Origin of the sequence: Actinoplanes sp. URMC 104 (assembly GCF_051386375.1) — a bacterium.
Classification (GTDB): domain Bacteria; phylum Actinomycetota; class Actinomycetes; order Mycobacteriales; family Micromonosporaceae; genus Actinoplanes.
Map to the genome: position 1 here is coordinate 1461376 of NZ_JBPQTO010000002.1, position 112015 is coordinate 1573390.

General features: G+C 71.8%; 108 protein-coding genes and 2 tRNA genes (2 of these 110 running past the window's edge). 50 read left to right on the plus strand and 60 right to left on the minus strand.

What is annotated here, in order from left to right:
* From ACSNN8_RS07735 to sigK, 3 genes are all read right to left on the minus strand, one after another.
* Positions 1 to 613 carry the 5' portion of a fasciclin domain-containing protein gene (locus ACSNN8_RS07735; RefSeq protein ID WP_436647913.1) on the minus strand. It extends 29 nt beyond the left edge of the window, so 613 of the gene's 642 nt are visible here — the first part of the coding sequence; it begins with the start codon at positions 611 to 613; its stop codon lies beyond the left edge, outside the window.
* Between the two features lie 73 nt (positions 614 to 686).
* Positions 687 to 1418, minus strand: coding sequence for an anti-sigma factor (locus ACSNN8_RS07740; RefSeq protein WP_436647915.1), 732 nt, complete (start codon positions 1416 to 1418; stop codon positions 687 to 689).
* Positions 1415 to 2032, minus strand: a complete 618-nt coding sequence (gene sigK, locus ACSNN8_RS07745) for an ECF RNA polymerase sigma factor SigK (protein WP_436647916.1) — start codon at positions 2030 to 2032, stop codon at positions 1415 to 1417. Before sigK ends, ACSNN8_RS07740 begins: the two co-directional genes overlap by 4 nt.
* Positions 2033 to 2181: 149 nt before the next feature.
* Between sigK and ACSNN8_RS07750 the strand changes: the two genes are divergently transcribed.
* Positions 2182 to 2685 carry a SigE family RNA polymerase sigma factor gene (locus ACSNN8_RS07750; RefSeq protein ID WP_436647918.1) on the plus strand — a complete coding sequence of 168 codons (504 nt, stop codon included), beginning with the start codon at positions 2182 to 2184 and terminating at the stop codon, positions 2683 to 2685.
* Positions 2682 to 3917 carry a hypothetical protein gene (locus tag ACSNN8_RS07755; protein WP_436647919.1) on the plus strand — a complete coding sequence of 412 codons (1236 nt, stop codon included), beginning with the start codon at positions 2682 to 2684 and terminating at the stop codon, positions 3915 to 3917. The genes ACSNN8_RS07750 and ACSNN8_RS07755 overlap by 4 nt, the downstream gene beginning before the upstream one ends.
* Here the strand turns inward: ACSNN8_RS07755 and ACSNN8_RS07760 are convergent.
* Complete coding sequence (locus tag ACSNN8_RS07760; RefSeq protein WP_436647921.1) at positions 3898 to 4803, minus strand: Gfo/Idh/MocA family protein; 906 nt, start codon at positions 4801 to 4803, stop codon at positions 3898 to 3900. The two genes, ACSNN8_RS07755 and ACSNN8_RS07760, sit on opposite strands and share 20 nt — an antisense overlap.
* A gap of 68 nt (positions 4804 to 4871) precedes the next feature.
* Here ACSNN8_RS07760 and ACSNN8_RS07765 point away from each other — a divergent pair, with 68 nt between their 5' ends.
* Both ACSNN8_RS07765 and ACSNN8_RS07770 read left to right on the plus strand, forming a co-directional pair.
* Positions 4872 to 5237 carry a hypothetical protein gene (locus ACSNN8_RS07765; protein ID WP_436647923.1) on the plus strand — a complete coding sequence of 122 codons (366 nt, stop codon included), beginning with the start codon at positions 4872 to 4874 and terminating at the stop codon, positions 5235 to 5237.
* Positions 5230 to 5649, plus strand: coding sequence for a hypothetical protein (locus ACSNN8_RS07770; protein ID WP_436647925.1), 420 nt, complete (start codon positions 5230 to 5232; stop codon positions 5647 to 5649). The genes ACSNN8_RS07765 and ACSNN8_RS07770 overlap by 8 nt, the downstream gene beginning before the upstream one ends.
* Positions 5650 to 5658: 9 nt before the next feature.
* Here ACSNN8_RS07770 and ACSNN8_RS07775 read toward each other — a convergent pair whose 3' ends face one another.
* The 6 genes from ACSNN8_RS07775 to ACSNN8_RS07800 all read right to left on the minus strand — a co-directional run bounded on the left by ACSNN8_RS07775 (position 5659) and on the right by ACSNN8_RS07800 (position 11360).
* Positions 5659 to 7122, minus strand: coding sequence for a glutathionylspermidine synthase family protein (locus ACSNN8_RS07775; RefSeq protein ID WP_436647927.1), 1464 nt, complete (start codon positions 7120 to 7122; stop codon positions 5659 to 5661).
* A gap of 2 nt (positions 7123 to 7124) precedes the next feature.
* On the minus strand, positions 7125 to 7529 hold the full coding sequence (locus tag ACSNN8_RS07780) for a hypothetical protein (RefSeq protein ID WP_436647929.1): 405 nt from the start codon (positions 7527 to 7529) through the stop codon (positions 7125 to 7127).
* Between the two features lie 46 nt (positions 7530 to 7575).
* Positions 7576 to 8340 carry a 3-oxoacyl-ACP reductase FabG gene (gene fabG / locus ACSNN8_RS07785; protein ID WP_436647930.1) on the minus strand — a complete coding sequence of 255 codons (765 nt, stop codon included), beginning with the start codon at positions 8338 to 8340 and terminating at the stop codon, positions 7576 to 7578.
* 48 nt (positions 8341 to 8388) lie between these two features.
* The gene (locus ACSNN8_RS07790) at positions 8389 to 10035 is read right to left on the minus strand and encodes an alpha-amylase family protein (RefSeq protein WP_436647932.1); all 1647 of its coding nucleotides are present in this window, start codon (positions 10033 to 10035) and stop codon (positions 8389 to 8391) included.
* A 69-nt stretch (positions 10036 to 10104) separates the two neighbouring features.
* Positions 10105 to 11031 carry a hypothetical protein gene (locus tag ACSNN8_RS07795; protein ID WP_436647934.1) on the minus strand — a complete coding sequence of 309 codons (927 nt, stop codon included), beginning with the start codon at positions 11029 to 11031 and terminating at the stop codon, positions 10105 to 10107.
* The gene (locus ACSNN8_RS07800; protein WP_436647936.1) at positions 11028 to 11360 is read right to left on the minus strand and encodes a PadR family transcriptional regulator; all 333 of its coding nucleotides are present in this window, start codon (positions 11358 to 11360) and stop codon (positions 11028 to 11030) included. The genes ACSNN8_RS07795 and ACSNN8_RS07800 overlap by 4 nt, the downstream gene beginning before the upstream one ends.
* 107 nt (positions 11361 to 11467) lie before the next feature.
* On the opposite strand from ACSNN8_RS07800, the gene ACSNN8_RS07805 reads away from it, so the two are divergent.
* Positions 11468 to 12088: a DedA family protein gene (locus ACSNN8_RS07805; protein WP_436649461.1), complete on the plus strand. Its 621-nt coding sequence runs from the start codon at positions 11468 to 11470 to the stop codon at positions 12086 to 12088.
* 30 nt (positions 12089 to 12118) lie between these two features.
* Here the strand turns inward: ACSNN8_RS07805 and ACSNN8_RS07810 are convergent, their stop codons facing one another.
* From ACSNN8_RS07810 to ACSNN8_RS07820, 3 genes are all read right to left on the minus strand, one after another.
* Positions 12119 to 13318, minus strand: coding sequence for a chitinase (locus tag ACSNN8_RS07810; RefSeq protein WP_436647937.1), 1200 nt, complete (start codon positions 13316 to 13318; stop codon positions 12119 to 12121).
* 38 nt (positions 13319 to 13356) lie between these two features.
* Positions 13357 to 14631 carry a chitinase gene (locus ACSNN8_RS07815; RefSeq protein ID WP_436647939.1) on the minus strand — a complete coding sequence of 425 codons (1275 nt, stop codon included), beginning with the start codon at positions 14629 to 14631 and terminating at the stop codon, positions 13357 to 13359.
* 140 nt (positions 14632 to 14771) lie between these two features.
* A complete protein-coding gene (locus ACSNN8_RS07820; RefSeq protein ID WP_436647940.1) occupies positions 14772 to 16160 on the minus strand; it encodes a carbohydrate-binding protein in 1389 nt (462 codons plus the stop codon).
* A gap of 152 nt (positions 16161 to 16312) precedes the next feature.
* Between ACSNN8_RS07820 and ACSNN8_RS07825 the strand changes: the two genes are divergently transcribed.
* The 3 genes from ACSNN8_RS07825 (at position 16313) to ACSNN8_RS07835 (ending at position 20381) form a co-directional block, all read left to right on the plus strand.
* A complete protein-coding gene (locus ACSNN8_RS07825) occupies positions 16313 to 17482 on the plus strand; it encodes a carboxylate-amine ligase (protein ID WP_436647942.1) in 1170 nt (389 codons plus the stop codon).
* Positions 17483 to 17590: 108 nt separating this feature from the next.
* Positions 17591 to 18961 carry an FAD-dependent oxidoreductase gene (locus ACSNN8_RS07830; protein WP_436647943.1) on the plus strand — a complete coding sequence of 457 codons (1371 nt, stop codon included), beginning with the start codon at positions 17591 to 17593 and terminating at the stop codon, positions 18959 to 18961.
* A 112-nt stretch (positions 18962 to 19073) separates the two neighbouring features.
* The gene (locus ACSNN8_RS07835) at positions 19074 to 20381 is read left to right on the plus strand and encodes a polysaccharide deacetylase family protein (protein WP_436647945.1); all 1308 of its coding nucleotides are present in this window, start codon (positions 19074 to 19076) and stop codon (positions 20379 to 20381) included.
* Here the strand turns inward: ACSNN8_RS07835 and ACSNN8_RS07840 are convergent.
* On the minus strand, positions 20359 to 21171 hold the full coding sequence (locus ACSNN8_RS07840) for an Fpg/Nei family DNA glycosylase (RefSeq protein ID WP_436647947.1): 813 nt from the start codon (positions 21169 to 21171) through the stop codon (positions 20359 to 20361). The two genes, ACSNN8_RS07835 and ACSNN8_RS07840, sit on opposite strands and share 23 nt — an antisense overlap.
* A gap of 96 nt (positions 21172 to 21267) precedes the next feature.
* On the opposite strand from ACSNN8_RS07840, the gene ACSNN8_RS07845 reads away from it, so the two are divergent.
* Positions 21268 to 22656 carry a chitinase gene (locus ACSNN8_RS07845; protein WP_436647949.1) on the plus strand — a complete coding sequence of 463 codons (1389 nt, stop codon included), beginning with the start codon at positions 21268 to 21270 and terminating at the stop codon, positions 22654 to 22656.
* 60 nt (positions 22657 to 22716) lie between these two features.
* On the opposite strand, the gene ACSNN8_RS07850 is transcribed toward ACSNN8_RS07845, so the two are convergent.
* Entirely contained in the window at positions 22717 to 23778 is a 1062-nt protein-coding gene (locus tag ACSNN8_RS07850; protein ID WP_436647951.1) for a 1-acyl-sn-glycerol-3-phosphate acyltransferase, read from the minus strand.
* Positions 23778 to 24632: a patatin-like phospholipase family protein gene (locus tag ACSNN8_RS07855; RefSeq protein ID WP_436647952.1), complete on the minus strand. Its 855-nt coding sequence runs from the start codon at positions 24630 to 24632 to the stop codon at positions 23778 to 23780. Before ACSNN8_RS07855 ends, ACSNN8_RS07850 begins: the two co-directional genes overlap by 1 nt.
* Positions 24633 to 24692: 60 nt before the next feature.
* Here ACSNN8_RS07855 and ACSNN8_RS07860 point away from each other — a divergent pair, with 60 nt between their 5' ends.
* Both ACSNN8_RS07860 and ACSNN8_RS07865 read left to right on the plus strand, forming a co-directional pair.
* A complete protein-coding gene (locus ACSNN8_RS07860; protein ID WP_436647954.1) occupies positions 24693 to 25973 on the plus strand; it encodes a serine hydrolase domain-containing protein in 1281 nt (426 codons plus the stop codon).
* A gap of 309 nt (positions 25974 to 26282) precedes the next feature.
* Positions 26283 to 26414: a hypothetical protein gene (locus tag ACSNN8_RS07865; RefSeq protein ID WP_436647956.1), complete on the plus strand. Its 132-nt coding sequence runs from the start codon at positions 26283 to 26285 to the stop codon at positions 26412 to 26414.
* On the opposite strand, the gene ACSNN8_RS07870 is transcribed toward ACSNN8_RS07865, so the two are convergent.
* Positions 26411 to 27223, minus strand: coding sequence for a hypothetical protein (locus ACSNN8_RS07870; RefSeq protein WP_436647957.1), 813 nt, complete (start codon positions 27221 to 27223; stop codon positions 26411 to 26413). The two genes, ACSNN8_RS07865 and ACSNN8_RS07870, sit on opposite strands and share 4 nt — an antisense overlap.
* A gap of 108 nt (positions 27224 to 27331) precedes the next feature.
* On the minus strand, positions 27332 to 28126 hold the full coding sequence (locus ACSNN8_RS07875; RefSeq protein ID WP_436647959.1) for a hypothetical protein: 795 nt from the start codon (positions 28124 to 28126) through the stop codon (positions 27332 to 27334).
* 125 nt (positions 28127 to 28251) lie between these two features.
* On the opposite strand from ACSNN8_RS07875, the gene ACSNN8_RS07880 reads away from it, so the two are divergent.
* Complete coding sequence (locus ACSNN8_RS07880; protein WP_436647960.1) at positions 28252 to 29403, plus strand: FHA domain-containing protein; 1152 nt, start codon at positions 28252 to 28254, stop codon at positions 29401 to 29403.
* On the opposite strand, the gene rocD is transcribed toward ACSNN8_RS07880, so the two are convergent.
* The 11 genes from rocD to ACSNN8_RS07935 form a co-directional block, all read right to left on the minus strand.
* Positions 29400 to 30617, minus strand: a complete 1218-nt coding sequence (rocD, locus tag ACSNN8_RS07885) for an ornithine--oxo-acid transaminase (protein WP_436647962.1) — start codon at positions 30615 to 30617, stop codon at positions 29400 to 29402. The genes ACSNN8_RS07880 and rocD overlap by 4 nt on opposite strands.
* Complete coding sequence (ddaH, locus tag ACSNN8_RS07890; protein WP_436647964.1) at positions 30614 to 31420, minus strand: dimethylargininase; 807 nt, start codon at positions 31418 to 31420, stop codon at positions 30614 to 30616. The genes rocD and ddaH overlap by 4 nt, the downstream gene beginning before the upstream one ends.
* A gap of 256 nt (positions 31421 to 31676) precedes the next feature.
* Positions 31677 to 32282 (minus strand): hypothetical protein, encoded by a 606-nt coding sequence (locus tag ACSNN8_RS07895; protein ID WP_436647966.1) that lies wholly within the window; start codon positions 32280 to 32282, stop codon positions 31677 to 31679.
* A gap of 120 nt (positions 32283 to 32402) precedes the next feature.
* Complete coding sequence (locus tag ACSNN8_RS07900) at positions 32403 to 33011, minus strand: ATP-dependent Clp protease proteolytic subunit (RefSeq protein ID WP_436647968.1); 609 nt, start codon at positions 33009 to 33011, stop codon at positions 32403 to 32405.
* Positions 33012 to 33145: 134 nt separating this feature from the next.
* Positions 33146 to 33361, minus strand: a complete 216-nt coding sequence (locus tag ACSNN8_RS07905; protein ID WP_436647970.1) for a hypothetical protein — start codon at positions 33359 to 33361, stop codon at positions 33146 to 33148.
* Between the two features lie 50 nt (positions 33362 to 33411).
* The gene (locus tag ACSNN8_RS07910; protein WP_436647971.1) at positions 33412 to 36594 is read right to left on the minus strand and encodes a cyclic nucleotide-binding protein; all 3183 of its coding nucleotides are present in this window, start codon (positions 36592 to 36594) and stop codon (positions 33412 to 33414) included.
* 196 nt (positions 36595 to 36790) lie between these two features.
* Entirely contained in the window at positions 36791 to 38353 is a 1563-nt protein-coding gene (locus tag ACSNN8_RS07915) for a trypsin-like peptidase domain-containing protein (RefSeq protein ID WP_436647973.1), read from the minus strand.
* Between the two features lie 39 nt (positions 38354 to 38392).
* Positions 38393 to 39973 (minus strand): sensor histidine kinase, encoded by a 1581-nt coding sequence (locus tag ACSNN8_RS07920; RefSeq protein WP_436647975.1) that lies wholly within the window; start codon positions 39971 to 39973, stop codon positions 38393 to 38395.
* Between the two features lie 8 nt (positions 39974 to 39981).
* Positions 39982 to 40695, minus strand: a complete 714-nt coding sequence (locus ACSNN8_RS07925; RefSeq protein WP_203780252.1) for a response regulator transcription factor — start codon at positions 40693 to 40695, stop codon at positions 39982 to 39984.
* A gap of 79 nt (positions 40696 to 40774) precedes the next feature.
* Positions 40775 to 41539 carry a lysophospholipid acyltransferase family protein gene (locus ACSNN8_RS07930; protein ID WP_436647978.1) on the minus strand — a complete coding sequence of 255 codons (765 nt, stop codon included), beginning with the start codon at positions 41537 to 41539 and terminating at the stop codon, positions 40775 to 40777.
* The gene (locus tag ACSNN8_RS07935; protein ID WP_436647980.1) at positions 41536 to 42300 is read right to left on the minus strand and encodes a GNAT family N-acetyltransferase; all 765 of its coding nucleotides are present in this window, start codon (positions 42298 to 42300) and stop codon (positions 41536 to 41538) included. Before ACSNN8_RS07935 ends, ACSNN8_RS07930 begins: the two co-directional genes overlap by 4 nt.
* Positions 42301 to 42393: 93 nt before the next feature.
* On the opposite strand from ACSNN8_RS07935, the gene ACSNN8_RS07940 reads away from it, so the two are divergent.
* From ACSNN8_RS07940 to ACSNN8_RS07970, 7 genes are all read left to right on the plus strand, one after another.
* Complete coding sequence (locus tag ACSNN8_RS07940) at positions 42394 to 43050, plus strand: hypothetical protein (RefSeq protein ID WP_436647982.1); 657 nt, start codon at positions 42394 to 42396, stop codon at positions 43048 to 43050.
* Between the two features lie 42 nt (positions 43051 to 43092).
* Positions 43093 to 44013: an ABC transporter ATP-binding protein gene (locus tag ACSNN8_RS07945; RefSeq protein ID WP_436647984.1), complete on the plus strand. Its 921-nt coding sequence runs from the start codon at positions 43093 to 43095 to the stop codon at positions 44011 to 44013.
* Positions 44010 to 44834 carry an ABC transporter permease gene (locus tag ACSNN8_RS07950; RefSeq protein WP_436647986.1) on the plus strand — a complete coding sequence of 275 codons (825 nt, stop codon included), beginning with the start codon at positions 44010 to 44012 and terminating at the stop codon, positions 44832 to 44834. The genes ACSNN8_RS07945 and ACSNN8_RS07950 overlap by 4 nt, the downstream gene beginning before the upstream one ends.
* Positions 44835 to 44963: 129 nt before the next feature.
* Positions 44964 to 48713: a multifunctional oxoglutarate decarboxylase/oxoglutarate dehydrogenase thiamine pyrophosphate-binding subunit/dihydrolipoyllysine-residue succinyltransferase subunit gene (locus tag ACSNN8_RS07955; RefSeq protein ID WP_436647988.1), complete on the plus strand. Its 3750-nt coding sequence runs from the start codon at positions 44964 to 44966 to the stop codon at positions 48711 to 48713.
* 60 nt (positions 48714 to 48773) lie between these two features.
* Positions 48774 to 48950, plus strand: a complete 177-nt coding sequence (locus ACSNN8_RS07960; RefSeq protein ID WP_436647990.1) for a DUF6104 family protein — start codon at positions 48774 to 48776, stop codon at positions 48948 to 48950.
* Positions 48951 to 49043: 93 nt separating this feature from the next.
* Complete coding sequence (gene pta, locus ACSNN8_RS07965) at positions 49044 to 51125, plus strand: phosphate acetyltransferase (RefSeq protein ID WP_436647992.1); 2082 nt, start codon at positions 49044 to 49046, stop codon at positions 51123 to 51125.
* Positions 51122 to 52237: an acetate/propionate family kinase gene (locus ACSNN8_RS07970; RefSeq protein WP_436647994.1), complete on the plus strand. Its 1116-nt coding sequence runs from the start codon at positions 51122 to 51124 to the stop codon at positions 52235 to 52237. Before pta ends, ACSNN8_RS07970 begins: the two co-directional genes overlap by 4 nt.
* Before the next feature lie 118 nt (positions 52238 to 52355).
* Here the strand turns inward: ACSNN8_RS07970 and ACSNN8_RS07975 are convergent, their stop codons facing one another.
* A complete protein-coding gene (locus ACSNN8_RS07975) occupies positions 52356 to 52520 on the minus strand; it encodes a hypothetical protein (protein WP_436647995.1) in 165 nt (54 codons plus the stop codon).
* Between the two features lie 485 nt (positions 52521 to 53005).
* Here ACSNN8_RS07975 and ACSNN8_RS07980 point away from each other — a divergent pair, with 485 nt between their 5' ends.
* Both ACSNN8_RS07980 and ACSNN8_RS07985 read left to right on the plus strand, forming a co-directional pair.
* Positions 53006 to 53920 (plus strand): alpha/beta hydrolase family protein, encoded by a 915-nt coding sequence (locus ACSNN8_RS07980; protein WP_436647996.1) that lies wholly within the window; start codon positions 53006 to 53008, stop codon positions 53918 to 53920.
* Positions 53921 to 53971: 51 nt separating this feature from the next.
* Positions 53972 to 54583, plus strand: coding sequence for a lipoprotein (locus tag ACSNN8_RS07985; protein ID WP_436647997.1), 612 nt, complete (start codon positions 53972 to 53974; stop codon positions 54581 to 54583).
* 10 nt (positions 54584 to 54593) lie between these two features.
* Here the strand turns inward: ACSNN8_RS07985 and ACSNN8_RS07990 are convergent, their stop codons facing one another.
* The 3 genes from ACSNN8_RS07990 to ACSNN8_RS08000 all read right to left on the minus strand — a co-directional run bounded on the left by ACSNN8_RS07990 (position 54594) and on the right by ACSNN8_RS08000 (position 57250).
* Positions 54594 to 55544 (minus strand): zinc-binding dehydrogenase, encoded by a 951-nt coding sequence (locus tag ACSNN8_RS07990; RefSeq protein ID WP_436647998.1) that lies wholly within the window; start codon positions 55542 to 55544, stop codon positions 54594 to 54596.
* Positions 55545 to 55566: 22 nt separating this feature from the next.
* Positions 55567 to 56799 carry an NAD(P)-dependent malic enzyme gene (locus ACSNN8_RS07995; protein ID WP_436647999.1) on the minus strand — a complete coding sequence of 411 codons (1233 nt, stop codon included), beginning with the start codon at positions 56797 to 56799 and terminating at the stop codon, positions 55567 to 55569.
* Between the two features lie 142 nt (positions 56800 to 56941).
* Positions 56942 to 57250 (minus strand): S26 family signal peptidase, encoded by a 309-nt coding sequence (locus ACSNN8_RS08000; RefSeq protein ID WP_436648000.1) that lies wholly within the window; start codon positions 57248 to 57250, stop codon positions 56942 to 56944.
* A gap of 86 nt (positions 57251 to 57336) precedes the next feature.
* Between ACSNN8_RS08000 and sodN the strand changes: the two genes are divergently transcribed.
* Both sodN and ACSNN8_RS08010 read left to right on the plus strand, forming a co-directional pair.
* Positions 57337 to 57741 carry a superoxide dismutase, Ni gene (gene sodN, locus ACSNN8_RS08005; protein ID WP_436648001.1) on the plus strand — a complete coding sequence of 135 codons (405 nt, stop codon included), beginning with the start codon at positions 57337 to 57339 and terminating at the stop codon, positions 57739 to 57741.
* A gap of 103 nt (positions 57742 to 57844) precedes the next feature.
* Positions 57845 to 58249 carry an anti-sigma regulatory factor gene (locus ACSNN8_RS08010; RefSeq protein WP_436649463.1) on the plus strand — a complete coding sequence of 135 codons (405 nt, stop codon included), beginning with the start codon at positions 57845 to 57847 and terminating at the stop codon, positions 58247 to 58249.
* 19 nt (positions 58250 to 58268) lie between these two features.
* On the opposite strand, the gene ACSNN8_RS08015 is transcribed toward ACSNN8_RS08010, so the two are convergent.
* Together ACSNN8_RS08015 and ACSNN8_RS08020 are read right to left on the minus strand one after the other, a co-directional pair.
* Positions 58269 to 58961 carry a FadR/GntR family transcriptional regulator gene (locus tag ACSNN8_RS08015; RefSeq protein WP_436648002.1) on the minus strand — a complete coding sequence of 231 codons (693 nt, stop codon included), beginning with the start codon at positions 58959 to 58961 and terminating at the stop codon, positions 58269 to 58271.
* A gap of 87 nt (positions 58962 to 59048) precedes the next feature.
* On the minus strand, positions 59049 to 59444 hold the full coding sequence (locus tag ACSNN8_RS08020; protein ID WP_436648003.1) for a hypothetical protein: 396 nt from the start codon (positions 59442 to 59444) through the stop codon (positions 59049 to 59051).
* A gap of 52 nt (positions 59445 to 59496) precedes the next feature.
* On the opposite strand from ACSNN8_RS08020, the gene ACSNN8_RS08025 reads away from it, so the two are divergent.
* Both ACSNN8_RS08025 and ACSNN8_RS08030 read left to right on the plus strand, forming a co-directional pair.
* Positions 59497 to 60447: a diacylglycerol/lipid kinase family protein gene (locus ACSNN8_RS08025; protein ID WP_436648004.1), complete on the plus strand. Its 951-nt coding sequence runs from the start codon at positions 59497 to 59499 to the stop codon at positions 60445 to 60447.
* Between the two features lie 401 nt (positions 60448 to 60848).
* Positions 60849 to 61103, plus strand: a complete 255-nt coding sequence (locus ACSNN8_RS08030; protein WP_093619131.1) for a WhiB family transcriptional regulator — start codon at positions 60849 to 60851, stop codon at positions 61101 to 61103.
* 1829 nt (positions 61104 to 62932) lie between these two features.
* Here the strand turns inward: ACSNN8_RS08030 and ACSNN8_RS08035 are convergent.
* The 5 genes from ACSNN8_RS08035 to ACSNN8_RS08055 all read right to left on the minus strand — a co-directional run bounded on the left by ACSNN8_RS08035 (position 62933) and on the right by ACSNN8_RS08055 (position 69242).
* A complete protein-coding gene (locus ACSNN8_RS08035) occupies positions 62933 to 63712 on the minus strand; it encodes a sirohydrochlorin chelatase (protein ID WP_436648005.1) in 780 nt (259 codons plus the stop codon).
* A complete protein-coding gene (locus ACSNN8_RS08040) occupies positions 63694 to 64455 on the minus strand; it encodes a phosphoadenylyl-sulfate reductase (RefSeq protein WP_436648006.1) in 762 nt (253 codons plus the stop codon). The genes ACSNN8_RS08035 and ACSNN8_RS08040 overlap by 19 nt, the downstream gene beginning before the upstream one ends.
* A gap of 151 nt (positions 64456 to 64606) precedes the next feature.
* Positions 64607 to 66301, minus strand: a complete 1695-nt coding sequence (locus tag ACSNN8_RS08045) for a nitrite/sulfite reductase (RefSeq protein ID WP_436648007.1) — start codon at positions 66299 to 66301, stop codon at positions 64607 to 64609.
* 326 nt (positions 66302 to 66627) lie between these two features.
* The gene (locus ACSNN8_RS08050) at positions 66628 to 68178 is read right to left on the minus strand and encodes a sensor histidine kinase (protein ID WP_436648008.1); all 1551 of its coding nucleotides are present in this window, start codon (positions 68176 to 68178) and stop codon (positions 66628 to 66630) included.
* Positions 68179 to 68204: 26 nt separating this feature from the next.
* Positions 68205 to 69242, minus strand: coding sequence for an SIS domain-containing protein (locus ACSNN8_RS08055; protein ID WP_436649465.1), 1038 nt, complete (start codon positions 69240 to 69242; stop codon positions 68205 to 68207).
* 164 nt (positions 69243 to 69406) lie between these two features.
* Here ACSNN8_RS08055 and ACSNN8_RS08060 point away from each other — a divergent pair, with 164 nt between their 5' ends.
* Positions 69407 to 70924 carry a tetratricopeptide repeat protein gene (locus ACSNN8_RS08060; RefSeq protein ID WP_436648009.1) on the plus strand — a complete coding sequence of 506 codons (1518 nt, stop codon included), beginning with the start codon at positions 69407 to 69409 and terminating at the stop codon, positions 70922 to 70924.
* A gap of 4 nt (positions 70925 to 70928) precedes the next feature.
* Here the strand turns inward: ACSNN8_RS08060 and ACSNN8_RS08065 are convergent, their stop codons facing one another.
* Complete coding sequence (locus ACSNN8_RS08065; protein ID WP_436648010.1) at positions 70929 to 71147, minus strand: biotin/lipoyl-binding carrier protein; 219 nt, start codon at positions 71145 to 71147, stop codon at positions 70929 to 70931.
* 110 nt (positions 71148 to 71257) lie between these two features.
* On the opposite strand from ACSNN8_RS08065, the gene ACSNN8_RS08070 reads away from it, so the two are divergent.
* A complete protein-coding gene (locus ACSNN8_RS08070; protein WP_369752275.1) occupies positions 71258 to 71332 on the plus strand; it encodes a 50S ribosomal protein bL37 in 75 nt (24 codons plus the stop codon).
* 48 nt (positions 71333 to 71380) lie between these two features.
* Here the strand turns inward: ACSNN8_RS08070 and rsrA are convergent, their stop codons facing one another.
* The 5 genes from rsrA to ACSNN8_RS08095 all read right to left on the minus strand — a co-directional run bounded on the left by rsrA (position 71381) and on the right by ACSNN8_RS08095 (position 75154).
* Positions 71381 to 71668 (minus strand): mycothiol system anti-sigma-R factor, encoded by a 288-nt coding sequence (rsrA, locus tag ACSNN8_RS08075; RefSeq protein WP_436648011.1) that lies wholly within the window; start codon positions 71666 to 71668, stop codon positions 71381 to 71383.
* A 3-nt stretch (positions 71669 to 71671) separates the two neighbouring features.
* Complete coding sequence (locus tag ACSNN8_RS08080) at positions 71672 to 72472, minus strand: sigma-70 family RNA polymerase sigma factor (RefSeq protein ID WP_436649467.1); 801 nt, start codon at positions 72470 to 72472, stop codon at positions 71672 to 71674.
* Between the two features lie 65 nt (positions 72473 to 72537).
* Entirely contained in the window at positions 72538 to 73140 is a 603-nt protein-coding gene (locus ACSNN8_RS08085; protein ID WP_436648012.1) for an alpha/beta hydrolase family protein, read from the minus strand.
* Between the two features lie 162 nt (positions 73141 to 73302).
* Positions 73303 to 73698, minus strand: coding sequence for a WhiB family transcriptional regulator (locus ACSNN8_RS08090; RefSeq protein WP_436648013.1), 396 nt, complete (start codon positions 73696 to 73698; stop codon positions 73303 to 73305).
* Between the two features lie 763 nt (positions 73699 to 74461).
* Complete coding sequence (locus ACSNN8_RS08095; protein WP_436648014.1) at positions 74462 to 75154, minus strand: SOS response-associated peptidase; 693 nt, start codon at positions 75152 to 75154, stop codon at positions 74462 to 74464.
* A 36-nt stretch (positions 75155 to 75190) separates the two neighbouring features.
* Here ACSNN8_RS08095 and aroA point away from each other — a divergent pair, with 36 nt between their 5' ends.
* The 6 genes from aroA to ACSNN8_RS08125 all read left to right on the plus strand — a co-directional run bounded on the left by aroA (position 75191) and on the right by ACSNN8_RS08125 (position 81011).
* Positions 75191 to 76516 (plus strand): 3-phosphoshikimate 1-carboxyvinyltransferase, encoded by a 1326-nt coding sequence (gene aroA / locus ACSNN8_RS08100; protein ID WP_436648015.1) that lies wholly within the window; start codon positions 75191 to 75193, stop codon positions 76514 to 76516.
* A gap of 3 nt (positions 76517 to 76519) precedes the next feature.
* Positions 76520 to 77662, plus strand: a complete 1143-nt coding sequence (gene rsgA / locus ACSNN8_RS08105) for a ribosome small subunit-dependent GTPase A (protein WP_436649469.1) — start codon at positions 76520 to 76522, stop codon at positions 77660 to 77662.
* Between the two features lie 59 nt (positions 77663 to 77721).
* Positions 77722 to 78516: a histidinol-phosphatase gene (hisN, locus tag ACSNN8_RS08110; protein WP_436648016.1), complete on the plus strand. Its 795-nt coding sequence runs from the start codon at positions 77722 to 77724 to the stop codon at positions 78514 to 78516.
* 74 nt (positions 78517 to 78590) lie between these two features.
* Positions 78591 to 79487 (plus strand): hypothetical protein, encoded by an 897-nt coding sequence (locus ACSNN8_RS08115; RefSeq protein WP_436648017.1) that lies wholly within the window; start codon positions 78591 to 78593, stop codon positions 79485 to 79487.
* Between the two features lie 165 nt (positions 79488 to 79652).
* The gene (locus ACSNN8_RS08120; RefSeq protein ID WP_436648018.1) at positions 79653 to 80441 is read left to right on the plus strand and encodes an ATP-binding protein; all 789 of its coding nucleotides are present in this window, start codon (positions 79653 to 79655) and stop codon (positions 80439 to 80441) included.
* Positions 80442 to 80453: 12 nt separating this feature from the next.
* Entirely contained in the window at positions 80454 to 81011 is a 558-nt protein-coding gene (locus ACSNN8_RS08125) for a DUF5709 domain-containing protein (RefSeq protein WP_436649471.1), read from the plus strand.
* A gap of 69 nt (positions 81012 to 81080) precedes the next feature.
* Here the strand turns inward: ACSNN8_RS08125 and ACSNN8_RS08130 are convergent, their stop codons facing one another.
* Both ACSNN8_RS08130 and macS read right to left on the minus strand, forming a co-directional pair.
* Positions 81081 to 81758 (minus strand): response regulator, encoded by a 678-nt coding sequence (locus tag ACSNN8_RS08130; protein WP_436648019.1) that lies wholly within the window; start codon positions 81756 to 81758, stop codon positions 81081 to 81083.
* A 4-nt stretch (positions 81759 to 81762) separates the two neighbouring features.
* Positions 81763 to 82893 (minus strand): MacS family sensor histidine kinase, encoded by a 1131-nt coding sequence (macS, locus tag ACSNN8_RS08135; RefSeq protein WP_436648020.1) that lies wholly within the window; start codon positions 82891 to 82893, stop codon positions 81763 to 81765.
* Between macS and ACSNN8_RS08140 the strand changes: the two genes are divergently transcribed.
* Together ACSNN8_RS08140 and ACSNN8_RS08145 are read left to right on the plus strand one after the other, a co-directional pair.
* Positions 82892 to 83377: an ATP-binding protein gene (locus ACSNN8_RS08140; RefSeq protein ID WP_436648021.1), complete on the plus strand. Its 486-nt coding sequence runs from the start codon at positions 82892 to 82894 to the stop codon at positions 83375 to 83377. The two genes, macS and ACSNN8_RS08140, sit on opposite strands and share 2 nt — an antisense overlap.
* 76 nt (positions 83378 to 83453) lie before the next feature.
* A complete protein-coding gene (locus ACSNN8_RS08145; protein WP_436648022.1) occupies positions 83454 to 84419 on the plus strand; it encodes a carbohydrate-binding protein in 966 nt (321 codons plus the stop codon).
* Position 84420: 1 nt separating this feature from the next.
* On the opposite strand, the gene ACSNN8_RS08150 is transcribed toward ACSNN8_RS08145, so the two are convergent.
* Both ACSNN8_RS08150 and ACSNN8_RS08155 read right to left on the minus strand, forming a co-directional pair.
* A complete protein-coding gene (locus tag ACSNN8_RS08150; protein WP_436648023.1) occupies positions 84421 to 85662 on the minus strand; it encodes a chitosanase in 1242 nt (413 codons plus the stop codon).
* Positions 85663 to 85715: 53 nt separating this feature from the next.
* Positions 85716 to 85970, minus strand: a complete 255-nt coding sequence (locus tag ACSNN8_RS08155; RefSeq protein WP_436648024.1) for a hypothetical protein — start codon at positions 85968 to 85970, stop codon at positions 85716 to 85718.
* A gap of 95 nt (positions 85971 to 86065) precedes the next feature.
* Here ACSNN8_RS08155 and malQ point away from each other — a divergent pair, with 95 nt between their 5' ends.
* Genes malQ through ACSNN8_RS08170 form a run of 3 tightly spaced genes read left to right on the plus strand, consistent with a single transcriptional unit; the run spans position 86066 to position 88431 of the window.
* Complete coding sequence (malQ, locus tag ACSNN8_RS08160; protein WP_436648025.1) at positions 86066 to 88009, plus strand: 4-alpha-glucanotransferase; 1944 nt, start codon at positions 86066 to 86068, stop codon at positions 88007 to 88009.
* Positions 88006 to 88191 (plus strand): antitoxin, encoded by a 186-nt coding sequence (locus ACSNN8_RS08165; protein WP_436648026.1) that lies wholly within the window; start codon positions 88006 to 88008, stop codon positions 88189 to 88191. The genes malQ and ACSNN8_RS08165 overlap by 4 nt, the downstream gene beginning before the upstream one ends.
* A gap of 60 nt (positions 88192 to 88251) precedes the next feature.
* Positions 88252 to 88431, plus strand: coding sequence for an antitoxin (locus ACSNN8_RS08170; protein WP_436648027.1), 180 nt, complete (start codon positions 88252 to 88254; stop codon positions 88429 to 88431).
* Between the two features lie 24 nt (positions 88432 to 88455).
* Here the strand turns inward: ACSNN8_RS08170 and ACSNN8_RS08175 are convergent, their stop codons facing one another.
* From ACSNN8_RS08175 to ACSNN8_RS08185, 3 genes are all read right to left on the minus strand, one after another.
* Positions 88456 to 88839, minus strand: a complete 384-nt coding sequence (locus ACSNN8_RS08175) for a hypothetical protein (RefSeq protein WP_436648028.1) — start codon at positions 88837 to 88839, stop codon at positions 88456 to 88458.
* Between the two features lie 79 nt (positions 88840 to 88918).
* Positions 88919 to 90136: a DUF1501 domain-containing protein gene (locus ACSNN8_RS08180; protein WP_436648029.1), complete on the minus strand. Its 1218-nt coding sequence runs from the start codon at positions 90134 to 90136 to the stop codon at positions 88919 to 88921.
* A gap of 2 nt (positions 90137 to 90138) precedes the next feature.
* Complete coding sequence (locus tag ACSNN8_RS08185; protein ID WP_436648030.1) at positions 90139 to 91575, minus strand: DUF1800 domain-containing protein; 1437 nt, start codon at positions 91573 to 91575, stop codon at positions 90139 to 90141.
* An 82-nt stretch (positions 91576 to 91657) separates the two neighbouring features.
* Between ACSNN8_RS08185 and ACSNN8_RS08190 the strand changes: the two genes are divergently transcribed.
* Positions 91658 to 92509 (plus strand): spermidine synthase, encoded by an 852-nt coding sequence (locus ACSNN8_RS08190; protein WP_436648031.1) that lies wholly within the window; start codon positions 91658 to 91660, stop codon positions 92507 to 92509.
* Positions 92510 to 92667: 158 nt separating this feature from the next.
* A complete protein-coding gene (locus ACSNN8_RS08195; protein ID WP_436648032.1) occupies positions 92668 to 93936 on the plus strand; it encodes a translation initiation factor 2 in 1269 nt (422 codons plus the stop codon).
* Positions 93937 to 94012: 76 nt separating this feature from the next.
* Here ACSNN8_RS08195 and ACSNN8_RS08200 read toward each other — a convergent pair whose 3' ends face one another.
* Positions 94013 to 95263: a TerC family protein gene (locus ACSNN8_RS08200; protein WP_436648033.1), complete on the minus strand. Its 1251-nt coding sequence runs from the start codon at positions 95261 to 95263 to the stop codon at positions 94013 to 94015.
* A 10-nt stretch (positions 95264 to 95273) separates the two neighbouring features.
* Positions 95274 to 96050: a pentapeptide repeat-containing protein gene (locus tag ACSNN8_RS08205; protein WP_436648034.1), complete on the minus strand. Its 777-nt coding sequence runs from the start codon at positions 96048 to 96050 to the stop codon at positions 95274 to 95276.
* Between the two features lie 268 nt (positions 96051 to 96318).
* Here ACSNN8_RS08205 and ACSNN8_RS08210 point away from each other — a divergent pair, with 268 nt between their 5' ends.
* The 3 genes from ACSNN8_RS08210 to ACSNN8_RS08220 all read left to right on the plus strand — a co-directional run bounded on the left by ACSNN8_RS08210 (position 96319) and on the right by ACSNN8_RS08220 (position 99463).
* Entirely contained in the window at positions 96319 to 96666 is a 348-nt protein-coding gene (locus ACSNN8_RS08210; protein ID WP_436648035.1) for a hypothetical protein, read from the plus strand.
* A gap of 93 nt (positions 96667 to 96759) precedes the next feature.
* Positions 96760 to 98328, plus strand: coding sequence for a DUF5305 family protein (locus ACSNN8_RS08215; protein WP_436648036.1), 1569 nt, complete (start codon positions 96760 to 96762; stop codon positions 98326 to 98328).
* 64 nt (positions 98329 to 98392) lie between these two features.
* Entirely contained in the window at positions 98393 to 99463 is a 1071-nt protein-coding gene (locus ACSNN8_RS08220) for a lamin tail domain-containing protein (RefSeq protein ID WP_436648037.1), read from the plus strand.
* Between the two features lie 44 nt (positions 99464 to 99507).
* Here ACSNN8_RS08220 and ACSNN8_RS08225 read toward each other — a convergent pair whose 3' ends face one another.
* Positions 99508 to 100068, minus strand: a complete 561-nt coding sequence (locus tag ACSNN8_RS08225; protein WP_436648038.1) for a TetR/AcrR family transcriptional regulator — start codon at positions 100066 to 100068, stop codon at positions 99508 to 99510.
* Between the two features lie 117 nt (positions 100069 to 100185).
* Between ACSNN8_RS08225 and ACSNN8_RS08230 the strand changes: the two genes are divergently transcribed.
* Both ACSNN8_RS08230 and ACSNN8_RS08235 read left to right on the plus strand, forming a co-directional pair.
* Positions 100186 to 100887, plus strand: a complete 702-nt coding sequence (locus ACSNN8_RS08230; protein ID WP_436648039.1) for an SDR family oxidoreductase — start codon at positions 100186 to 100188, stop codon at positions 100885 to 100887.
* 64 nt (positions 100888 to 100951) lie between these two features.
* Positions 100952 to 101025 (plus strand) — tRNA-Met (locus ACSNN8_RS08235).
* 300 nt (positions 101026 to 101325) lie between these two features.
* Here the strand turns inward: ACSNN8_RS08235 and ACSNN8_RS08240 are convergent.
* The 3 genes from ACSNN8_RS08240 to ACSNN8_RS08250 form a co-directional block, all read right to left on the minus strand.
* Positions 101326 to 101399, minus strand: a tRNA-Met gene (locus tag ACSNN8_RS08240).
* Between the two features lie 91 nt (positions 101400 to 101490).
* On the minus strand, positions 101491 to 104442 hold the full coding sequence (locus ACSNN8_RS08245) for a UPF0182 family membrane protein (protein ID WP_436648040.1): 2952 nt from the start codon (positions 104440 to 104442) through the stop codon (positions 101491 to 101493).
* Positions 104443 to 104521: 79 nt separating this feature from the next.
* Positions 104522 to 105550 carry a YlbL family protein gene (locus ACSNN8_RS08250; RefSeq protein WP_436648041.1) on the minus strand — a complete coding sequence of 343 codons (1029 nt, stop codon included), beginning with the start codon at positions 105548 to 105550 and terminating at the stop codon, positions 104522 to 104524.
* Between the two features lie 90 nt (positions 105551 to 105640).
* On the opposite strand from ACSNN8_RS08250, the gene ACSNN8_RS08255 reads away from it, so the two are divergent.
* On the plus strand, positions 105641 to 106879 hold the full coding sequence (locus ACSNN8_RS08255; RefSeq protein WP_436648042.1) for a zinc-dependent metalloprotease: 1239 nt from the start codon (positions 105641 to 105643) through the stop codon (positions 106877 to 106879).
* Entirely contained in the window at positions 106876 to 107472 is a 597-nt protein-coding gene (locus tag ACSNN8_RS08260) for a hypothetical protein (RefSeq protein ID WP_436648043.1), read from the plus strand. The genes ACSNN8_RS08255 and ACSNN8_RS08260 overlap by 4 nt, the downstream gene beginning before the upstream one ends.
* A 6-nt stretch (positions 107473 to 107478) precedes the next feature.
* Here ACSNN8_RS08260 and ACSNN8_RS08265 read toward each other — a convergent pair whose 3' ends face one another.
* Entirely contained in the window at positions 107479 to 108012 is a 534-nt protein-coding gene (locus tag ACSNN8_RS08265) for a M48 metallopeptidase family protein (RefSeq protein ID WP_436648044.1), read from the minus strand.
* 452 nt (positions 108013 to 108464) lie between these two features.
* Here ACSNN8_RS08265 and ACSNN8_RS08270 point away from each other — a divergent pair, with 452 nt between their 5' ends.
* The 3 genes from ACSNN8_RS08270 to ACSNN8_RS08280 all read left to right on the plus strand — a co-directional run.
* On the plus strand, positions 108465 to 108626 hold the full coding sequence (locus tag ACSNN8_RS08270) for a DUF5679 domain-containing protein (protein WP_015625326.1): 162 nt from the start codon (positions 108465 to 108467) through the stop codon (positions 108624 to 108626).
* A gap of 270 nt (positions 108627 to 108896) precedes the next feature.
* Positions 108897 to 109937: a ThiF family adenylyltransferase gene (locus ACSNN8_RS08275; protein WP_436648045.1), complete on the plus strand. Its 1041-nt coding sequence runs from the start codon at positions 108897 to 108899 to the stop codon at positions 109935 to 109937.
* Positions 109938 to 110785: 848 nt separating this feature from the next.
* On the plus strand, positions 110786 to 112015 hold the 5' portion of the coding sequence (locus ACSNN8_RS08280; protein WP_436648046.1) for an ABC1 kinase family protein. The gene runs 117 nt beyond the window's last position; 1230 of the gene's 1347 nt are visible here — the first part of the coding sequence; the start codon lies at positions 110786 to 110788; its stop codon lies off the right edge, out of view.

Below are 112015 nucleotides of genomic sequence, written 5' to 3' on the forward strand. Positions count from 1 at the left end.
TGATGTAGACGGTGGCGTTGGCCGTCTGCACGTTGCCGCACACCACCGACGCGTCGTTGACCTTGAACTGCTCGCCGCTGCCGGTGACGGTCACCTCGCCGCCCTGCAGGGTCTTGTGCGGGCCGGCCAGCGCCTCGGGCGCGAGCTTCCCGGGCACCACGTGGTAGGTCAGGATGCTGGTCAGCGTCTTCTTGTCGGCCAGCACCTTGTCGAGCTGCGCCTTCGGGATCTTGGCGAACGCGTCGTTGGTGGGCGCGAAGACCGTGAGGCCGTCGGCCGAGTTGAGCGAGTCGACGAGGCCCGCCTTCTTGACGGCCGTGACCAGTGTGGACAGCAGCGGGTTGCCCGACGCCGCGGTGGCCACCGGCACCTGCGCCATGGCCTGGAAGCTGCCGGGGTTGGAGGAGTCGGTCGGCACGGCCGAACAGCCGGCGCCGAAGGTCGTCATCATGTCGGACGGAGCCGAGCTGGGCGCCGCGGAGGCGGTCATCGTGGGCGCCGCGGCAGCGCTGTCGCCGCCGGAGGAGTCGCTGGACGAATCGGAGCCGCAGGCCGCGAGCGAGATCGAGAACAGGGCCGCCGCCGCCACCGCGGTGAGCTTCGTTGCACGCATGGTTCGTCCCTTTCGGATGTTTGTTACTTACACCCTTTATTCGGGACGAACCATGCGGCGGATGGGTCCGATCTCAGGTCAATTTCACGTCGGCCACCATCGGCAGCGTGGGCGTGGCCGAACCCTTCGGCGGCTCCACGGTGACGCCCACGTCGCTGGCGCCGGGCAGCCCGTCGAGCACGACGACGTCGGCCTCCTGGCCCTCGTGCAGTACTCCGACGGACTGCGGGCCGCCGCCGGGCCGTACGGTCCAGAGCTGGTAGACCCGGCCCTCCGGCGCGGCGTTCGCGGCGAGCATGACGACGCCCGCGTTGTGCAGCCGCGACGTGGCCACGGTGACCCGTCCGCCGGTCGACACGGCCTGCTCGCGCAGCTCGACGTCGGGTGCGGCGAGGATCGCCCGCACCCGGCCGATCTCGGCTTGCGCCTGCTCGGCGATCGCCCGCTGGTCGCGGACGCGCTGGTCCTGCACCACGTAGACGGTCGTGCCCACGCCGGCCGCCGCGACGACAGCCGCGGCCGCGGCAGTGAGCCGCTGCCAGCGGAAGCTCTTGCGGGCCGCGGGCGCGGAGTCGGGCGGCAGCTGTCGGGTCCGCGCGATCTCCGCCAGCACGTTCTCGCGCAGCCGCGGCGGCGGCACCGACCAGGTGTCGTGCGCCAGCGTCGCCGCGGTCTCCCGCAGTTCGTCCACCTCCGACCGGCAGCTGTCGCAGTCGCGCAGGTGCCGCTCGAAGGCCGTCCGCTCGAACTCGTCGACCGCGTCCAGCGCGTACGCGCCGGCCAAGGTGTGGATCTCCGTGGTCACGCCGAGACCCCCGTTCCCATGCAGTCGCGCAGGCGGATCAGCCCGTCGCGCATCCTCGTCTTCACCGTCGGCAGCGGCGTGCCCAGCAGCTCGGCCACCCGGGAGTACGAGTGCCCCTGGTAGTAGGCCAGCGTCACCGCCTGGCGCTGCAGCTCGGTGAGCCCGTCGAGGCAGCGGCGCACCTGCTGGCGCTCGAGCCGGCCGGAGACCTCGTCGGCCACCGCGTCGTACGGCGTGTCGACGGCGGCCACCCCGGCGCGGATGGTCCGCTCGGTCGCGGCCTGCTCGGAGCGCACCCGGTCGACCGCCCGCCGGTGCGCGATCGTGAAGATCCACGACGTGGCCGAGCCGCGCGCGGAGTCGAAGCGGGCCGCCGAGCGCCACACCTCGACCAGCGCCTCCTGCGTCACCTCCTCGGCCTGGGCCGGATCCCGCAGCACCCGCCGGATCAGGCCGTACACCCGGGGTGCGACCAGGTCGTAGAGCTTGCCGAACGCCTTCTCGTCGCCGCGGGCCACCGCGCGCAGCAGGTCGCCCGCGTCGACCGGCGGCGCGCCGGTGTCCGGAACCGCCGCCAGGTGCTCGGGGCGGCGGCCGATGCCGCGCTCCGCCATGGGATCCGCCTTTCGCCGTTTCAGCTATTCAAGCCCCATTCGGCACGCCGGTGGTCCCGGACTGGTGCCACCGGCGGAAATTCGCTACAACCTCGCCGAGCGGATCCCCGTCTATGAGTGCGACGAGAGAGAGAAGGACGGGAGCGGGGATGAATGACGAGACGGACGCGGGCTATCTGGAATACGTGACCGGCCGCATCCCGGCGCTGCGCAGGGTCGCCTACCTGTTGAGCGGCGACGAGCACCAGGCCGACGACCTCGTCCAGGAGACCATCACCAAGCTGTACGCGACGTGGCCGCGCGTGGCGAAGGTCGACAACGTCGACGCCTACGTGCACACGATGCTCGTGCGCACCTTCCTCGACGACCGGCGCCGCGGCTGGTGGCGGGTGAGCCTGCGCGGCGGCGCGCCACCCGAGCAGCCGGCCGCGCCGAACACCCCCGTGGAGGAGAAGGCGGTGCTGCGGGCCGCCCTCGGCCGGATTCCCGCGCGGCAGCAGGCCGTGCTGGTGCTCCGCTTCCTCTGCGACCGCCCGGTCGCCGACGTGGCCGAGCTGCTCGGGTGCTCGGAAGGCACCGTGAAGAGCCAGACCTCGCACGGGCTCAGCGCCCTGCGCCGGATTCTGGGCGACCGTGTGGGAGGCGCGCTGTGAACGACGACGACTACGGTTTCCTGCTGCTGCGCCCGCTGCGCGAGGAGCCGTCCGGGCCGCCCGCCATCGACGTGGTGCGGGCGATGCGCGAGGGCCGCCGGATGCGCCGCCGCCGCTGGTGGACCGGCGGCTCGGCGCTGGCGGCCACGCTCGTCGCCGCGCTCACCGGCGGGATCCTGGTGGCCGGTCAGGACAAGCCCAGCCCGGGGCCCGACCTGCCGCCCGATCCGATCCTTCCGGCCGCGTGCACGGCCGGCACGCTGCCGATGGGACGGCACACCAGCGCCGAGGTGACCGGCGGCGACCCGAGCGGCGCCTGGCTCGTCGGCGTCTCGGAGGCGCACGTTCCGACCCCGGGCGTCCCGCACTCGATCCTGGTGTGGCACGACGGCAAGCTGGTGGCCGACGTGACGCCGCCGGACATCCGCAAGGGCAGCGCCGGCGTGCGGATGGGCGACATCAACGCCTCCGGCGTCGCGGTCGGCGGCAACTCCGACGGCTATCCCGACCCGTACGTCCTCGCCGGGGGAAAGGCCAGGAGGCTGGCCGGGGGCCGGGGCGAGGCCGTCGCGATCAACGACGCCGGGGTGATCGCCGGGCAGGTGGGCACGCCCGGCAAGGAAAAGCCGGTGCGCTGGAGGTCCCCCGACGCCCAGCCGGAGCCGCTGCCTCTACCGGCCGGCATCGGGGACCAACGGGCGTCCGTCGTCGACATCGCGCCGGACGGGACGATCGTCGGCGAGGTCGAGTGGCGCGCCTACCTGTGGCGGCCCGACGGCACCGGCGGATACCTCGACCTGCCGAAGGTCGGGGGCCGCGAGGCGAACGGCTTCATGCCGATGGTCTTCGGCCACGGCTGGCTCTACGGGACGCTCTCCACACCCGTGGCCGCGAGCGCCGACCCGGGCCTGCCCCTCCCCGGAGCGGGCCGCGACACGATGCTCTACCGGTACGAGCTGCGGAGCGGCACCTGGCAGGAGCTGAACTCCGATCGGCGCGAGGCGCAGGTCGCCGGCACGAAGTTCGGGCAGTTCATGGCGGCCGAGCCCAAGGTCTTCGCCGGCCGGTCGGTGCTGAGCCTTCCCGCCTATGCCGCGCCGGTGATGGAGGGCACCGGCAACTTCGTCATCGAGAACGTCAGCGACGACGTCCGCGTGGTGGCGGGCACCGTGTGGAGCGGCAACGCCGACCCGTCGAAGCCCGCCGTGCCGATCATCTGGCGGTGCCGATAGCGACCGTACGACCCGAGGTGACCGCCTCCTGCGCGGCGACCAGGACGGCGGTCACCTCGGCGCCGAACCGGACGTCGAGCTCCGAGGCGGGGCCGCCGGCGGCGTGGGCGATCAACTGGTCGATCGCGCGGCCCAGGGCGTCGACCGGCGACCACGGCTGGTCGGGCACCGGGCGTACGCCCGCCTCCCCGGCGAACAGCGCGTCCTCCCGCTCCGCGGCGGGCGGCGCGTCGACCGACAGGGTCAGGTTGCTGATCGTGCCGCTCGCGTGGCGCAGCAGCAGGTGGGTCATGTCGTGCGGGCCGGCCATCGCGGCGACCTCGGTCACCGGGCCGAGCACGGGCAGCACCAGGGCGAGCGCGTGCGGACCGACGTCCCACAGGCCGCCGCTCTCCTTGCGCCAGGGCGACGCCCCGAACGGGTTGTCCGGCGTGAAGATCGAGCCCAGGTGGTCGACGCGCGCCTCGGTCCAGCCGCCGGTGGCCGCCGCGTCCGCGACGAACTCGGCGAGCTGCGGCATCAGCCGGCGCGTGAAGAACACCACCGAGGCGAGGTCATGCTCGGCGACCGCGTCGACGATCTCGGCGGCCTCGGCGTTGGTGAACGCGACCGGCTTGTCGAGCAGCAGGTGACGACCCTCGCGGGCGGCGTGCAGCGCGATCGGGGCCTGCACGTCGGGCGGCAGCGCGATCGCGACGGCGTCGACGTCCGCGATCAGTTCGGCGCGGCCCGCGTACGCCCGGGCGCCGTGCAGCCCGGCCAGCTCCGCCGCCTTGGCGGGATCGCGGCCCCAGACCCCGACGAACTCGACGTCGGGGTGCGCGGCGAGCGCCGGGGCGTGCGCCTGGTGTGCCCAGGGTCCCGTGCCGAAAAGTCCGAACCGCATGCCGGCCTGCCTCTCATGTCGCCCAGCCGCAAGCTACCAGGCCGAGATCCATCAGTACGCTGTGCCGGGTGAACGGTGTTCTGTCGGTGGTGACGATCGTCGCCGCCCTGGTGCTGGCGGCGTGGTACCTGCTGCGATCCGCCCTCGACCGCGCGCCCGGCCGCGCCGACCTGCTGGCCGCCGCCGTCCTCAGCGTCGTGGTCGCGGTGCTCGTGGTGAGCGCGGTCGTCGGTCTGTTCGGCGATGCGCGGCCCAGCGACACCGCCACCTTCGTGGGCTACCTGATCACGACGTTCGGGTTCGTGCCCGTCGGCCTCTACCTGGCCCGGCTCGAGCCGACCCGGTGGGGCAGCCTCATCCTCGGGGTCGCCTGCCTGGTGATCCCCGTCCTCGTGCTGCGGCTGCAGCAGATCGCGTCGGTGACCGGTGCCTGAGACCTCCGCCCGCCCCAGCGACGCCGCGCTCGGCACCGGCCTCGGCCGCGTGCTGCTGCTCGTGTACGGCATCTTCGCGCTCTCGGCCAGCGCCCGCGCCCTGGTGCAGATCACCACGCACTTCGGCGAGGCGCCGCTGGCGTACCTGCTCTCCGCGTTCGCCGGCCTGGTCTACATCTCCGCGACCGTGGGCCTGGCGATCGGCGGCACGCGCGGCCGCCTGATCGCGCTGGTGAGCTGCACCATCGAGCTGGTCGGCGTGCTCACCGTCGGCATCCTGAGCATCGCCGACGCCGTGGCCTTCCCCGACGACACCGTGTGGTCCCGCTTCGGCAGCGGCTACGGCTACGTGCCCCTCGTCCTGCCGTTCATCGGCCTCTGGTGGATCTGGCGCCACCGCCCCGGCCGCTAGGCCTGCGCCCTAGTCGTCGGCCTCGATGGTGTGGGGGACGAAAAAGCTCATGTTGTTGGTCACCAGGCCCTGGGTGCCGAGGCCCTCGCGGATGCCCATGCCGGCGGGCTCGCCGTCGATCAGCCACGAGCCGATCACCGGGTGCACGGTGCCCTCGAGGCCCTCGAACGACGGCAGCTCGCACAGCTCCTGCACGACGTAGCGCCCGTCCGAGCCGTACTCGGAAGGGTTGGTCGTGATCGTCCGGCCGTCGCGCACCAGGGTCACCGAACCGCCCTCGCGGCCCCAGATGGGCTTCTTGGCGTAGCTGGTCAGCGTGGACGCCTTGGAGGACTCGGCGAAGTACGCCGGGAGCAGGTACTTGCTGCGCTCGGGATTGTCGCCGAAGAGCATCCACAGCACCGGCAACAGGGCCTTGTTGCCGAGCAGCGCGGCCTTGTAGGGCGGCTCGATCCACACCGTGCCGTGCTTGGTGGGGTCGGCCATGTTGCGGAAGAAGGCCTTGCCGCCCTCCTCCGTCCAGAACCACTCCCACGGATAGAGCATGAAGATGATGTCGATCGGCTCGGCCTGGTGCTCGCGGCCGGGGGCGGGCACGAACACGACCCGGTCACCGGCGACGTCCCAGCCGATCTGGCTCATCGCGATCAGCTCGACCGGGTAGCCGGCCTCCTCCGCCGTCGCCATCAGGTAGGCGACGTTCATGCGGTCCTCGCCGGAGGTCTCGGACGTCTCGTACGCGAAGAAGATCTTGGGCTTCTCGGGCAGCCACGTGCGGGCCTCGCGCAGCTTGCCGATGTTGCGCCGCCACGCGCCCGGGTCGGCCGGCTCGTCGGGGGTCGCGGGCCAGCCCACCAGGCGGTCGTGGATCGAGTTCCACTGCCGCCACGGGTGCTTGGTTAGGTTGGTCTGGTCGGCCCAGTGCCACTGGATGACCGCGCTCTCGACCAGCGAGGTGGGCGTCTGCGCGTTGAACTCGAGCAGCTTGGGGGTGCTGCCGGCGCCGTTGTACCAGAGGTCGAAGCGGCCGTAGACGCTCGGCGAGTAGTCCGGCGTCTCCATGGGCAGCCGCATGTCGGGGTCTTTGTCGTAGTGCGTCCACGTCTCGGCGTCGCCGTCGAACCACGTGCGGATGATTTGCTCGTGGGCGAACTCGGGCACGCCGATCTTCGCCAGGAAGCACGTCGACGGGTTGCACACCGAGGCGAAGTAGCCCTCGCGACGGCCCTGCACCGTGTGGCGCGGGCACTGCTTCACCATCCAGTCGCCGGCCTCGAGGCTCATCTCGTAGAGCGCCGCGGTGGCCGTCTCGAGCTCCTCGATCTCGGCGGCGGTGAAGTCGTAGTACGGCCCCTCCTGCCAGTACGACACCATCGACCCGTCGGGCAGCTCGGTGTCGTTGTAGGTCAGCCCGAGACTGTAGTTGGTGAGCTTCCAGCCGTCGCGGACCGGACCGTGCGGAACTCTGCGCACGCTCAGCCGCCCGAGCTCTTGCCGGAGGTGCTGCGCGCCGCGCCGCCCTTGCCGACCACGCTGGTCTTGACCGTGCCGTTGCCGATCCGGCCGGTGGCCGGCAGCCCGAACGACTGCCGGGCCGCCCGGTCGTTGTACGGGAACTTGTAGCCGCCGGCCGGCAGCCGGTAGCCGACCGGATAGCCCGGGCGGAAGCCGGACGAGTACCAGATGAAGAACGGCAGGACGCCCAGGCCGGAGCCGTTGTTGTCGTCGTCGTCGCAGTAGTCCTCGTCGACGACCGTGCCGTTGGCATCGGCGCAGTAGAAGCTGGCGTCCTGGTAGTCGTCGTCGTTGTCGCACGCCGCCGCGCCGCCCGCCGCCAGGAGCAAGAACGTGCTGGTGAGCGACACGCTACGAGAGCTCATGCGTCGGTTCATCATTCTTTTGTAGCGCCTCCCAGCAACCGATGCATCATGCGCGCGGGCCGCCGGCCACATAGATGACCTGCCCGGACACGAAGCCGGCACCCTCACTGACGAGGAAGGATACGGTGTTCGCCACGTCCTCGGGGCGACCTGCCCGGCCGACCGGGATCTGGGCGACCGCGGCCTTCTCGAACTGGGCGAAATCCACCCCGACACGCGCCGCGGTGGCCGCCGTCATGTCGGTGACGATGAAGCCGGGCGCGACCGCGTTCGCGGTGATGCCGAACCGGCCCAGCTCGATCGCGAGGGTCTTGGTGAAGCCCTGCAGGCCGGCCTTGGCCGCGGCGTAGTTGGCCTGGCCGCGGTTGCCCAGCGCGGAGGTGCTCGACAGGCTCACGATGCGGCCCCAGCCCGCGTCGACCATGTGCTTCTGCACGGCCCGACTGAACAGGAAGGCGCCGCGCAGGTGGACCGCCATGACGGTCTCCCAGTCGTCGTCGGTCATCTTGAACAGCAGGTTGTCGCGCAGCACACCGGCGTTGTTGACCAGCACGGTCGGCGCGCCGAGCTCGGCCACGACCCGCTCGACGGCCGCACCGACCTGCAGGGCGTCGGAGACGTCGGCGCCCACCGCGAGGGCCGTGCCGCCCGCGTCGTGGATCGCGGTCACCGTGTTGGCGCAGGCGCCCTCGTCGAGATCGACGACCGCGACGGCCATGCCGTCGGCAGCGAGCTTGCGGGCGGTCGCCTCGCCGATACCCCGGGCGGCGCCCGTGACGATGGCTACGCGGCTAGAAGCGGACTGCGACACGACGACCTCCGTAAGTCAATTTGCACTGACAGTGCACTTTAACCCCGGTCACGCCGTACGCCGTAGCCGGATCCACCGGTATCCGTAGCCGGCGACCTCGACCTTGTCACATGCGCCCAGCTCCGGGTACTCCTGGTCGGCCAGGACGTCGTTGGGCTGCTCGGCCTCGGCGTACAGCGAGCTGAGGTCGAGCGTGGCCGCCTCGGCGCCCAGGTTGTGCACGAAGACCATCGTGCCGGTCCCGCCGTCGGCCCGGTGCACCAACACACTGGTCGGCCCCGGAATATCGACGTGCGTGCAGCTGCCCGTGCCCACCTCGGGCGCCTCCCGCAGCGTGCGGATCATCCGCTCGAACCACGACAGCAGCGACGCCGGGTCGTGCCGCTGAAGGGTCACGTTGACCTTCTCCCAGCCGTACTCGCCACCCGAGATCACCGGCCGGGCCAGGTCCTTGGCGTCGGCGGTCGAGAACCCGCCGTTGGGCAGCGTCGACCACTGCATGCCGGTGCGGATCGCGTCGCGGCCCTCGAGCGTGAGGTCGTCGCCCATGCCGATCTCCTCGCCGTAGCGCAGCACCGGGGTGCCGCGCAGGCTGAACTGCAGGGCGTACGCGAGCTCGATGCGGCGCCGGTCGTTGCCGAGCATCGGGGCCAGCCGCCGCCGGATGCCCCGGCCGTACAGCTGCATCTCGGGCTCGGGGCCGAACTTCGCGAACACCTCGGCGCGCTGCTCGGCGGTGAGCCGGGACAGGTCGATCTCGTCGTGGTTGCGCAGGAAGGTCGCCCACTGGCCGCCGGCGGGCAGCTTCGGGGTGTCGCGCAGCCCGTCGATGATCGGCTCGGCGTCCTCGCGGGCCAGCGCCAGGATCAGCCGGCCGTTGAGCATGAAGTCGAACAGCATGTGGATGCGGTTGTTGGTGCCCCCGCCGTCGCCGAAGAACTGCACGAGCTGGTCGGGTTCGACGTTCGCCTCGGCGAGCAGGACCGCGTCGCCCTTGCGCCACTGCACGTGCTGGCGCAGGTCGCTGAGGAAGTCGAGGTCCTTGGGCGAGTTCGGGTTGCCCGGCTCGGTCTGCTCGATGATGAACGGCACGGCGTCCATGCGGAACCCGGCGACGCCCAGCTGGAGCCAGAACGCGCAGATCTTCTTGATCTCCTCGCGGACGGCCGGGTTGTTGATGTTCAGGTCGGGCTGGAACTTGTAGAACCGGTGGTAGTACCAGGCCTTGGCCGTGCGGTCGTAGGTCCAGGTCTCGTCCTGCTCGCCCGGGAAGACCATGCCCTGCTTGCGGTCGGCCGGCTCGGTCTCGGACCAGACGTACCAGTCCCGGTACGGCGAGTCGGGCGACGACCGCGCCGACTGGAACCACGGGTGCTTGTCGGAGGTGTGGTTGACCACCAGGTCGATGATCACCTTGATGCCCAGGTTGCTCGCCTGGTGCAGCAGCTCGGCGAAGTCGCCCAGGTTTCCGAACCGCGGGTCCACGTTGTAGAAGTCGGTGACGTCGTAGCCGTCGTCACGGTCGGGCGACGGGTGGATCGGGTTGAGCCACAGGCAGTTGATCCCGAGGCGGGCCAGGTAGTCGAGCCGGCCGATCAAACCTCGGATGTCACCGCAGCCGTCACCGTTCGAGTCGGCGAAGCTGTCGATGTCGGCGCAATAGACAACGGCTTTCCGATACCACCGGTCAGTCATGCGCCCTATTTCACCGCGCCCGCCCGCCACGAAACCGCCCATCGCTCGGCGCCGGTGGGGAGCGGTGCGTCACCCGCGGGCGGCCACCCCGCCCCCGCGGGCGCGACGGTCGAGTGCGGACGCTCCCGCGAAGGCGGCGACCGGCACCAGGACCAGTGCCGCCCACTGCAACGGATTGATCAGCTGCGTGGCCTCGGGGTGGCGCATGTTGAACTCGATGAAGCCGCCGAAGCCCCACTGGATCAGCGGCACAGTCGCGATGACGGGAGCGGCCCAGCAGAGCAGACGGCTGCGGACTGCGGGCTCCTGACGGACCACCGCCACGCCGACCAGGACGATCGCCAGCAGGGCGACAGCCAACCACCAGCTGCGAACACCCTGGTAGACGCTGTAGGGGGCCGTCGCACCCTGAACGAACAGGAGCACGCCCGCACCGGCGACCAAGACCCAGCCCCGGGGCCGGACGGTGCTCCGCTCAGCGACGAACCCGGCGACCAGCACCACGGTCGCGGCCACGATCAGCCAGTAGACGTTCAGCACCGTGGCCGGAGTGTCCAGGTAGTAGCGAGCCGGGGACAGGATCTCGCCGGCCAGCCCGGCGAAGGCGCCGACCGCACCGAGCAGGCGCCACCCGAGGAGAGCCGCTGCGAGGGCGACGCCCCAACCGGCCAACCGGAGCACATTCACCGCATCCATCTGCACCGATGCGACGTCGCTGTAGAGCACCACGGCACGCACATCCACGGCGACGCGGCGCAGGGCGACGGCGAACAGCAGCATCGCGCCGAAGATCTGCACCACGCGGGCCGCACGGCCGTCGCCGGACCACAACCCCCGCAGGTGGGCGGCGAGCGCCCCGCGCACCACGTCGAACGCCTGCGCCGGGCCGGGACGGGAATCGGCCATCAGGACGCCGAGCATCTCCTCCTCGTACTCCCGGCGGAAGTCGCGCGGATAGAGCGTGAGCAGTCGGCGGTAACGGATCTCGGACGTCACGCGGTGGCTCCCCCGAAGTCGGTGCGGCGGGCACGCAGCCGGCCCTCCGCGAGCGTGGCCTGCGTGCGCAGGCGGACGGTCTCGGCCTCGAGGCTCTGCTCGCCGGCCGCCGTGAGCCGGTAGTAGCGCCGCAGCCGCGACTGGACGACCTCTTCCCGATCGACCTCGATGAGGCCCTCGCCGCGCAGGCGGTCGAGCGCCGCATAGAGCGTGCCGGCGCGCAGGCGCACCCGCCCGCCGGTCATGCGCTCGACGTCCTCGATCACGGCATAGCCGTGCTGGGACTCGCCGGCGAGCGCCGTGAGGATGAGGAAGGTCGGTTCGTTCACGCCGTCAGCATATACCGACCATCGGCATATCGCCAGCGGTCCGATTCAGGTTGGTTTCAGGTACGCCGGGTACAAGAGGAGGCGTGGCTGAGGCGGATCTGGGGCAGATGGGCGGGCTGACCGGCTGGGTGGCGTCCGTCATCGAGTCGCTCGGCGAGGTCGGGGTGGGCCTGCTCGTCGCCCTGGAGAACGTGGTGCCCCCGATCCCCAGCGAGATCGTGCTGGCGCTGGCCGGCTATCTGGCGAGCGAGGGCCGGGTCAACCTCGTCCTGGTCTTCCTCGCCGCCACGGCCGGCTCGGTGGTCGGCGCGCTCGTGCTCTACTGGCTCGGCCACGCGCTGGGCGAGGAGAGGCTGCGCCGCTGGCTCGACCACATCCCGCTGGTGGACGCCGACGACCTCGACAAGGCGGACCGCTGGTTCGAGCGGCACGCCCAGGCGGCGGTCCTGTTCGGACGGTGCGCGCCGGTCGTCCGCAGCCTCATCTCGATCCCCGCGGGCGCCAACCACATGCCGCTGATGCAGTTCACGCTCTTCACCGCGATCGGCAGCGGCGTCTGGAACGCCATCTTCGTCGGCGGCGGCTACGCGCTCGGCTCCCGCTGGCAGAACCTCGAGAAGTACAGCGACTGGTTCAACTACGCGATCTACGTGCTGCTGGCCGTGACGATCGCCAGTTGGATCGTCAAGAAGGTGCGCAAACGGCGACGCGCGGCCGCTGGACGTTAGCGGCCGCGCGTCGGTTCCGGCGGAAACTGGTCAGAAGCCGGCGCTGATCCTGGTGAAGTCCCAGTCGCCCTGCGCGATGCCCGAGCAGTTGGAGACCACGCCGCCACCGGCGCAGCCCCGGTCGCGGTTGACCGACCAGAAGGTGAAGCGGGACAGGCCCTTGCTCTTCGCGTAGTCCCGGATCTTCGTCCAGGTGTCCACGGTGGTGAGCTCCTGCTGGTCGGACAGGCCGTTCATGCCCGAGATGCCGACGTGCGAGTACGCCTGCGCGTCGGTGTAGCCGAACGTGGTCTTGAGCAGGTTCTTCAGGCCCTCGGTGGTGTTCACCGTCGCGGTGTAGATGTCGCTCGCGCCGAAGTCGAACGGCATCTGGGTGAAGATGTCGATGTTCGCGCCCAGCGCCTTGGCCTGCTGCACGAGCCGGGTGCCGTAGTAGTTCGGGCCGGTCGTCGTGGTGCCGAACGTCAGGATCGTCTTCACCGACGGGTTCTTCTGCTTGACGATCTTCAGCGCGTTGAGGATGCGGTCCTGCACGACGGTGTTCTCGAACTCGTCGGAGTTCTCGATGTCGATGTCGATGGACTTCAGCTGGAACGCGTCGATGATCTTCTGGTACGCGCCGGCGAGCGCCTCCGGGGTCGAGCAGTTCGGGCCGAGCTTGTTGCCGCTCCACCCGCCGACCGACGGGACGATGTCGATGCCGGCCGCCCGGGCCTGGGCGATGTAGCTCGCGTGCACGCCGCCGGTGAGCCCGGTCTCGCCGTCCCACGCCGGGTTGCAGCCGTTGCTCGCGAGCACGAACGCGATGGTGAAGGCCTTGACGCCGGTCGCCTTCGCGACGTCCGCCGGCGCCGGCGGGTTGCCCCAGCCGGGGTAGACGTACGGCGCCGAGGCCATCTTCGCGCCGGTGGTCGGCGGGGTGGTGGGCGTGGTCGGCGGCTTGGTGGTCGGCGGGGTGGTCGGGGTCGTGCCGCCGCCGCAGACGCCGTTGTCGATCCAGACGTCCCACTGGCCGCTGTGGGTGGCGGGCGCCTCGTTCTGCGTCCACCACTTGGCGGTGTAGTTGTGGCCGTTCTGCGAGGCGGTGTTGTCCTTGACGTAGACGGCGCTCGCGCTCCACGCCGGGGCACACGCGGCTGCCGCGTTCGAGGTGGCCATCGGCAGCACCGCGGCGGCCGTGCCGGCCACCGCGACGGAGCCGAGGATGAGCATCTTTCTGCTCAGCTTCACGGGGGTGTCTCCAAACAAGGGGGTGGGGGTGGGGTGGTTCAGGGGAGGGTGGCGAGGTGCGGCTTGACGGTGTTGGCGAAGCCGTTGCCGTTGGTGACGTCCCAGTTGATCGACCACGTCATCGCGCCGCGGATGCCCGGATAGGTGGCCGGCGGGCGGAACGAGCCGCAGTTGGCGGCGCGGGCCAGGCAGTCCAGCGCGTTGTTGACGACCGTCGGTGCGACGTAGCCGCCGCCGGCCGCCCGGGTGCTGGCGGGCAGGCCGAGCGCGACCTGGTCGGGCCGCAGGCCGTTCTGCAGCTGGATGCAGGCGAGCGCGGTCAGGAAGTTCACCGTGCCCTGGCTGTACGCGGCGTTGTTGTCGCAGCCGAGCATCGAGCCGGAGTTGTAGAACTGCGTGAACACCACGGTCAGGATGTCCTTGATGCTCAGCGCGAGAGCGAAGTACGAGGACTGGGCCGACTGCATGTCGATGGTCTGCGGCGCCATCGTGATGATCAGGTTGGCGCCCGCCTTGGCGCGCAGGCTGCGCAGCGCCTGGGCCATGTAGGTGGGGTTGAGCCCGTTCTCGAGGTCGATGTCGACGCCGTCGAACCCGTACGTCGTCATCAGGCGGTACACGGAGTCGGCGAAGTTGGTGGCGGCGGCGGTGCTGTTCACGGCCACCGTGCCCTTCTCGCCGCCGACCGAGACGACCACCTTCTTGCCGCGCGAGTGCAGCGTGGCGATGTCGGCCTTGAACTGCGCGTCGGTGTAGCCGCCGACCGCGCTCGCCAGCCCCGGGTCGAGGGTGAAGGTGACCGCGCCCGGCGTCGTGGTGGCGTCCGCGAAGGCGACGGCGATCAGGTCGTACGCGGTGGGGACAGCGGCGAGCTTGAGCGGGGCGGCGCCGTTGTCGAAGTTCTGCCAGTAGCCGGTGAGGAAGTGCTTGGGCAGCTGGCCGTTCACCGGCGGGTTGGTCGTGGGCGGAGTCGTCGGCGGCGTGGTGGGCGGCGTCGTCGGCGGGGTGGTGGGCGGCGTTGTCGGGGGCGTGGTGGGCGGGGTGGTCGGGGTCGTGCCACCGCAGGCGCCGTCGTTGCGCCAGACGTCCCACTGCCCGCTGTGGGTGGACGGCGACTCGTTCTGCGTCCACCACTTGGCGGTGTAGTTGACGCCGTTCTGCGAGGCGCTGTTGCCGCCGACGTAGACCTGCGAGGCGCTCCACGCGGGCGCGCAGGCAGCCGCGGCCGAGGCGGTGCTGGTGAAGTAGGTCGCCGCGCCACCGGCGAGGAGCGCCGTGACGGTCGCCAGGACTACCGATCTGGAACGCCTCATGGCCATCCCTCCACCCGTACCCAATGAGATGCATCAATCATTAGGACTGTTAACAGTAGAAGTCCAGAGGGCCGGACCTTAAACATCCTTAAAAGTCGATGGGCCGGGCTGCCGCCCGGCCCATCGAAGAACCCCTGCGGCTACTTGCGGAACTGGATCCAGTTCACGTTGACGAAGTCGGCCGGCTGCCCGCTCGTGAAGGTCACGTAGACGGTGTGCGTGCCGGTCACGCCCGCGACGTTGCCGGGGATCGACTGCCAGGTCTGCCAGCCGCCCGTGCTGCCGAGCGCGAAGCTGCCGATCGGGGCGTTGCTGCGGCTGTCGAGGCGCACCTCGATCAGGCCGCTCACCCCCGCGCCGGCGCCCGAGGCGACCCGGGCGACGAAGTCCCGCACCCCGCCGCTGCCGAAGTTGACGTCGTTGAACTGCAGCCAGTCGCCGTTGGCGATGTAGCCGACGTCCTGCCCGCCCTCGGCGCACGTCTCCACCTGCACACCGGCGGAGGCGTTGAACGACTCGGCCTCGATGCGCGCGAAGGCGTCGCGCGTGCCGCCGGCCGGCGGAGTGGTGGGCGGGGTCGTCGGCGGAGTCGTGGTGCCGCCGCCCGAGCTCTGCCAGACGGCCACGTAGTCGACGAGCATCGGGACGCCGGGCTGGGTGGCCGCGGTGGGGCCGCCGCCGAACGCGGCCGGGAAGCCGCCGCCGATCGCCACGTTGAGGATCACGAACACCCCGTGGTGCGTGGCGTTGTTCCAGGTGGTCGCGTCGACCTGGTTGCTGGTCAGCGTGAAGTAGTTGGCGCCGTCGAGGTACCACCGCATCTGCTCGGGCGAGGTGCTGCGGTCGTACTCCACCGCGTACGTGTGGAAGCCGGTCTTGCAGCCGCTGCAGGGACGCTCGCCACTGGTCAGCCCGGTGGTCTCGTTGCACGGGCCGCCGGGGTTGCTGCCGCAGTGCAGCGCGGCGAAGACGGACTCGCGGCCGTTGATGTTCTCCATGATGTCCCACTCGCCGATGCTCGGCCAGTTCGTCGCGCCGACCGGCCGGGCCGCCGCGCCGAGCGTCCAGAACGCCGGCCAGTACCCCGCGGCCGCGGCCCCGCTCACGTTGGGCTGCTGGATCCGCGCCTCGATGCGCACCTTGCCGCCCGCCGGGGCCGCGAAGTCGGTGCGCTGGGTCTCGACCCGGCCCGACGTCCAGTTGCCGGCCGCGTCGCGCAGCGGCTTGATCACCAGGTTGCCGCCGCCGTCCTGGTAGACGTTGCTGGTCGAGTCGGTCATGTACTCGATCTCGCCGGTGCCCCAGTTGGTGGCGCCGCCGGGATAGCCGTGCCCGATGTCGTAGAGCCAGTTGGACCGGTTCAGCCCGGTTCCGGCCGCGCCGGTGAAGTCGTCGCTGAACACCAGCGACATACCGGCCGGGGCGCCCGGCACGGCCGCCTCCGCGTTCAACGTGAACACCGCGCCGGCGGCCACCGCGAGCAGCGCCGCGGCGGCCGCGAACAGGCCGCGTATCCGCTTTCGAGACATGAGGTGTGCGCCTTCCTTCGGGGGTGTGAGAGCGCTCTCACGGATTTCACGCTTGTTAGGAGAACGTTGTCAACATGGACGGCCGTCAATTGCCCGTTCGTACCGCCGCGCGCGACAGTTTCCGCGCGGCAACGACCGGGTATTTCGCCGTCATGGACACGGCGTCTTCGGGCTCGACGACTATTTCTCCGGAACTGGCCGAGGAGGCCGAGGCGAACGACCTGCTCACGTTGGGCGTCGAGGAGGAGTACCTGCTCGTCGACGCCGTCGAGCCGCGGGCCGTCGAGGCGGTCGAGGAGGTCTTCGACCACGTGCCGGCCGAGATGCGCGACGCCGTGCAGCACGAGTTCATGCGCAGCCAGATCGAGGTGGCCAGCCCGCCGCAGCTGCACCTCGACGTGCTGGCCGACGCCCTGCGCAACCTGCGCCGCACGGTGGCCGAGGCGGCCGACGCGGCGGGCGTGCGGCTGCTCGCGATGGGCACCGGGCCGGCCACCGGCCCGCTGATCCGGGTCGTCGACAAGCCGCGCTATCACCGCATGCGCGAGCGGTTCGGCGACCTCGCCCCCGGGCCCGGCATGTGCGGCACCCACGTGCACGTCAGCGTCCCCGACGACGAGACCGGCGTGCAGATCCTCAACCACCTGCGGCCCTGGCTGCCCATCTTCCAGGCGGCCACGGCCAACTCGCCGCTGTCGGGCGGCCGCGACACCGGCTACGCCAGCTGGCGCTCGCTGCTGTGGGAGCGCTGGCCCACGGTCGGGCCCGCGCCGTACCTGCGCTCGTTCGACGAGTACCAGACGATGATCGCCGACCTCGAGGCGAGCGGCGCGATGCTCGACGAGGGCATGCTCTACTGGTACGCCCGGCTCTCCGCCAACTACCCCACCGTCGAGATCCGGATGGGCGACGTGATGCCCACCGCCGACGACGCCGTGCTGCTGGCCGCGCTGGCCCGCGCGCTGGTCGCCACGCTGCTGCGCGACGTGCGCGCCGGCGTCCCGGCCCCGGACGTGCCGCACCCGCTGCTCATGGCCGCGCACTGGCGGGCCGCGCACGACGGCCTCGAGGGCGTGAACATCGACATGGCGACCCGCGAGCCGCGGCCCGCGTGGCGGCTGATGCGCCAGCTGTTCGACTACGTGCGGCCCGAGCTCGAGCGGCACGGCGACCTCGAGACCGCCACGGTGCTGATGGGACGGCTGCGCTCGCAGGGCACCGGCGCCGCGCGTCAGCGGGCGATCCTCTCGCAGGGTGGCTCGGTCAGCGACGTGGTCGACCGCTTCGCCCGGCTGACCCGCGGGGACGCCGACGAGAAGTAGGGCGCCGATGAGACCCGTGACCATCGGCGGGGACGCCGACGAGAAGTAGGGCGCCGATGAGACCCGTGACCATCGGCGGGGACGCCGAGGAGAAGTAGGCTGGCGCCGATGAGACTCGTGGTCATCGGCGGGGACGCGGCCGGCATGTCGGCCGCTTCGCAGGCACGCAAACGGGCCGGCGACGCCGACCTGCGGATCGTCGTCTTCGAACGCGGGCGCTTCACCTCGTACTCGGCCTGTGGCATCCCGTACTGGATCGGCGGCGCCGTCGGCGAGCGGGAGGCGCTGATCGCCCGGACGCCCGAGGAGCACCGCAAGGCGGGCATCGACGTGCGGCTGGGGCACGAGGTGGTCGGCATCGACCTCGACCGGCGTGAGGTGATCGCGCACGACCTGGCCGGCGGCGGCGAGGTGCGGGAGCCGTTCGACCACCTCATGTACGCCGCGGGCGCCACACCCGTCACGCCGGAGTGGGCGCGGGTGCGCGACGCCGGCGTGTTCGGCGTGCAGACGCTCGAGGACGGCGACGCCATCCACGCCTGGCTCGACGCGGAACCGCGCCCGCGGCGGGCGGTGGTGATCGGCGGCGGCTACATCGGCGTCGAGATGGCCGAGGCCATGGTGGTGCGCGGCATGCAGGTCACGCTGCTCGAGAAGGCGCCGCAGCCGATGGGCAAGACCGTCGACCCCGACATGGGCGCGCTGGTGCAGAAGGCGATCCGCGGCCTGGGCATCGAGGTGATCACCGACGCGCACGTCGACGGCCTCGAGACCGACGGCGGACGGGTACGGGCGGTGGTCACCCCCGGCGGCGCGCTGCCCGCCGACGTCGTGGTGCTGGGTCTGGGCGTACGGCCGAACACCGCGCTCGCCGCCGACGCCGGCCTGCCGCTGGGACCGTCCGGAGGTGTCCGCACCGACCGGCGGATGCGCGTCGAGGGCGTCGAGGGCGTGTGGGCAGCCGGCGACTGCGTCGAGACCAGGCACCTGCTCTCCGGGCAGCCCGTGCACGTGCCGCTGGGCACCCACGCCAACAAGCAGGGCCGCGTCGCCGGCATCAACATCGGCGGCGGCTACGCCACGTTCCCCGGCGTGATCGGCACGGCCGTCACCAAGGTCTGCGACCTCGAGGTGTCGCGCACCGGGCTGACGTCCAAGGAGGCCCACGCGGCCGGGTACGAGTTCGTGACCGCCACCGTGGAGTCCACGAACCGGGCCGGCTACTACCCCGGCGCCGAGATGATGACCGTCAAGCTGATCGCCGAGCGGCGCACCGGTGTGCTGCTCGGGGCCCAGATCGTCGGGCGCGCCGAGGCGGCCAAGCGGATCGACGCGCTGGCCGTCGCCGCGTGGAACCGGATGACGGTCGAGGAGATGACCGCGCTCGACCTGAGCTACGCGCCGCCGTTCGCCCCGGTGTGGGACCCGGTGCTGATCGCTGCCCGAAAGGCCACTGAGGCCGTACACGCGAGTCTTTGACCGTATTTGCGCTCCGGCGTCACGGAACGCCACCAGCGGTTATCACTCCGGGTGAGGTGGCAGCCACCATTTCGGTATCGCGCTGGATCATGCGGCACGGTAGGAACTCAGCATGCCGCCGCACCCCTCCCCCTCCTCGCCGCACGATCCGGGCTCCTCGGAGCGCGGTTCGGCCGACGAGACCGGGCGGCACCGGCGGCCCGAGTCGCTGGCCGACGTTCGCGTGCTGAGCGGCCCGCGCGTCGCGATGGTGGGGGCGTCGCAGCCCCGCCGATCGACCGCCCGGCACCAGCGTCCGGGCCGCGCGGGACGGCACGCCGCCGCGCCGCGCCCGCCGGCCAAGCGTCCTCCCGCGACCGGCGCCCACCGCGCCCCCGGCACGCTGCCGATCGAGTCGTGGCTGCTCATGGGCAAGACCCGGCAGCAGGCGCTGCTGGCGTCGCTGGTGGCGATCGGCGTGCTGCTGCTGGCCGTGCCGGCCGAGCAGCGCCGCGACAGCATCGACGCCGTGAACGCGGCCGCGCAGGCGGTCGCCGGGGTGCAGACCTCCGCCGCCGAGAAGAAGCCCGCCAAGCCCCGCACCGAGCCGGAGCAGCGCGAGGCGACCCGGCAGCCGGACCAGGCGCAGCAGAAGCAGCAGCAGCCGAGCACGCCCAAGAAGCCGGCGCCCGCCCCCACCTCGGCCGCCCCCGGGGCCGCGCCGACGGCGCAGCCCGAGCCGACCGAGGACACCTCCGACCTCGGGCCGGGCAAGTCGCTGCGCACCACCGGCAGCGACCTCGTCGCGCTGACGTTCGACGACGGCCCCGACCCGGTGCAGACCCCGCGGATCCTGCGGCTGCTCGACAAGTACGAGGTCAAGGCCGTGTTCTGCGTCGTCGGCACGCAGGCGCAGCGGCACCCCGACCTCCTGCGGCAGATCGTCGCCGCGGGGCACACGCTCTGCAACCACACGTGGGACCACAGCCTGACCATCGGCAAGGACGAGCCGGAGAAGATCGCCGCCGACCTCGCCCGGACCAACGCCGCCATCCGGACCGCCGTGCCGGACGCCGAGATCCCGTTCTTCCGCGCGCCCGGAGGCAACTTCACCGAGCGCCTGGTCACGGTCGCCGGCCAGGACGCGATGACCTCGCTCTACTGGGAGGTGGACCCGCGCGACTGGGACCACCCCGAGAAGGAGACCGCCGAGCAGCACGTCGCGCGGGTGGTCGGCGACGTGCAGAAGAACGTCCGGCCCGGGGCGATCGTGCTGTCGCACGACTTCAACCAGCCGGACACCGTGGCGGCGTACGAGAAGCTGCTGCCCTGGCTGGTGGACAACTTCGCCCTGGGCATCCCCCGCCAGGCTGTGGAGCCGGCGCCGGTCCCGTCCTCGGCGGCGCCCTCGCCCGAGGTCAGCGGGCCGGCTGACAGGTAGGGCACCAGTACAGGTTGCGCCCGGCCAGCGGCCCGCGGGCGATCTCGGTGCCGCAGATCAGGCAAGGCTGTCCCGTACGGCGGTAGACGTACACCTCGCCGCCGTGCCGGTCGATCCGGGGCGCCCGCTGCATCGCCTCGGGCGTGTGCTCGGTGTGCACCGTGTCGATGCGCCCGCGCACCACGCCCTCCTTCATGAGCGCGCGCAGGTCGGTCCAGAGCTCGTCCCAGCAGTCCGCGCTGATCGACCGCCCCGGCGTGAGCGGCGACAGCCCGAGGCGGAACAGCACCTCGTTGGCGTAGATCAGCCCGCATCCCGCCACCACCGACTGGTCGAGCAGCAGCGCGAACACCGGCTTCGTGCTGGCGCGCAGCCGCAGCCCCGCCGCGCCCGCGTCCGCGTCGTCGCGCAGCGGGTCGGCTCCCAGCCGGTCACGCAGCAGTTGCGCCTGCGCCGGGTCGAACACCTCGCACGCCGTCGGCCCGCGCAGGTCGAGCCAGTGCCGTTCGCCCACGATGCGCATCCGCACCTGCCCGACCGGCTCCGGCACCGGCGGCACGCCGTCGGTGAACTTGCCGTACAGCCCGAGGTGAACGTGCACGCTGAGGTCGCCCTCGTAGTGGTGGAACAGATGCTTCCCGTACGCCTCGGTGTCGAGCAGCCCGCGGCCGTCCACCAGCTGCGCCCCGGCCGCGAACCGGCCCTGCGGGCTGCCGATCCGCAGCACCTGCCCGGCGAACAGCTCCCGGTGCCGGATCGCTAGCCGGTGAATCGTGTGTCCCTCTGGCACGGCGCAACGGTACCCAGCCCGCCGGGCTCCAAGCCACCTTCCTCCGAACGGCCGGCGACTATTTACAAACAAAGTTTACAGTATTCATAATCAGCTATGCGCCGATCGATGATCCTCGCCATGACCGCGGTGCTCGCGGCCGGTGGTGGAACTGTGTACCTCGCGTCCAGCGCCAGCGCCGCGGCAGCGTGCGCACCGGCGTGGAGCGCGACCGCCGTCTACGTCAAGGACAACACCGCCTCGCAGAACGGCCACAACTACACCGCCAAGTGGTGGACGCAGAACGAGGCGCCCGCCACCCACAGCAGCCAGTGGGACGTCTGGATCGACAACGGCGTCTGCGGCGGCGGCACGACCCCCACCACCCCGCCGACCACGACCCCGCCGACGACCACTCCCCCGCCGACGACCCCACCGCCGACGACGCCACCGCCCACCACTCCGCCGCCCGCCACCGGACTCCCCAAGCGCGCGCTCATCGGCTACCTGCACGCCAGCTTCCTCAACGGCTCGGGCTACCTGCGCATGGCGGACGTGCCCGCGAACTGGGACATCATCAACCTCGCGTTCGGTGAGCCCACCACGCCCACCTCGGGCGACATCCGGTTCAGCCTCTGCCCGGTCGCCGAGTGCCCCACCGTCGAGACCGAGGCCGCGTTCATCGCCGCGATCAAGGCCAAGCGCGCCGCCGGCAAGAAGGTGCTGCTCTCCATCGGCGGCGCGAACGGGCAGGTGCAGCTCACCACCACGGCCGCCCGCGACAAGTTCGTCAGCTCGGTCAGCGCGATCATCGACAAGTACGGCTTGGACGGCGTCGACGTCGACTTCGAGGGCCACTCGCTGTCGCTGAACACCGGCGACACGGACTTCAAGAACCCGACCACGCCCGTCATCGTCAACCTGATCTCGGCGCTCCGGTCGCTCAAGGCCCGCTACGGCGCCGGGTTCGTCCTCACCATGGCGCCCGAGACGTTCTTCGTGCAGCTCGGCTACCAGTACTACGGTTCCGGCCCGTGGGGCGGCCAGGACCCCCGCGCCGGCGCCTACCTGCCGGTCATCCACGCGCTGCGCAACGACCTCACGGTGCTGCACGTCCAGGACTACAACTCCGGCTCGATCATGGGCCTGGACAACCAGTACCACTCGATGGGCGGCGCCGACTTCCACATCGCCATGACCGACATGCTGCTCGCGGGCTTCCCGGTCGCCGGCAACACCGCCAACGTCTTCCCCGCCCTGCGCGAGGATCAGGTGGCCTTCGGCGCCCCCAGCTCGGTCAGCGCCGGCAACGGCTACGTCGCCCCCGCCGCGGTCCAGCAGGCGGTCGGCTGCCTGGTGCGCAACACGAACTGCGGCTCGTACACCCTCCGCAGTGGAACGAACCCGAACTTCCGCGGGCTCATGACCTGGTCGATCAACTGGGACCGCTTCTACAACTGGGAGTTCCAGAACCAGAACGGCGCCTACCTGAAGTCACTGTCCTGATCGGAGCTCGATGGCACTGCCCCGGCTCGTCAGCCGGGGCAGTGCCGCAACCAGGCGAGCTCATGCCGTGGGCGCGGAGCGGCGCGCCGTCCAGTCGGTGCTCAGCGGGCGGAAGGCAGGCCGGTTCTCCTCGACCCACGCGTCGATCCGCGCCCACCAGTCGTAGAGCCAGGCGACCCGCTCCTGCTCGTCGGTGGGCACCTCCTCGGGCGGGACGCTCCAGAACTTCATCACGAGCCGCTTGTCCATCGGCAGCTCCTGCCACACGTCGGCGACCGTCACCATGCGGTCCAGACCCGTGTGCGCCACGAAGATGACACCGGCGTCCGGTGCCGCGTCGATCGCCGAGAACAGCCCGCCCGGCTTGGGCGGCAGCAGGTGCCGCAGGTTCTCGGCCCGGTCGGCCGCGTCGGCCAGCCCGCGGGCCCGCAGCCGGGCGATCGCGCTGGTGCGCCGGCGCGGCGTGAAGTTGCCGCCCTCCGGGAAGATCACGAAGGCGTCGTTCTCGTCGAGGCCGGTGGCGGTCTCGCCGATCTGCTGCTCGAGCGTCGCCGTGCCGGTGCGGCCCGGCGAGATGAACCGGTTGGGCAGCCGGTTGAGCAGCACGTCGACGGCCGGATCCCACTGCAGCGTGGCCTTGAGCACGATCCGCGGCTCCCGGTCGAACCAGTTGACCAGCGCATGGATGAGGATGAACGAGTCGCCCGGCCCGGCGTGCCGGCTCACCACGATCTCGGGACGGCCCGGCAGCGCGGTGTCGGGGTCGGTGCCGACCACGTCGATGGTCAGGTGCAGGGCCCACCGCGCGACCCGGAACAGGATGGCCAGGAACCGGCCGGCCACCACGTAGTGCGCCCGCTGGAAGCCCGGGCTGCGGATGCTGTGGCCGAAGCCGGACGCGACCCACAGCACCGCGAGCACGATCAGCGCGGCCGCGTCCCAGAGCAGGTACAGGATGCCGGCCAGCATCAGCCGGGGGACGCGCAGGTGGCCCGGCACCAGCGGGGACGTGATCAGCGCCAGCACGAGCCAGAACGGCAGCGTGGTGACCAGCACGACGGCGAGCACCACGACGGCGGGCGCGACGACCAGACGGCGTACCCAGATCGGCGGCAGCGGCATCAGGACACGTCCGGCTCGGACTGCGGCGGCACGTTCGCGGCCAGGTAGCGGCGGGACGCGGTGTAGGCGCGGCTGATCCGGCGCCCGACGGCAGCCATGTCGCGGTACGCCCACGGGCTGTCGTCGCGGCTCTCACCGCCGCCGGTGGGAAGGACATGCACCCGTACATCGTCGGGCAGCGACGCAAGCTCCCGGGCGAACCGGTGCCGCCGGGCGATCTCGAAGGCCACCTGGGCCACCTCCCACGGCCGGCGCGGAACGCTGAGCGAGCGCTCCACCCGGCCCACCTGAAGCACGAAGATCAGCTTGGCGCCGAGGCGCACCGCCTCGCCGATCGGGATCGAGTTGACGATCCCACCGTCCACATAGTGCTCCCCGGCGATCTCCATGGGGGGCAGCAGGCCCGGCACGGCCGACGAGGCGAGCACGGCGTCCACCAGCGGGCCGCTGTCGAACCAGTGCTCGGCGGCCCGCTCGATGCTCGCCGCGCAGCAGTGGAACGGAACCTTCAAATCGGCGAAGGTGGACTGCTCACCCAGCTCGCTCTCGAGCAGCCGGCGCAGCGGCAACGGCGAGTGCAGGTGGGTACGGGCGGCGAACCGGCGCAGCTGGCGGCCGATCGAGTCGCCGTAGACCGTGGCCGCCTCCGGCGAGGTCCACAGCCGTACGAGCCGGTCGGTCACTGCCTCGTTCGGATCCGACGCGACCAGCGCGCCGTTGACCGCGCCGATCGACGTGCCCACCACGACGTCCGGCTTGAACCCCGCCCGGAACAGGGCGCGCAGCATGCCCACCTCGACGGCGCCGAGCACCCCGCCGCCGCCGAGCACGAACGCCACCGGACTGTTGACCATGACTTCATCGTGGCACGTGCGAACCCCCGGCGGCTCGGCCGGCGTGTCATCATCGACGCCGTGCCTCTTCCTCGCCGCGCCGTCGTGGGCGCCGGGCTCGCCGCCCTTCTCGGCGGCTGCGGCCGCGCCACCGCCCCGGTGTGGGGCGACCCCGTGGGCGGCGCGGGTGGTGCTCAGTCGGTCGCGCCGATCGCGCCGCTTCCCCGTACGACGGCTCCGCCCACGGCCCAGGTGCGGGCGGTACTCACCAAATACCTCAAACCGACCCCCGACAACCCGAAACATCCCGGGTACGCCGGGGCGGTCGCCCACGTGCTGCGCGACAACCGCACGTTCCTGACCGTCGCCGCGGGACACGCGCTGCGGTACAAGGCCGGCCCGGTCGAGCTGCCGGCCGCGAGCCGCGTCGCGATGCGGACCGACTCGATCTTCGACCTGGCCTCGCTCACCAAGGTCTACACCGCCATCCTCGTGCTGCAGCTCGTCGACCAGGGCCGGGTCGAGCTGACCGCGCCCGTGCGCCGCTACCTGCCCGAGTTCACCGGCGCGGGCAAGGACCAGGTGACCGTCGCGATGCTGCTCGCCCACACCAGCGCGCTGCCGGTCGGCGCCAAGGTGACCGGCTACAGCACCAACGCGCAGCGCTGGCGGGCCGTGATGGCGACACCGCTGGTCAAGGGCGGCGTGCCCGGCACCACGTTCCGCTACTCCAGCGTCGGGCTGATGGTGCTGGGCCGGCTCGTCGAGAAGCTCGCGGGCAAGTCGCTCGACAAGGTGCTGGCCGACCGGATCACCACGCCGCTCGGCCTCAGGGACACTGGCTTCCTGCCGCTCAAGTGGGTCAAGGACAGGTCACGGCTGGTGGCCACCGACGCCCGGTCGTCGCGGGGGCTGCTGCGCGGCACCGTGCACGACGACGTCGCCAACCGGCTGGGCGGGGTGGCCGGTCACGCGGGCATCTTCGCCACCGCCCGCGACGTCGCGGTGATCGGCCAGATGCTGCTCGCCGGCGGCACGTACGGCGGCAAGCGCATCCTCTCGGCGGCGGTGGTCGAGCAGATGCTCACCAACGCCAACAAGGGCAAGCCGGCCGTGGACCCGGAACGCCCCCGCCGCACGGCCGACCACGGTCTCGGGGTCGAGCTCAACCAGCCCTGGTTCATGGGCCGCCTGACCTCCGCGACGGCCTTCGGCCACACCGGCTTCACGGGGACGTCGCTGCTGGTCGTGCCGGGCCGCAAGCAGGTGGTCGTGCTGCTCACCAACCGCGCCCACCCGAACTGGTCCTGGTCCAACCCGGACACTCACCGCGTCGCGGTGCACAACGCGCTGGCGGCCTGAGGCCGGAACGGCAACCCGTAAAGTCGTTGTGGCCGGGACCTGCGGCTGATGGCGCGGGTCCGGCCGGCGGGCGAGTGATTTCCCCGTGAAGGGCCTCCAACTCGTCGTGTTCAATCCGGCCGGGCACCTCCTGCCAGCGACGGGGGCGGCGGTCAGCCCCGGCTCCTGCTGTAGAACGTCGACGAGCCGCTCGCACCGCGGCAGATCGCGACCCGGAACCACGTCCTCGGCGACGTCGTCCGTCTCGAGTGGAGCCCGGACGGCCGGATGCTGGGCGTGGTCACCGTGGACGGGACCATGGAGTTGTTGATGGTCGCTCCGCCCGACGCGGCCGCGGCCGACCCGGTGGGTGAGGCCTGCCTCCTGGCCGACGGCGGCCTCACCCGGGAGCAGTGGGCCGGGCATGTGCCCGGCCTGCCGTACCGGGACAGCGGTGACTAGCCGCCCAGTGAGCTGTAGAGATTGTCGGGGGCCTCGGTCACCTCGGAGGCGGCGGGCTTGGTGACGGTCACCGGGGCGCCGTAGTCGCTGTAGAGCACGTCGAGCGGCTGGGCGGCCTGCCCGCCCACGGCCGGGACCTGCACGGTCAGTTCGGCGAGCCGGCCCTGCGAGTCGAGGCCCGCGGTGAACGGCACCCGCTGGGCCTGCGCGCCGGTCTGGTCGACGGTCACCTGGGAGACGCCGGCCAGGCCGACCGCCTTGGTCAGGTCGAGCGTGCCCGCGTAGCTGTTGCCGCCGGTGGAGTGCACGTCGGTGGCCGAGCCGAGCAGCTTCGAGGTGTTCACCGGGTCGATCTGGCCGGGCCGCAGGCCGACGTTCGCGCCCTCGGGCAGCCGCGACACGTCGACGTGGGTCCAGGTGCCGGCCTTGGTGATGCCGGGCACCTGCAGGTAGAGGTCCTGGCCGACGAGCAGAGTCTTGACGGTCAGCTGGGCGTTGGGGCCGCTCGCGGCGACGTCCACAGTGCCCTGGCCGGACGTCGGGTCGACCGCGCCGGTCAGCTTGAAACCGGAGCCGGAACTCGCCGTGATCTTGAAGCTGGTGGTGCCGAGCTGCGTGGTCGCGTTGGTGAGCGCCTGCACCGCGGCGGGGTCGGCCGCACCGGCCGAGGCCGTCGCGGTGGCGCTGCTGCCGGGGGCCGGCGCGCTGGCACCGGGCGTCGCGCTGCCGCCGTCGCCGCAACCGGCCAGCGTCAGTGCCGCCGTCGCCATCGTCGCGAGGCCCAGCCCGGCGAGCCGTGGTGTCCGCATGTCCGTCCCTTCGACAGTCCGGCCGTTCCGGTGAGGCCGGCCACGGACGTCAATTCCCGATGGCCGCCGGCGGCAAACGGACACCACGGACACCACGATCGTGGCGGGTCAGGCCCCCATCGCCTTGGCGAACGCGGCCGGCATCTCGACGACCTGCGCCGCGGGCGGCGCCTCGGCCTTGACCGGTACGCCGAAGTTCGAGTACTTCGTCGTCATCTGCCCGCCGCCGGGCGCGACCTTCTCGAGGTCGAACACCAGCTCGACGAGGCGGCCCTGGGCGTCGGTCTCCGCGGTGAACGGCACGGCGCTCATCTTGCCGGCGAGCGCCCCGGCCGTGCCCGCGTCGAAGGTGGGCGACTTGGTCATGTCAGCCGTGCCGGTGAACGAGTGCTCGCCGGTCTTCTTGACGGCGGACGCCGAGGTGAGCAGCTTGGCGGTCTGGCGCGGGTCGTTGTTCTTGATGTTCAGCGAGCTCTTCTCGGGGACCTTGCTGAGGTCGACGTGCATCCACTTCTTCGCCGCGGAGCCGTCGAGCGAGCTCGCCATCGACCCGGTGACCTTGACGTAGAGGTCGGTGCCGACCTGGCGCATGCTCATGCCGCCGGCGGGGCCCAGGTCCATCGACACGTCACCCTTCTGCGCCTTGGCGTCGAAGGAGCCGGAGACGGTCATGCCGACGGCCGAGCTCAGCGTGACCTTCACAGGGGTGTCGCCGAGCTTGCCCGCGGCCTCCTCGAGCTCGGCGGCCGGGGTGGCCGGCGCCGTGGTGGTGGCCACCGGCGCGGACGCGCCACCGGCGGCGGAGCCCGAGCCGGAGCCCGCGCCGGCGTCCTTGTCGCCGCAGCCGGCGAGCGCGATGACAGCGATCGCGGCGCCCGCGAGCGCGAGCCGTCGAGTCCTCATGTGTGTCTCCCCGTCGATGTGTCGATGTGCGCGCCACACCGTATCGGAGGGGTGCGACATTCGCGTTCGGGGACCGCGCGGCATGATGGCGGGGCACAGAAACCCGCGGACTACCGGGAGGACCCGTGAGATTCGAGGTCAGCAAGGTCCTCGACGCCATCGAGGCCCGCCTCAGCACCGATCCGGCGCTCGCCCGCGCAGTGGTCGACATGTCCGAGATCGTGCGGTACGCCGACCTGGACGGCGGTCGTCCGGCGAGCGCGGTGCGCCTCGGCATGGTGATCGACGCGCTCGGCGCGCGCGTGGCCGAGGAGAACGTTCCGGTGTTCGTGGTGGCGCCCCGCGGGCTGCTCTCCGACACCGACCTCACCTCGAACGAGCGGATGGTCATCCGCCGCTGGGCCGACGACGGCAAGGTCGAGGTCGTTCCGCAGCTCGACGACCGGGTCTTCGAGGTGGCCGAGCTGCTCGGCCTGCCGGTGCTCACCCGCAGCCGCGGCAACCGCGAGCGGCACCCGTGGGTCGAGGAGCCCGGCCGCCTGCTGGCCGCGGTGGCCGGCGAGGGCGGCACGACCGTGCTGATGGCCCGCGTGGGCCGCGGCGAGCCGCCCCGCCCGGCCGAGCGGTCGCCGCTGGGCGAGCGGCTGCTGGCCCGGGTGTGGAGCTGCCCCGAGCCCAACTGCACCAGCTTCGGCTCCGGCGGCGACCCGGACAGCCCGTTCGCCGACATGCGCACCTTCACCAGCCCGGTGTCGCAGCCGCCGCCCTCGCTGCGCGCCGGCACGCCGACCTGCCCGCGGCACGGCGCCCCGCTGCGTGACGCGGGTCCCCGGCCGGCGGTGGAGGTCCTCTCCGTGCGCATCGACGGGGTCGTCCGCCGCCGGTTCGTGGTCTCGACCGAGGAGCCGGTCGTGGTCGGCCGCGCCCCCGAGGGCGGCGCCGGAGTCATGCTCGGCCAGTGGCTGACCGACGACGCCCGCAAGTGGATCAGCCGCGGGCACGTGCAGTTCATGCTGCGCGCCGACGGCAACCTCACGGTGCAGGACATCAGCACCAACGGCAGCGGCGTACGCCCCGGCGGCGCCATCAACGACGACGAGCGCGTCGCCCTGCACCGCCACGAGAGCCGCACGCTCGCCCCCGAGGACGTCGTGGAGCTCTACGCCGGGGTGCAGGTGGGCCGCTCGAAGATGTGGGCCACCGGCGGGGTCGCTCAGCCCGCTTCCGTCATGGCCGAGGCCCCGACGATGGCCCTGCGCAAGTTCGAGCGCGGCTAGACCGCCAGGATCGCCGCCAGCTGGTCGACCGCGTGGTCGATCTCGTCGGCCGTGACGACCAGCGGCGGCGCCAGGCGGATCGTCGAGCCGTGCGTGTCCTTGGCGAGCACGCCGCGCTCGGCGAGCCGCTCGCACGCCTGCCGGCCGGTGAGCAGCGCCGGGTCGATGTCGACGCCCGCCCACAGCCCGCGCCCGCGCACCGCGATCACCCCGCGTCCGATCAGCGCGCCGAGCCGGGCGTGCAGCCGATCGCCCAGCTCGGCCGAGCGGCGCTGGAACTCGCCGGTGGCCAGCAGCCGTACGACCTCGCCGCCGACCGCGCACGCCAGCGGGTTGCCGCCGAACGTGGAGCCGTGCTCGCCCGGCTTGAGCACCCCGAGCACGTCGCGGTTCGCGGCCACGGCGGAGACCGGCACGATGCCGCCGCCGAGCGCCTTGCCCAGCACGTACATGTCCGGGACGACGCCCTCGTGCTCGATCGCGAACGTGCGGCCGGTGCGGCCCAGGCCGGACTGGATCTCGTCGGCGATCATCAGCACGCCGCGCTCGTCGCAGAGCGCGCGCACCGCGGCGAAGTAGCCGGCCGGCGGCACGAGCACGCCGGCCTCGCCCTGGATCGGCTCCATCAGCACGGCCACCGTGTTGTCGGTGACCGCCGCCCGCAGCGCGGCCTCGTCGCCGTACGGGACGACGACGAACCCGGGGGTGTACGGGCCGAAGTCCGCCTTGGCGTCGGGATCGGTCGAGAAGCTGACGATCGTCGTCGTACGCCCGTGGAAGTTGTCGGCCGCCACGATGATCTCGGCGCGGCCGTCCGGCACGCCCTTGACCCGGTAGCCCCACTTGCGGGCGACCTTGATCGCGGTCTCCACCGCCTCGGCCCCGGTGTTCATCGGCAGCACCAGGTCCTTGCCGCAGAGCGCGGCGAGCGACCGGCAGAACTCGGCGAACTGGTCGTGCACGAACGCGCGGCTGGTCAGCGTGATCCGGTCGAGCTGGGCGTGCGCGGCGGCGATCAGCCCCGGGTGCCGGTGGCCGAAGTTGAGCGCCGAGTAGCCGGCCAGGAAGTCGAGGTAGCGGCGGCCGTCCACGTCGGTGACCCAGGCGCCCTCGCCCTCGGTGATCACCACCGGCAGCGGGTGGTAGTTGTGCGCGGTGTACCGCTCGGCCTCGTCCAGTGCGGCCGGCGTCCGCAGAATGTCGACGCTCGTCATGAACGCACCTCCAACGTGCAGCACTTGGGTCCGCCGCCGGCCTTGCGCAGCTCGGAGACGTCCACCCCGACGGTCCGGTAGCCCGCGGCCTGCAGCGCCGCGGTGAGATGGGTGGCCTGCTCGGGCAGCACCACCGTGCGGCCGTCGCTGACGGCGTTGAGCCCGAGCACGGCGGCGTCCTCCGCGGTGGCGATGACCGCGTGCGGGAACAGCCGGCGCAGCACGGCCTGCGAGCCGGGCGAGAAGGCCGAGGGCAGGTACGCGACGTTGGTGTCGTCGAGCACGCAGAGCGCCGTGTCGAGGTGGTAGTAGGCCGGGTCGACGAGCTGGAGGGTGATCACCGGGCGGCGCAGCACCTCCTGGGTCTCGGCGTGCGACGCGTGCGCGGTGCGGAAGCCGGTGCCGGCCAGCAGCACCTCGCCGGCGAGCAGGATGTCGCCCTCGCCCTCGTTGGTGTGCTTGGGCTCGGTGACCTCGAAGCCGCGCTCGCGGAACCAGGCGGCGTACGCCGGGGCCTCGTCGGCCCGCTCGGCGTCGCGGAACTGCACTCCCAGCACGCGGCCGTCGACCACCGTGGCGCCGTTGGCCGCGAACACCATGTCGGGCAGCCCGGGCAGCGGCTCGATCAGCTCGACCGTGTGACCGAGGTCGAGGTACGTCTGCCGCAGGGTCTCCCACTGGCGGACGGCGAGCGCGTTGTCGTACGGAGCCGTGGGATCCATCCACGGGTTGATGCGGTAGGTCACCGCGAAGTGGGTGGGCCGGCACATGAGGTATCGGCGCGGCGAAGCCGTGGTCGTCATGGCTGAAACGCTAGGCGTGCCGTACCGGCGAATGCCTTAGTTCAACCATGCAGGCTGCGTTGGATCGTTGCGTGATCCGAGGCGGCGGCGGAGATTCGTTGCACAGCAGTGAGGGTGGCCTGAACCAGGCCACCCTCGACCACGGAAAGAGTTGCCGGCGCACCGCCGGACGGTTCCGGGGCGGGACTGGAGAGCGCCAGTCCCGGTTCCGATCAGTGCGTCCGGCGCATCGCCGGCCGCGAATGTCAGATACCCGTCAGAAGCGGTCGGCAAACCGCGCGTCGAGCCACTCACGAAGATTGTTCACGGGCTGCGTGTCGGTGCCGAGCCAGCTCAGCGATCCGGTCAGCGCCAGCACGCCGAGCACGATCGCGCCGAGCGAGAAGATCATGCCGAGCAGCGCGTCGGTCTTGCCCGCGACGTGGCGCTTGCGCGTCGCGTGGATGCCGAGCAGCGACAGCACGAGGGCCAGCCCGGCGACGCCGAGGCCGTAGCCCATCAGCGGGCCGGAGAGCACGAGCAGCACCGAGGCCACACCGAGGATCAGGCCGAGGGTGGCGAGCAGGCTGGCGCGCGGCTTCGGCCCGGCGGGAGCGGCGTCGCGGTCGACGGCGGCGGCGCCGGTCGCGCGGGTGCCCTCGGGGCGGAAGGGCGCGGCGGGAGGCGGATCGGTGCGCCGCGTCTGCGAAGGCGCCGGCGGCAGGTCGGTCAGCGTGTCCTCGTCGCGCCGGGAGCGTACGGGCGGCCGTACCTCGGTCGTGTTGTCGGAGCCCGGGCGCGTCACCGTGCCGCCGGGGGCCGGGCGTTCGGGGGTCTCCGTGGTATCGCTCGTGGACTGCCGGGAGAACGTCGGGAGCCTCACGTCAGCACCTCCTTGACAGGTTCGCGTGATGCCGCAGATGTACCCCGATCGATCGCGGACGACACAAACGGGCGCGCGGGGTTGCCCCGCGCGCCCGTCGAAAGAGGGAAGAACTGCCGGTCAGACCAGCGACGACGTGTTGGTGACCTGGTTGGCCCGGCTGATCACATGGTCCACGATGCCGTACTCGCGGGCCTGGTCGGCGGTGAACCAACGGTCGCGGTCGGAGTCGCGCTCGATCTCCTCGGGCGTGTGCCCGGTGTGGAACGCGATCCGCTCGTTCATCACGTTCTTGATGTGCAGCATGCTCTCGGCCTGGATGGCGATGTCGGCCGCGGTGCCGCCGATGCCGCCGGACAGCTGGTGCATCATGATCCGGGCGTGCGGCAGCGCGTACCGCTTGCCGGGGGTGCCGGCGCAGAGCAGGAACTGCCCCATCGAGGCCGCCATGCCCATGGCGATCGTCGCCACGTCGTTCTTGATGTACTGCATCGTGTCGTACACCGCCATGCCGGCGCTGATCGAGCCGCCCGGCGAGTTGATGTAGAGCGCGATGTCCCTCTCGCTGTCGGCGGAGGCCAGCAGCAGCATCTGGGCGCAGATGCGGTTGGTCACCTCGTCGTTGACCTCGCTGCCGAGGAAGATGATGCGCTCCCGCAGGAGCCGCTCGAACACCTGGTCATCGAAGGATGCGCCGCCGCCCCGCATCGTCAACTCGTCAACACTCATGACAACACCCTCTCGCATCCGCCGGAGGAACCTGCATCCGACCGGCCGTTTCGACGTCTCCCAGCTTTCCTCAGCCCCATCGGGTCCTCCCAGCGATTCCCCTGTAGGCGAATTCGCTCACGGCAGAACGACCCTCAGTCGAGCTCGGGCATCGCCACCGGGGCCGGGCGCGGCCGGCAGGTGCCGCACTGCGCCGCGTCCTCCACCACCAGGGCCTCCGCCCGGCGCCTCGTCTCCGAACGGCTGACCTGCAACAGGTACGGACCGAAGCGGGCGTGCTCGGCGCAGACGCCGCGGCCGCAGAAGCGGCAGGTCGCCCGCGCCGGCTCGGAGCAGAACCAGCAGAGCATCGAACCTCCTGGCGTGGGGGTGGTCGCCGCACCCCGCACACCGCCGGAGGTCAGCCGGTCCCGGTGCTGCTCGCCTCGGGCTCGGGCTCCTCCGGATCGGACGGCGAGTCGGTGGGCGCGGGCGGGGCGGTGGTGGTCGTCCGAGTGGCGGTGGGCTCGGGATCGGGCGCGGGCGGCGGGGTCGTCGTCGGCGCGGTCGTCGGCCTGGTGGTCGGGCGGGTGGTCGTCGGACGCGTGGTGACGGTGCGCGTGGGCGCGACGGTCGGCTCGTCGCCGTTGTCGTCGTCGCCGCCGGTCGGATCATCGGTCTGTGACGGCGTGACTACAGTAGCGCTCGGCGACACCGGCACGCTGGGGTCGATCGACGGATTGATCGAGTCCGAGAAGGACGGTAGGGGCTCCTCGCTCGGCTCCGGGCTGCTCGACGGCGGGGCCTCCACCGGCACCCCGTCGGCGCAGGCCAGCTCGCCGCCGGCCGCCGCGGCGGGCTGCCCGTCGACCGTGACCGTGCCCTGCGAGACGGTGACCGTCGCGGGCTCGATCGAGTACCAGGCCGCGCCGGTGCTGGTGACCGTGCCCGCGCTGCGGTCCACGGTGAGGGCCAGCGGGTTGTACGCGCCGCTCGTGCTGCCCGTGCCGGCGAGCAGCCGCCCGCTCTGCAGCGAGATCCTCGCCCTGGGGGTCTGGTCGCGGCCCTCGCCCGTGCCCAGGTTGCCGATGCCGACCCGGGTGTTCGCGCAGAGCAGCGCCGTGGACCCGCCGGCGAAGACCAGCTTGGCCGACGCGCCGGACGGCACCTGGACCACCTCGCCCTGGTCGAGGTAGCGCCGCGTCCCGTCCGCCAGGGTCGCGGACCGGCCGTCGAAGGTCGCGCTGACCGAGCCCTGCTCGATCGAGAGCAGCACCCGGTCGGCGGGCATCTCGGCCCAGGCAGGCCCGGGACGGAACGACAGGCCCGCGACGAACACCGCCACGGTCAGCAGCACGACGACGAGCCAGGTGAGCCGGTGCTCGAACCGCCGGTCGACCTCCGCGTCGCCGCCCTCGGGCGGGCCGGGCGGCAGCGTGAGAGGTGGGTACGCCCCGCCGCCCGGCGCCCCGGGCCGCAGCGCGCCCTTGGCGGCGACCACGGGCATCGGCGAGCCGGGCCGGTGCGTCGCGCCGACCAGCGGCGGCAGGTCGGCGGCGTCGGGCATCACCCACAGGCGTACGGGCGTGATGGTCTGCGCGACCATGCCGGGCGTGCCGTCGCCGACCGGGCCGACCAGCGTGCCGCGGCGCAGCTCGACGCCGTCCGGCAGGGCGATCACGCCGGACTCGACCACGACCGCATGGGTCGGGCCGGGCAGGATGACCGGCGCGCCCGGGTCGAGGTCCACGGGGTGCGCCGAGGCGATCAGCGCGAGCCGCTGGTCGACCGCGAGTCCCGCGAGCGCCGGGGTGTCCGCGAACAGCGCCTCGGCCTCGGCCCTGTCCTGCGGAGGCGGCCCGGGCAGCGGACCGACCACGGTCGCCACCGTCGCGGCCGGGATCGACAGCAGCGTGGTGCCCGCGGTGTGCCAGCTCAGCTGGGTGGCGCGCCCGGTGATCGCGTTGACCAGGCCGACGACGCCGCCGGGGCCGACGTGGTGGCGGATCGTGCCGGGCGGGTCGCCGGGCCGGCGGGCCTCGAGGGCGCCGTCGACGACCACGTAGACGGCCTGCTGGGCGCCGCCCGCCTGGACGATCTGACGGCCGGTCGGCGGGTGCACCCAGCGCGCGCGGGCGGCGAGGCCCTGCAGCGCGGGCTCGGGCAGCCCGCCCAGGTCGGAGGCGCGCAGCGCGGCGAGCCGGCGCGGACTGTCGGCCTCGCGGTCGTTCTCGGCGCGGCGCAGCCGGGAGACGGCCCACCATCGGGTGACCCGGCCGAGCGCGAAGTACACGATCGGGGCGCCCAGCCCGAGCACGATCGCGGCCAGCAGCAGCTTGCCGGTCATGCCCTCGTGCCACAGGCCGGTGGCGAGCCCGGTGAGCCTGTCCTCCCAGAGGCGGAAGGCCAGACCCGCGGCGAGCGCGAGCCAGCACACGGCGAGGAGGCCGTAGAGCGCCACCAGCCGGCCCTCACGGTCGAGCTGGGCCCAGCGCGGCGGGCGGCTCCGCAGGCGGCCGCCGACCCAGGCCAGTGCCCGCCGGCGCAGCTGCGGCACCTCCAGCCAGTTCATCAGCAGGTACTGCCCGTCGAGCGGCAGCAGCGGGCTGAGGTGCACGAACGCGCTCAGATAGCAGAGGAAGGCGAGCTTGAAGGCCGTGTCGGCCACGGGCGGCAGCGCGAGGGCCGCCAGCTGTGCCACGCCGCCGAGGACCAGGGCGCTCAGCGGGCCGGCCGCCGAGGCGAGCAGGCGGGCACGGCGCCCGGCCATCCAGACGTCGCTGGTGTCGACGAACAGCGAGGGCAGTCCGAACCAGACGAGGAAGCCGGCCGCGGGCACCTCGCGCCCGGCGTGTTTGACGGCCATCGCCCGGGCGTACTCGCGCACCGCGACCACGACCATGTTGAGCAGCACGAGCGTGAGGGCGCCGGCCACGTACGAGTCGCCGGTGAGGAACAGCGAGCGGCTGCCGCGCGTCCAGGTGGCCACGAACAGGCCGAGACCCGCCACGGTGAGCAGCGCGGTGACGATGCCCGCGGCCTTGGTGAGCAACAGCCGTCCGCCGGCCCGGTAGAGGGCGGTGACCAGGCCGTCGACGTTGACCAGCAGCATGCGGCGGCCCCGCGCGGCGGCCAGCAGCGAGTTGCCCATCCGCTCCGGCAGCGGGCGGCCCAGCTCGCGCAGCGGGCGGAACGCGTCCATCGGCAGCTCGTCGAGCATGCGGTTGCCGGCCAGGTCGGCGACCACGCGGCGCACCTGATCGGGGGCGAGCCGGCCGGCGATGCGGGCGAACTCGGCCACCAGCCGGGCGACCGTGTGCTCGCCGTCCATCAGCAGCGCGAGCTCCCACTCCTCGGGGGTCAGCCGCAGATAGCTGGCGCGCTCGCCGTCGTCGGGCGAGCGCAGCATGATGTAGTCGCTGCCGCGCGCGCCGGTGAGCTGGACGTACTCGACCCCGGCGCGCAGGACGGGACGTGCGCTCGCGGGGTTGAGGCGGTCGACGACCGCACCCCACAGCCCGGGATCCGCCGGGCCGGACGGCTCACCGGGAGCGCGCCCCGCCAGGGCCTCCCAGACGTTCATCCGGGTCTCGACGTACGTCAACCTGGTGCCTCTCACTGCCGGGATACCGCCGATGGCGAATGGAGATTAGGCGCTCCACGCGCGGAATGGCGAGTCCTCGGTGCCGAAAACGCACGATTTGTCCGGAAGTCGGAGAATAGCGCCGGGCAAACGTACGGCGGGTGGTGTGACAACCCCCTTGTCACACCACCCGCCGCAGCGAAAGGGCAAAGCTTGGTTACTGCGCCTCGGTCAACGTCACCGTGACCTGCTTCTTCTCACCGCCGCGGGAGTAGTCGAGCTTCATCTGCTGACCGACCTCGCCGGCCTGCACGGCGGCCACCAGGTCGTCGGAGTCGCCGATGCCCTTGCCGTCGGCCGCGGTGATCACGTCACCCTGCTGGAGGCCGGCCTTGGCCGCCGCGCTGTCCTTGGTGACCTGGCTGACCAGCGCGCCGCCGTTCTCCGCGTCGGTGACGCTGACGCCGAGCGCGGGGTGGCTGACCTTCTTGCCGGCCATCAGGTCGTCGGCCACCTGCTTGGCCTTGTCGCTGGGGATCGCGAAGCCCAGGCCGATGTTGCCCGAGCTGCTGCCCTGGGTGGCGATCGCCGAGTTGATGCCGATCACCTCGCCGTTGGTGTTGACCAGCGCGCCGCCCGAGTTGCCGGGGTTGATCGGCGCGTCGGTCTGCAGCAGGCCCGACATGGTGGTCGAGGAGCCCTGTTGCTGCTGCTGGTTGCCGAACGGGCTCTCCTGCTCGCCGCCCTCGCCGCTGGACTGGATCGTGCGGTCCTTGGCGCTGATGATGCCGGCGGTGACCGAGCCCTCGAGGCCGAGCGGGCTGCCGATCGCGAGCACCGTGTCGCCGACCTGCATCTTGGAGCTCTGGCCGAACGTGGCGGGCTTGAGGTCGGACACGCCGGACGTCTTCACGACGGCCAGGTCGGTGCGCGGGTCGGTGCCGACGATTGTCGCGTTCGCCTTCTTGCCGTCGGCGAAGATCACCGTGACCGTGTCGCCCTGGGCCGTGGACACCACGTGGTTGTTGGTGACGATGTAGCCCTCGGCGGAGATCACCACGCCCGAGCCCTCGCCGCTGCCGGTGGTGATCGAGACGACGCTGTCCTGCACGGCGGCCGCGATCTGGGCCATCGAGGAGCGGTCGACCACCCGGGTGACCGCGGAGTTGCCGGTCTGCACCGCGGGCGACGAGCCGTCGTCGTCGAAGGCGAGCGCGGTCGCGGCGCCGACGCCGCCCGCGCCGAGCGCGAGCAGCACCGCCGCGGCGCCGATCACGAAGATCCTGCGGCCCCGGCCGGTGCCGCGCGGCTGCTGGTCGACGGAGTGCGCCCAGGTCGGCTGCGTCTCGGCGCCCGGGGACCAGGCCTGGCCCTCGGGGATGCCGAGCGGCTGGGTCGCGTCGGCCTGCGGCGCGGCGCCCGGCGCCCACGCGCCCGGATAGCCGGCCGGCTGGCCGTAAGGCTGCTGGGGCGGCCCGTAACCCGGGTGCGGCTGCGGGTAACCCGCCTGCTGCCACGGGGACTGCTGCCACTGCGGCGCGCCGCCGGGCTGGGGAACGCCGGGGTGCTGGGGAGCCCCCGCCTGGGGGACGCCCGGCTGCTGGGGAGCGCCCGACTGGGGGATGCCCGAACCAGGAGCGCTCGACACCGGCCGGCCCCACTCGGGGGCGTGCGGGGCCGCGGACTGCGCGGCGGTCGGCTGCTCAGACTGTCCCCGCTCCGGGCTGCTGCTCTCAGAGGAGGCGTCCGCGGGCCGCGGGTCGGTCTCGTTCTCGTTCATGCCACCAACCTTGCACCGTCGTTCTCTCACTGGCCTGTGCTAGTCCTGGACGTTTTCTGTGAAACCTTTGTCCGGATTCAGCGTAGGCAACGTGACCCGGAAGGTCGCGCCCTGCCCCGGTTCGCTGATCACCTCGACGGTTCCCTCGTGGGCCCGCACGATCGCCGCGACGATGGCGAGGCCGAGCCCGGTGCCGGTCGCCGCCCGGTCGGTGTGCCGGGTGCGCGCCTCGTCGGCCCGGTAGAACCGCTCGAACACGTGCTCGCGCTGCTGCGGCGAGAGACCCGGCCCGGTGTCCGACACCTCGACCACCGCATGGTTGCCGGGCCCGGCGTAGAGCCGCAGCGTGACCGACGCGTCCGGCGGCGTGTGCACCAGCGCGTTGGTCATCAGGTTACCGATCACCTGGCGCAGCCGGGCGTCGTCGCCGTACGCCACCAGCTGCTCCGGCTGGTCGCGGACCTCCAGCTCGATGGTCCGCTCGGGGGCGGTCGCCTCGGCCGCCTGCACCGCGTCGAGGGCGAGCACCGGCAGCTCCACCGGGCCCAGCGTGAGCGGTCGCTCCCGGTCGAGCCGGGCGAGCAGCAGCAGGTCCTCCACGAGCAGGCCCATCCGGGCGGCCTCGTCCTCGATGCGGCGCACGAGGCGGGCGACGTCCTCGGGATTGGTGACCGCGCCCTGGCGGTAGAGCTCGGCGAACCCCCGGATGGTGGTCAGCGGCGTGCGCAGCTCGTGGGAGGCGTCCGCCACGAACTGCCGCATCTTGGCCTCGGACTCCACCGCGCGGGCCTCGGAGGCCTGGGCGGCGTCGGCGGCCCGCACGGCGGTCGCCTCGGCGGCGCGGGCGGCCGCCTCGGACTGGGCGCGCGCGCTGAACGCCGCCTCGATCTGGGCGAGCATCGCGTTGAGCGCCTTGGCGAGGCGGCCCAGCTCGGTCTGCGGCTCGCCGCCGTGCGACTCGGGGTTGGGCACGCGCCGGCTGAGGTCGCCGGCCGCGATCGCCGCCGCGGTGCGCTCGATCTGCAGCAGCGGCACCAGGCTCTGCCGCACGATGGCCGCGCCGATGGAGGCCAGCGCGATCAGCACGCCGATGCCCACCAGCAGGTCGACCCAGACCATCTGGTTGACCGCGAGGCCGATCACCGACATCTTCTCGCCGACCTGGATGACCTGGCCCCACTCGTCGTTGACGACGACCACGCGCCAGACCACCCGGCCGCTGGGCGAGCGGACCGTGTAGGGCACGTTGCGCACCTTGCTGACCGCGTCGGGGCCCTTGACCAGCGGCGGGAAGTCGGACGGGCCCAGCTTGTCGTCGCCGACCACCGGGTCCTCGGAACGCACGCCCTCGGTGGAGCTCGACGAGACGTAGTAGTCCTCGGGCACCGGGATCTTGGAGCCGACCCGGGCCGCCGCGATCGTCGTCGCGTAGATCGTCAGCGACGAGTCGAGCCGGTCGAGCAGGTAGTTGTGCAGGGCGTAGGTGCTGGCGGCGCTGATCGCGGTGAGCGCCGCGAAGACCAGCACCAGCACGGACGCCACCAGCTTGATGCGCAGCGACACCTTGCGCAGGCTCGGCTGCGCGGGGATCGTGCTGCGCACGCGCTCGGTGAGCGTCACGGCCGGGCTCAGACGGCGGGTTTGCGGAGCACGTAGCCGACGCCGCGCAGGGTGTGGATCAGGCGCGGCTGCACGTTGTCGACCTTGCGGCGCAGGTAGGAGATGTAGGACTCGACGATGTTGTCGTCACCGCGGAAGTCGTATTTCCACACGTGGTCGAGGATCTGCGCCTTGGACAGCACCCGGTTGGCGTTGAGCATCAGGTAGCGCAGGAGCTTGAACTCCGTGGGCGACAGCTGGACCCGCTGGCCGGCCCGGTAGACCTCGTGGGTCTCCTCGTCGAGCTCGAGGTCGGCGAAGACCAGCCGGGACGGCTCCTCGTCGCCCTGCGTCGTGCGGCGCAGCACCGCCCGGATGCGGGCGGTCAGCTCCTCGAGGCTGAACGGCTTGGTCACGTAGTCGTCGCCGCCCAGCGTGAGGCCACGGATCTTGTCGTCGGTGCCGTCGCGCGCGGTCAGGAACACCACCGGCGTGCGCTGGCCGCCCTCGCGCATCAGCCGGATGACCTCGAAGCCGTCGAGGTCGGGCAGCATCACGTCGAGCACGACGAGGTCGGGCGTGGAGTTCTTCGCCGCGCTGACCGCCGCACTGCCGCTCGTCGCGGTGCTCACGTCGAAACCGGCGAAACGAAGGCTGGCGGAGAGCAGCTCGAGGATGTTCGCGTCGTCCTCGACGACGAGCAGCTTTGCCTCGCTCTGCTTGGGCTGGGTCTGAGCGGCCATGACAGCCATTCTTTATCAGCCCGCTGTCCCTCGGCTGCACGCCGCCTGAAAGTTCCCTGTAAGCGCTCTCAGCCAGGCGTCACGCCGCCATCGAGGCCTGAGCCGCGCGGGCGAGCACGCGGCGGTCGGCGCCGGGAGCGGGCCGCAGCGCGGGCGCGGTCACCAGGGTCGCCGTGAGCGACCGTAGCGCGGCCACCCGGCGCACCGAGGCGACCAGCGTGTCGTCGCCGATGAACGCCGCCGCGGTGGAGTCGTAGCGGATCGAGGCCGGCACCACGGGCGCGCCCGCGTCGACCGCGGCCTGGAACAGCGCCGGGCGGAAGCGTCCCTGCCCGCCGCGGCAGAACGTCGTGCCCTCGGGAAAGGCGGCGACCGTACGGCCGGACCGCAGCGCGGCGGTCACCTCGGCGACCGTCCGCGGCAGCGCCTTGGGGCGGGACCGGTCGATGAAGATCGCTCCGGACAGCCCGGCGAGCGGGCCGATGCCGGGCCACGCGCCGACCTCGCCCTTGGCCACCAGGCGCACCGGCGAGACCGCCATCAGCACCAGGATGTCGAGCCAGGAGACGTGGTTGGCGACCAGCAGGGTGCCCGGCCGCAGCTGCGGGCCGCGGCGCACCAGCCGGATGCCGAGCACCGCCAGCATCGTGCGGGCCAGGCCCCGCAGGGCACGGCCGCGCAGCAGCGGCACGAACAGCAGGCCGGCCACGAGCACGACCGTCAGCGTGACCATGCGTAGCGTGGCGGTGCCCGGGGCCGCGTGCCGGTCGGCGCCGTCCCGGCAGTGGTCCCCGCAGCCCGAGACCGGCTGCCACAGCCCGGTCAGCGCGCCGCCGGCGATCATCGCGCCGCTCCCAGGAAGTGCCGGCGGTAACGCGGGTCCAGCCGGTCCATCGAGAACAGCACGTAGAAGTCGGCGCAGTGGAAGTCCGGGTCGTACGCGGGCCGGCCGCAGACCCAGCTGCCGAGTCGCAGGTAGCCCTTGAGCAGCGCGGGCGGCTGTGTGCCCGGGTCGCCGACCAGGTCGGTGCCGGCCAGCCAGTCGCGCCGGGGGGCCACCCGCAGGGCCGGCGGGGCCAGGTGCCTGGCCTGCACCCGGGCCCAGACGCCGGCCGCGGTCACGCCGCCGTCGTCCAGCGGCACCGAGGCGCAGCCGCCCAGCCAGCGCAGGTTGTTCAGGTGCAGGTAGCGGGCGATCCCGGCCCACATCAGGTTGATCACCGAGCCGGTGCGGTGGTCGGGGTGCACGCACGAGCGGCCGGTCTCGACCAGCTGGTCGCGCAGCGGGCGCAGCGGCGCGAGGTCGAACTCGCCGTCGCCGTAGCGGCGCCCGGCCCGCTCGGCGGCCCGGGGGGACAGCATCCGGTACGTCCCGACGACCTCGCCGGACGCGTCGTCGCGCACGATGAGGTGGTCGCAGTGGTCGTCGAACTCGTCGACGTCGCGCCCGTCCGCGGTCGCGCCGGGCAGCGTGGCGCCGAGCTCGCCGGCGAACACGTCGTGGCGCAGCCGCTGCGCGGCGGCGACCTGGCTCTGGTCGTCGGCGATGAGCAGGGTGTAGCCGCTGGTCCCGGTGGAGGCGGCGGCTGTCAGTAGTACGGCCATGGGAGATGTGTAAGCGCGACACCTGCCGATGGAATGTCGCCCCAGGAGGCGGTGCATGGATACAAAATGAACGGCTTGTGCGAGCCTTCCCCCATGCGCATTCCCGCTCGCTTCAACGGCCCGCCCGCGTCCGGGAACGGGGGCTGGTCGGCCGGCTCGTTCGCGCAGGCCGCCGGCGCCCGGGTGGGTGGGCCGGCGTTCGAGGTGACCCTGCGGGTGCCGCCGCCGCTGGACACGGATCTCACGTACGCCGGCGGCGAGGTGCGCGACGGCGACACGCTGGTGGCGACGGTCGTCCGGGCCGAGGGCGAGATCCCGGCCGTGGCCCCGGTCGATCCGGCGACCGCGCGGGTGGCCGCCGAGGCGTACCCCGGTCTCACCGCCCACCCCTTTCCCACCTGCTACGTCTGCGGTCCCGACCGGACCGACGGGCTGGGCATCTTCCCCGGGCTGCTGCCGGACGGGCGTACGGCCGCGCCCTGGGTCGTCCCCGGCGACGTCGACCTCAGGGTGGTGTGGGCTGCGCTCGACTGCCCCGGCGGCTGGACGGCGCTGCGCGACCAACGGCCGTACGTGCTCGGCCGGCTCGCGGTGACCGCCGACGGCCTGCCGGAGCCCGGCTCGGCGTGCGTCGTGGTCGGCGAGGCGACCGCCTTCTCGGGGCGCAAGGCGACGGTGCTCTCGACGCTCTACGGGCCGGACGGCACGAGGCTCGCCTCGGGACGGGCCACATGGGTAGCGATCATTTAGTAGGTTGACCCCTCTCACTTACGGGGAAGGGAGCCTTCGTCGATGAGCCGGCCCGGCACCGACGAGATCGTCGTCGATCACCTCACGAAGCAGTACAAACGCCTGCGAGCCGTCGACGATCTGTCGTTCCGCGTGCGGTCCGGCCGGGTGACCGGTTTCCTCGGGCCCAACGGCGCGGGCAAGACCACCACGCTGCGCATGCTGCTCGGCCTGGTCACGCCGACCGCCGGCACGGCGACCTTCGGCGACCAGCGGTACGTGGACATCGCCGACCCGGTGCGCCGGGTGGGCGCGGTGCTCGAGGCGTCCAGCGCCCACCGCGGCCGCACGGGCCGCAACCACCTGCGGATGATCTGCCGCGCGGCGGGGCTGCCCGAGACCCGCGCCGACGAGGTGCTCGAGATGGTGGGGCTGACCCCGGCGGCGGGCCGCAAGTTCAAGGGCTACTCGCTGGGCATGAAGCAGCGGCTGGGCATCGCCGCCGCCATGCTGGGCGACCCGCGGGTGCTGATCCTCGACGAGCCGGCCAACGGCCTCGACCCCGAGGGCATCCGGTGGATGCGCGACCTGCTCAAGGCGCTGGCCGCCGAGGGGCGTACGGTCCTGGTCTCCAGCCACCTGCTGGGCGAGATGCAGCTGCTCGCCGACGACGTGGTGATCGTGGCCGCCGGCAAGCTCGTCCGGCAGGGCCCGGTCGACGAGGTGCTCAGCGACCTCAGCGGCGGCGTGCAGGTGCGGGTGCGCACCCCGCAGGCCGAGCAGCTGACCGCCGCGCTCTCCGAGCTGAACGCGACAGTGACCACGGCTCCCGACGGTTCCCTGCTGGTGCACGGCGCCGAACCCGCGGCGGTGGGGCACGCCGCCTTCACCGCGGGGGTCGAGCTGCACGAGCTGGCCGGCGAACGCGGCGATCTCGAACAGGTCTTCCTGCAGCTCACGGCCGGAAAGGCGGGCATCCGATGAGCCTGGTCAACGCCGAGCTGTTCAAGGTCCGCACCACCTCGCTGTGGTGGATCATGGGCATCATCCTGATTCCGCTGTACGCGGCCAGCGTGCTGCTCAACTGGGCCAACGCGAACATCAGCGCCCCACCGCAGGATGCCGGGGTCAGCGACACCCAGAGCGCTCAGATCGAGGCCTCGCTGCAGCCGATCAACGTGGCGACCAACCTCTACACCAGCGGCCAGTACATGGGCGTGCTGATCGTCGTGCTGCTGTCGGCGATCATCGTGACCAGTGAGTTCTTCCACCTGACCGCCACCACCACGTTCCTCACCACGCCGCGCCGCGAATCGGTGATCCTGGCGAAGTTCGGCGCCGCGGTCGTGATCGGCCTGGCCGTCTGGCTGATCACCACGGTGCTCAACCTCATCGTGGTCCCCCCGATCATGAGCGCCCTCGATCTGGGCAGCCAGCTCGGCGAGCCGGCCGTGTGGCGGGCGATCGGGTTGAACGCGCTCGCCTTCGTGCTGTGGGCCATCCTGGGCGTCGGCGTGGGCGTGCTGATCCGCAGCCAGATCGCGGCGACGCTGACCCTGGCGATCACGTATGTGGTCGGCACGTCGGCGATCGGGCTGATCTTCTTGCTGCTCAGCGAGTACGTCGCCGAGTGGATCAACAATCTGCAGGTGATCGTGCCGACCACCGCGTCGCAGCTGATGATCTCGGGCACCGACCTGCCGGGGTCTCCGCCGCGCTGGGTCGGCGCGGCCGTGCTCATCGGGTACGCCGCCGTCACCGGTTTCCTCGGCACCTGGATCACCAAGCGGCGCGACATCAGCTAGCCCTAAGGAGTCAGGCCACGTCAGATCTCACATCTGACGTGGCCTGAGTTCGTTCTCACACCGACGGCGTAGCCTTGATGCCGAATCCTTCCCGTCCCATGTGACGAAACAGTCGCGTGCTGACAAAACATGGTGAAAGAGGCGAACACGGAAGTGTCGACCCAGCAGACTTCGCACGAGAACCCGCTCGCGGACTTCGGGCCGAACGAGTGGATCGTCGACGAGATGTACCAGCGATACCTGGCCGACCCCACCAGCGTCGACCCGGCCTGGCACGATTTCTTCGCCGACTACAAGCCCGCGATGGCCACGGGTTCGATCGTGACGCCCGACGAGGCGACCGCTGCCAACGCGACCGCCTCAGCGGCCCGCGCCGGCACGGACGCGCCCGCCGCCGCCACCGTCGCGCCGGTCAAGCCGACCGTTCCCACCGCTGAGTCTGCCGCCGTCAAGCCCAAGCCCGCACCCGCCAAGCCCGCGCCGGCCGCCAAGCCCGCCGCGAGCGCGAACGGCAAGGCCACCGACGGCGCCAAGGTCACCACGCTGCGCGGCGTCGCGGCCCGCATCGTGCAGAACATGGACGCCTCGCTGGAGGTGCCGACCGCCACCTCGGTGCGCGCGGTGCCGGCGAAGCTCATGGTCGACAACCGCATCGTCATCAACAACCACCTCGCCCGCGGGCGCGGCGGGAAGGTCAGCTTCACCCACCTGATCGGCTGGGCGCTGGTCCGCGCGGTCATCGAGCACCCCGAGATGAACAACTCGTTCGCCGAGGTCGACGGCAAGCCGGCCATGGTGCAGCCCGAGCACGTCAACCTGGGCATCGCGATCGACCTCGCCAAGAAGGACGGCTCGCGCACCCTCGTGGTCCCGTCCATCAAGAACTGCGAGACGATGGACTTCCGCAAGTTCTGGCAGGCGTACGAGGACATCGTCCGGCGCGCCCGCCGCAACGAGCTGACCATGGACGACTACGCGGGCACCACGATCTCGCTGACCAACCCGGGCGGCATCGGCACGGTCCACTCGATCCCGCGACTGATGGCCGGCCAGAGCGCGATCATCGGCGTCGGCGCGATGGAGTACCCCGCGCCCTACGCCGGCATGAGCGACGAGACGCTGACCGAGCACGGCGTCAGCAAGGTCACCACGCTGACCAGCACCTACGACCACCGGGTCATCCAGGGTGCGCAGTCGGGCGAGTTCCTCAAGGCCATGCACGAGTTCCTGCTCGGCGAGCACGAGTTCTACGACGAGATCTTCACCTCGCTGCGGATCCCGTACGAGCCGGTCCGCTGGGTCCGCGACGTCGCCCGCACCTCCGAGGGCCAGATCGACAAGGCCGCGCGGGTCGTCGAGCTGATCCACGCGTACCGGGTCCGCGGCCACCTGATGGCCGACACCGACCCGCTGGAGTTCGAGATCCGGCGCCACCCCGACCTCGACGTGCTGCAGCACGGCCTCACGCTGTGGGACCTCGACCGCACGTTCCCGGTCGGCGGCTTCGCCGGCAAGCCGCGGATGAAGCTGCGCGACGTGCTGGGCGTCCTGCGCGACACGTACTGCCGCCGGGTCGGCATCGAGTACATGCACATCCAGGGCCCCGAGGAGCGGCGCTGGATCCAGGACCGCATCGAAATCAAGTACACGAAGCCGGACCCCGAGGAGCAGAAGCACATCCTCAACCGGCTCAACGCGGCCGAGGCCTTCGAGACGTTCCTGCAGACCAAGTACGTCGGGCAGAAGCGCTTCTCGCTGGAGGGCGGCGAGTCGCTGATCCCGCTGCTCGACGCCGTCCTGCAGTCGTCGGCCGAGGCCGGGCTCGACGAGATGGTCATCGGCATGGCCCACCGCGGCCGGCTCAACGTGCTCGCGAACATCGTCGGCAAGCCGTACGAGAAGATCTTCAACGAGTTCGAGGGTCAGATGGACCCGAAGTCGGCGCACGGCTCGGGCGACGTCAAGTACCACCTGGGCCAGACCGGCAAGTACACGACGCCCGACGGCGAGCACTCGACCACCGTCAGCGTGGTGGCGAACCCGTCGCACCTCGAGGCCGTCGACCCCGTGCTCGAGGGCATCGTCCGCGCCAAGCAGGACCGCCTCGACCTGGGCCTGCACGGCTACACGGTGCTGCCCGTGCTGGTGCACGGCGACGCCGCGTTCGCCGGTCAGGGCGTGGTCGCCGAGACGCTCAACCTCTCGCAGCTGCGCGGCTACCGCACCGGCGGCACGGTCCACGTGATCGTCAACAACCAGGTCGGCTTCACCACCGCGCCCGAGTACAGCCGCTCGTCGATGTACTCGACCGACGTGGCCCGCATGATCCAGGCGCCGATCTTCCACGTGAACGGCGACGACCCCGAGGCCGTCGTCCGGGTGGCGAAGCTGGCCTTCGAATACCGCCAGGCGTTCAACAAGGACGTCGTGATCGACCTGGTCTGCTACCGCCGCCGCGGCCACAACGAGGGCGACGACCCGTCGATGACCAACCCGCGGATGTACCAGATCATCGACACCAAGCGCTCGGTGCGCAAGCTCTACACCGAGGAGCTGATCGGCCGCGGCGACATCACCGTCGACGACGCCCAGGAACAGCTGCGCGACTACCAGTCCCAGCTCGAGCAGGTCTTCAAGGCCACCCGCGACGCGGCCGGCACGCCGCCCCGCCCGCGGGTCATCTCCGAGGAGCCCGAGCCCGAGGTGGAGACCGCGGTCGACGCGTCCGTGGTGGCCTCGGTCGGTCAGGCGCACGTCGACCTGCCCGAGGGCTTCACCCCGCACAAGCGGGTGCAGCAGCTGCTCGAGCGGCGCGCCAAGATGTCCACCGAGGGCGGCATCGACTGGGGCTTCGGCGAGCTGATCGCGTTCGGCTCGCTGCTCAACCAGGGCGTCACCGTCCGGCTCGCCGGGCAGGACTCGCGCCGCGGCACGTTCACCTCGCGGCACGCCTCAGTCGTGGACTCGAAGACCGGTAAGGACTTTCTGCCGCTGAGCACGCTGACCACCGGCAACGCCCGGTTCTTCGTGCACGACTCGCTGCTCAGCGAGTACGCGGCGATGGGCTTCGAGTACGGCTACTCGGTGGAGAACCCGGAGGCGCTGGTCCTCTGGGAGGCGCAGTTCGGTGACTTCGTCAACGGCGCCCAGTCGATCGTGGACGAGTTCCTGTCGTCCGGCGAGGTGAAGTGGGGCCAGCAGTCGTCGCTGGTGCTGCTGCTCCCGCACGGCCAGGAGGGCCAGGGCCCCGACCACTCCTCCGGCCGTCCCGAGCGGTTCCTGCAGCTCTGCGCGCAGGACAACATGCGGGTGGCGAACCCGACGACCCCGGCGAACTACTTCCACCTGCTGCGCCGTCAGGCCCTGTCGACCAAGCGCAAGCCGCTGGTGGTCTTCTCGCCGAAGTCGCTGCTGCGCCACAAGCTCGCGGTGTCGTCGGTCGCCGACTTCACCCAGGGCACGTTCCAGCCGGTCATCGGCGACGCCGGCGTCAACGGCTCGCCGCTGGACGCCGGCGCGGTCAAGCGGGTGCTGCTCTGCTCGGGCAAGGTCTACTACGACCTGTTCCAGGCTCGCGCCGACCGCGGCATCACCGACACCGCGATCGTGCGGATGGAGCAGATCTACCCGCTGCCGGTCGACGAGCTCAAGGCGGTCCTGGGCCAGTTCCCCGACGCCGACGACTTCGTCTGGGTGCAGGAGGAGCCGGCCAACCAGGGCGCCTGGTCGTTCGTCGCGCTCAACCTGCTCGAGCACCTCGAGGGCGTGCGGCTGCGGCGGATCTCCCGCCCGGCCGCCGCGGCCCCCGCGGTGGGCTCGGCCAAGATGCACGAGGCCGAGCAGGCCGCGCTGATCGAGGCCGCGCTGCCGCGCCCGTAACCGCTGCGCGACGAAGGGGGCGCTCCGCATCGGCGGGGCGCCCCCTTCTACTATCCGGGCATGTACTTCACCGACCGTGGCATCGAGGAACTCGTCGAACGGCGTGGTCAGGAGACCGTGACGCTCGAATGGCTGGGCGAGCAGCTGCGGACCTTCGTCGACCTCAACCCGGAGTTCGAGACGCCGATCGAGCGGCTCGCGACCTGGCTCGCCCGCGACGACGAGGACGACGAGTAGCCGTCAGGTCTGACTTATCCACAGCTTTCCGCGCCATCCACAGTTAGGACTTTCGACCCGGCGGGGTCCCCGGCCTGCCGGTAGGTTGAGGTCGTGGCACGAAGCGTCTACGTAGCGGGTCTGGGGCCCGGTGTCGGCAAGGGCACCGTGGCGCTCGGGCTGGTCGAGTTGTTGTCCCGCCAGGTCGCGCGGATCGGGGTGTTCCGCCCGCTGGTCTCCGGCGACGGCGACGACGCGCTGCTCACGCTGCTGACCAAGCGCTATCCGGCGGTCGCGCCCTACGCCGACTCCTACGGCGTCACCACCGCCGAGGCGAGCGCGCTGGTCGCCGACGGCAAGTGGGAGGAGCTGATCTCGCGGATCGTCGAGCGCTACCGCGAGGTCGAGCGGCGGGCCGCGTCGGTCGTGGTGATCGGCAGCGACTTCGCCGTGGGCGCCGCCGCCAAGGACCGCGACGAGATGCCCCGCGAGCTCGGCTTCAACGCCCGCCTGGCGACGGAGTTCGGCAGCGTCGTGGTGCCGGTGATCAGCGGTGCCGGCCGCAGCGCGGAGTCGCTGGTGGCCGCGGCCCGGGGTGCGTACCACTCGCTCGGCGACCTCGACGCCACGGTGATCGCCGTGATCGCCAACCGGGTGCCGGAGGATCTCGGCCCGCTGCCGGCGGACGCCCTGCCGGTGCCCATGTGGGCGATCCCCGAGGTTGCCGCGCTCGCCGCTCCCACCGTGGCCGAGGTGGCCGCCGCGCTCGACGCCACCGTCCTGTCCGGCGGCGAGGGCGCGCTCGACCGCGACGTGCTCCACTACGTGGTCGGCGCAGCACACGTGCCCACCGTGCTCGAGCACCTGACCGACGGCTCGGTGATGATCACCCCGGGCGACCGGGCCGACCTGCTGCTGGCCGCGAGCGCCGCGCACGCCGCCGGCAACGTGACGCTCTCCGGGCTGGTGCTGACGCTGGGCGAGCGGCCCGACCCGCGCATCGTCCGGGTCATCGAGCGGCTCAACACCGGCCTGGCCATGCTGGTCGCCGACACCGGCAGCTACGACACGATCGCCGCGGCCTCGCACATCCAGGCCCGTCTCGGCACGGGCACGCCGCGCAAGGTCGAGGCCGCCCTGGGCGTGTTCGAGGAGCACGTCGACACCGCCGAGCTGACCCGCGTGCTCGACGTGGCCCGTTCGAGCCGCGTCACGCCGCTCATGTTCGAGAACGACCTGATCGACCGCGCCCGCGCCGAGCGGCGTCACCTCGTGCTTCCCGAGGGCACCGACGAGCGCATCCTGCGGGCCACCGAGACCCTGCTGCGGCGCGGGGTCGCCGACCTCACGCTGCTCGGCGACCCGGCCGAGATCAACCGGCGGGCGCGCGAGGTGGGCGTCGACATCGGCGCCGCCCGGCTGGTCGACCCCGAGACCAGCGACTGGCGTGACGACTTCGCCGAGCGCTACGCCGAGCTGCGCAAGCACCGCGCCGTGACGCTCGACCTGGCGTACGACGTGGTCCGCGACGTCAACTACTTCGGCACGATGATGGTGGCCGCCGGGCTGGCCGACGGCATGGTCTCGGGCGCCAACCACACGACCGCGGCCACGATCCGCCCCGCCTTCGAGATCATCAAGACGGTGCCCGGCGTGTCCGTGGCCTCCAGCGTGTTCTTCATGCTGCTCGCCGACCGCGTACTGGTCTACGGCGACTGCGCGGTCAACCCCGACCCCGACGCCGCCCAGCTGGCCGACATCGCGCTCTCCTCGGCGAGCACGGCCGCGGCCTTCGGCATCGAGCCGCGGGTGGCCATGCTGTCGTACTCGACGGGGAGCTCGGGGGCGGGCGCCGACGTGGAAAAGGTCGCCGCGGCCACCGCGCTGGTCCGCGAGCGCCGACCCGACCTGCCGGTCGAGGGCCCGATCCAGTACGACGCGGCGGTCGACCCCGCCGTGGCGGCCACCAAGCTGCCGCAGAGCACAGTGGCCGGCAAGGCGACGGTCTTCGTCTTCCCCGACCTCAACACGGGCAACAACACCTACAAAGCGGTCCAGCGGTCGGCCGGCGCGGTCGCCGTGGGCCCGGTGATGCAGGGCCTGCGGCGGCCGGTCAACGACCTGTCCCGCGGGGCGACGGTCAAGGACATCGTCAACACGGTGGCGATCACGGCTATTCAGGCGGCGGCGCGATGACCCGGGTTCTGGTGCTCAACAGCGGTTCCTCGTCGGTGAAATACCGGCTGTTCGACGGTGCCGACACGGTCACCAAGGGCCTGGTCGAGCGGATCGGTGAGAGCGGCAGCGACGTTCCCGACCACCGGGCCGCCCTGCAGGGCATCATGGACGCCGTCGACCTGTCCGGCCTCGCCGCGGTGGGCCACCGGGTGGTGCACGGCGGCGCCGAGTTCTCCGAGCCCACGGTGATCGACGACAGCGTCGTGGCCCGGGTCGAGGCGCTCGTGCCGCTGGCCCCGCTGCACAACCCGGCCGCCGTCACCGGCATCGAGGTGGCGCGCAAGCTGCTGCCCGACGTGCCGCAGGTGGCAGTCTTCGACACGGCCTTCCATGCCACGATCCCGCCCGAGGGCGTCACCTGGGCGATCGACCGGTCACTGGCGGAGCGGTGGCAGATCCGGCGCTACGGCTTCCACGGCACTTCCCACGCGTACGTCTCCCGCCGCACCGCGCACGTCCTCGGGCGCGACCCGGGCTCGACAAACGTGATCACCCTGCATCTGGGAAACGGCGCCAGCGCGTGCGCCGTCGAGGGCGGCCGCAGCGTCGCCACCTCGATGGGCATGTCCCCGCTGCCCGGCCTGGTGATGGGCACCCGCAGCGGCGACATCGACCCCACGGTGATCTTCCACCTGCACCGGGTCGCGGGCCTGCCCATGGACGAGATCGAGAACTCGCTCAACCGCCACGCCGGGCTGCAAGGCATGGCGGGCGTCAACGACCTGCGCGCCGTGCTCGAACGGCGCGCGGCGGGCGACCCCGGCGCGACGCTGGCCTTCGACGTCTACTGCCGGCGCATCCGCGAGTACGTGGGCGCCTACCTGGCCGTGCTCGGCCGGGTCGACGCCATCACGTTCACCGCGGGCGTGGGTGAGAATGCGGCCCCGGTGCGCGCCGCCTCGCTCGCCGGCCTCGAGCCGCTGGGCATCGCCGTCGACCCGGAGCGCAACGAGCGCCGCGAGGAGATCATCTCCCCGGACGGCGCCCACATCCCGGTCTGCGTCATCCCCACCGACGAGGAGCTGGAGATCGCCGACCAGTCACGGGCGGCGCTGTCGCTCCCCCGCTGAGCGTCCCGGCCGCCCGCTCCGGATGCCCGGCCCGGCCGCTCGCTCCAGCCGCCCGGCCCGGCCCGGCCGCTCGCTCCAGCCGCCCGATCCGGCCGCCCGATCCGGCCGCTCGCTCCGGCTAGAGGACCAGCCAGGCGATCAGGGCGATCAGCACGACGGCGACGACGATCCCGCCGATGATCAGCGGGGTTTTCGAGGCCGTCTCCGGCTGCTGCGGGGTGTCACGGGTGAAGGCCCGGAAGGCCTCGGTGTTGCCGCTCGGGTCGACGCTGTTGTCAGACATGCGCAAGACCATAGCGAAGCAACGCACGCCCGCCGAGCCCGCCATCCTAGCGGTCGACGCTCTCACCAGGACAAATGTCATTCGTCCGGGGAATTCACCCCATCGGGCGATCATCGGAGCGCAGGTGCGGTGACGATCCGGCGACCGTCAGCCGCGCCCGGGCGGAGAGGGGTGCGCCGCGGCTGAGCGGTGGGGTGCGTGCGCCGCGGCTGAGCGGTGGGGTGCGTGCGCCGCAGCTGAGCGGTGGGGTGCGTGCGCCGCGGCTGAGCGGTGGGGTGCGTGCGCCGCAGCTGAGCGGTGGGGTGCGTGCGCCGCGGCTGAGCGGTGAGTGCGTGCGCCGCGGCTGAGCGGTGAGTGCGCGCCCGGGTGAGCGCGAGAGCGTGGGCGCCGGGATGCGGCTGCGCCGCGGGTGAGCCGGAAGCGCATGCGCGGGCTGAGCGGAAAGCGTGCGGGCGCCGGGGCGGGCGCGAGGCACAATGGGTCGGGTGCATCGCCGTACTGTCGCCCTCGCCCTCGTCGCCGCGGCCGTGCCGGCGTTGCTGACCGCATGCTCGACCGAGCAGAAGCAGGCACCTGCTTCCACCTCGCTGCCCTCGGCGGCCAGCATGCCCGCCGCGCCGAGCCCGAGTGCGCCGACCACGAAGGTGGCCCCGTCGGCGGCTCCGCGGCAGGCGTTCGAGGTGACCACCCGCACCCTCGCCCTGCGGCGCGGCGCCGACCGGCCGCTGCCCACCTCGGTGTGGGCGCCGCGGGGCGACGGGCCCTTCCCGCTGATCCTGTTCAGCCACGGGCTCGGCGGCAGGCCGTCCGACTACCGGGCGATCCTGGCCGCCTGGGCGCGGGCCGGATTCGTCGTCGCGGCGCCGGCCTATCCGCACACCTCCGGCGGGGTGGCCGAGTTCAACGTGCTCGACGTCATCAACCAGCCCGCCGACGCCAGCTACGTGATCACCCAGGTGATCGGCGAGCTGGGCGGCCTGGTCGACCGCGGCCGGATCGGCGCGGCGGGGCACTCCGCGGGCGGCATCACCACGATCGGCCTGTTCAGCGGCAACCGCGACGAGCGGCTGCGCGCGGGCGTCGTGCTGGCCGGGCGGCAGGTGCTGCCCGCGCCGTTCGCCGGGCCCGAGGCGCCGATGCTGTTCGTGCACGGACGCAAGGACCCCACCGTCGCGTACGCCGACGGCCGCGCGGCCTTCGACGCCGTACGCTGGCCGAAGGCGTTCCTCAGCGTCACCGGCGGCGGGCACGTCGTGACCGGCCGCGCGGCCGAGGTCGTCACCACGACCACGGCCGACTTCCTGCGCTGGAGCCTGTACGGCGACGACGCGGCCCGCGCACGCCTCGCGAACGACGCCACCCGCGGAAAGCTCGCCACGTTCCAAGATCGCCTCGGTTGACAACTCCGGGCGCATGGCCCAGATTGGCCCCCTGCGAAACGGGGGAGATCAATGACGAGACGCCTTCTGCCCGCGGTCCTCACGACCGCGGCCTCCACGATGCTGCTGGCAGGCTGCTCCGGCGACCCGGAGGGCCCACGATGGAGCGAGGCGCCGGCCGGCACCGGCACGACCTCTCCGGCGGCCGATGATCCCTGGAGAACCCCTGCGCCCGCGGCCGCCGGCGCCAAGTCCACCGCCTGCAAGCTTCCGGTCACCTTCGACGTGGCGCAGAACTGGAAGCCCACCGCCGTCGACCCCGGCCTCATCAAGCAGGCCGGCTTCACGCTGCGCTGCGAGATCGACGCCAAGCCCGCCCAGCTCCTCGGCTTCCTGCGGGTCTGGACGGGCCCCGGCGCCACGCCGGCCGCCGCCCTCGAGAAGTTCCTGACCGGCAAGACAGGCGTGCGCAGCCGGGCGACGGAGGCAGGCACGCGCCCCGCGGCCGAGGCCACGTACGTCGAGGAGGATCCGGAGCTCGACGTACGCCGTCATGAACGCCTGCTCGCGGTGGCCACCGCGCAGGGCGTCGCCATCCTCGTGATCGGCGGCATCGACGCCGAGACGCACCGGGAGCTGCTCCCCGCCTACGAGCTGGCCCGGCAGAGCCTGACCGTCCCGTAGGCGGGCGCCGCTAGTGCAGGAAATCGATGGCGACCTTGCCGAAGACGTCGCCCGACTCGAGCCGCGCGAAGGCGTCCTCGACCGCGCTGAAGCCGTACGTGGAATCGATCACCGGCCGGATGTCCTTCTCGACCAGCAGGCCGAGCAGCGCGGCCAGCTCGGGACCGGTGCCCATCGTGCTGCCGAGGATGTCGAGCCGCATCGCGAAGACCCGGCGCAGGTCCACGGTGGCCAGGTGACCGCCGGTCGCCCCGCACACCACGATCCGGGCGCCGGGGGCGCTGCACTTCATCGAGTGCTCGAACGTCGGCGCGCCCACCGACTCGATCACCACGTCCACGCGTTCCGGCAGGCGGGCGCCGGGCTCGACGGCCGTGGCGCCCATCGCCGCGACCCGCTCGCGCTTGCCCGCGTCACGGCTGGTGGCGTACACCCTCTTGCCCATCGCGAGCGCGAGCGCGACGGCCGCCGTGGCCACCCCGCCGCCGGCGCCCTGCACGAGCACCGCGGAGGCCTCGCCGGCGCGGCCGCGGGTGACGAGCATGTGGTACGCCGTGAGCCAGGCCGTGGGCAGGCACGCCGCGTCGAGGAACGACAGTCCGGCGGGCTTCGGGATGAGGTTGTGCCGGGGCACGGCGACCCGCTCGGCCAGCGTGCCGGGGTGCCGTTCGGAGAGCAGTGACAGGCCGCGCGGATCGGCCCGGTCCTGCACCACGGGATAGACGACGACCTCGTTGCCGTCCGGGTCGACGCCGGCGGCGTCGCAGCCGAGGATCATCGGGAGCCGGTCGGCGGGCAGGCCCACCCCGCGCAGCGACCAGATGTCGTGCTGGTTGAGCGAGGCGGCCCGCACCTCGACCGTCACCCAGCCGTCCGGCGGGGTGGGTTCGGGCACTTCGGCCACGCGCAGGGCGGAGCGCGGGTTCGTCGGGTCAGTGGCTATGGCGTAGGCGGCGCGCATAGCCACTGACCATAGTGGCGTTTCAGGCCGGTTGGACGGCGACGTACGGCTCGGGCATTCCCGTACGGCGGGCCACGCCGTCGGCCTGGGCGGCGGCGGCCACGGCTGCGGCGACCGCGGGGGCGACCCGCGGGTCGAGCGGGGACGGCACGATCGCGTCGGCGCGCAGGTCGTCGGCGACCACCTCGGCGATCGCGTCGGCGGCGGCCACCTTCATCCGCTCGGTGATCGTGCTCGCCCGCACGTCGAGCGCGCCGCGGAAGATGCCCGGGAACGCGAGCACGTTGTTGATCTGGTTGGGGAAGTCGCTACGGCCGGTGGCGACGACCGCCGCGTACCTGTGCGCGACCGCGGGCGGCACCTCGGGCGTCGGGTTGGCCATCGCGAAGATGATGCTGTCCGGCGCCATGCCGGCCACCGCGCTCTCCTCGATGCTGCCGCCCGAGACGCCGACCAGGACATCGGCGCCGATCAGAGCCTCGGCGATCCCACCCGTACGGCCGGAGAGGTTCGTCGTCGCGGCGAGCTCGGCCTTGGTCGGTGTGAGGTCGCCCCGCTCGGCGTGGATGATGCCGCGCGAGTCGCAGACGATGACGTTCGCGCCGTCCACACCCGCAGCGATCAGCATCTGGGTGATCGCAACCCCGGCCGCGCCCGCGCCGCTGATGACCACCCGCAGGCTGCCGAGGCGCCGGCCGAGCAGCTTGGCGGCGTTGCGCAGCGCGGCGAGCGTGACCACCGCGGTGCCGTGCTGGTCGTCGTGGAAGACCGGGATGTCGAGCTCGGCGTCGAGGCGGCGCTCGATCTCGAAGCAGCGCGGGGCGCTGATGTCCTCGAGGTTGATGCCGCCGAACGAGGGCGCCATCGCCTTGACGGCCGCGATGATCCCGTCCACGTCCTGGGTGCCGAGGCAGATCGGGATCGAGTCGACGCCGCCGAACTGCTTGAACAGGATCGCCTTGCCCTCCATGACCGGCATCGCGGCCTTGGGGCCGATGTTGCCCAGGCCGAGCACGGCGGACCCGTCGGTGACGACGGCGACGGTGTTGGCCGTCCACGTGTAGTCGGGGTAGAGCGACTCGTCGGCGGCGATGGCCTCGCAGACGCGGGCGACGCCGGGCGTGTAGGCGAGCGACAGGTGGTCGCGGCTGGACAGCGGAACGGTCGCGTTCATCGCCATCTTGCCCCGCTGGTGCAGGTCGAAGACGGGATCGGCGGCCAGCGCGGGATCGAGCTCGAAACTGAAGTACGACATGGTGACTCCCACCGGCATCAGGACGTTGGTCGTGGCGTTCGTCGATCACAGCAGCGAGTGGGGCGCGGATCGGGAACGCGATGCGGGGATCACCCGTGAGTGCAACCGCGCGACGCGAGTGTGCGGCCGCGGTGGTGCGACCTTAACCTAGCCGACCGAGCCGCGGATAGTAGCGGAGAACCACCCGCCCGATGACATCCGCCACCCCGTACGCCCGGCTGTCGTCCTCGATCAGACCGTTGTCGCCCTGGATCCACCAGCCGCCGTCCTGGGGCCGCACCGCCCGCTTGACCACGAGCAGATCGGGCCGGCTGCGGAACCTCGCGACCACCACGTCGCCCGCGCGGACCTGCCCGCCGCGGCGCACCAGCAGCGCGTCGCCGGAGCGCAGGGCCGGCACCATCGACGGCCCGTGGACGAGCACCGCGAACAGTGGTAGTTGCCACCTCACGGCATCAGTCCTCCGTCGCTTTACGACCTCGATGTAAGGGGTAGTGTCAACCACGGATCATCGCAAACTCGTATGGAGGAGTCCTGATGCGACTTCCGCGTTTCCTCACGCCCCGCACGGTGGTGAGCGCCCACTGCGACCTGCCGTGTGGCATCTACGACCCGGCGCAGGCCCGGATCGAGGCCGAGTCGGTCAAGGCCATCGCCGAGAAGTACCAGGCGAACACGGACCCCGAGTTCCGCACCCGGGCCATCCTGATCAAGGAGCAGCGGGCCGAGCTGGTCAAGCACCACCTGTGGGTGCTCTGGACCGACTACTTCAAGCCCCCGCACTTCGAGAAGTACCCCAACCTGCACCAGCTCTTCAACGAGGCCACCAAGCTGGCCGGCGCCTCCGGCGCCAAGGGCTCGGTCGACCCGGCCGTGGCCGACCAGCTGCTCGGCAAGATCGAGGAGATCTCCAAGATCTTCTGGGAGACCAAGCAGGCCTGAGCTCCACTCGGCTTCGCGGCCGGTGCGCCCGCAGGGGTGTACCGGCCGTGACCGCTCGAACGGCTAGAGTGCTGGCGTTGGGAGGAGCAGCAAGGTGACTCAGCTGACGGACACACACACGGGCCCGGCGATCGGCGACGACGTCGTCATGCTGACCGTGCCCGCCGACGGCGGCTACCTGGGCGTCCTCCGCACCGCGACGGCCGGTCTGGCCGCCCGGCTGCACTTCGCGCTCGACGAGATCGAAGACCTGCGCATCGCCGTCGACGAGGCCTGCGCGATGCTGCTCGCCATCGCCACCCGCGCGGCCGAGCTCGACTGCCGGTTCACCGTGACCGAGGACGCGCTCGCCGTCGAGGTCACCGTCACGACCGTACGCGGCGCCAAGCTCCCGTCCGAGTCGTCCTTCGCGTGGAAGGTGCTGACCGCCCTCACCACGTCGGCGGCCGCGGAGGCCACGGGTCAGCGCGCGACGATCCGGCTCGTCACCCGGCGCACCGGAGCCTGACGTGGCTGCCTGACGTGGCTCAGTCGAGCACCGCGGAGATGTAGTCGAGGTGCGCCGTGGCGGCGCGGGTCGCCGACTCCGCGTCGCGCATCGCCAGGCAGTCGAGCAGCAGCCGGTGGTCGGCGTCGATCTGCCGCCAGTATCCGCCCGGCAGGCTCTCGGTGACCTCCTCGCCGAACTTCGCGTGGTAGAGCGGACGCGCCACCAGCTCGAACAGCGGGTTCTGCGTCGCCTTGGCCACCGCCATGTGAAATTCCGCGTGTGCCGACATCATCGTGTCGAAGTCGTCGACCGCCGGATCGAACAGCGCCCCGCGGATCTCGACGAGCTGCTCGTCGTCGCGGCGCATCGCGGCCAGGCCCGCGGCCGGCACCTCGAGCGCCCGGCGCAGCTCCAGCAGGTCGGCCATGCCCACGCCGTCGGAGTTCGACAGCAGCGTGAACCCCATGGTCAGGCCCTCGGCGAGCTGCTCGGCGTCGGGGTGGGCGACGAAGCTGCCGCCGGTGACGCCGCGGGTCGTGACGATCAGATGCTGGCTCGCCAGCAGGCGCAACGCCTCCCGCACCGTGCTGCGGCTGACGCCGGTCTTGACGCACAGCTCCGGCTCCGGCGGCAGACGCTCGCCAGGCTGCAGCCGTCCCGAGGTGATATCCGCGCGTAGCTCGTCCGCCAGCAGCTGATAGGCAGGCGGGCGCACCGTTGATCCGGTCACCTACACAGCGTAGGCCCTCGGCGACCGAAAGAGGGCAGTTAATCGATGCGTGGGGAAATCGATGCGGTGAACGGTCGATGCGTCGGGTCAGCCGATGCCGAGCGCGCGCGTGCTCGGCGGCAGCACGATCAGCAGGCCGGTGAGCAGACCGAGGGCCATCAGCACCACGCCCAGCCACAGCGGGCCGACCTGGAGCAGGAAGCCGCCCGCGGCGATCGTGAACAGCTGGATGACGATCGCCGGCCCGCGGGCGCCCCGGGCGCGGCGGCCGAGCGCGCGCGCCACGAAGAAGACCGCCGCCACGCCGAGCGCGGTGAAGACGGTCAGCGCGATGGCCACGCCGAGGCTCGTGGTGTCGGCCGTCACGTCGAGGACCGCGAGATAGACAGTGAGCCCGAGCAGCGCCAGGCACTCCAGGTAGAGCAGCCGCACCGCCCACACGAGCGTCGCCGGGCTGTCAACGACTGACTTCTCACTGGTCACTCGAGCACCATACCGACAGCCTTTCGAGCGGCTCTTGGGTACAGTGCCGCGCATGCGAGCGTTACTGCTGGTCAACCCCAAGGCGACGACCACCAGCGAGCGCACCCGGGACGTGCTGGTCCGGGCCCTGCGCAGCGCGGTGGAGCTGTCGGTGGAATACACGACCCGCCGCGGGCACGCCGCGACGCTGGCCCGCGCCGCTGCCGAGAGCGGGGTCGACGTCGTGGTCACGCTGGGCGGCGACGGCACGGTCAACGAGGCAGTGAACGGCCTGATGAGCGCCGAGGCCGTGCTGAGCGGGCTGACCGGCACCCGCGCGCAGGTGCTGCCCGCGCTCGCGGTCGTTCCGGGCGGGTCGACGAACGTCTTCGCCCGCGCCCTGGGCCTGCCGCGCGACTGGGTCGAGGGTGTCAGCGTCATCCTCGACGGCCTGCGCGACGGGCGGCACCGGGTGATCGGCCTCGGGCGCGCCGACGACCGCTACTTCACCTTCGCCGGCGGCATGGGGCTGGACGCCGCCGTGGTGCGCCGCGTGGAGCAGGCGCGGCTGCGGGGCCGCACGTCGACGCCCGGGCTGTACTTCCGCTCGATCGTCGGCCAGGTGCTCGCCGGCGAGGACCGCAAGGCGCCGCCGCTGACCATCGAGCGCCCCGGCGAGCCGGCCGTGACCGAGCTGGGCACCGTCATCGTGCAGAACACCGCCCCCTGGACGTACGTCGGTGACCGGCCGATCAACCCGAGCCCGGGCGCCTCGTTCGACCGCGGCCTCGACGTGATGGCCCTGCGCGGACTGGCGATCGCCGGCACGGCCCGCACCCTGGCCCAGCTCGCCACCCGCAAGCACGAGCCGCACGGCAAGACCGTGCTCCATCTGCACGACCAAGAGGAATTCACGGTGATCGCCGACCGCCCGCAGCCGTTCCAGCTGGACGGGGACTATCTGGGCGAGCGTCAGAAGGTGCACTTCGTGTCCGTTCCCGAAGCGCTACGTGTGATCTGCTGACGACTGGGTAGCCAACCTCACGATCCGTTACAGAAACACGGTCAAAAGGTCGGCAGAGCGGCACGGACCGTACTACATTGATGGGAGCGTTGGTCATCGGGCTCTGAGAGATCCCTCAGATCCGGACAAAGAGGGCGTGAGCCAGCTCACCCGCCCGGAGAAACTTCGGGCGCTACCCTTGACATCGCACGAGTTCGTGAAAGCATTCACAAGCGATAAGAAGTAACCGGTTGCTGCTTGCGCGCGTTCCTAATCCAGAAGCGCCGAACGGCTTCCATAACACAAAAGCTTGCTGACGCACGGCGAGCCGGGGGTAACACACCCTACGGCCGCCACCGCGCATGCATAGGTAAACCAGTAACACCATTTATTACCCCATCCGAACAAGGAGTGTTGCCGCCATGGACTGGCGTCACGATGCGATCTGCCGCGACGAGGACCCGGAGCTGTTCTTCCCGATCGGGACGTCCGGCCCCGCGCTCCTGCAGGTCGAGCAGGCCAAGGCCGTGTGCCGGCGGTGTCCCGTGACCGAGGAATGCCTCTCCTGGGCACTCGAGTCCGGACAGGACGCCGGCGTCTGGGGCGGGATGAGCGAAGACGAGCGGCGCGCGGTCAAGCGTCGTGGCGGCCTGCGGGTCGGCGCTCCTACCGCCTGAACCAATCCCCCTAGAGCATTTGCGCCCCGGGCCGATCGGCACCGGGGCGTCTTGCTGTTTACGGTCGATTACTCAGCGCGCCGAAAGCTGGGAGAAACCTTCGAGGTTCGCCCACCGCGCTAATGCGATCACGGTCGGTTTCATCGAGATTCCGCGAAATGATCTCGAATTGCTCGGGCGCCACGAATGGTTCACATTCCGCTCACCGTCCGTCGCGCTCGGCGCAGCGCGCCCACGACGCCACCGTTGGTGACCGTGCGTGGCAATCCGAGATCCCGCTCACGGTGACCTCCCGCAGCTCCGGGTGACCGGTCACTGTGGCTGGCCGGTAAGCCCGCCGTAGGGCCCCTCAGCCGTCCGTGGGAGCACCTGAACGGGCAGGCCCTCGCCAGGCGCGGCGTCACAGCGCCTCCGAGCCTCCAGCGCCATCCTCGGGCAACGTTCCACATCGCCCACCAGGTCGCCGGCCGACGGCTTGCCGAATCGTCCGCGGGTTTTGGCGCCGCGGCAGCCCTGACGGGCGGGGCGGCTTATCCGCGAAGCCGTCCACAGCGCCGATCTCGCACGGGCGACCACAACGCCGATCTCGCACGGGCGACCACAACGCCGATCTCGCACGGGCGACCACAGCGCCGATCTCGCACGGGCGCCCACAGCGCCCGCCGGATCGGGCTCGACCCTGCGCGGTGCTCCATGCCCGCCCACTCGGCTGTCCGGCCTCTGCGCACCGCCCGCCCACCGTCCACAGCGCATACCCGGTCCTACGGCACGCGCCGATCCCGAGCCACACCAAGGTGCCTGTCCTGTGGATAACTCGGCTCACTCGCCGGGACGGTGTGGCAGCCTGTGGACGAGCGCAGCAGATCTTGCGCGGTCCGATCTAGGGTGGGGGCCCCCGGGTGGGTGGGCCCTGCCTCTCGGCTTCAAGTGATCGTCGCAACACCGGAGCTCCCCGAGGGGTGGCAGGGTGTTGGAGGGTGATGCTGATGGCTGGTTGCCGGGCACGGCTGAGGCCCGCGCAGCGGCAGGCATATGCGGATCTCGTGGCGCGGGGCGTAGGCACGAGTGAGGCATCCCGGAGGGTCGGGGTCGACCGTAGGACCGGCTATGACCGGCGGCATCCAGCGTGGCGCCAGGCGCGCGACGCCCGGCAGGAAGCCAAGAAGCGGGCCGTGGTCGCGGCCCGGCGGGCGCCCGTCTGCGCGCGTTATTTTTCGCAGGACGAGCGGCAGCCCGGCGCAGATCGCGGCCGAGCTGGGCCGGCCGCCGTGCACGATCAGCCGGGAAGTGCGCCGTAACGCGCATCCGGTCACCGGCAACTACCGGCCCTGTGCCACGCAGGATGTGCCCGAGAGCGCAAGCCTCGGCCGAAAACGCGCACACTCGCCGCTCACCCTGACCGCGGCAGTGCGGGCCATGCTGAGGAGCCAGTACAGCCCGCAGCAGATCAGCCGCCGGCTGCACCGCGATCACCCCGAGCAGAGCAGGTGGCACGCGTCGCACGAAACGATCTACCAAGCCATTTACGTGCAAGGCCGCGGCAGCCTGCGCCGCGAACCCGCAGCCGCGCTACGCACCGGCCGAGGCGGTACGCCGGCCACGCCTCACACCCAAAGGCACCGACCTGGCCCAGCACTGCCCCGAGCACGTGGCAGCCATCGCAGCCGAGCTCAACGGCCGGCGGCGTATGACCCTCGACTGGGACACCCCGGCCGAACTCCTCGGCACCGACCGTGTTTGCAACGACCCCTGAAACCGCCCCGAGCGGGGGCGCTCCGGCGATTCGCAAAAGCTGGGCGTCATAGGCGGCAGGCGGCCGCAGGAGAGGCTCAGGCGGCCGCAGGCAGAGCCCGCTCCCCAGCGGCGACAACCCGCGCCCCCACGAGGCGCACCAGCTCCGGCGCATCCCCCAGCGGCTCCGCCGCCCCGACGCCCCCCGCCTCGAGCGCCGACCGCACCGCCAGGTCGTACAGGAACCCCGGCGCAAGGAAGTAGGCAGCCATCCCGACCCGCCGAGCCCCCGACGCCCGCAAAATCCCCACAGCATCGCCCGGGTCCGGCGCCGCCCCCGACGCATAGGCCGGCACGCAAGGAACGCCCAGCCGAGCGCTGAGGGCGTCCGCAGCCCACCCGATGGTCGCCCGCGCCCGCCCGTCCCGCGTGCCGGCCGCGGCGAGCACCACGCCGTCAAGCTCGTGGCCGGCCGCCGACGAGCCGAGGCGCCGGGCCAGACCGTCGATCAGGGCGGCGGGCACCGCGCGCGACGGGGACGCAGGCGACGGCCCCAGCACTTCGGCAAGTGTCACGTCGATGGGCAGGCCGGCCGCCTCGGCCACGACCGCGGGCACGTCGACGCGTCCGTGGTACGCCTCGGTGAGCAGCAGCGGCACCACGACGGCGCGACGGTTGGGCAGGGCGGCCAGCACGTCGAGCGGCCGCGGGCCGGCGTGGTCGAGGTACGAGGCGTGCACGTCCCAGGAGGGGTGGGCACGGCGCACGGCGCGGGCCAGCGCGGACGTCGCGGCGGCGGCGCGCGGGTCCCGGCTGCCGTGGGCGACGAGCACCACGGCGAGCCGGTCGGCGGCGGGGATCAGACGTGCAGACCGCATTCGGTCTTCTCGAACATGGCCCAGCGGCCCGCGCGCGGGTCCTCGCCGGCCTTGGTGCGGCGGGTGCACGGCCAGCAGCCGATCGAGCCGTACCCCTTCTTGAAGAGCTCGTTCACCGGCACGTTCCACCGGCTGATGTAGCGGTCCACGTCGGTCTGGGTCCACGCCGCGATGGGGTTGACCTTGACCTTGCCCTTCTTGGCGTCGAACGCGACCACCGGCGTGTTGGCGCGGGTCGGCGACTCGTCGCGGCGCAGGCCGGTCGCCCAGGAGTCGTAGTCGGACAGGGCCCGCTCGAGCGGCTCGACCTTGCGCAGGAAGCAGCACTCGTCGGGGTTGCGGGCGAACAGCCGGGGGCCGTACTCGCCGTCCTGCTGGCCGACCGTCATGCGCGGGCGGATCGAGCGGACGTTGACGTTCATCGTGGCGGCCACGGTGTCGCGCACCTTGAGCGTCTCGGGGAAGTGCAGGCCGGTGTCGAGGAAGACCACGTCGACGCCGGGCGACACCCGCGAGAACACGTGCGCGACCACGGCGTCGGCCATCGAGCTGGTGACGCAGAACCGGTCGCCGAACGTGTCGGTCGCCCACTTGGCGATGACCTCGGCGGGCGCACCCTCGAGCTCGCGACCGGCCTCGAGTGCCAGCGCCTCGAGCTCGTCGCGGGTACGGCGGGTGGGGTCCTGAACGACCGGCGCACCCAGGTTGACGAGGTTGAGAGAGGTGGCAGCCACGACTGTCATCGGTTCACTCCCTTGGAAAGCAGCCCGTTGAACTTGACCGTGAAAACCCGCGCGCAGGAGTGGCACTCCCACGCGCCGTGCGATGCCTCGTTGGGAAACAGGTCCTCTTCGCCGCAGTACGGGCAGTAGAGGGGCGTCGACCTCGCGTCGCTCATTTCAGGAGCCCCTCGTCGGCGCGCATCACCCAGTCGGCGAACGCCTCGTCGCGCGAGGTGCGGCCGTCCAGGTAGTGGCGGGCGAGGCGTTCCACGTACGCCGGAAGCTCCTCGGCCGTCGCCTTGAGCCCGCGGACCTTGCGGCCGAAGCCGGACGTCTGCCCCTGCGCCATGCCGAGCCCGCCGCCCAGGTGCACCTGGAAGCCCTCGACCTGCTCGCCGTGCGCGTTCATCACCAGCTGGCCCTTGAGGCCGATGTCGGCGACCTGGGTGCGGGCGCAGGCGTTGGGGCAGCCGTTGATGTGGATCGAGATGTCGGCGTCGAAGTCGGCGAGGCGCTCCTCGAGGCGGGCCACCAGCTCCTCGCCGCGGGCCTTGGTCTCGACGATCGCGAGCTTGCAGAACTCGATGCCGGTGCAGGCCATCGTGCCGCGCCGCCACGACGAGGGCCGGGCCTCCAGGCCGATGCCGCGCATCGCGGCGATCAGCGACTCCACCTTGTCGTCGGCAACGTCAAGAACGAGGAGCTTCTGGTACGCCGTGAGCCGCACGCGGTCCGAGCCGTGCGCCTCGACCAGGCCGGCCAGCTTCGACAGCTGCGTGCCCGACGTGCGCCCCACCACGGGCGCCGCGCCGACGTAGTTGCGGCCGTCGACCTGCTTGTGCACACCGATGTGGTCGATCGGCTTGGCCGGCAGCTCCGGCGCCGGACCGTCGCTGAGCGCGCGGCCCAGGTACTCCTTCTCGAGCACCTCGCGGAACTTCGCCACGCCCCAGTCGGCGAGCAGGAACTTCAGCCGGGCGCGATTGCGCAGCCGCCGGTAGCCGTAGTCGCGGAAGATGCCGACCACGCCCTCCCACACGTCCGGGATGTCCTCGAGCGGCACCCAGACGCCGAGGCGCTCGGCCAGGCGCGGGTTGGTCGACAGGCCGCCGCCGACCCACAGGTCGAAGCCGGGGCCGTGCTGCGGGTGGTGCACGCCGACGAACGAGACGTCGTTGGTCTCGTAGGGACCGTCGGCCAGCCAGGAGATCTGCGTCTTGAACTTGCGCGGCAGGTTGGAGTACCGCGGGTCGCCGATGTAGCGCTTGGTGATCTCGTCGATCGCGGGCGTCCCGTCGATCACCTCGTCGACGGACACCCCGGCCACGGGCGAGCCCAGCACCACGCGGGGGCAGTCGCCGCAGGCCTCGGTGGTCTGCAGGCCGACCGACTCGAGCCGGCGCCAGATCTCCGGCATGTCCTCGATGCGGATCCAGTGCAGCTGGATGTTCTGCCGGTCGGTGATGTCGGCGGTGTCGCGGCCGAACTCGCGGGAGATGTCCGCGATCACGCGCAGCTGGGCGACGTCGAGCGCGCCGCCGTCGATGCGGACGCGGAGCATGAAGTACTCGTCCTCGAGCTCGTGCGGCTCGAGCACGGCGGTGCGGCCGCCGTCGATCCCGGCCTTGCGCTGGGTGTAGAGCCCCCACCAGCGGAACCGGCCGCGCAGGTCCTGCGGGTCGATCGAGGCGAAGCCGGTGTGCGCGTAGATGTTCTCGATCCGCGCGCGGACGTTGAGCGGGTTGTCGTCCTTCTTGATCCGCTCGTTGGGATTCAGCGGCTCGCGGTGTCCGAGCGCCCACTGACCCTCGCCGCGCGCCTTGCGGGGGCGAGCGGTCGGCGTGGCTGGGGTGCTGCTGGGCGCCATGTCGGCGGTCCTCCGGGTTTCGTGGGCGCGACTGGACGCTCACGGCCCTGGAGGCTCGCGACATCAGTGTCAGGAGTGGCCGGCGCGTCTTGCGCGCCCGAAAAATGATTCGGACGGCGTCAGGAAGCCGGACACATCGCGCTGCGGACACGGCCGTAGTCGACGTGGCGACGTGCCACGAAGCGGCGGTCTACTGCAGCGGTCATGTCGGCAAGCTTCTCACGGTCGGCCATTCTCGGCCAGTGCGGTCCAGATTTCGGGAGTGTGTCACGGCCCACCGCGGCCGTCACACTTGAAACACAGGTGAACGAGCGGGTCGGGCCGGGTCAGCGCTTGCCCAGCGGGACGACCAGCACGGCCTCGGTGCCGCCGCCGGCCCGGTTGCGCAGCTCGATGCTGCCGCGCAGCTCGCCCGTGGCCAGCGCCTTCACGATCTGCAGGCCGAGCCGCTGGGTGTCGTCGGCTCGGAAGTCCGGCGGCAGCCCCTGCCCGTTGTCGGCGACCGTGACGTGGAGCTGCTTGCGGAAGCGGTGCGCCGACACCACGACCTCGCCCGGCTCGTCCCCGGCCGGCGCGGGGGTGGCGTCGTCGTCGTCCGCGGCCGGGAAGCCGTGCTCCACCGCGTTGATCAGCAGCTCGTTGAGCACCATCACCAGCGAGGTGGCGATCTCGGCGGGCAGCACCCCGAACGTGCCCTCGCGGCGCATCTTGACCGGCACGCTGGTCGAGGCGACCTCGGTGGCCGCGGTGGCGACCCGGTCGACGATGCCGTCGAACTCGACCGCCTCGTCGCTCGACATCGACAGCGTCTCGTGCACCAGCGCGATCGAGGCGACCCGGCGCACCGACTCCTGCAGCGCGTGCCGGGCCTCGGGCGCGTCGACCCGGCGGGCCTGCAGGCGCAGCAGCGCGGCCACGGTCTGGAGGTTGTTCTTGACCCGGTGGTGGATCTCGCGGATCGTCGCGTCCTTGGTCATCAGCGCGCGGTCGCGGCGGCGCACCTCGGTCACGTCGCGCACCAGCACCAGCGCGCCGATCGGCACCCCGGCGGGCAGCAGCGGCAACGCCCGGATCAGCACGGTGGCGCCGCGGGCCTCCATCTCCTGCCGGGGCGGGGACTCGCCGCGCAGCGCCGCCAGGATGCGCTCGGCGGCGTCGTTGCCCTCCAGCGGGTCGGCGGCGAGCCGGCTGGTCAGCGCGGACAGCTCCTCGCCGACCAGGTGGGCGTTGAAACCGAGCCGCCGGTACGCCGACTGGGCGTTGGGGCTGGCGTACGTGACCTTGCCGCCCGCGTCGAGCCGGATGAGCCCGTCGCCCACGCGCGGCGCCGACGTCGTCTCGCCCGGGTGCCGCGGCGGCGGGAAGGTGCCGTCCGCGACCATCTGGGCCAGGTCGTCGGCGGTGGTCAGATAGTTGAGCTCGAGCTGGCTCGGGGTGCGCGCGGTGGAGAGGTTCGTGTCGCGGCCGATCACCGCGATCACCTCGCTGAACCCCTCCTCGTGGTCGTCGGGGTCGCGCAGCCGTACGGGAATCGCCTCGTGCCGCGCGGGGGTGTCGCCGTACCAGACCGGGTCGCCCTCGCGCCAGATGCGCTCCTGGCCGAACGCGATGTCGAGGTGCGCCACCTCGGGACCGCCGACGATCTTGCCGACCTGGTCGTCCTGGTAGGCCGTGGGCGCCGTCGTGGGCCGCACCTGCGCGACGCAGAGGTAGTCGCGCGGCTGCCCGGCCTCGCCCTTCACCGGCACCCACATGAGCAGGTCGGCGAAGGAGAGGTCGGACAGCAGCTGCCAGTCACCGGCGAGGCGGTGCAGGTGGTCGATGTCGGCCGGGCCCAGGCCGGTGTGCTCCTCGGCCAGATCACGCAACGTAGACACGGGCCAAGCCTGCCACGCCCATGTTTCTAGAGCGTCGTGGTGACCTTCTTCAGCCCTCGGGGCGCGTCGGGGTCCTCGCCGCGGGCCAGCGCGAGCGCGAGCGCGAGCTTCTGCAGCGGCAGGATGTCGAGCAGCGCGCTGTACCGCTCGTCGGCCACCGCCGGCACCGCGAGGCGCCCGGCTGCCCCCGGCACGTCGCTCGCCCCGATCGTGACCACGTCGGCGCGGCGCTCGCCCAGCCGGGTGACCACGTCGCGCATCGAGCGGCCGCCCGGCCCGTCGCCGACCACGGCCAGCACCGGCACGTCCGGGTCGGTCATCGCCAGCGGCCCGTGCAGCAGGTCGGCGCCCGAGAAGGCGAGCGCCGGCAGGTACGACGTCTCCATGAGCTTGAGCGCGGCCTCGCGGGCGGTCGGGTACGCGTACCCCCGTCCGGTCGTCACCAGGCGCGACGCGAACCGGTAGCGCTGCGCGAGGTCGTCGGCCGTACCGTCGGCCAGCGCGTCCTCGGCGAGCTGGGGCAGCTTGTCGAGCGCGGCGCGCTCCTGGTCGGGCAGCACCCCGTCGCCGGCCCGGATGCCCTCGATCAGCAGCAGCAGGGCGAGCAGTTCGGCGGTGTACGTCTTGGTGGCCGCGACCGCCCGCTCGTGACCGGCGGCCACGTCGATGGACAGCTCGGCGGCGCGGGCCAGCGGCGAGTCCGGGTTGTTGGTGACCGCGAGGGTGAGCCCGCCGGTCTCGCGGGCGGCCTGCAGCACGCCGGTGAGGTCGGGCGAGCCGCCGCTCTGGCTGACGCCGATCACCAGCGTGCCGGCGAAGTCGGGCCGGGCGCCGTAGAGCGTGATCGCGCTCGGCGAGGCGCTCGCCACCGGCAGCCCCAGCCGGATCTCGGTGAGGTACGCCCCGTAGAGCGCGGCGTGGTCCGAGGTGCCGCGGCCGACGAACACGACGTTGCGGGGCCGGCGGCGGGCCACTTCGGCGGCCACGGCGGCGATCGCTCCGGCGTGCTCGCCGTCGAGCAGCCGCGCGAATCCGCCCGGTTGTTCCGCGATGTCCGCGGCCATCCCCTGGCCTCGTGCTGTCACGTGTTCCTCCCCTGATGAGCACCTGAGCGCGCGTTTCGTGCGCAGTCTTGCAAGAAACAGCTTATACAGTCAACGTTTCGAGCAGTAATGCGCAGCGTCTCACCTACTGACATAGCGGGCTCTTTCCCCTACTGTTCTGCATCGTGGATGTACGCCGCGCCGCCGACCGCGCGCTTGAACAGGCGAGATCGGCCCTGGCGACCGACGACGCCGCCAAGGCCGCCGATCATCTGGCCGGCGCGCTCGCCCACGCCCCCACCCTGCCCGAGGTGCACGAGGTGCTCGGTCGCCTCGCGGCCCGGCCCGGCGGCGGGCTCGACCTGTTCCGCGCGGGCCCGCACGCGTCCCCCGGCCGGCTCGCCGCGCGCGCCCACCTGCTCGCCGCGGCGGGCCGCCCCGAGGACGGGTTGCCGCTGCTCGTCGCCGCGAGCGGGCACGCGCCGGCGGCCGACTGGGCGGGCGTCCCGTGGGTCGCCGAGCCGGCCCTGGGCGTACGGATCGATCCGGGTCTGCTGGCTCAGGTGCTCATGCGGCTGTGCACGCGGGTGAGCGAACCGGCGCCGTCCACGCTCCGGCCCTACCTGGCCGTCGTGCGTCACGCGCTCGCGGCGTACCCGGAGCACGCCATGCTGCTCGGCGCGGGCTCCGCGCTGGCGCGCCGCATCGGCGAGCACGAGCTGGCGATCGACTGGGCGGCCCGCGGCGCCCGGGTGCGCCCGTCCAAGCTCGGCGAGATCTGGCTGGGGTACGCGTTCCGCAGCGCAGGCCGCCTGCCCGAGGCGCTGGCGGCCCTGCGCCGGGCGGTCGCGCACGACCCCGACGACCTTTCCGTGTACGCCGACATCGCGGGCACGCTTGCCGACAACGACCGCCTCGACGACGCGCTCGCCTGGATCGACCGCGCCCTGCAACGCGATCCCGACTACGACTGCGCGGTGCACACCGCCCACCGGCTGCGCCACCGCGCCGACGGCGACCTGATGCACCTCGTACGGCTGGCCGACTGGATCCGCGACCACCCCGACGAGTCGCACGAGCACACCGACCTGGCCGACTGCTGCCGGGACACGCCCTGGCTCAGCGGCGCCCCCGCGTCCGCGCCGCTGCCCCGCGGCAGCGCTCCGGCACCCGCCGAGCCGTCCGCCGAGGCCGTACGGCGGCTGCGTCAGGTGGCCGCGCTCTCGTGGGCCCACCCGCCGGCGGCGTACGACGCGGCCGTACCGCTGATCATGGTGACGCCCGCGGACCTGACCGCGCTGCTCGCGCACCCGCCGGCCGACGTGGCCGTTCCGGAGATCTGGGCCTGCCTGGGCCTGCTGCACCACCGCCCCGAGGAGCCGTGGCTCGACTCGGAACGCCGCAGGCTGCTGCGCGAGCTGGCCGAGGGCGGGCTCGACCGGGTCACCGAGGCCGCGCTGTTCGCGATGATCGTGGCCGCCTGGATCGACCCCGCGGCGCGCGCCGAGGTGGCCGAGGCGGTCACCGCTCGGCTCACCGAGGTGGCGTCGCGGCCCGGGGCGCGCTCGTTCGCGGAGCTGGCGCTCGCCACGCCGTGCCTCGACCAGTCGACGCGGCAGCTCGCCACGGCGATGACCCGGGTGCCGGCGGTCCCGCGCCAGCGCGGCCGCAGCCGGCTGCTGCTGCGCTGGCGGCGTTCCTGACCCTCTAGTCCTGGATGATGGCGATCAGGTCGCCCTCCTGGACGACGTCGCCCTCGTTCACCGCGAGCTGGGCGACCGTGCCGTCGGTCTCGGCGACGACCGGGATCTCCATCTTCATCGACTCGAGGATCACCAGGGTGTCCCCCTCGGCGACCGTGTCGCCGGTGGAGGCCACGACCTTCCACACGTTGGCCACCATCTCGGCGCGGATCTCGTCGGCCATCGAGGAACCCTCCTTGGTTTCTCACCCTTCGGTACGGGTCATCAAACCACGAATTTCCTCGCCGACTACGATCGGCGCGGGAAACACCGCACCGAACAGGGAGTCACTCCATGGCGAAGAAGGCCCGCAAGAAGAAGGCTCGCAAGAAGAGCAGCGCGAACCACGGCAAGCGGCCCAACAGCTGAAAAACGAGAAAGGCCCCGCATCCACAGCGGGGCCTTTCTCGTTGCGCCTTATGGCAGGTACTCCCTGGTCTCGACCTGCACCTCGAGCTGGTCGAGCTTGACGCGCAGCCGCTCGCGCAGCTCGCGCGGCGCCTTCTCGTCGCCGCAGCAGCGCGACACCAGCGCTTTCACCTCGTGCTCGATGCCGTACTCCCGCAGGCACCCGTCGCAGTCGTCGAGGTGTTTCTGGATCAGCGTGCGCCGGTCCTCGCTGCACTCCAGGTCGAGGTAGAGGTAGACCTCGCTCAGGACGATGCCGCAATCGGTGTCGTGGTCCTCACCGTTCAGCCCGCTCATCGTTCACGCCTCCTGCGGTTCCGAAGCGGTCCGGGTGATGCCCCGGTCGACGGCGTACTGCTCCAGCGTCTTGCGCAGGTTGCGCCGTCCGCGGTGCAGACGCGACATGACGGTGCCGATCGGCGTGCCCATGATGTCGGCGATCTCCTTGTACGAGAAACCCTCGACATCGGCGAGGTAGACGGCCAGGCGGAAGTCCTCGGGCAGGGCCTGCAGGGCTTCCTTGATGTCGCTGTCGGGCAGCCGGTCGAGCGCCTCGGTCTCGGCGGAGCGCAGGCCCGCCGACGTGTGCGACTCGGACGAGGCGAGCTGCCAGTCGGTGATCTCCTCGGTGGGAGCCTGCACCGGCTGGCGCTGCTTGCGCCGATACGAGTTGATGTAGGTGTTCGTGAGGATGCGGTACAGCCACGCCTTGAGGTTCGTGCCCTCCTCGAACTGGTGGAACGCGGAGAACGCCTTCAGATACGTCTCCTGCACCAGGTCCTCGGCGTCAGCCGGATTGCGCGTCATCCGCAGCCCAGCGGCGTACAGCTGGTCCACGAAAGGCAACGCGTCGCGCTCGAAGCGCGCTCTGCGCTCCTCGGACCGTTCTGTCTGGGCCACCCTGTGCTCTCCCCTCGACCGCCCCGCCGAGGATACGGGTAGTGCCCCTTCAACGGCTTCGAAAACCGCCGGTGTGCTGACACTCACCGATGGCGTGGCGGGCGGCCGCTCGGCTGCCGGCCAGTCGGGGGCACTCAAGAGGTGCCGCACCCGATCGACCTCCCGGCCGTCGCGCTCGAGGCACTCCGTTCCGGTTCGCACCTGTCCAACCCCTTCCGACGTTCGGTCCCGGGGCGTACAACCACGAACGCGCAACTTGCATTCCTTCAGCGGGCCCATCCGTGCGCCCGCAGCCAGCCGACCGCCAGATCGGCCGTGGTCCGCACGTCCTTGCGCAGGTCGTGGGTGGCCCTCGGCCGGACGACCACCTCGACGTCCGCCGTCGGCTCGGGCACCCCGAACGCGTCCCGGTCCCCGTTGAGCACCAGCGTCGGCAGCCCCACGGGCAGCTCGTCCGCCCGGCTCTTCTCCGGCTTGCCCGGCGGGTGCAATGGGAACGCCAGCGCAAGCACCCCCACGGCCCCCACCGCGGCCGCCGTCCGGCACGCGACCCGGGCGCCGCTCGACCTTCCCCCGACGATCAACGGCAGTTTCCGTACGGCCACCTGCCCGATCACCGCCGTCCAGGCCTCGTCGAGCTGCGCCGCGGGCGCCGGGGCACGCCTGCCCGCCACCCGGTAGGGCTGCGTCACCAGAGCCACCCGCACGCCGGCCGCCACCGCCGCGTCGTGCACCGCCTTGAGGTCGGGCGCATCCACTCCGCCGCCTGCGCCGTGGCCCAGGACCAGCAGGCTCAAGGGCTTGCCCGAAGGCTCGGTGACCCGGAGGCCGGCCGGCCCTCGCGGCGTCTCGATGGGGGTGTCACTCACCGGCCTATGTAATCAGCCCCGGCGCGGGGCCGTTACCGCCGCGCGAACACTCCACCCCGCGCGGCCTCTTCACCGTCGGCGGGTCCGAACATGATTGACGGGCGCGCAGATCAGCCGGCACGCGACTGCGCGCGTGCCGGCTGCGGGTCTGCGGCTGTCAGATCAGCGGCTCACCGGGGTGAGGCTGAGCAGGCGGCGGCCTTCCTCGTCGGTGTCGTCGTCGACCGACTCCCCGCCGGGCCTCACGCGTTCGCGCCAGGCCACCAGCATCGCCCGGCGTTCGCGCGGAGTCGTCCCGCCCCAGACGCCGTGGCAGTCGCCGACCTGTAGCGCCCAGGCCAGGCACGGCCCTTGGACCGTGCACGTCCCGCAGAGCGACACCGCACCTTCGGACGGTTCGTTCGGCGCCGGAAAGAACGTCTCCGGATCGACCGTGCGGCACGCGCCGCGGGTCCGCCAAGCCTCGTCGCTGCTGCGCTCGCGAATGGCATCGAGCAACCGCGGATCACGTCGCGCGATGGCTACCTCATGTGGACGCGGCATACGAGCCCGTGTCATCAGCCCACCTCCCCCGTGGGACCGGTACTGCATGTGGCAACCCGTCCGCACCGTGCGAACCAGCACCACTCCGGCGCAGTTTTGTATCGCAGGGTAGAAGATCAGAACAAGGGTCTTGTCTATCTTGAAACAAAGTTGGCAATATAAAATCGTGACATTGCCTCACAAAGATCACCGTTGATCTTGGTCTCTGCTCAAGTTGCGTCGATGCTCGCCCACCCGCCTGTTCGCATGGCGAGACACCAGGCCGAATGCCGCCACACTGCCCATAAAGGACCGCACCGGGTAGGCACCGCATCGCGGCCGGATGCCGTTCGCCCGCCGCACTCACCGACCGCCTCCGCGGCGCAAGGAACGCTCATCGGCGGCAGGACCCCGCCGGCATCGCGCACGCCTTGTGGACAGCAACCCGCCGCCCTGTGGACGATGCCCGCAACGGCCCCAGCCCCTGTGAACAGCTCAGCTCGAACTCGGCCCAAACGGCGTAAAGTCGGGCCCGCCCCCTGGTCGGGCGGGGTAGGCAGAGTGGGCAGCGACCCAGAGGCGACGGGCGATAGCGGCGGCATAGGCGGGAGTGAGGGCGACGCCCTGTGGATGATGCCCGCAACGACCCCAGCCCCTGTGGACAGCTCAGCTCAAAGTCAGCCCAAACGGCGTAAAGTCGGGCCCGCCCCCTGGTCGGGCGGGGTAGGCAGAGTGGGCGGCGTCCTAGAGGCGACGGGCGATGACGGCGGCGTGGGTAGGAGCGAGGGCGGCGCCGGGGTCAGAAGAGCGTGGTGGCCTCGGCCGCGACGGGAGGCGGGGGCTCCAGCAGCTGCGGGCCGTTGTTGCGGACGTTGCCGACATCGGGCCGTACGGGCCGCACCGCGATCGCCTCGAGCTCAGCCCCGCTCAGCGGCGCGAGCAACTCCCCCGGATCGCCCCCACCGGCGAGCCAGGCGGGCCACCGGTCCCTCGGCAGGATCAGCGGCATGCGGTCATGCACCCGGGACAGGCCGCCCAGCGCGGCGGTCGTCAGGATGCTGCAGGTGAGCAGCGCGTCGGGCCCCCAGGTCGTCCACAGGCCGGCGAAGGCCAGCGGGGAACCGTCGGCGGGGGTCATGTAGTAGGGGCGGCGCTGCTTGCCGTCGCGGATCCACTCGAACCAGCCGTCGGCGGGGATCAGGCAGCGGCGGCGGGCGAAGGAGGGGGCGAACGCCGGGGAGGTGGCGACCGTCTCGGAGCGGGCGTTGATCATGCGGGCGCCGGCTCGGAGGTCCTTGGCCCACGGGGGTACGAGGCCCCAGCGGGCGGTGTCGAGGACGCGGGCCTCGTGGGTGGTGGACATGCGCACGACGGGGACCGGGTCGGTGGGTGCGACGTTCCAGCTGGGCGCCGGCTGCTCGGCGACGCTCACGGCCTCGAACAGGTCGGTGAGGTCCGCCTCGGTCCTGGTGGTCGCGTATCGCCCGCACATGTCCTCCGAACGGTACACCCGTCCCAGGCCCCGGGAATGCCCGCCGGAATTGTCAGCCACCCCCGGCACAATGACCCCGTGACAGCAGAACCCCGCCCCTGGCTCGCCCCGTCCGCGTCCGGCCCGGTCAGCTCGACCGTGCGGTTGCCGGGCTCCAAGTCGATGACGGCGCGCGCCCTGGTGTTGTCCGCGCTCGCCGTGGGTCCGTCGGTGATCGAGCGGCCGCTGCGGGCCCGCGACACCGAGCTCATGGCGGCGGGGCTGCGGGCGCTGGGGACCACGCTGGACACGAGCGCCGGCGAGCGGTGGGTGGTGGAGCCGGGGCCGTTGCGCGGGCCCGCGCGGGTCGACGTGGGGCTCGCGGGCACGATCATGCGGTTCCTGCCGCCGGTCGCGGGGCTGGCCGAGGGCACGGTGGAGTTCGACGGCGACCCGCACGCGCGCAACCGGCCGCTGCGCCCGATCGTCGAGGCGCTGCGCTCGCTGGGCGTGTCGATCGACGCCTCGGCCGCGGGCGGGCTGCCGCTGACCGTGCACGGGGCGGGCCTGGTCTCCGGCGGCGAGGCCGTGATCGACGCGTCCGCGTCCAGCCAGTTCGTGTCGGGGCTGCTGCTGTCGGCTCCCCGCTTCGCCAAGGGGCTGGTGCTGCGTCACGAGGGGCCGCCGGTGCCGTCCGCTCCCCACCTGCGCATGACGACCCACATGCTGCGGGCGGCGGGCGCATCCGTCGACGAGTCGGTGCCCGACGTGTGGGCCGTCGAGGCGGGCGAGCTGGCGGGGCGCACGTGGGTGATCGAGCCCGACCTCTCCGGCGCGGCGCCGTTCTTCGCCGCTGCCATGGTCACGGGGGGCGCCGTCACGCTGGGCGGCTGGCCGGCCGAGAGCTGGCAGCCGGTGGGCCGGCTGACCGAGCTGCTCACCGGCCTGGGCGCCGAGGTCACCCAGTCGGGTGACGGGCTGACCGTGCGCGGCACCGGCTCGCTGCACGGCATCACCGCCGACCTGTCCGAGGTCAGCGAGCTCACCCCGGTGCTGGCCGCGCTGGCGGCGCTGGCCGACGGGCCGTCCGAGCTGCGCGGGGTGGCGCACATCCGCGGCCACGAGACCGACCGCATCACGGCGCTCGCCACCGAGCTGGGCAAGGCGGGGGCCGAGGTCACCGAGTTCCCCGACGGGCTGCGCATCGAGCCGCGGCCGTTGCACGGGGCGGAGTTCGAGACCTACGCGGATCACCGGATGGCTCACGCCGCGGCGGTTATCGGACTCGCCGTTCGGGGCATATCCCTCACCGACGTAGCGTGTACGTCGAAGACGTTGCCCGAGTTCCCCGAACTCTGGGCGGGACTCGTGGCGAGGAGTTAGACCCTGCCGGCTCGCAAGCGGGAGTACGACGAGGACGACGTCCGGATTCGACCGGGCCGGTCGTCGCGCCCGCGTACCCGGACGCGGCCCAAGCACGACGACGCCGTCGACGCTCTGGTCATCACCGTGGACCGTGGCCGATACGGCTGCGTGCGCGAGGACGCCCCGCCCGACACCCCGGTCATCACCGCGATGCGGGCCCGCGAGCTGGGCCGCAAGTCGGTCGTGGTGGGCGACCGGGTGGCGCTGGTCGGCGACGTGTCGGGCGAGGCGGGCGCGCTGGCGCGCATCGTGCGGATCGGCGAGCGCACGTCGGTGCTGCGCCGCACGGCGGACGACGACGACACCACCCCCGAGGGCCGGCTCGAGCGGGTCGTGGTCGCCAACGCCGACCAGCTCGTGATCGTGAGCGCGCTGGCCGACCCGCCGCCGCGTACGGGGTTCATCGACCGCTGCCTGGTCGCGGCCTACGACGCCGACATCGAGCCGCTGCTGTGCCTCACCAAGGCCGACCTGGCCGGGCCCGCGGCGGTGCTCGACTACTACGCCGAGCTCGACCTGCCGTACGTGCTGGTCCGCCCCGACAGCGACCTGAGCGAGCTGCGCGAGCGGCTCGCCGGGAACATCTCCGTCCTCGTGGGGCACTCCGGCGTGGGCAAGTCCACGCTGGTCAACCGGCTGGTGCCGGACGCGTTGCGGGCGGTCGGCGCGGTGAGCGCGGTGGGCAAGGGCCGGCACACGTCGACCAGCGCCGTCGCGCTGCGGCTGCCGCAGATCGGCCGCAAGGACCCGGGCTGGATCATCGACACGCCCGGCATCCGGAGCTTCGGGCTGGCCCACGTGAGCGCCGAGAGCCTGCTGCACGGGTTCCCCGACCTCGTCGAGGGCACGCTGGAGGACCAGCCCAACTGCGGGCACACGGCCGCCGACGTGGGGTGCAGCCTGGACGCGTGGGTGGCCGAGGGCAAGGCGGACCCGCGACGGCTGGAGTCGTACCGGCGGCTGCTGGCGTCGCGCGCCGGCGAGACCGACCCGCGCGAGGCCGACCGGCGGGAGTCCGACGCACGCCAAGGAGGCCCGGGCGAAGGAGACCCGCACGAGGCCGACCCGCGCGAGGGCGCACCGGACGACGAACTGCCGGCCTGATCGTCGGACGGCCGGCCGTGGCCCCGCGGTGGGCCGGGGTCATCCGCTAGCGTGCGGGCATGGCTGGTTACGCCGACGACCTCTCGCTCGCCCATCTGCTCGCCGACACGGCCGACTCGATCTCGATGAGCCGGTTCCGCGCGCTCGATCTGCGGGTCGAGTCGAAGCCGGACCTCACGCCGGTGTCCGACGCCGACACGGCGGTCGAGCAGGCCATCCGGTCGACGCTGGCCCGGGCGCGGCCGCGCGACGGGGTGCTGGGCGAGGAGTTCGGGCTGACCCACGCGGCGGCGGGGCCGGGCAGCCGGCGCTGGGTGATCGACCCGATCGACGGCACCAAGAACTTCGTCCGCGGGGTGCCCATCTGGGGGACGCTGATCGCGTTGCTCGAGGGTGACACGCCGGTGGCGGGGCTGGTGAGCGCGCCCGCTCTCGGGCGGCGGTGGTGGGCGGCGCGCGGGCACGGGGCGTACGCGGGAAAGCACCAGCGCGCGGCGAGCCGGATCGCGGTCTCGAGCGTGCGACGGCTGGGCGACGCGAGCGTCTGTTATGCGAGCCTCGACGGCTGGCAGCAGATCGGGCGCCTGCAGGGCCTCGTGGACCTGAGCCTGGCGGCGTGGCGCAGCCGGGCGTACGGCGACTTCTACGGCTACATGCTGCTGGCCGAGGGCGCGCTGGACGTGATGGTGGAGCCCGAGTTGTCGTTGTGGGACGTGGCGGCGCTGATCCCGATCGTGCAGGAGGCGGGCGGCACGATCACCGACCTGGCGGGGCGGCCCCCGGCCGACAAGTCGTCGGTGATCGCGACCAACGGGCCCCTGCACGAGACGGTGCTGACCGCGCTGAGCCGGTAGGCGGAGGCGAACAGCGCAGCAACAGTGTCCCCGAAGCGCTGATGCCGGGCCGGGGCTCGTCTATCGTGCGTCACGTGGTGTCCTCGGGCTGGTGCTTCCTCGCCGCGATGATCGTGGCGTACGGGGTCGCGAACCTGCTGCAGTCGGCGGCTGCGGCCCGCACGACCGTGCACCACACGTTCGACCCGGGCCTGCTCGTGCGGCTCGCGGGCCAGCGGACGTACCTGCTGGGCCTCGGCTGCCAGGTGCTCGGGTTCGTGCTCGCCTTCCTCGCCCGGGAGGACCTGCCGCTGTTTCTGGTGCAGGCGAGCGTGGCGGCCGGCCTCGGCGTGACCGCGGTGCTGGGCGTGGTGCTGCTCAAGTGGTCGCTGCCGGCGGCCGAGGTGGTGCTGCTGGCGATGCTGATGGCCGGCATCGCGGCGCTGGTCCACGCGGCGCAGCCGGCCCACGCGCGTCCGCTGGGCGCGGCGGCGATCGCGGGCCTCACGCTGGCGCTGCTGGTGATCGGCGGGCTCGGCTTCTTCGCCGTACGCCTGCAGGGCGCTCTCGGTTCCGTCGTGCTCGGCTCGCTGGCCGGCGTGGGGTTCAGCGCCGCCGCGATCGCCGCACGCCCGCTGGCCACCGAGCACTCGGCCGCGGGGTTCTTCGCCAACCCGCTGCTCTACCTGCTCGTCGTCCACTCGCTGGTGGGCCAGTTGCTGCTGGGGCTCGCGATGCAGCGCGGCTCGACAACGGCGGCGGTCGCGGCGATGGACGCGGCCGGGGCGGTCCCCGCGGCGGTCGTGGGCCTGCTGCTGCTCGGCGACCGCATCCAGCCGGGCAAGGAGTGGCTGGCGGCGCTCGGGTTCGTGGTCACGCTGGCCGCCGTGATCGGCCTGACCCGGTACGCCGAGCCGCAGCACCACCACGCCCCGGCGCCCACGCGGCGGCCCGATCCGGCGCCGCTGCACACCGCCCCGACGGGTCGCTGACTCACATTTCGTCGCCGTCCCGGCATGAGTCATCCGGTCACGGGTAAAGACCGACCATGCCTCTCCGGCAGTTATGTCCCGATTGGTTCCCCGTTGGCGGCGGGCGGCCGGTTCCCTGATCGCCGAAATGCGAGAAGGGGACGCGTTATGCACAATGGAGCGATCATGGCGAGCGAGGTGCGGCACCTGGTGGACCGCGGCGCCGAGTATCCGACGGTCCGGCTGACCGGGGTGCTCGACGCCGAGTCGGCCGGTGGGGTGCGTACGGCGCTGCTCGACGTGCTCGCCGAGCAGCCCGAGGCCCTTCTGGTGGAGGTCGGCGGCCTGACGCTGTCGGCGCCCGAGGGAGCCGCGGTGCTGCGTGCGGTGCGCGAGGAGACCGCCGACTGGCCCGGCGCCCACCTCGCCCTCTGCGACGCCCGCGGCGCGGCCGCGTGGCCCGGGGTCGGCTGGCCGGTCTGGCCGAGCCCGCGCGACGCGATCGCCGAGCTGGGCGAGCCCGACCCGGACCACCGCCTGAGCCTCGAGCTGGACGCCGTGCTGGGCGCCGCCCGCCGCGCGCGGGAGCTGATCACCGAGGCGTGCGCGCGGTGGTCCTGCCCCGAGCTGGCCGGCCCGGCGTGCATCGTGGTCACCGAGCTGGTCAACAACGTCGTCGTCCACGCCCGTACGCCCATGGTGGTGCTGCTGGCGGCTCACGGCGACGGCCTCAGCGTGGCGGTGCGCGACCACTCGTCGCACGTGCCGACGTTCACCGGCGGGCCGGTGCCGCCCACGGCGTACGGCGGCCGCGGCATGCTGCTGATCGACTCGGTGGCCGACCGCTGGGGCAACCTGCGCCTGGGCGACGGCAAGGTCGTCTGGGCGCTGATGTCCGCCGGGGGCGACCCGGACGGCCGGCACCAGCGGGCCGGACAGAAAGCAACAAGCATGGCGGACCCCGCTCGCGGGTAGATTGCGGGCATGGTGCGAGACAACGACTACCCCGCCGAGGTGTCCGACCCGGAGGCCTCCGGTCTGCCCGACACCGCGGACGACGATTCGACCGCGTACGACCAGGTCGACAGCCCGCGCTGGGCCGACGGCCCGGACCCGGCGGCGCTCGCGGGCGTCGGCCCGGGCGGCTCCAACCGCTTCGGCGACACCGCCGAGGAGCAGCGCGAGGGCGAGTCCCTGGACTACCGGCTCAGCCAGGAGGAGCCCGACTTCGGCGCTCAGGACGCGGCCCCCGCGCGCCGCGACCCGTACGACGAGACGGTCGACAGCTCCGAGCAGCGCAACTTCGACGCGGACGTGTGGGGCGAGAGCCCGACCTCCGACCCCGACTCGCAGATCTCGCTCTACGACGACGGCCAGCTCGACGACGCCAGCCCGCAGCCGGTGGGCCGCCTGGTCGAGCCCGACGAGGGCTACGGCTACGACACCGAGGCCGACAGCGTGGCGTACGACGCGGGCGCGGCCGGCGGCGGCGCGAGCGCCGAGGAGCTCGCCATCCACGAGACCAACCCGCCCCGCTACGAGTAAGCAGGGATCAGTCGAGCCCCTGCTCGCGAATCTCGCCCGTCGGTGTCGAGGGCGTCCTCGGCACCGACCTCAGGGGGCGGGATCCTCGCCGAGCGGAGCGAGGCCATTCTGCAGGGCGTATCTAGTGAGCTCCACGCGGTTGTGCAGCTGGAGCTTGCCGAGCGTGTTCTGCACGTGGTTCTGCACCGTGCGATGGCTCAGCACGAGCCGTTCGGCGATCTGGCGGTACGACAGACCCTTCGCCACCAGGCGCAGCACCTCGGTCTCCCGCTCGGTGAGCTTCGGCGCCGCCGTGGGCGGCCCGGCCGGCCCGGCGACCGCGAGCCGGCGGAACTCGCCCAGCACCAGCCCGGCGAGCCCGGGCGTGAAGACGGTGTCACCGGCGGCCGTCCGGCTGACCGCGTCGAGGAACTCGGTGAGGCCGGCCGACTTGAGCAGGTAGCCCGTCGCGCCGGCCTTCATCGCGTCGAGCACGTCCTGCTGCTCGCCGCTGGCCGAGAGCATGAGGATCCGTACGCCCGGGATCTCGCTCTGCAGGCCGTGGATCACCTCGACGCCGGAGACGTCCGGCAGCTGCAGGTCCAGGATCACGACGTCGGGCCGGGCCGCCGCGGCGATCCGCACGGCCTGCCGTCCCTCGCCGGTCGTCGCGACCACGTCGTAGCCCGCGCTCGTCAGGTCCCGGCTGACGCCCTCGCGCCACATCGGGTGGTCGTCGACCACCATCACCCGCACGGCAGCGCTCATGCGATCACGATATCGGGGCGCGCGGCACGGTCATCTCCACCTCGGTGCCCTCGTCGGGCGCCGACACGATCTGCACGCCCCCGCCCAGGTCGGCGATGCGCCCGCGGATCGACTGGGCGACGCCGAGCCGGCCCTGCGCCGCGGCCTGGGCCAGCCGGTCGGGCGCGATGCCGCAGCCGTCGTCGCGCACGGTCACGACCACCTCGTCCGGCTGGTCCTCGACGAACAGGTAGACCTTGGTGCCGGGCGCGCAGTGCTTGGCCACGTTGTCCAGGGCGGCGGCCACGGCGGCGCCCAGTTCCCGGGCCGTACGGGCGGGCAGGGTCACGGCGCCGGCCGGGCCCGAGACCGTGACGTCCGGTGAGGCGTACGGGTGGAGCAGCGCCATCAGGTCGAGGTCGTCGCCTCCCGGGTCGCTCGCCTGCCGCCCCGCCACGAGGCTGCGCAGCGCCGCCTCCTGCTCGCCCGCCAGCCGCGCCAGCTCGCCCGCCTCGCCGTCGAGGCCCGCGCCGCGCCGCTTCACCAGCGCCAGCACCTGCAGCACCGAGTCGTGGATGTCGCGGGCCAGCCGTTCGCGCTCGCGGGTGGCCGCCTCGAGCTCGATCGCCCGCTCGAGGCGCTCCTGAGCCACCTCGGCGACCCGGACGAGGTAGCCGACCGCGATCGCCGCCAGCAGCATCAGCACCGTGCCGGTCGTCGCGGCCTGGTCGAAGTGGGCGCGCACGATCAGGTCGGTGGCGCCCATGGTCAGCGCGGCCGCGATGCCCGCGCGCCGGCCGCCGGCCACCGCCCAGCTGATCACCGGCGCGACGTGCCAGGCGACGGCGAGGGTCGGCGCGCCGGCCTCGAGCGCGCCGCGGCCCACGATCCCGATGCTCGCGGTCAGCGCGGCGATGGCGACGAGCTGGTCGGCCACGAGCAGCGGCGCGTGGCGGCGGGCGGGGTCGGCGTACGCGTACGTCGTGAACACCGTCCAGGCCGCCATCGCCGCGAGCACGGGCCAGGCGAGCACCGGATGGGCGTAGTCGCCGACGTTGCGCACCACGAGGACGGCGGCGTACGTCAGCGCGGCGATGCGATAGACCGCGATCGCCCGCCACAGCGGCGCCTGCAACCCGCTCCGTGCGTCCGGCATGGCCCGACCCTGCCACATCGCGCCGTACGGGAGAGGGGCCGTCCTGCGGGATGATCAGCCATGTCCTACCGTCGGAGGCATCGGCACCGAGGTTCTGCTCTCCGAAACCTTCGACCGCGGCGCGATCACCACGCTGCGGCACGCCGTCGCGTCCTGCGCCAGGTCGGCCGGGTTGACCGGCGGGCGGCTCGACGACTTCGTGGTGGCGGTCAACGAGCTGCTCACCAACGCGGTGCGGCACGGGGGCGGGGCCGGCCGGGTCGCCCTGTGGACCGCGGACGACGAGGTGGTCTGCGAGGTGAGCGACTCGGGCGTCGGGCTGCCCGCGCACCGCGCGGGCCGTCCCACACGTCCGGCGCGCAATCAGCCGGGCGGCTGGGGTCTGTGGCTCGCCGAGGAGCTGACCGACACGTTCCGCGTCACCACCGGCACCAACGGCACGACCGTCCGCGTCTCCAGTCGATCTTCCTTAAGCGAGCCTTAAATCGGCCCCGCCGAGCTTGCGAGATCCACTCACTTTTGAAGAATCCTTCCTGCTGATACCTATCAGGGGGCAAAGGGTGAGCGACGCACGGCATCGGTCCGGCACGTCGAGATGGGCGATCAGGCCGCGGGCGCTGGGGGCGCTGGCGGTGGCGAGCGCCGGGCTGGTGGGCGCCATCGTGGTCACCGGACAGGGTGACGTGGCGGCCGCCTCGGAGCACCGGCCCGTCTTCGACGACGACTTCGCGGGCGCGCGCGGCGCGGGCCTCGACCCGGCCAAGTGGCTGCTCGACGGCGACGCGCGGCACGGGCAGCTCGACGGCGATGGCCACCTGGTGGTGGACCGGCTGGCGATCACCCGGAAGGCGTTCGCGGAGCCGTACGGGCACGCCGAGGCGCGGATCAAGGTGCGGCGCGTGAGCGGGCCGTGGCGGGCGTTCGGAGCTGTCGACAAGTACGGCCGGGTCCTGCGCGGCACCGTCGACACGCTCGACCGGCGGGCCGACCGCACGTCGAGCCGCGACTTCCACACGTACGCCATCGACTGGACGCCGCAGGCGGTGGTGTGGTCGGTCGACGGGCGGGCCACGCTCAAGCTGACCCCCGACGAGCCCGGGCTGCCGATCGCGCTGGTGCTCAACCTGGCCACCGACGGGCGGCGGCCGGGCCGCATGGAGGTCGACTTCGTCAAGGTCACGGCGGGTACGAAGCCCATGCCGGCGCCGACGCAGCCCTCCGCCACCCCGACCTCGGCGACGCCCACCTCGGCGACCCCGACGTCAGCGGCCCCCACCTCGGCGGCCCCGACGACGACCCCGCCTCCGAAGCCGACCAGCCCTCCCGCGACCGCCAAGCCGACCACCCCGCCGGCGACCGCGAAACCGACCACGAAGCCCGCCGCGAAGCCGTGGAAGGCGTACACCGACTACAAGGCGGGCGACCTGGTCACGTACAAGGGCGTCACCTACCGGGTCAAGGAGGCGCACACCGCGCTGCCCGGCTGGGAGCCGTCGAACCTGCCCAACCTCTTCGTGAAGGTGTAGCTCAGTCGGTGATGCGGTACGGGTCGCCGTACACGTGCCAGTTGAGCGGGGCGGTCAGGTCGAGGTTGCTGCGCCGCAGGAACAGCCGCTGGGCGGTCTCGACCCGCGACACGTCGCTGTGCGCCTCCTCGGTCCGCATCTCGGCCACACGCGCGTCGAGGAACGCGTTGAGGTAGGCGAGCTCGTCACCGCCCTGCGCCGGGGTCCTGGCCTTCTGCATCGCGGCGGCCCGGATGGCCCGCATGCCGGAGACGCCGTGCATCACGGCCGCGTCGAAGTAGACGAACTGCCCCAGCGCGCGCAGCCGGTCGGACCGGGCGAACCGCAGCGCCGGGTTGAAGTAGTACGTGTCCCGGGCGTCCTCCTGCACCTTCTGGAAGGCCGGGTCCTGGGCCGCGGTGCGCCACGCCGAGACGAAGCCCGGGTCGAGCCCGGCATGCGAGTCGGAGCCGTTCACCGTGCGCAGCGCGGGCAGGAACCTCGCCAGCACGTTGCCGGGCTTGCGCCGCGTGTACTCGGCGACCACCGCCAGCATGTCCGACGTGCCCGAGCAGAACCCGACGATCCCGGCCGTGTAGCCGCGGCCGTCACCGATGTCCTCGATGTAGGCGAACGAGCGGCGCCACGCGAGGGTGGAGTTCTCGGCGCTGGAGATCAGTTCGAGCGCGCGCTCCTTCTTGCGCCTGTCCTCCAGGCCCGACACCAGCGAGCCGGTCGGCGGCGCGGCGGCCGGCAGCACCTTGGCGGCCGGGCCGTACGCGCGGACGTCGGTGAGGGCGTAGCCACCCGTGGTGCGGGCCCGCTGCGTGGCCAGCACGCGCAGGAAGCGTCCGGTGCCACCGAGCCGCTTGAGCTCGTCGGCGCCGCCGTTGCCGTTGCGGGTCGCGTACAGGTCGGTCCAGTTCGAGCCGTCGGCCGAGGCCTGCACCCGGTACGTCCTGGCGTACGTGCTCGCCCAGGTCAGCCGCACCCGCTCGATGCGCTGCACCGAGCCGAGGTCGATGCGCAGCCACTGCGTGCCCGGCCCGGCCACGCTGACCCAGCGGGTGACCGTGCTCGCGTCGTTGGCCCGGGCCGCCGCGGCGCCGTCGGTCACCGAGGACGCGACGGCCGGGCGGCCCCGGGAGATCAGCACGTTGTTGTCGGCCCCGGCGGCCACCGAGATGGCCAGCGGCACGCACAGCGTCACCGCCACTCCGCCGCTCAACGCGACCGTCCGGACCCTGTCGGCGCGGAAATGCATTCCTCAACGCTAGGCCGCGCCGCGCCCCGATCCCCCGGGGTTCGCGAAATCCCTTACTTCCGCTTCCGGTTCCGGCGCATCAACACGATGACCAGCACGATCGCCGCCACCACGAACAGGCAGCACAGGCCGCCGAAGATCCCGAAGAAGCCGAACCCGCCGCGACGCCGGCGCGACCTCGCCGCCTCGATCGCCAGGTCGGCCACGCCGTTGCTCGCGGCCCACGCGTGCACGGGCACCACCAGCGTCAGCGTCGCCCCGGTCACCGCCGCGGCGAGCCGCGACCACCACTTCACCACTGCAGACATGTGCCCCATCCTGACCGATTCCCGCAACAGTGTCTCCCCGGACTACCCGGCATCGGGCAGGGTAATGAGCAGGCGCAGCGACGAAAGGGGACCGGATGGACGCCGATCTGGCGGCACTGGCGACGGCACACGGAGTGGCCACCTGGTACGAGGACTGGCACCGCGAGCGCAAGGACGTCGAGGACCACTCGGTGGTGGGCGTCCTCAAGCTGCTCGGCGTGGACGCGAGCACTCCGGAGGCCATCCGGGAACAGCTCGCGGCCGTCCGCGAGCGGGAGAAGCTGGGCCGCATGCCGGGCACCGTGGTCGTGCGCGAGGGCGGCACCCGTGAGCTGCCCGGACCCGCCACGGTCACGCTGGAGGACGGCTCCACCCGCGAGGCCCCGGACGGCGTGCCCGGCGACCTGCCGCTGGGCTGGCACCGGCTGCACGTCGGGGATCAGGACGTCACGCTGGTCGTCGTCCCCGAGCAGCTGCCCGAGCCGCCGCAGACGTGGGGCTGGATGCTGCAGCTGTACGCGCTGCACTCGCAGCAGTCGTGGGGCATCGGCGACCTGGGCGACCTGCGCGAGTTCCTGACCGTCTCGCACGGCCCGGGGCTGGTGCTGCTGAACCCGCTGCACGCGATCACGCCGACGCTGCCGGTGGCGACCTCGCCGTACTCGCCCTCCAGCCGCCGCTTCGCGAACCCGCTCTATCTGCGGGTCGCCGACACCCCGGAGTACCGCCGGGCCGACCCTCCGCTGCGCGAGGCCGTGGACGCGCTCAAGCCCGCTCCGGCCGCCGACGGCCTGATCGACTACAGCGCGGTGTGGCAGGCCAAGCGGGCCGCGCTCGAGCTGCTGTGGCCGCTGGCCGGCGAGGTCGACCTCGAGTCCGACCCGGGGCTCACCGACTTCGCCCGGTTCTGCGCGCTGGCCGAGCTGCACGGGCCCAACTGGCAGGAGTGGCCCGAGGAGCTGCGCCGGCCCGACTCCCCCGCCGTGCGCAAGTTCCACAGCGACCGGGTGGCGTTCCACGCGTGGCTGCAGCGGCTGCTCAACGCCCAGCTCGAGGCCGCCAACGACGCGGCCCGGGCGGGCGGGATGCCGATCGGCGTCGTGCACGACCTGGCGGTGGGCATCGACCCGGCCGGCGCGGACGGCTGGCTGCTGCAGGACGTGCTGGCCGCGGGCGTGCACGTGGGCGCCCCGCCGGACGCGTTCAACCAGCTCGGCCAGGACTGGGGGCTGGCGGCCTGGCGGCCCGACCAGCTGATCGAGACCGGATACGCGGCCTACCGCGACATGCTGCGCCGAATCTTCCGGCACGCGGGCGGTCTGCGCGTCGACCACGTGGCCGGGCTGTGGCGGCTGTGGTGGGTGCCGCCGGGCATGGGACCGGACGAGGGCACGTACGTGCACTACGACCCCGAGGCGATGCTCGGCATCCTGGCGCTGGAGGCGCAGCGGGCCGGCGCGGTGGTGATCGGCGAGGACCTCGGCACGGTGCTGCCGGAGGTGACCGAGACGCTCGAGCGAATGAACATGCTGGGCTCGGCGGTGCTCTGGTTCACCCGCGACTGGGACGCCGAGGACCAGCACTTCGTGCCCGCCGAGGAGTACCCGCGCAACGCGCTCGCCTCGGTCTCGACGCACGACCTGCCGACCGCGGCGGGCTTCCTCACCGGCGAGCAGGTGCGGGTGCGTGACGAGCTCGGCCAGCTCGCCGGTCCGGTCGAGCAGGAGCGCGAGAACGCCGCCCGCGACAAGGCGGCCCTGCTCGAGGCGCTGCGCGCCGAGGGTCTGATCACGGCGAGCAGCTCCGACGACGAGATCATCGTGGCGATGCACGCGTTCCTCGCCCGTACGCCGTGCCGTCTGGTCACCGCTTCGCTCTACGACGTGCTGGGTGAGCTCGCGCAGCCGAACCTGCCGGGCACCATGAACGAGTACCCCAACTGGCGCATGCCGTTGAGCGCCGGTCTGGAACAGATTGCCGAGGATCCGCGCGTCCGCTCGGTCGCCGCGGTCCTCGCCGAACGGAAGGCACCCGCATGAGCTTCCTGAACAAGGCCAAGGACTTCCTCGACAAGCACGACAAGCAGGTCGACCAGGCCCTCGAGAAGATCGGCGACGAGGTCGACAAGCGCACCGGCCACAAGCACACCTCGCACATCGACCGGGCCGTCGACGAGGCGCAGAAGCGCACCGGCGACGGCGACACCCGGCAGCGGCCCTGACGTTTTCCCCGGCTCCGACCGGGAAGACAACAGGTGTCCCCTAACAGAGGAGCATTCGAGATGGGCTTCATGGACAAGGCGAAGGACTTCGCCGACAAGCACGACGAGCAGGTCGACCAGGGCATCGAGAAGGCCGGCGACCAGGTCGACCAGCGCACCGGTGACAAGTACTCGTCGCAGGTCGACAAGGCTCAGGACGCGGCCCAGCAGCGCACCGGGGACGGCGACACCCAGCAGTGACGCCCGGTCCGCCGCCCCGCCGCCTCAGATCGAGAGCGGCGGGGGCGGCGGGTCGTCGTCGACCGCGAACAGCATCGGGTGCAGCGGCATGTAGGCGTCGCGCTGCCGGCACAGCAGCGGCGGGAGCAGAGACGACTTGTGCTCCGGGTGCTCCACGCAGTGCCGGGTGGCCCGGTTGATGGCGTCCGAGTGGTGCCGTCCCCCGCCGTACTCGCCGCAGTGGGCGCAGTCCCAGCGCCAGAACGCCGGACCGTCGTCGGACAGGAACCGGCGGATCTTCAGGGGCGGGCCCGACTCCTCCTGAGCGGCCGCGATGATCGCGGGCATCTCGCCGGCCGACGGCGGGCCCTCGACCCGCCGCTGCTGCTGTTCGCCGATGATCTGCGCCAGCATGTTGCTCATGGACATGGCTGCACCTCCTCTTTCGCGCAGACCTCAGTCTTGAGCCTCTTTCGGGCCGGATGCGACGTTTTTCCGTAAATCGCCCCTAGGCGGTGACCACGCCCAGGGTGGCCGGTTTCACGCCCGGGAAGACGGCCGCCGTGCTGCTCAGCCCGCACCGCACCCGCAGGATCTCGGCGATGACCGAGCGGTAGTCCGTGGTGACCGCGAGGTCGCCGCCGACGAGCTTCGCCGGCGCGAGACCGGGCCAGCGGCCGTGCACCTTCCCGCCCCTGACGTGCCCGCCGAGCAGGAACATCGCGTTGCCGTAGCCGTGGTCGAGCCCGCCGGAGCCGTTCTCGGCCACCCGCCGGCCGAACTCGCTGATCGTCACCAGCGTGACCCGGCCCAGGCCGTCCGGCCCGAGGTCGGTGGCGAACGCGGCCAGCGCCCTTGCCAGGTCGCCCAGGTGGTCGGGCATCTTGCGGCCGAGGTTCTCGTGCATGTCCCAGTCGCCGCTGTCGACCGTGGCGGTCATCAGCCCCACGTCGGCCTTGATCAGCCGCGCCACGTCGCGCAGCGCCTTGCCCAGCTCGGAGTCGGGATAGGCCGCGCCGTTCGCCGGCACGTAGCCCGCGGCCTGCACGGACTTGGCGGTGTCCAGCGCGCCGAGCAGCTGCGTCGCGGTGCCGGCCAGGTGCGCGGGCGCGTCCGCGTAGAGCGCCGCCATCGTGGCCGCGATGGGCTTGATGTCGGACTCGCCGTTGAGCGTGAACGCGTCGAGCGCGCTGACGCCGAGGTTGGGCGCGGGCCCGTCGAGCACCCGCGCCGGACGGGCCTGACCCACCGACACCGCGCTGAACGGGTCGGTGGCGCCGAGGCCGCCCACCATCCGGTCGAGCCAGCCCGTACGCGTCGAGGTGCCGGGCGCGGCCCGTTCGAGCTCCTCCATGGCGGCGAAGTGCGAGCGGTTCGGCGCCGGCTGGCCCACCGCGTGCACCGCGCCGAGCTTGCCGGACTTCCAGAACGGCAGCAGCGGCGCGAGCGACGGGTGCAGCCCGAAGAACCGGTCGCCGCCGATCAGCCTCGCCCTGGGCACGCCGATGCCGGGGCGGGCCTGGTAGTACGCGGCGTCGCCGGCGGGCACCACGGCGGACAGCCCGTCGAAGCCGCCGCGCAGCGAGAGCAGCACGAGCACGTCACCGCGGTACGCGTGGTCGGCCGCGGCAGCGAAGGCGAGCCTGGTGGAGAGCATGGCGCCGGTCAGCCCGGCCAGCGCGCCGCCGAGCAGCGTACGGCGCTTGCAGCAGGTCGTGTCGAGCATCGTCACCTCAGGGCGAAGGACGGCGAGTTGAGCAGCATCGCCATCAGGTAGGGAAACTTCCAGCCGACGGCCGGGTCGGTGGGCTTGAGCGGCGAGGCCGCGGTCCTGCCGAAGAAGCGGGCCAGCGCCTCGACCGAGTCCCGCGGCAGCGTGCAGCCGAGCAGCCTGGTCGCGACCGTGTCGATCAGCGCGCCGTGGGTGGCGGGCAGCGTGCCCACGAACTCCTTCACCGGCGCCGCGGGCATGGTGAGCGTGGCCGGCCACCACCCGGCGGCCAGGCTCAGGTGCAGGTTCCAGCGCACCAGCAGACCCGACGACGAGGCCCACGACCGCGCCACGTCGGGGTAGCCGTTCGGCGGCGCCCACGCCAGCGGCGCCTGCCCGGCGTTGCGGCACATCGAGTACAGGCTCTCGATCGCCTTGGTGCCGCTCGGCTCGGGGCCGTAGCCCAGCACCCGGACGGTCGCCACCACGTCCTCGAACGGCGTGCGCGTCTTGGCGCCGATCGACGCCGCGAACTCCGGCGAGGTGAACAGCGCCCGCAGCACGGGCACGATCGCCGAGCGGTGGTCGAGGTAGACCTTCACCAGCCGGGTGATCAGCGCCGGCGGCGGCTCGTCGGCGACGAACCGGACGCACAGCTTGGTCACGATCCGGCGCGCGGTCGCGGTGTGCAGGGCCAGATAGTCCAGCAGGGCCAGCGACGCCTTCTCGCCGCCCGCCGCGGTCGCGTTCGCGTGCCGGAAGCCGAGCACCTTGACCGCGCCGACCGCGTGCTGCCGGGAGTCGTACACGTAGGTCCCGGTGTCCTTGCCGACGGTGAGGCCGGTCAGCAGCCGCGCCGCGTTCTTGACGTCCGCCTCGGTGTAGGCGAGCCCGACGGTGTGCAGCTCGAGCAGCTCCCGCCCGTAGTTCTCGTTGGGCGCGGCCCGCGTCGAGAAGCGGTTGTCGAGATAGGTGAGCATCGCCGGGTGCCGCGCCGAGGCCTTGAGCAGGTCGGCGAAGCGGCCCAGCGCGTGCCTGCGGATCAGCTGGTCGTAGTCGGCGCGGCTCTGCCAGACGTCGCCGACCGGGCAGGTGACGTTGAGGTGGTTCGACCAGAAGTCGACCATCACCTCGAACAGCTGCCGCTCGCTCCAGATGGCGCGGGCCACGGCCGCATGGCCGACCTGCCACATCGGCTTCCAGTCGTGCTCCTTCAGCTGCCCGGCCGCGATCTTCGCGCGTACGCCCGCGATCGAGAGCTTCGCGTACGGCAGCCGGGCCGTCAGCCGGTCGCCCACCGGGTCGTCGATCGAGGCGGGCGCCAGCTGGCGATCCAGCCAGGCGGACGCGCCCAGCCGCCGGATCTCGGCGACCGACGCCGGGGTGGGCCCGAAGGTGGCCCGGCGCAGCAGATGCAGCAGCGGGTCGGCGGGCAAAAGGTCAGACGTGGTCACGTTCTCCGAGGTCGGCCGTGACCCAGCACTCCGTCGCGATTGCGGCGCGATGCTCCCCGATCGCACCCGGGATACTTGCTGCGTGGCGCAGCGCAAGAGATCGGAACGGGTGGTCGAGACGGTCGCCTCGGGCGTGGCCGAGCTGCTGCCCGACCCCGACCGCGACACGGCGTTCACGCTGCTGCTCGACGGCGCCCCGCAGTCGCACGTCGACCTGGCGGACCCCACCCACCTGCAGTTCGAGTACGTACGGCGGATGGCCGCGGCGATCGACCTGCTCGCCCCGCCCGGGCAGCCCCTGCGCGCGCTGCACCTGGGCGGCGGCGCGCTGACCGTGCCCCGCTACCTCGCGGCCACCCGGCCCGGTTCGGCCCAGCGCGTCGTCGAGATCGACGGCCCGCTCGTCGACTTCGTGCGCCGCGCGCTCCCGCTTCCGGCCAAGGCTTCCATCCGCGTACGGGTGGGGGACGCGCGCGCCGCGGTCGAGGGGATGCGCGACGGCGGGTACGACCTGATCGTGCTCGACGTCTTCGCGGGCGCCCGCACGCCGGCGCACCTCACCTCCGTGGAGTTCGTACGCGAGGTGGCCCGGGTGCTCGACCCGGCCGGCCACCTGGTCGTCAACATCACCGACGGGCCGCCGTTGCGGCACGCGCGGGCGCAGGTCGCCACGATCCGCGCCGTGCTGCCCGAGGCCTGCCTGGTCGCCGACGCGGGGGTGCTGCGCGGCCGCCGGTACGGCAACCTGGTGGTGATCGCCGGACGGACCCCGCCGCCGGTCGACGGGCTCGTGCGGCGCGCCGCGGGCGACTGGTTCCCCGGGCGCGTCGAGACCGACCTCGACCGGTTCGCCGGCGGCGCGGCACCGGTGACGGACAGTGTCGCCGTCGCTTCACCGCCCCCACCCGCCCACCTGTTCGGTAACCGTGCGTAATTGCTACTGGGCCGAAGGTGCAAGTTTTTTCGGCCTGTCAGGTTGACGTCAGGAAATCCCGTGTGATTCGCGCTTGCCGACTTGTTTGCGCGATGGCACACAGTTGTAATCGGTAACGGTCGCGTTATCGGGGCGCGGCGACAGTGGGGGGACCACACATGCCCGAGTACTTCACGTCCGACGCGGCGGCGCCCGCGTCGCCCGCCGCCCTGCGCGACTCGATCTCGGCCACCGACGAGCGCATCCTGTGGAGCGGCCTGTGCGCCGTGGCGGAGTACGCGTTCGACGAGCCCGCCTCGCTCCCACGCTGGACCCTGCCCGAGGAGACCGAGGTCGTCGTCACCGACCAGCGGGTGCTCTATCGCGGCCCCGGCGCGCCCGACACCGGCGAGCTGCGCTGGCCGTGGCCGCAGCACCTGCGCGTGCAGCCCGGCAGCCGCGAGACCGGCCGGCAGGCCACCGTCACCCAGATCCAGCTCGTGTGCGCGGGCCCCGGCGGCACCTTCCCCGCGCTGGTGTTCGCGGGTGGCGACCTCACCACCGTGCGTGACGCCGACCGTCTCGCCAATACGCTGCGCCAGGCCATCGCCCGTTACCGGGTGGAGCACGCCGCGCAGCTCGGCATCCCCGCGCTGCAGGTCCGCATGCTGTCCCGCCTCGTGATCGGCCCCGAGTTCACCAATTTCCAGGGCGGCGAGGGCCAGACGGTGTCGTTGCTGGGTTCCGTGTCGGTCGAGACGTACGGCACCCCGACCTCGGCGGCTCCCGCTCCTTCCTCCGGCGCGCCCGCCTGGGACGCCCCCACCGCCGCTCCCGCCTGGGACGCCCCCACCGCCGCTCCCGCCTGGGATGCCCCCGCCGCGTCCTCCGCGCCGGCACCGACCTCCCCCGCCTGGGGCACGCCCGCCGCCGTCTCCCCCTCGGCGGCGCCCTCCTCGCCCGCGCCGGGTTGGGAAGCGCCCACCCCCGCGCCCGCGCAGGACGCCCGCCCCGGATACGCCACGGTCTCCTACCCGCCCGTCGTGGCGGGACCGCCCGCCACCCCGCAGCGTGAGGCCTGGTCCGCCCGGCCCGCCGACGAGACCGCCCTCAACGGGCACCCCGACCTCGACGCCCGCGCCGCCGAGCTGGCCGCGCGCGTGGCCAGCCTGGTCGCCGGCGGCGCCGCTCCGCTCGGCGGCCGGCCCGTCGTCGAGTCGGAGAACCAGGCCAATCTCTCCGCCTACCTCGACGTCCCGCCGGCCACGGCTCCCCAGCCGCGAGCGGGAACGGGCAACGGCGGCGAATCCGACATCAGCGACCGGGCCGAGTCGGTCCGGCGCACGGCAGCCCGCTTCGCCGGGAACGCGGCCCGTGGGCGCAGCAGCGCCGCGCGCTACGACGGCGAAGTGGGCAGCAGCGGACGGGGCAGCCACCGCCAGGGCTGAAGAAGACCGGGCCGTCTCGGGGCGGCCCGGTCTTCCCGCGAACTCCTAGCGGGCGCTTCCCCGCACGCGCCGCCCTCTACTGCTCCGCGCTCTTCAGCGGTGTGCCGCTCGCCAGGGGCGCGCCGGCCGGGACGAAGCACGACCCGTTCGCGACCCGCTCGTCGTGCAGCTTGTGCGCCCTCTGCAGCAGTTCCATGAGCTCGTCCTCGGCGCGGATCCGCGCCCGGTACTTCTCGGGCAGGCTCTTGAGGTGCGCCTCCTCGGTCAGGAGGCGGTGGAAGATCTCGTCGCAGTACGCCGGGTCGGTCTCGATGCTGAGGAACTCGTTGGCGTGCCGGCGGGCGGCGGTCACGTACGTCTGCGCCCGCCCCTTGGGGCTGAGCAGCGACGCGACCACGGTGATGAACAGGATGCCGACGATCAGCGAGAGCGACAGCGCCGTGGAGATCTCCGCGACGTGGATCGACTCGCCGTTGTTGATGAACGGCACGTTGTTCTCGTGCATCGCGTGCAGCACCAGCTTGACGCCGATCAGCGCCAGGATCGCCGCCAGCCCGTACGAGAGGTAGACCAGCCGGTCGAGCAGCCCGTCGATCAGGAAGTACAGCTGGCGCAACCCCAGCAGCGAGAACGCGGTCGCCGTGAAGACCAGGTAGACGTTCTGGGTGAGGCCGAAGATCGCCGGGATCGAGTCGAGCGCGAACAGAATGTCGGTGCCGCCGATCGCCACCATGACCAGCAGCATCGGCGTCAGCACCCGGCGACCGTCCTGGTACGTGACCAGCTTGTCGCCGTCGTACTCGTCGGACGTGCGCAGCACCCGGCGGGCCAGCCGGATGATGAAGTTCTCCGGCTGCTCCTCGTCGCTGTGCTGCTCGCGCAGCAGGTTGCCGGCGGTGACCAGCAGGATCAGGCCGAACAGGTAGAAGACCCAGGCGAACGAGTTGATCAGCGCGGAGCCCAGGAAGATGAAGCCGGTGCGGGCGATCAGCGACACGACGATGCCGACGAGCAGCACCTTCTGCTGGTCGGCGCGGGGCACCTTGAAGCTCGAGAGCAGCAGCAGGAAGACGAAGAGGTTGTCGACCGACAGCGCCTCCTCGGTCACGTAGCCCGCGAAGTACTCGGTGCCCATCTGGCCGCCGCCGAACACGGTCACCCCGAGCCCGAACAGGATGGCGATCGACACGTAGATCGACGTCCAGCGGGCCGCCTCGCCGATGGTGGGCACGTGCGCCTTGCGGACGTGGAAGAAGAAGTCGAAGAGCAACAGGCCCACGAGGCCGAGAACTGTCAGCACCCACACCAGACCCGACACATCCTGCATGCCGCTCATCCTAGGGCTGAGGTGTTTCGATCGCTGTCTCCGTGACGGCCGCCCGGCGCTGTGATTCGGTGAGGAAGAGCACGCCGGTCAGATCCGCGCCCCGAAGATCCGTCCCGCGCAGGTCCGCTCCCGTGAAGTCCGCCCGCCGCAGGTCGGCGTCGCGCAGATCCGCCCCGATCAGCAACGCCCCCCGAAAACTGGCCCCCCGCAGGTCCGCGCCCCGCATCCTCCGCCCGATCAGGTTCGCGCCGCGGTGGTCCATGCGGTTCCTGATGCCCGCACGCGCCAGTTCGCTGGCCCGCTGCAGTAGCGGGTTCACCCTGCTCCGGTGCGCGTCCAGGTCCAGCCTCATCAGCTCCTCAGCCGATCCCGCCGCGAGCTGGTCGGTCTTGGCGAGGGCGTCCCGCAATTTCGGGTGTACGGGCTTCGCCTCGCCCAGCTTGAGCGCCTCGGTCACGTACCACATCAGCTCATGCAGCTGCCGCATGACCGGCAGCGCCGCGAACATCGGCCCGGCCAGCTCGGGCCGCGCCTGCCAGTCCTGCCCTCCGAACGTCTCTTGGGTGAGCCGCTGCCCCGCCCCGAAGCAGTCGAACACCACACACCCGTGAAAGCCCCGCTGATCGAGCCGCTCATGGATCGTGCAGAGGAAGTCGCCACCCAGGTTGCGACACGGCGTCCCGGCCGGCTTGTTGATCGCAAAGTCCGAAGACTTGGCAAAGGCCGGCGCAACGCAGCAGAGCGCCGCGCACCGGCTGCAGTCAGCGCGAAGTTCCCGTTCAGCCATCCCTGCCACTGTCCCAGATCACTCCGCGTGGGCCGGACGTGGCCGGCGCGGGCTCCTGCTAACTCCTGCGACCAACGTGTTGTCCGACCATCGCGATAGCAACCTGCCTGCACTTCACGGCAACCACCTGCGGGTCGATTCATCAGGTGTCAAGGGCTAACAACGGGGGGAACAATACATGCGGAACTTGTTTCAGATTCTGGGCGGCGTTGCGGTAGCTGGCGTTGTCGCAGCCGGAAGCACGGCACTGACAGGCACGGGCCTTGGAGTGACCGGCAACGCCGCCGCACCGCAAGTTGTTGGCGGTGCCATCACCCAAACTGTGTCTGGTGCCGTTCTCTCGGATATTCAGTACGGTTTTGCCGACACGGTCGCCAAGACCCAGGTCAACACTGTGACCCTTACCTTTACGGCAGGCAACGGCCGCAGCGTCGCACTGACTCCTGCTGGCGGCGCGTACTCCGGAGGCACTCCAGTAGCCGACGAGTTCCACTGCGCCGGTACCATCGCGGCGCTAACGATCACGTGTAACGTCGCGGCGAACAACAACAACGCTCACACCGCTAACACTGGCGTCTACACGGGCCTGACCTCGATGACCGTCACCGTCAGCTAAGCCCGCTTCTGGCCGTCTCTTACCTGCGAGGCTGTATCCAGCCGCACAGGTAAGGAGAAGGCCATTCGCAACAACGCAATACGCTCTGCCGCCATGGCCGTCATCCTTCTGGTGACGGCCATCGGCGGTTGGGCGATCCTCAGCCACCGCGTGTCCTACGTGGTGACCAGCGGTATCAGCATGAACCCGGTCTACTACCAGGGTGACCTTGTCATAGTCATCCATGACGATTCCTACGGTATAGGGCAGATCGTCGCTTATCATGGTTCAATCCCGGGACAGAAGATCCTTCATCGCATTGTCGGCGGAGACGCTCACACAGGCTTCGTCATGAAGGGCGACAACAACAGATCGATTGACCCATTGAGGCCAGCCGCCGCCGAGGTGATTGGGCGTCCCGTCCTACACGTTCCTAAGGGCGGCCTCTGGCTCAAACCAGTGCTTGGCCCGACCGGGTTGGGGATGATCGGGTTCTTAATCGTTGGCGGTGGGACGACAGCAACGTTGACTCGCCGCCAGATCCCAAGGGGTCGCCGGAAGAAGAGAGTGAAGGCCATGTCTCGCCAAGGCGGCTCGTGGGCTCAAGCAGCCGAGGTCATCAAGACCATCGAGCGCATGCCACCTCTTGCCCGCGCTCTGGTCGTAGCCGCCACCGTGATGACCGCTCTCACGCTCGGCCTTGGCGTAGCCGGCTGGATGAAGCCGATCACCGAGACCGTCTCGAAACCCCCGGGCCCAGCGCAGACGACGACTTTTTCCTACTCGGCCCAAGTCCCGAGCTCCCCGGCCTACGACGGCACCACCGTCACCTCACCCGAGCCAATCTTCCGGAAACTGGCCAACCACGTAGACTTCCGCACCCGCTACGAGGGCCCGAGCGGCACCTTCGAGCTCACCGCCGAGCTGACCAACGGCACCGGCTGGCACACGACCATGCCGCTGGTTCCCGCCACCCGCTTTACTGGTACCGCGTACCAAAGGACCCTCAACCTCAACCTGCAGGCTTTGAGCGACCGCGCCGACGCCGCAGCCCGGGCCATCGGCGTCACGCCCGGCAACCCGCTCATGATCGAGGTGCGGAGCAGGGTGGTCTCCGACGGGCTAGCCCCCTTCACCGCCAGCACGCGGCTGCAGATGAACAATGTGCAAATGGCTCCGGCCGACGGCAGCTCCCTTTCCGCATCATCTGCGACCACTCCTGCCACAGCCGTCCAAGCACGCGAAATCACCATCTTCGGATACAAAGTCATGAACGCCGCGGCCGCCCGTTCGTACGCGATTTTGGCGTTTCTGGCCGCTTCGGCACTCGTCGGCGCCGTCTATTTCTTGACCCGTCGAAATACACCACTGCGGACGCGCGAGGAGATCGAGCGACGCCATCCGCAGCTCCTGGTGCACGTCGAGCCGATGGCGAGCCCGCCCGGGAAGCCGGTCGTGAACGTCGACAACTTCCCGGCCCTGGTCAAGCTGGCCGAGCGGTACGGTCAGATGATTCTGACGTGGCGCCGCCCGGATGCCGACGATTTCGTTGTGCGTGACGAGGGAATCACCTACCGCTACCGTATCCCGCTCGACGAACCGGTCTTACAGAATGTGGACCACCTAAATCGCCCGAACGGCGCGGGAAGTCATCGACGCAAGACAACCTCATCGGTGTCCTGATGGTTATGGCCAATTGTCCTACCGGGCCATACAAGCACTGCGTCAAGTCACTACACTGCTGCAAATGATCTCCAGGCTTGTGACCAAGGCCGCCGTACTCGGGGTTGCGGCGTCGTTCGCCCTTGCCGTCCCCGCGTCCGCGGCCGCCAAACCCACCCTGGCCGGTCCCGAAGAGGTGAAGGGCTACGCCCAGTTCACCATGACGGGCACCGCCGACCCGGGCTCGACCGTGACCCTCTGGGAGACGGCGATCGGCATCAACGACATGAAGCCGGCCGACAACTGGGAAGGTGGCGGCGGTCCCGTCACCGCTGTCGCCGACTCCGCGGGCAAGTTCTCGATCAAGCGCTGGCTCGACTCGGGCTTCTGGTTCGAGGTGCACCAGGGCGACGTTGTCTCCAACCGCATCACCGTCTACAGCAAGGTCGCCGTGTCGTCCTGGGTGACCTCGCCCTCGACCGGCACCGCTGTCGTGCAGGGTGAGGCCATCCCGGCCCAGCCCGGCCTGCCGGTGCGCATCGAGAAGCAGAGCGCGAGCGGCACCTGGACCACCGTCGCGAACACGACGACGGCCGGCTCCGAGGCTGCCTTCAGCCACACGTTCACGGGCCTGGCCACCGGCGAGCACACCTACCGGGCGTACGTCGGCCCCGACGCCTCCAACGGCGTGCGGGCGGACTACTCCGAGGCGCACTCGACCTGGGTTCAGGGCTCCACCTCCACCCCGCCCACGACTCCCCCGACTTCGGGCCCGGCCGTCGGCGCGATCCAGTTCACCAAGATCCAGTACGACTCCCCCGGCACCGACTCGGGCAGCAACGGCAGCCTGAACACCGAGTGGGTCAAGCTCACCAACAAGACCAAGGCCGCGATCAACCTCAACGGCTGGACGGTCCGGGACGCGCAGAACATCATCTACAAGTTCCCGAGCCTGAGCCTGCCCGCCAGCGGTTCGGTCTTCATCCAGACCGGCAAGGGCACCAACACCGCGACCCACCGTTTCTGGGGCCGCGCCGGCAAGACCGGTTACGTCTGGAACAACACCGGCGACACCGCGTACCTGCGCACCGCCGCCAACAAGACGATCGACAGCTGCAAGTGGACCTCGCAGGGCGCGGGCAACACCAACTGCTGACAATTCTGAGCTGATCGAAAGGCCCGGCTTCGGCCGGGCCTTTCTCAGTTCCCGGTCACGCCGGCCGCGTCGAGCAGGACCTCCGCCATCCGTACGCCGTGACCGTCCAGCCCTCCGCCGTGCATCACGGCCCAGGAGCTCGCGCCGTCGAAGGTCATCGTCAGCTGTCGCGCCAGCCGCTCCGGCTCGGCCGCCCCGCCGGCCTCCGCCTCACGCCGGAAGAAGCTCGCGAGCTTGTCCTTGTAGCGCCGGGCCACCTCGCGCGCGGGATGTTCCGCCGCCTTGATCTCCACCGAGGCCGCCAGGAACGGGCACCCGTGGAAGTCCGGTTGCTCCGACACCTCGTCCAGCACCCGGAACACGTGCAGGATCCGCTCCCGCGGCGTGCCCTGCGCCTCGTCGGGCGGCAACAGGCTCGCGTTGAACCCCGGCCCGATCCGCTCGAGGCTGGCCGCGACCACCTCGTCCTTGCTGCTGAAGAGCTGGTACATCGACCGCTTCGACACCCCGGCCGCCTTGGTCAGCGCCTCCACACCGACGCCGACGCCCTCCCGGTAGAAGAGGTCCGCCGCCGCGTCGAGCAGTCGTTCCCGTGTATCACTCACGGCCCCACTCTATCGCGCCGCGAAACCGATCGGTTTCCTCTGTCACATCGCCTTGCCCATGAAAAACCGATCGTTTTACCTTCGGAGAAACCGATCAGTTTCCTGCGGAGGCTCCCCATGACAGCGATCAAGAACGCGACCGTCCTCGTGACCGGCGGCAGCCGCGGCATCGGCAAGGCCCTGGTCGACGAGCTCTTCCGACGGGGAGCCGCCAAGGTCTACGCCACCGCCCGCGACCCCCGGACGGTCGCGCACCCCGACGCCGTCCCGCTGCGCTTGGAGGTCACCGACGAGTCCTCCATCGCCGCCGCAGCCGCCGAGGCTTCCGACGTGACCGTCCTCATCAACAACGCCGGCGCCGCCGCTGGGGCCGCCTACCTGGACTCCCCGCTGGCCGACATCCGCCGCGACCTGGACACCAACTTCTACGGCCCGCTGCTGGTCACCCGAGCCTTCGTCCCCGTGATCGAGCGCAACGGCGGCGGCCACATCCTCAACGTCCATTCCGCTTTGTCGTGGCTGGCCGACGGCGGCCCGTACAGCGCCTCCAAGGCCGCCCTGTGGTCCCAGACCAACTCGCTGCGCCTGCTGCTGCGCCCCCGCAACATCCAGGTGACCGGCCTGCACGTCGCCTACGTGGACACCGACATGACCGAGGCCGTCCAGGCCCCCAAGTCCCTCCCCGCGGACGTCGCCACGGCCGCCCTCGACGGCATCGAGTCCAACACCCCCGAGGTCCTCGTCGACGACGTGACCCGCCGCGTCAAGGCCGCCCTCTCCGGCGACTTGACGCTCCTCTACCCCCAACTGACCGCCTAGCCCCCCGACGCCAGCGACCCCTGTGCGGCGCCCCCCACCCGGCGCGGTAGACTCTAATTACCGACGCGGGGTGGAGCAGCTCGGTAGCTCGCTGGGCTCATAACCCAGAGGTCGCAGGTTCAAATCCTGTCCCCGCTACAAACGAAGGCCCTGTTCAGCGCAATGCTGATCAGGGCCTTTTCTTATTTCCAGGCAGAGCGCCGGGCAGGGCACCGCGAGTCGCGCTCACCCGAGGTTCGATTGCCGCGCAGTCGCGCCCACACCCGAGGGTTTTGTTTGCGACGAAGTCGCCACCCCGACCGCGACGAAGTCGCAGGACCCACCGCAACCGGCCCACCCCATCCCCACCGCACCGTGGGGTCTGGGGGCTCGGCCCCCAGGCAGAAATGCGAAGAGGCCCCGGTCCGCGCTTTCCGCGGACAAGGGCCCCTCGACTCGTAGCGGGGACAGGATTTGAACCTGCGACCTCTGGGTTATGAGCCCAGCGAGCTACCGAGCTGCTCCACCCCGCGTCGGCCTGTTAACACTAGCGCAACCGGGGCGTTGGCTGCAAAACGGGTCCCGGTGACCCGCAGCACGCTGGGGGTCACCGGGACGCGTCGGTCAGCCGCTGGGTGTGGGTGACGGGTTGGCGGGCGTGGCCGGTGCCGAGGGCGCCGCGGAACCGCTGGGAGCCGGCGTGGCGCCGGCGGCGCGCTGGGCGTTCTCCCAGTTGGTCATGGCGGTGTCCAGGGCGGCCAGGGCCTCGCCGTACTTGGCGAAGTCGCCGGACTGCTGGGCGGCCCGGACGTCGGCGATGGCCTTGTCGAGGGCGGCCGCCGCGTTCGCCAGCTGACCGCTGAGGGTCGGCGGCGGCGCGTTGTTCTGGCTGTTGTTGTTCTGGTTCTGGTTCTGGTTGCCGCTCTGGGCCTGTTTGCCCTGCGTCACCAGCTGTTCCAGGCCCTGCTTCAGGTTGTCGGCCAGCACGACGTACGTGCCGCCGTCGCCGTACGACATGAGGACCTTCTGCAGCAGCGGAGCCGCGTTCTCCTGGTTGCCCGTCTTGACGTAGACGGGCTCGACGTAGAGCACGCCGCCCTCGACCGGCAGCGACAGCAGGTTGCCGTAGAGCACCGTGCTCTGCCCGCTGTTCGACAGCAGGTTCAGCTGTTGCCGCGCCGCCGCGTTGTTGGTCATCTTTTGATGGACCTGCACCGGGCCGGGGGTGACCGTCTGGTCGGGCAGCTCGAGGACCTCGAGCACCGGTTTGTCGTCGACGTAGGAGCCCGAGATCAGCGCGGCCAGGTTCTCCCGGTTGGCCGGGGTGACGCCGGCGGTGAGCTGGAAGCGGGTCTCGTCCTGCTCGGGCAGCTGCACGTTCAGGTAGAACGGCGGCTGCTTCTGGTTGCTCGACGGGGCGTCCGGCGCGTTCGGCACCTGCCAGAAGTCCTGGCCGGAGAAGAACGCCTGCGGGTCGGTGACGTGGAACCGGGTGAGCAGGTTGCGCTGGACCTTGAACAGGTCCTGCGGGTAGCGGAAGTGCGCGACGAGCGCCGGGGGCGTCTCGGCCTTGGGGATGATCAGGTCACCGCCGAAGGCCTTGTTCCACGCCTTGAGCACCGGGTCGTTCTCGTCGAACTCGTAGAGCTTGACCGTGCCGTCGTACGCGTCGACCGTCGCCTTCACCGAGTTGCGCATGTAGTTGACGTCGTCGCGGGCCAGCGCGAACTGGCCCTGGCCGGTGAGCTCGTCCTGGGTCTCGCTGGCGAGGTTGATCTTCTGGGCGTACGGGTAGGTCGCCGCGGTGGTGTACGCGTCGAGGATCCACGTGACCCGGCCGTTGACCACCGTCGGGTACGGGTCGCCGTCGATCGTCAGGAACGGCGCCACCTTGGCCACCCGCTCGCGCGGCTCGCGGATGTACATGAGCTTGGAGTCGGAGTTGACCGCGTCGGAGAGCAGGAAGTTGCTCTCGGTGTTCTTGATCGCGAAGACCAGCCGGCGGAAGAACGAGCCGATCTCGACGCCGCCCGAGCCCGTGTAGGTGTAGAGCTCCTCGGCGTTGTTGTTCTCCTCCTGCGGCCGGTCGAACTCGACCTTGCGGTTCGGGTCCTCCTGGCCGACGATCGCGTACTCAGTCGACTGCTCGCCGAAGTAGATCCGCGGCTGCTCGACCTTGATCTCGTCGGTCTTGGACGAGCAGCCGAGCGAGCCCTCGTCGCCGAGGAAGCCGGAGACGAAGAACGGCAGGCCACCGCAGACCTGGTTGGCCGAGGCCGCCACCAGGCCGTAGCCGTGGGTGTAGACGGTGTGCCGGTTGAGCCAGTTGCGCTGCTGAGGCGTCAGCTTGTCGTCGTTGATCTCACGGGCGCCGACCACGTAGTCGGCGGTCTTGTTGTCGATCGTGTAGCGGTCGACGTCGAGCTTGCGGCCGAAGTCGTAGAAGCCGCGCGACTGCTGCGACTGGGTGAACGCCTGCGACACCAGCTGGGGATCGATCAGGCGCGCATTCTGGGCGCTGGTGTTCTGGGTGAGCGCGGCGGGCGGGACCACGTTGGTCGCGCGGTAGGGCGCGATCTGGGTGTTCTCCAGACCGAACGCCGAGCGGGTGGCCTCGATGGAGCGCTTGATGTAAGGCGCTTCCTTCTCGCTCAGGCTGGGCTTGACCGAGAAGTTCTGCACCGCCAGCGGGTAGATGCCGCCGATCGCCACGGCCGAGATCGCGAGCAGGGCCAGCGAGACGCCGGGCCAGACGAGGTTGCGCATGACCGCGTTGGAGAACACGATGATCGCGATCGCCACGACGATCGAGATGTACGCCAGGATCTCCTTGGCGGGCAGCAACGCGTTGACGTCGGTGTAGCCCGCGCCGTAGAGGCCCGGCGACACGTGCTGCTCGAGCAGCAGCGCCCGGCGGTCCAGCACGTACGCCACCGCTTTGAGCAGCACGAAGACGGCGACCAGCGTTGTCAGGTGGGCGCGCGCGGCGGCGGTCATCCGGTCGCCGACGCCCTGCAGGCGCACGCCGCCGAAGATGTAGTGGACGGCGAGCGCGCCGAGCACGGAGAGCACCACCGCGGTGAACGCCACGCCCAGCACGTAACGCAGCAGCGGGTAGTCGAAGATGTAGAACCCGACGTCCACGTTGTGCTCGGGATCCTTGATCCCGAAGGTTCCGCCGTTGCGGAACAGCATCCAGTCCTTCCACCGGCCCTGCGCGGAGAGGCCGGCGAAGAAGCCGATGATCACGGTGAGGACGGTGATCCAGGTGCCGAGCCGCGGCGCGATGATCATGCGGTAGCGCTCGAGCGTCGCCTGCTCGGCCGAGTGCGGCCGCAGCAGCGGGCGCAGCCGGTAGGCCAGATAGAGGTTGGCGGCGATGATCAGCGCGACCAGGACGCCGATGACGAGGAAGAGAAGGAGGCGGGTGAGCAGGACACCGGAGAAGACGTTGACGAAGTCGACCTCGTTGAACCACAGGTAATCGGTGTACGCGTCGATGCCCCACCCGAGCAGCGTGAAAAGAAGGAAGACCCCGACCAGGACGCCGACGGTGACGCGACCGCGCCGGCTCATCCTCGGTAGGGGGCTGTTACGCATAACCAACGGAGGCTCCACATTTCAGTCGGGCCGGTGTCTCACAGTACGTCATCTGTCACGCAGCCGAGCACGGCTTGGGAGTGCCGCCACCGGTGAAGGTCTTCAACGCGGTGAGCGCGTCGTCCACCGTGGCCACCTCGGCCATCGGGAGCCCGTCGACCGAGTTCCGCAGGGCCTCGGCGCAGTTGCCCTTGGGCACGAGGAAGAGTTGGGCGCCGGCCTTCTTGGCGCCGACGAGTTTCTGCGGGATGCCGCCGATCGGCCCCACGGCGCCGTTGTCGTCGATCGTCCCGGTGCCAGCGATGATCTTGCCGCCGGTCAGGTCCTCGGGCTTGAGCTTGTCGATGATCCCGAGGGTGAACATGAGGCCCGCGCTGGGACCGCCGATCTTGTCGAGGTCGATCGAGACCTTGAAGGGCGGGTTCTGCTTCGGGTCGATCTCGATGCCCAGCCGCGGCGTGTTGTCGTCGGCCGCGGACTTCGTCGTGATCTTGGCGGTGGCGGCCTTGCCGGCGCGCGTGTAGGCGATGGTGAGCGCGGTGCCGGCCGGCTTGGCGCGGACGAGCTCGGTGAGCTTGGCCGGACTGTCGACCTTGGTGCCGTCGACGGCCGTGATCACGTCGCCGGCCTGCAGCACACCGGTGGCGGCGCCGCCCGCGGTCACCTTCTTGACCACGGTCTGCACCGGATAGCCCAGCTTGGTCAGGGCGACCGTGGTGGCGCTGTCCTGCGAGGCGGTCCACTCCTCGGCGTTCTGCTGCTCGACCTGCTTCTCGGTGCGGTCGGGCGGATAGATCAGTTCGCGCGGCACGACGGCGTCGGACGAGCTGAACCAGCTGCTGATCGCCCAGACCAGCTCCACCTGCGACTGCACGTTGACCGTGGTCAGCCGCAGCTGCCCGGCCGAGGTCGTGGTCTTCGCATCCGTCACCTGGATCACCTCGGTGCCGTTGTCCGAACCGAGCGTGTTCACCGTCGGACCGGGCTTGAGCACGACATAGGGCAGCGGTGCGGCCATGACACCGACTGCCAGCAGGGCGGTGATCAGGGCGCCGAGGATTACGGTGACACCACGACGTCTCATGCGCGAGAGACTATCGCCCCTCCCTGAGTTCTCTCTGAGCTGACACCGCCATCGGTCCGGAGCGGGCGTTTCGCGCGTACGGTTGACCACGTGCCTGATATCCCGTTCGGCTTCTCCCTGCCGGGCGCCCAGCCGCCCGACCCCTCCGACCCGCAGCAGATGCAGCAGTTCATGGCGCAGCTGCAGCAGATGTTCGCCGGCCCCGGCAGCGGGCCCGTGAACTGGGACCTCGCCCGCCAGGTCGCCGCGAGCCAGCTGTCCGCCGCCGGCGACCCGTCGGTGAACATGTACGAGCGCCACCAGGTCGAGGAGGCGCTGCGCCTCGCCGACCTCTGGCTCGATCCCGCCTCGGCTCTGCCCAGCGGCATCCGGCTGGCGTCCGCGTGGAACCGCAACGAGTGGATCTACAACACGCTCGACGTGTGGAAGAAGCTGTGCGACCCGATCGCTGGCCGCATGGTGGGCGCCATGGGCGACCTCGTGCCCGACGAGGCCAAGGCCCAGCTCGGCCCGATGCAGTCGATGGTGGCGACCCTGGGCGGGGCGCTGTTCGGCGGGCAGCTCGGCCAGGCGCTGGGCCAGCTCGCGGCCGAGGTGCTCTCGGCGGGCGACATCGGCCTGCCGCTCGGCCCCAGCGGCACCGCCGCGCTCGTGCCGGCCAACATCAAGGCGTACGGCGACGGTCTGGAGATCCCCGAGGACCAGGTACGCCTCTACGTGGCGCTGCGCGAGGCGGCCCACCAGCGGCTGTTCGGCCACGTGCCGTGGCTGCGGGCGCACGTGCTGAGCGCCGTGGAGACGTACGCCAACGGCATCACCGTCAACCGTGAGGCCATCGAGGAGGCGATGAGCCGCGTCGACCCGTCCGACCCGGAGTCGATGCAGGCCATGGCCCTCGAGGGCATCTTCACGCCCGAGGACACGCCCCAGCAGAAGGCGAGCCTGTCCCGCCTCGAGACGGCGCTCGCGCTGATCGAGGGCTGGGTCGGTCACGTCGTCGACAACGCGGCCGGCGACCGCCTGCCCTCCGTGGTGCAGCTGGGCGAGGCGTTCCGGCGCCGGCGTGCGGCGGGCGGCCCGGCCGAGCAGACGTTCGCGGCGCTCGTGGGCCTCGAGCTGCGTCCCCGTCGCCTGCGGGAGGCGGGCGCGCTGTGGGCCGCGGTCACCGAGCACCGCGGCATCCAGGGCCGCGACGCGCTGTGGGGGCACCCCGACCTGCTGCCCACCGACGAGGACTTCGCGAACCCGCAGGTCTTCGCGCAGAGCAGCCTCGACTGGGACATCAGCGAGCTCGACGACCTCGACAAGAACGACGACGAGAAGGAGTGACCCGCCGGCTGGTCGCGGCACTGCTCGTGCCGGTGACGTGGAGTCCGCCGGGCGTCGACCTGGGCGCCTGGCGGGCCGCGCTCGCCGAGGACGTGGTCGACCTGCTGGCCCGGCTCGCGCAGGCCGAGGCGGCCATCGCGGCCACGGCTGACGATCTGGAGCTCGCCAAGGAGATCGCCTGGCCCGGCATGCGGATCTACGAGGTGCCGACGGCGACGTTCCTGCCCGTGCTGGCGGCGGCCTCGACCGACGGGTTCGAGCAGGCCGCGGTGATCGCGGCCGACGCACCCGACCTACCCGGGATGATCCTCGGGAAGCTGCTGCGGCCGCTGGAGAGCAAGGCGGTCGCCGTGGCCCCCGGTGGGCCGGGCAACGGGCTGCTGGGCCTGGCCACCAGCCTTCCGGCGCCGTCGTGGCTGGCCGACCACGACTTCGACACGGCGAGCGCGCAGGTCGTCCGCCGGGGCGCTCCGAAGCCGGGCGACGTGTCCTCCACGCCGGAGTGGCGCAGGCTGCGCGGGCCGGCCGAGCTGGCGAGCCTCGACCCGGCGCTGGAGGGCTGGGAGAACACGCGGGCGCTGCTCGGGGGCTGACGCCGGTCAGTCGTCGGCAAGCACCAGGCCGGTCGCCGCCGAGATGCCCTCGAGGTAGCCGCGGGCCCGCTCCGCCTTGGGGTATCGGTTGACCAGCTCCCAGAAGTGCGCGTTGTGGCTGGGCACGACCAGGTGCGACAGCTCGTGGAGCAGCACGTAGTCGATCACCCAGTCGGGCATCTCCTGGATGCGGTGCGAGATGCGGATCGTGCCGTCGTCGGGCGTGCAGGAGCCCCAGCGGCCGTTCTGGTTCGTCACCCAGCGCACGCTCGCCGGCTGGACGTGCCGGGCGTGGTCGGCCAGGTAACGGTGGGTGAGGCGGCGGGCCCGGCTCAGCAGCTCGTCGTCGGTGCGACGGATGCGCTCCTCACGGGCGGCCAGGCGGGCCAGCATCCGCTCGACCCACTCGGTCTCCTCGGCGCGGGAGAACCGGTCGGGGATGAGCACGACCACGCGCTCACCATCACGGTACGCGGACACTGTGCGACGGCGGCGCTGGCTGCGCCGCACTTCCACGACAGGCTTGCGCGTCCGGGTCATCACCGGCTCGCGTGGCCCAGATTTGGGTTCACGAAGGAACGCTAATCCGTGAGACCCGTGTCACCGCAAGAGTACGCACGATGACACGCGCCGGATATGTGCGCTTCGTCCGCGAAATACCGAAAAATTTTTCGGGCCGCTCTCCGCCTCACCATACGGGGCCGTCGCCGCCGTTGCTCAGCGTCCCGTTCCTGCCCGTTTGGTGCTCCCCACGGCGTGTTGCGCCACAACATCCCAAAAAGGGCGATTCGGGCGGGCACACTCACGTCGTCGGCGACACCCGCCGACGCCGCGCTGACATGGAACTGGCCTGACCTGGGTAGTGGTCGCCTTGCCAAGGGTGGCCACGTCCGCGTGGTCTCGGAGCGGTCCAGCGCCGAAAACAGGTCGCGGCCTGCCCATCGCGAGCAGGCACGGGCCGACCCCGGCCGACAACATGACGAGGAGGAACCGTGGCCGACAACACGTACAACGGCTACTGCGTGAAGTGCAAGGAGAAGCGCGACTTCCAGGGCACCGTCGAGGTCTCGAAGACGGGCATGAACATGGCCAAGGGCAAGTGCCCGGTCTGCGGTACGACGGTGAACCGCATCCTGGGCAAGGCCAAGGCCTGACCCGGACGGCCCCGCCGGCTTCGCCCCACTAGGCCAAGCACAAGCCTGCGGCAAGGCCGTTCACCCACCCGGGGAGGGCACGTCGCCCTCCCCGGTGCATTACCTCCGGGCCGCGTGTCCGGCCCCGGAGCGGCACGTTGAGTAAGTTGTGGACGACGCTCCGTCCCTGTGGATAACTCGGCTGATCCTGTGGACAGCCCGTGTCGCGGACCGTCCGCGCCTGTGGACAACCAATCCGCTCCGCATCGCTATGGTGACATCCTGTGATGCGTGAACCGCCCCACGCTCATCCCCGGACTCCCCCGCCTCTGGCGTGACACCCACGAGTTGCAGCTGGGCACCGATCCGGCCCGTGCCGTCGTGATCCGCCTGCCCGACCCGCGCGCCGCCTGCCTGCTCGACCTGCTCGACGGCAGCCGCCCCGAGCGGGTGGTGCTGCTCGACGCCGCCGAGCGCGGCGTATCGCCCGACGACGCGCGGGCCCTGCTCGACACCCTCAGCACCGCAGGCCTGGCCGTGCCCGCCGCCGCTCTGCTGCCCTCCGACGCGCCGTCGGCCACACGCGCGCGGCTCAGCGGCGAGGCGGCCGTGCTGGCATTGCGCGCCGACGGGTCGCCGACCCCCGCCGTCCGATTACGCCGGCGCCGGGCCGCGCGGGTGGTGGTCAGCGGGCACGGGCGACTGGGCGCGCCGATCGCGGTGGCGCTCGCCGAGGCAGGAGTCGGGCACGTGCAGCCCGAGATGCCGGGGCGCGTCCATCCGGGCGAGCTGGCCGCGGGCCCGCTGCGCGCCTCCGACATCGGCATCGCGCGCGACGAGGCGGTCGCGGCCGCGCTCACGCGCCGAGCGCCGGGCGTCCAGACCGGGGGCGTACGCGGCCGGCCGGCCACGCTGGTGATCCAGCTCGACCCGGACCGGCCGGTGCCGCTGCTCGCCGCCGTCTACGCGCAGCGCCGCCAGCCTCACCTGGCCGTGACCGTCCGCGAGGGCGCCGCCGTGATTGGCCCGCTGGTGCCACCCTCCGGCGGCCCGTGCCTGGCGTGCCTCGACCTGCACCGCCGCGACCGGGACGCCTCGTGGCCCGGCCACCCCGTGCGGACGACGCCCGAGCCCTGCACGGTCGCCACGCTGCTGGCCGCCACCGCCTACGCCGTCGAACAGTCCCTGACCTTCATCGACGGCGGCGCCCCCGAGACCCTCGGCGTCTCCACCGAGATCACCTCCCCTTCCCGCCTACGCCGCCGCACCTGGACTCCCCACCCCGAGTGCACCTGCGGCCCTTCCCGCCCCCGCCGCCGTCCCCCACCCTGACCACCCTCCGCCGACCTCGCCGTCCCCCGCCGACCATCTCCCAACCGCCGCCACCTCGCCTCGACCACCGCCCGCCGACCTCGCCGCCCTCCGCGGCGCTCATCCCCCGACCGCCGCCTCGCCCTGACGACCGCCCGCGACCTCGCCGCCCTCCGCCAGCGCCCATCCCCCAATCGCCATCGACGCACCGGCCTCCGAGCACGAACCATGAGCTCGCACCGCCGTTGCCGACCACCCGACCGCCCTACGCCACCCACCCGTCACGCCCCTGACCACCGCGCCGCCCGGCCGCGGACGCCGTCCGACCAAACACGAAGTCCGGCAGCTCACGCCACCGGGCTGAGCCCACGTCGCAATATCGCCCCACGCCGTCCCACCACCCCACGCCGCCCAACACCCAAGCCGGCCCAACGGCCACACGCCCTCAGACGCTGCTCGACGGCCAGGTAGGAGCACTGCGCTCGTCCAGCCTCGAGTCACCGCGCGCCACCCCATGGCAGCCCCGGCTCACCGCCCTGCGCCGCTCGGCTCGGCGGCACTGCGCCGCGCGGCTGGCGGCCCTGCGCCGCGTGGCTCCCGGCCCTGCGCCGCATGGCTCCCCGGCCCTGCGCCGCGTGGCTCCCCGGCCCTGCGCCGCGTGCTCCCCGGTCCTTCGCTGCGCGGCTCCCCCACCTTGATGGGGCGGCTCTCCACCTTGATCGGGCGGCTCCCCGCCTTGGTCGGGCGGCTCACCGGGCTTGATCGGGTGGAGGACTCGAGGAGATTTCGTGTCGGACTTTTGGGGTGTAGTAGTGCCAAGTGGGTCCAGCCGGGCAGTTGTACCGCTCGACTTCGGTCACAATGATCTGGTGAGCGATATACCGCGGCGTGCGGCGGCCCGCACCGCCAAGCTGGCCGCGCTTCCGCTGGGGTTCGCGGGACGCACCGCGCTGGGCCTCGGCAAGCGAGCCGTCGGGATCGCCTCCGATGTGATCTCGGAGGACATTCAGCGGCGCACGGCCGAGCAGCTCTTCAGCGTGCTGGGCCAGCTCAAGGGCGGCGCCATGAAGTTCGGGCAGGCGCTGTCGGTCTTCGAGGCCGCGCTGCCCGAGGAGATGGCCGGGCCCTACCGCCAGGCGCTGACCAAGCTGCAGGAGGCCGCGCCGCCCATGCCGGTGGCGAGCCTGCACAAGGCGCTCGCCGAGCAGCTCGGCCCGGACTGGCGCGACCGGTTCGCCGAGTTCGACGACAGCCCGGCCGCAGCGGCCAGCATCGGGCAGGTGCACCGCGCGGTGTGGAAGCTTCCGCCGGCGCGCAAGAACGCCAAGCCCAAGACCGTGCCCGTCGCGGTGAAGGTGCAATATCCGGGCGCCGGGGAGGCCCTGCTCGCCGACCTCAAGCAGCTCTCCCGCCTGGCCGGCATGTTCAAGATCATCCAGCCGGGCATGGACATCAAGCCGCTGCTCGCCGAGCTCCGGGACCGCATCACCGAGGAGCTCGACTACGCGATGGAGGCGGAGACCCAGCGGGCCTTCGCCGAGGCGTACGCGAACGACCCGGAGATCTACGTGCCCAGGGTGATCGCATCGGCGCCGCGGGTGCTGGTCACCGAGTGGGTCGAGGGCACACCGCTGGCCAAGGTGATCACCGACGGCACGGTCGAGGAGCGCGACGAGGCCGGCCGGCTGATGGCGGTCCTGCACTTCTCGGCGCCCGCGCGTTCGGGCCTGTTGCACGCCGACCCCCACCCGGGCAACTTCCGGATGCTGCCCGACGGCCGCCTCGGCGTGATCGACTTCGGCGCGGTCGCCCGGCTGCCCGAGGGGCACCCCGAACCGATCGGCCGGCTGGTGCGCCTCGCGCTGGAGGGTGACGCGCAGGCGGTCGTCGACGGGCTGCGCGACGAGGGGTTCATCAAGCCCGACGACGAGATCGACGCGCAGGCCGTGCTCGACTTCCTGCGCCCGATGATCGAGCCGGTCGCGGTCGACAGCTTCCGCTTCACGCGCGCGTGGCTGCGCGGCGAGGCCACCCGGCTCAGCGCCCCGCGGTCCCCGGCGTACCAGCTCAGCCGCAAGCTCAACCTGCCACCGTCGTAC

What these genes read in the sequence shown, in the direction of transcription:
- sigK (WP_436647916.1), bottom strand. Translation starts at nt 2,032, where the DNA reads ATGGCGGAGCGCGGCATCGGCCGCCGCCCCGAGCACCTGGCGGCGGTT.
- ACSNN8_RS07750 (WP_436647918.1), top strand. Translation starts at nt 2,182, where the DNA reads ATGAATGACGAGACGGACGCGGGCTATCTGGAATACGTGACCGGCCGC.
- ACSNN8_RS07760 (WP_436647921.1), bottom strand. Translation starts at nt 4,803, where the DNA reads ATGCGGTTCGGACTTTTCGGCACGGGACCCTGGGCACACCAGGCGCAC.
- ACSNN8_RS07780 (WP_436647929.1), bottom strand. Translation starts at nt 7,529, where the DNA reads ATGAGCTCTCGTAGCGTGTCGCTCACCAGCACGTTCTTGCTCCTGGCG.
- ACSNN8_RS07790 (WP_436647932.1), bottom strand. Translation starts at nt 10,035, where the DNA reads ATGACTGACCGGTGGTATCGGAAAGCCGTTGTCTATTGCGCCGACATC.
- ACSNN8_RS07805 (WP_436649461.1), top strand. Translation starts at nt 11,468, where the DNA reads ATGGGCGGGCTGACCGGCTGGGTGGCGTCCGTCATCGAGTCGCTCGGC.
- ACSNN8_RS07815 (WP_436647939.1), bottom strand. Translation starts at nt 14,631, where the DNA reads ATGAGGCGTTCCAGATCGGTAGTCCTGGCGACCGTCACGGCGCTCCTC.
- ACSNN8_RS07820 (WP_436647940.1), bottom strand. Translation starts at nt 16,160, where the DNA reads ATGTCTCGAAAGCGGATACGCGGCCTGTTCGCGGCCGCCGCGGCGCTG.
- ACSNN8_RS07825 (WP_436647942.1), top strand. Translation starts at nt 16,313, where the DNA reads ATGGACACGGCGTCTTCGGGCTCGACGACTATTTCTCCGGAACTGGCC.
- ACSNN8_RS07830 (WP_436647943.1), top strand. Translation starts at nt 17,591, where the DNA reads ATGAGACTCGTGGTCATCGGCGGGGACGCGGCCGGCATGTCGGCCGCT.
- ACSNN8_RS07835 (WP_436647945.1), top strand. Translation starts at nt 19,074, where the DNA reads ATGCCGCCGCACCCCTCCCCCTCCTCGCCGCACGATCCGGGCTCCTCG.
- ACSNN8_RS07845 (WP_436647949.1), top strand. Translation starts at nt 21,268, where the DNA reads ATGCGCCGATCGATGATCCTCGCCATGACCGCGGTGCTCGCGGCCGGT.
- ACSNN8_RS07850 (WP_436647951.1), bottom strand. Translation starts at nt 23,778, where the DNA reads ATGCCGCTGCCGCCGATCTGGGTACGCCGTCTGGTCGTCGCGCCCGCC.
- ACSNN8_RS07855 (WP_436647952.1), bottom strand. Translation starts at nt 24,632, where the DNA reads ATGGTCAACAGTCCGGTGGCGTTCGTGCTCGGCGGCGGCGGGGTGCTC.
- ACSNN8_RS07865 (WP_436647956.1), top strand. Translation starts at nt 26,283, where the DNA reads ATGGTCGCTCCGCCCGACGCGGCCGCGGCCGACCCGGTGGGTGAGGCC.
- ACSNN8_RS07870 (WP_436647957.1), bottom strand. Translation starts at nt 27,223, where the DNA reads ATGCGGACACCACGGCTCGCCGGGCTGGGCCTCGCGACGATGGCGACG.
- ACSNN8_RS07875 (WP_436647959.1), bottom strand. Translation starts at nt 28,126, where the DNA reads ATGAGGACTCGACGGCTCGCGCTCGCGGGCGCCGCGATCGCTGTCATC.
- rocD (WP_436647962.1), bottom strand. Translation starts at nt 30,617, where the DNA reads ATGACGAGCGTCGACATTCTGCGGACGCCGGCCGCACTGGACGAGGCC.
- ddaH (WP_436647964.1), bottom strand. Translation starts at nt 31,420, where the DNA reads ATGACGACCACGGCTTCGCCGCGCCGATACCTCATGTGCCGGCCCACC.
- ACSNN8_RS07900 (WP_436647968.1), bottom strand. Translation starts at nt 33,011, where the DNA reads ATGAGTGTTGACGAGTTGACGATGCGGGGCGGCGGCGCATCCTTCGAT.
- ACSNN8_RS07905 (WP_436647970.1), bottom strand. Translation starts at nt 33,361, where the DNA reads ATGCTCTGCTGGTTCTGCTCCGAGCCGGCGCGGGCGACCTGCCGCTTC.
- ACSNN8_RS07915 (WP_436647973.1), bottom strand. Translation starts at nt 38,353, where the DNA reads ATGAACGAGAACGAGACCGACCCGCGGCCCGCGGACGCCTCCTCTGAG.
- ACSNN8_RS07925 (WP_203780252.1), bottom strand. Translation starts at nt 40,695, where the DNA reads ATGGCCGCTCAGACCCAGCCCAAGCAGAGCGAGGCAAAGCTGCTCGTC.
- ACSNN8_RS07930 (WP_436647978.1), bottom strand. Translation starts at nt 41,539, where the DNA reads ATGATCGCCGGCGGCGCGCTGACCGGGCTGTGGCAGCCGGTCTCGGGC.
- ACSNN8_RS07935 (WP_436647980.1), bottom strand. Translation starts at nt 42,300, where the DNA reads ATGGCCGTACTACTGACAGCCGCCGCCTCCACCGGGACCAGCGGCTAC.
- ACSNN8_RS07940 (WP_436647982.1), top strand. Translation starts at nt 42,394, where the DNA reads ATGCGCATTCCCGCTCGCTTCAACGGCCCGCCCGCGTCCGGGAACGGG.
- ACSNN8_RS07945 (WP_436647984.1), top strand. Translation starts at nt 43,093, where the DNA reads ATGAGCCGGCCCGGCACCGACGAGATCGTCGTCGATCACCTCACGAAG.
- ACSNN8_RS07950 (WP_436647986.1), top strand. Translation starts at nt 44,010, where the DNA reads ATGAGCCTGGTCAACGCCGAGCTGTTCAAGGTCCGCACCACCTCGCTG.
- ACSNN8_RS07955 (WP_436647988.1), top strand. Translation starts at nt 44,964, where the DNA reads ATGGTGAAAGAGGCGAACACGGAAGTGTCGACCCAGCAGACTTCGCAC.
- ACSNN8_RS07960 (WP_436647990.1), top strand. Translation starts at nt 48,774, where the DNA reads ATGTACTTCACCGACCGTGGCATCGAGGAACTCGTCGAACGGCGTGGT.
- ACSNN8_RS07970 (WP_436647994.1), top strand. Translation starts at nt 51,122, where the DNA reads ATGACCCGGGTTCTGGTGCTCAACAGCGGTTCCTCGTCGGTGAAATAC.
- ACSNN8_RS07975 (WP_436647995.1), bottom strand. Translation starts at nt 52,520, where the DNA reads ATGTCTGACAACAGCGTCGACCCGAGCGGCAACACCGAGGCCTTCCGG.
- ACSNN8_RS07985 (WP_436647997.1), top strand. Translation starts at nt 53,972, where the DNA reads ATGACGAGACGCCTTCTGCCCGCGGTCCTCACGACCGCGGCCTCCACG.
- ACSNN8_RS07990 (WP_436647998.1), bottom strand. Translation starts at nt 55,544, where the DNA reads ATGCGCGCCGCCTACGCCATAGCCACTGACCCGACGAACCCGCGCTCC.
- ACSNN8_RS07995 (WP_436647999.1), bottom strand. Translation starts at nt 56,799, where the DNA reads ATGTCGTACTTCAGTTTCGAGCTCGATCCCGCGCTGGCCGCCGATCCC.
- sodN (WP_436648001.1), top strand. Translation starts at nt 57,337, where the DNA reads ATGCGACTTCCGCGTTTCCTCACGCCCCGCACGGTGGTGAGCGCCCAC.
- ACSNN8_RS08025 (WP_436648004.1), top strand. Translation starts at nt 59,497, where the DNA reads ATGCGAGCGTTACTGCTGGTCAACCCCAAGGCGACGACCACCAGCGAG.
- ACSNN8_RS08030 (WP_093619131.1), top strand. Translation starts at nt 60,849, where the DNA reads ATGGACTGGCGTCACGATGCGATCTGCCGCGACGAGGACCCGGAGCTG.
- ACSNN8_RS08035 (WP_436648005.1), bottom strand. Translation starts at nt 63,712, where the DNA reads ATGCGGTCTGCACGTCTGATCCCCGCCGCCGACCGGCTCGCCGTGGTG.
- ACSNN8_RS08040 (WP_436648006.1), bottom strand. Translation starts at nt 64,455, where the DNA reads ATGACAGTCGTGGCTGCCACCTCTCTCAACCTCGTCAACCTGGGTGCG.
- ACSNN8_RS08045 (WP_436648007.1), bottom strand. Translation starts at nt 66,301, where the DNA reads ATGGCGCCCAGCAGCACCCCAGCCACGCCGACCGCTCGCCCCCGCAAG.
- ACSNN8_RS08055 (WP_436649465.1), bottom strand. Translation starts at nt 69,242, where the DNA reads ATGGCCGCGGACATCGCGGAACAACCGGGCGGATTCGCGCGGCTGCTC.
- ACSNN8_RS08065 (WP_436648010.1), bottom strand. Translation starts at nt 71,147, where the DNA reads ATGGCCGACGAGATCCGCGCCGAGATGGTGGCCAACGTGTGGAAGGTC.
- rsrA (WP_436648011.1), bottom strand. Translation starts at nt 71,668, where the DNA reads ATGAGCGGGCTGAACGGTGAGGACCACGACACCGATTGCGGCATCGTC.
- ACSNN8_RS08090 (WP_436648013.1), bottom strand. Translation starts at nt 73,698, where the DNA reads ATGACACGGGCTCGTATGCCGCGTCCACATGAGGTAGCCATCGCGCGA.
- ACSNN8_RS08095 (WP_436648014.1), bottom strand. Translation starts at nt 75,154, where the DNA reads ATGTGCGGGCGATACGCGACCACCAGGACCGAGGCGGACCTCACCGAC.
- aroA (WP_436648015.1), top strand. Translation starts at nt 75,191, where the DNA reads ATGCCCGCCGGAATTGTCAGCCACCCCCGGCACAATGACCCCGTGACA.
- hisN (WP_436648016.1), top strand. Translation starts at nt 77,722, where the DNA reads ATGGCTGGTTACGCCGACGACCTCTCGCTCGCCCATCTGCTCGCCGAC.
- ACSNN8_RS08120 (WP_436648018.1), top strand. Translation starts at nt 79,653, where the DNA reads ATGGCGAGCGAGGTGCGGCACCTGGTGGACCGCGGCGCCGAGTATCCG.
- ACSNN8_RS08130 (WP_436648019.1), bottom strand. Translation starts at nt 81,758, where the DNA reads ATGAGCGCTGCCGTGCGGGTGATGGTGGTCGACGACCACCCGATGTGG.
- ACSNN8_RS08140 (WP_436648021.1), top strand. Translation starts at nt 82,892, where the DNA reads ATGGCCCGACCCTGCCACATCGCGCCGTACGGGAGAGGGGCCGTCCTG.
- macS (WP_436648020.1), bottom strand. Translation starts at nt 82,893, where the DNA reads ATGCCGGACGCACGGAGCGGGTTGCAGGCGCCGCTGTGGCGGGCGATC.
- ACSNN8_RS08150 (WP_436648023.1), bottom strand. Translation starts at nt 85,662, where the DNA reads ATGCATTTCCGCGCCGACAGGGTCCGGACGGTCGCGTTGAGCGGCGGA.
- ACSNN8_RS08155 (WP_436648024.1), bottom strand. Translation starts at nt 85,970, where the DNA reads ATGTCTGCAGTGGTGAAGTGGTGGTCGCGGCTCGCCGCGGCGGTGACC.
- malQ (WP_436648025.1), top strand. Translation starts at nt 86,066, where the DNA reads ATGGACGCCGATCTGGCGGCACTGGCGACGGCACACGGAGTGGCCACC.
- ACSNN8_RS08165 (WP_436648026.1), top strand. Translation starts at nt 88,006, where the DNA reads ATGAGCTTCCTGAACAAGGCCAAGGACTTCCTCGACAAGCACGACAAG.
- ACSNN8_RS08170 (WP_436648027.1), top strand. Translation starts at nt 88,252, where the DNA reads ATGGGCTTCATGGACAAGGCGAAGGACTTCGCCGACAAGCACGACGAG.
- ACSNN8_RS08175 (WP_436648028.1), bottom strand. Translation starts at nt 88,839, where the DNA reads ATGTCCATGAGCAACATGCTGGCGCAGATCATCGGCGAACAGCAGCAG.
- ACSNN8_RS08180 (WP_436648029.1), bottom strand. Translation starts at nt 90,136, where the DNA reads ATGCTCGACACGACCTGCTGCAAGCGCCGTACGCTGCTCGGCGGCGCG.
- ACSNN8_RS08195 (WP_436648032.1), top strand. Translation starts at nt 92,668, where the DNA reads ATGCCCGAGTACTTCACGTCCGACGCGGCGGCGCCCGCGTCGCCCGCC.
- ACSNN8_RS08200 (WP_436648033.1), bottom strand. Translation starts at nt 95,263, where the DNA reads ATGCAGGATGTGTCGGGTCTGGTGTGGGTGCTGACAGTTCTCGGCCTC.
- ACSNN8_RS08205 (WP_436648034.1), bottom strand. Translation starts at nt 96,050, where the DNA reads ATGGCTGAACGGGAACTTCGCGCTGACTGCAGCCGGTGCGCGGCGCTC.
- ACSNN8_RS08215 (WP_436648036.1), top strand. Translation starts at nt 96,760, where the DNA reads ATGGCCGTCATCCTTCTGGTGACGGCCATCGGCGGTTGGGCGATCCTC.
- ACSNN8_RS08220 (WP_436648037.1), top strand. Translation starts at nt 98,393, where the DNA reads ATGATCTCCAGGCTTGTGACCAAGGCCGCCGTACTCGGGGTTGCGGCG.
- ACSNN8_RS08230 (WP_436648039.1), top strand. Translation starts at nt 100,186, where the DNA reads ATGACAGCGATCAAGAACGCGACCGTCCTCGTGACCGGCGGCAGCCGC.
- ACSNN8_RS08245 (WP_436648040.1), bottom strand. Translation starts at nt 104,442, where the DNA reads ATGAGCCGGCGCGGTCGCGTCACCGTCGGCGTCCTGGTCGGGGTCTTC.
- ACSNN8_RS08250 (WP_436648041.1), bottom strand. Translation starts at nt 105,550, where the DNA reads ATGAGACGTCGTGGTGTCACCGTAATCCTCGGCGCCCTGATCACCGCC.
- ACSNN8_RS08265 (WP_436648044.1), bottom strand. Translation starts at nt 108,012, where the DNA reads ATGACCCGGACGCGCAAGCCTGTCGTGGAAGTGCGGCGCAGCCAGCGC.